This window comes from Planctomicrobium aquicomposti, assembly GCF_051466325.1.
In the GTDB taxonomy this organism is placed as follows: domain Bacteria; phylum Planctomycetota; class Planctomycetia; order Planctomycetales; family Planctomycetaceae; genus Planctomicrobium.
Map to the genome: position 1 here is coordinate 692,057 of NZ_CP195792.1, position 115,343 is coordinate 807,399.

88 protein-coding genes and 2 tRNA genes (2 of these 90 running past the window's edge) are annotated in these 115,343 nt (G+C 59.9%); 52 read left to right on the top strand and 38 right to left on the bottom strand.

Going from position 1 to position 115,343, the window contains the following annotated elements; all coding sequences use genetic code 11:
* Positions 1-12 carry the 5' end (the start) of a sugar phosphate isomerase/epimerase family protein gene (locus SH664x_RS02620; protein ID WP_437204801.1) on the bottom strand. Its footprint begins 837 nt before the window's first position, so 12 of the gene's 849 nt are visible here — the first part of the coding sequence; its start codon is at positions 10-12; its stop codon lies off the left edge, out of view.
* 213 nt (positions 13-225) lie between these two features.
* Between SH664x_RS02620 and SH664x_RS02625 the strand changes: the two genes are divergently transcribed.
* On the top strand, positions 226-1,248 hold the full coding sequence (locus SH664x_RS02625; protein WP_437204802.1) for a N(4)-(beta-N-acetylglucosaminyl)-L-asparaginase: 1,023 nt from the start codon (positions 226-228) through the stop codon (positions 1,246-1,248).
* Positions 1,249-1,461: 213 nt separating this feature from the next.
* Here the strand turns inward: SH664x_RS02625 and SH664x_RS02630 are convergent.
* Positions 1,462-1,536, bottom strand: a tRNA-Cys gene (locus tag SH664x_RS02630).
* Positions 1,537-1,860: 324 nt separating this feature from the next.
* Between SH664x_RS02630 and SH664x_RS02635 the strand changes: the two genes are divergently transcribed.
* Both SH664x_RS02635 and SH664x_RS02640 read left to right on the top strand, forming a co-directional pair.
* Positions 1,861-2,796 (top strand): sugar phosphate isomerase/epimerase family protein, encoded by a 936-nt coding sequence (locus SH664x_RS02635; protein ID WP_437204804.1) that lies wholly within the window; start codon positions 1,861-1,863, stop codon positions 2,794-2,796.
* Between the two features lie 148 nt (positions 2,797-2,944).
* Positions 2,945-3,757 carry a hypothetical protein gene (locus SH664x_RS02640; protein WP_437204806.1) on the top strand — a complete coding sequence of 271 codons (813 nt, stop codon included), beginning with the start codon at positions 2,945-2,947 and terminating at the stop codon, positions 3,755-3,757.
* On the opposite strand, the gene SH664x_RS02645 is transcribed toward SH664x_RS02640, so the two are convergent.
* Together SH664x_RS02645 and SH664x_RS02650 are read right to left on the bottom strand one after the other, a co-directional pair.
* A complete protein-coding gene (locus SH664x_RS02645) occupies positions 3,747-5,243 on the bottom strand; it encodes a sulfatase (RefSeq protein ID WP_437204808.1) in 1,497 nt (498 codons plus the stop codon). The genes SH664x_RS02640 and SH664x_RS02645 overlap by 11 nt on opposite strands.
* Before the next feature lie 300 nt (positions 5,244-5,543).
* The gene (locus tag SH664x_RS02650) at positions 5,544-6,491 is read right to left on the bottom strand and encodes an AAA family ATPase (RefSeq protein WP_437204810.1); all 948 of its coding nucleotides are present in this window, start codon (positions 6,489-6,491) and stop codon (positions 5,544-5,546) included.
* Positions 6,492-6,879: 388 nt separating this feature from the next.
* Between SH664x_RS02650 and SH664x_RS02655 the strand changes: the two genes are divergently transcribed.
* A complete protein-coding gene (locus SH664x_RS02655) occupies positions 6,880-7,167 on the top strand; it encodes a DUF1330 domain-containing protein (protein WP_437204812.1) in 288 nt (95 codons plus the stop codon).
* 102 nt (positions 7,168-7,269) lie between these two features.
* Here the strand turns inward: SH664x_RS02655 and SH664x_RS02660 are convergent, their stop codons facing one another.
* The 4 genes from SH664x_RS02660 to SH664x_RS02675 all read right to left on the bottom strand — a co-directional run bounded on the left by SH664x_RS02660 (position 7,270) and on the right by SH664x_RS02675 (position 11,739).
* Entirely contained in the window at positions 7,270-7,908 is a 639-nt protein-coding gene (locus SH664x_RS02660) for a hypothetical protein (protein ID WP_437204814.1), read from the bottom strand.
* 201 nt (positions 7,909-8,109) lie between these two features.
* The gene (locus SH664x_RS02665) at positions 8,110-9,690 is read right to left on the bottom strand and encodes a hypothetical protein (RefSeq protein ID WP_437204816.1); all 1,581 of its coding nucleotides are present in this window, start codon (positions 9,688-9,690) and stop codon (positions 8,110-8,112) included.
* A complete protein-coding gene (locus SH664x_RS02670; RefSeq protein WP_437204817.1) occupies positions 9,599-10,303 on the bottom strand; it encodes a hypothetical protein in 705 nt (234 codons plus the stop codon). Before SH664x_RS02670 ends, SH664x_RS02665 begins: the two co-directional genes overlap by 92 nt.
* 191 nt (positions 10,304-10,494) lie before the next feature.
* On the bottom strand, positions 10,495-11,739 hold the full coding sequence (locus SH664x_RS02675) for a hypothetical protein (protein WP_437204819.1): 1,245 nt from the start codon (positions 11,737-11,739) through the stop codon (positions 10,495-10,497).
* A gap of 210 nt (positions 11,740-11,949) precedes the next feature.
* On the opposite strand from SH664x_RS02675, the gene SH664x_RS02680 reads away from it, so the two are divergent.
* Entirely contained in the window at positions 11,950-12,939 is a 990-nt protein-coding gene (locus tag SH664x_RS02680) for a hypothetical protein (RefSeq protein WP_437204821.1), read from the top strand.
* Between the two features lie 87 nt (positions 12,940-13,026).
* On the opposite strand, the gene SH664x_RS02685 is transcribed toward SH664x_RS02680, so the two are convergent.
* Positions 13,027-15,072, bottom strand: a complete 2,046-nt coding sequence (locus SH664x_RS02685; RefSeq protein WP_437204823.1) for a TolC family protein — start codon at positions 15,070-15,072, stop codon at positions 13,027-13,029.
* A 535-nt stretch (positions 15,073-15,607) separates the two neighbouring features.
* On the opposite strand from SH664x_RS02685, the gene SH664x_RS02690 reads away from it, so the two are divergent.
* Positions 15,608-17,167, top strand: a complete 1,560-nt coding sequence (locus SH664x_RS02690; RefSeq protein WP_437204825.1) for a Ppx/GppA phosphatase family protein — start codon at positions 15,608-15,610, stop codon at positions 17,165-17,167.
* Between the two features lie 208 nt (positions 17,168-17,375).
* A complete protein-coding gene (locus SH664x_RS02695; RefSeq protein ID WP_437204826.1) occupies positions 17,376-19,922 on the top strand; it encodes an MMPL family transporter in 2,547 nt (848 codons plus the stop codon).
* 12 nt (positions 19,923-19,934) lie between these two features.
* Here SH664x_RS02695 and thiL read toward each other — a convergent pair whose 3' ends face one another.
* Both thiL and SH664x_RS02705 read right to left on the bottom strand, forming a co-directional pair.
* Positions 19,935-20,876 (bottom strand): thiamine-phosphate kinase, encoded by a 942-nt coding sequence (gene thiL / locus SH664x_RS02700; protein ID WP_437204828.1) that lies wholly within the window; start codon positions 20,874-20,876, stop codon positions 19,935-19,937.
* A 120-nt stretch (positions 20,877-20,996) separates the two neighbouring features.
* On the bottom strand, positions 20,997-22,103 hold the full coding sequence (locus SH664x_RS02705) for a glucose 1-dehydrogenase (RefSeq protein ID WP_437204830.1): 1,107 nt from the start codon (positions 22,101-22,103) through the stop codon (positions 20,997-20,999).
* 372 nt (positions 22,104-22,475) lie between these two features.
* On the opposite strand from SH664x_RS02705, the gene ribH reads away from it, so the two are divergent.
* Positions 22,476-22,952, top strand: coding sequence for a 6,7-dimethyl-8-ribityllumazine synthase (gene ribH / locus SH664x_RS02710; RefSeq protein ID WP_437204832.1), 477 nt, complete (start codon positions 22,476-22,478; stop codon positions 22,950-22,952).
* Between the two features lie 171 nt (positions 22,953-23,123).
* Entirely contained in the window at positions 23,124-23,624 is a 501-nt protein-coding gene (nusB, locus tag SH664x_RS02715; RefSeq protein WP_437204833.1) for a transcription antitermination factor NusB, read from the top strand.
* A gap of 405 nt (positions 23,625-24,029) precedes the next feature.
* Here nusB and SH664x_RS02720 read toward each other — a convergent pair whose 3' ends face one another.
* On the bottom strand, positions 24,030-24,374 hold the full coding sequence (locus SH664x_RS02720) for a hypothetical protein (RefSeq protein ID WP_437204835.1): 345 nt from the start codon (positions 24,372-24,374) through the stop codon (positions 24,030-24,032).
* A gap of 682 nt (positions 24,375-25,056) precedes the next feature.
* Here SH664x_RS02720 and SH664x_RS02725 point away from each other — a divergent pair.
* Positions 25,057-25,446, top strand: a complete 390-nt coding sequence (locus tag SH664x_RS02725; RefSeq protein ID WP_437204836.1) for a YidH family protein — start codon at positions 25,057-25,059, stop codon at positions 25,444-25,446.
* A gap of 121 nt (positions 25,447-25,567) precedes the next feature.
* Here SH664x_RS02725 and SH664x_RS02730 read toward each other — a convergent pair whose 3' ends face one another.
* The 4 genes from SH664x_RS02730 to SH664x_RS02745 all read right to left on the bottom strand — a co-directional run bounded on the left by SH664x_RS02730 (position 25,568) and on the right by SH664x_RS02745 (position 31,430).
* Positions 25,568-26,896, bottom strand: a complete 1,329-nt coding sequence (locus SH664x_RS02730) for an alpha/beta hydrolase-fold protein (RefSeq protein ID WP_437204838.1) — start codon at positions 26,894-26,896, stop codon at positions 25,568-25,570.
* Between the two features lie 78 nt (positions 26,897-26,974).
* Entirely contained in the window at positions 26,975-28,453 is a 1,479-nt protein-coding gene (locus SH664x_RS02735) for a TIGR04222 domain-containing membrane protein (RefSeq protein ID WP_437204840.1), read from the bottom strand.
* 80 nt (positions 28,454-28,533) lie between these two features.
* Complete coding sequence (locus SH664x_RS02740; protein ID WP_437204842.1) at positions 28,534-30,255, bottom strand: proline--tRNA ligase; 1,722 nt, start codon at positions 30,253-30,255, stop codon at positions 28,534-28,536.
* A gap of 158 nt (positions 30,256-30,413) precedes the next feature.
* A complete protein-coding gene (locus tag SH664x_RS02745; RefSeq protein WP_437204844.1) occupies positions 30,414-31,430 on the bottom strand; it encodes a site-2 protease family protein in 1,017 nt (338 codons plus the stop codon).
* Between the two features lie 403 nt (positions 31,431-31,833).
* Here SH664x_RS02745 and SH664x_RS02750 point away from each other — a divergent pair, with 403 nt between their 5' ends.
* The 9 genes from SH664x_RS02750 (at position 31,834) to folP (ending at position 41,667) form a co-directional block, all read left to right on the top strand.
* A complete protein-coding gene (locus tag SH664x_RS02750) occupies positions 31,834-32,370 on the top strand; it encodes a carboxypeptidase-like regulatory domain-containing protein (RefSeq protein ID WP_437204846.1) in 537 nt (178 codons plus the stop codon).
* Positions 32,371-32,604: 234 nt separating this feature from the next.
* A tRNA-Gly gene (locus SH664x_RS02755) sits at positions 32,605-32,677 on the top strand.
* A gap of 129 nt (positions 32,678-32,806) precedes the next feature.
* Entirely contained in the window at positions 32,807-34,288 is a 1,482-nt protein-coding gene (tig, locus tag SH664x_RS02760) for a trigger factor (RefSeq protein WP_437204848.1), read from the top strand.
* A 162-nt stretch (positions 34,289-34,450) separates the two neighbouring features.
* The gene (gene trpC / locus SH664x_RS02765; protein ID WP_437204849.1) at positions 34,451-35,332 is read left to right on the top strand and encodes an indole-3-glycerol phosphate synthase TrpC; all 882 of its coding nucleotides are present in this window, start codon (positions 34,451-34,453) and stop codon (positions 35,330-35,332) included.
* Positions 35,333-35,553: 221 nt separating this feature from the next.
* Entirely contained in the window at positions 35,554-36,177 is a 624-nt protein-coding gene (locus SH664x_RS02770) for a phosphoesterase (RefSeq protein ID WP_437204851.1), read from the top strand.
* Positions 36,178-36,444: 267 nt separating this feature from the next.
* Positions 36,445-37,074 (top strand): type III secretion system chaperone, encoded by a 630-nt coding sequence (locus tag SH664x_RS02775; RefSeq protein WP_437204853.1) that lies wholly within the window; start codon positions 36,445-36,447, stop codon positions 37,072-37,074.
* A gap of 625 nt (positions 37,075-37,699) precedes the next feature.
* A complete protein-coding gene (locus SH664x_RS02780; RefSeq protein ID WP_437204855.1) occupies positions 37,700-39,409 on the top strand; it encodes an MFS transporter in 1,710 nt (569 codons plus the stop codon).
* 150 nt (positions 39,410-39,559) lie between these two features.
* On the top strand, positions 39,560-40,750 hold the full coding sequence (locus SH664x_RS02785) for a M20/M25/M40 family metallo-hydrolase (protein WP_437204856.1): 1,191 nt from the start codon (positions 39,560-39,562) through the stop codon (positions 40,748-40,750).
* 71 nt (positions 40,751-40,821) lie between these two features.
* Positions 40,822-41,667 (top strand): dihydropteroate synthase, encoded by an 846-nt coding sequence (gene folP, locus SH664x_RS02790; RefSeq protein ID WP_437204858.1) that lies wholly within the window; start codon positions 40,822-40,824, stop codon positions 41,665-41,667.
* A 129-nt stretch (positions 41,668-41,796) separates the two neighbouring features.
* Here folP and SH664x_RS02795 read toward each other — a convergent pair whose 3' ends face one another.
* Together SH664x_RS02795 and SH664x_RS02800 are read right to left on the bottom strand one after the other, a co-directional pair.
* Complete coding sequence (locus tag SH664x_RS02795) at positions 41,797-49,353, bottom strand: hypothetical protein (protein WP_437204859.1); 7,557 nt, start codon at positions 49,351-49,353, stop codon at positions 41,797-41,799.
* 48 nt (positions 49,354-49,401) lie between these two features.
* Positions 49,402-52,737 (bottom strand): hypothetical protein, encoded by a 3,336-nt coding sequence (locus SH664x_RS02800; protein ID WP_437204861.1) that lies wholly within the window; start codon positions 52,735-52,737, stop codon positions 49,402-49,404.
* Positions 52,738-53,139: 402 nt separating this feature from the next.
* Between SH664x_RS02800 and SH664x_RS02805 the strand changes: the two genes are divergently transcribed.
* The 3 genes from SH664x_RS02805 to SH664x_RS02815 all read left to right on the top strand — a co-directional run bounded on the left by SH664x_RS02805 (position 53,140) and on the right by SH664x_RS02815 (position 56,230).
* Positions 53,140-53,409: a hypothetical protein gene (locus tag SH664x_RS02805; protein WP_437204863.1), complete on the top strand. Its 270-nt coding sequence runs from the start codon at positions 53,140-53,142 to the stop codon at positions 53,407-53,409.
* A gap of 447 nt (positions 53,410-53,856) precedes the next feature.
* Entirely contained in the window at positions 53,857-54,570 is a 714-nt protein-coding gene (locus tag SH664x_RS02810; RefSeq protein ID WP_437204865.1) for an NAD(P)H-hydrate epimerase, read from the top strand.
* 109 nt (positions 54,571-54,679) lie between these two features.
* Entirely contained in the window at positions 54,680-56,230 is a 1,551-nt protein-coding gene (locus SH664x_RS02815) for a Do family serine endopeptidase (protein ID WP_437204867.1), read from the top strand.
* Between the two features lie 116 nt (positions 56,231-56,346).
* Here SH664x_RS02815 and SH664x_RS02820 read toward each other — a convergent pair whose 3' ends face one another.
* The 4 genes from SH664x_RS02820 to SH664x_RS02835 form a co-directional block, all read right to left on the bottom strand.
* The gene (locus SH664x_RS02820) at positions 56,347-56,490 is read right to left on the bottom strand and encodes a hypothetical protein (protein WP_437204869.1); all 144 of its coding nucleotides are present in this window, start codon (positions 56,488-56,490) and stop codon (positions 56,347-56,349) included.
* A 175-nt stretch (positions 56,491-56,665) separates the two neighbouring features.
* Complete coding sequence (locus SH664x_RS02825) at positions 56,666-56,938, bottom strand: hypothetical protein (protein WP_437204871.1); 273 nt, start codon at positions 56,936-56,938, stop codon at positions 56,666-56,668.
* Positions 56,939-57,496: 558 nt separating this feature from the next.
* Positions 57,497-58,450, bottom strand: a complete 954-nt coding sequence (locus tag SH664x_RS02830; protein ID WP_437204873.1) for an alpha/beta hydrolase — start codon at positions 58,448-58,450, stop codon at positions 57,497-57,499.
* 134 nt (positions 58,451-58,584) lie between these two features.
* Positions 58,585-58,785 (bottom strand): hypothetical protein, encoded by a 201-nt coding sequence (locus SH664x_RS02835; protein ID WP_437204874.1) that lies wholly within the window; start codon positions 58,783-58,785, stop codon positions 58,585-58,587.
* 336 nt (positions 58,786-59,121) lie between these two features.
* Between SH664x_RS02835 and SH664x_RS02840 the strand changes: the two genes are divergently transcribed.
* The 8 genes from SH664x_RS02840 (at position 59,122) to SH664x_RS02875 (ending at position 67,103) form a co-directional block, all read left to right on the top strand.
* A complete protein-coding gene (locus SH664x_RS02840; RefSeq protein WP_437204875.1) occupies positions 59,122-60,150 on the top strand; it encodes a type II secretion system F family protein in 1,029 nt (342 codons plus the stop codon).
* A 46-nt stretch (positions 60,151-60,196) separates the two neighbouring features.
* Positions 60,197-61,207 (top strand): type II secretion system F family protein, encoded by a 1,011-nt coding sequence (locus SH664x_RS02845; protein WP_437204876.1) that lies wholly within the window; start codon positions 60,197-60,199, stop codon positions 61,205-61,207.
* Positions 61,208-61,214: 7 nt separating this feature from the next.
* Positions 61,215-62,756, top strand: coding sequence for a type II secretion system F family protein (locus SH664x_RS02850; RefSeq protein ID WP_437204878.1), 1,542 nt, complete (start codon positions 61,215-61,217; stop codon positions 62,754-62,756).
* Positions 62,757-62,761: 5 nt separating this feature from the next.
* Positions 62,762-63,184 carry a type IV pilin protein gene (locus SH664x_RS02855; protein ID WP_437204879.1) on the top strand — a complete coding sequence of 141 codons (423 nt, stop codon included), beginning with the start codon at positions 62,762-62,764 and terminating at the stop codon, positions 63,182-63,184.
* Between the two features lie 119 nt (positions 63,185-63,303).
* Positions 63,304-63,813, top strand: a complete 510-nt coding sequence (locus SH664x_RS02860; RefSeq protein WP_437204880.1) for a hypothetical protein — start codon at positions 63,304-63,306, stop codon at positions 63,811-63,813.
* Entirely contained in the window at positions 63,810-64,259 is a 450-nt protein-coding gene (locus SH664x_RS02865) for a hypothetical protein (protein WP_437204881.1), read from the top strand. Before SH664x_RS02860 ends, SH664x_RS02865 begins: the two co-directional genes overlap by 4 nt.
* 7 nt (positions 64,260-64,266) lie before the next feature.
* Positions 64,267-65,259: a DUF1559 family PulG-like putative transporter gene (locus tag SH664x_RS02870; RefSeq protein WP_437204883.1), complete on the top strand. Its 993-nt coding sequence runs from the start codon at positions 64,267-64,269 to the stop codon at positions 65,257-65,259.
* Positions 65,259-67,103 carry a hypothetical protein gene (locus tag SH664x_RS02875; protein ID WP_437204885.1) on the top strand — a complete coding sequence of 615 codons (1,845 nt, stop codon included), beginning with the start codon at positions 65,259-65,261 and terminating at the stop codon, positions 67,101-67,103. Before SH664x_RS02870 ends, SH664x_RS02875 begins: the two co-directional genes overlap by 1 nt.
* A gap of 223 nt (positions 67,104-67,326) precedes the next feature.
* Here the strand turns inward: SH664x_RS02875 and SH664x_RS02880 are convergent, their stop codons facing one another.
* Positions 67,327-68,943: a DUF1598 domain-containing protein gene (locus SH664x_RS02880; protein WP_437204887.1), complete on the bottom strand. Its 1,617-nt coding sequence runs from the start codon at positions 68,941-68,943 to the stop codon at positions 67,327-67,329.
* Positions 68,944-69,395: 452 nt separating this feature from the next.
* Here SH664x_RS02880 and mutM point away from each other — a divergent pair, with 452 nt between their 5' ends.
* Both mutM and SH664x_RS02890 read left to right on the top strand, forming a co-directional pair.
* On the top strand, positions 69,396-70,235 hold the full coding sequence (gene mutM / locus SH664x_RS02885; protein WP_437204889.1) for a bifunctional DNA-formamidopyrimidine glycosylase/DNA-(apurinic or apyrimidinic site) lyase: 840 nt from the start codon (positions 69,396-69,398) through the stop codon (positions 70,233-70,235).
* A 272-nt stretch (positions 70,236-70,507) separates the two neighbouring features.
* Complete coding sequence (locus SH664x_RS02890; RefSeq protein WP_437204891.1) at positions 70,508-71,518, top strand: hypothetical protein; 1,011 nt, start codon at positions 70,508-70,510, stop codon at positions 71,516-71,518.
* Between the two features lie 30 nt (positions 71,519-71,548).
* On the opposite strand, the gene SH664x_RS02895 is transcribed toward SH664x_RS02890, so the two are convergent.
* The 4 genes from SH664x_RS02895 to SH664x_RS02910 form a co-directional block, all read right to left on the bottom strand.
* Positions 71,549-72,751, bottom strand: a complete 1,203-nt coding sequence (locus SH664x_RS02895; RefSeq protein WP_437204893.1) for a Gfo/Idh/MocA family protein — start codon at positions 72,749-72,751, stop codon at positions 71,549-71,551.
* Between the two features lie 220 nt (positions 72,752-72,971).
* A complete protein-coding gene (locus SH664x_RS02900) occupies positions 72,972-73,889 on the bottom strand; it encodes an alpha/beta hydrolase fold domain-containing protein (RefSeq protein ID WP_437204895.1) in 918 nt (305 codons plus the stop codon).
* Positions 73,890-74,248: 359 nt separating this feature from the next.
* Positions 74,249-76,174, bottom strand: a complete 1,926-nt coding sequence (locus SH664x_RS02905) for an ATP-binding cassette domain-containing protein (RefSeq protein ID WP_437204896.1) — start codon at positions 76,172-76,174, stop codon at positions 74,249-74,251.
* 112 nt (positions 76,175-76,286) lie between these two features.
* Positions 76,287-77,261, bottom strand: a complete 975-nt coding sequence (locus tag SH664x_RS02910) for an ABC transporter permease (protein WP_437204897.1) — start codon at positions 77,259-77,261, stop codon at positions 76,287-76,289.
* A 298-nt stretch (positions 77,262-77,559) separates the two neighbouring features.
* Here SH664x_RS02910 and SH664x_RS02915 point away from each other — a divergent pair, with 298 nt between their 5' ends.
* From SH664x_RS02915 to dnaE, 4 genes are all read left to right on the top strand, one after another.
* Positions 77,560-77,967, top strand: coding sequence for a hypothetical protein (locus SH664x_RS02915; protein WP_437204898.1), 408 nt, complete (start codon positions 77,560-77,562; stop codon positions 77,965-77,967).
* Positions 77,968-78,123: 156 nt separating this feature from the next.
* Positions 78,124-80,241 (top strand): hypothetical protein, encoded by a 2,118-nt coding sequence (locus SH664x_RS02920; RefSeq protein WP_437204900.1) that lies wholly within the window; start codon positions 78,124-78,126, stop codon positions 80,239-80,241.
* The gene (locus SH664x_RS02925; RefSeq protein WP_437204902.1) at positions 80,238-81,170 is read left to right on the top strand and encodes an ABC transporter ATP-binding protein; all 933 of its coding nucleotides are present in this window, start codon (positions 80,238-80,240) and stop codon (positions 81,168-81,170) included. Before SH664x_RS02920 ends, SH664x_RS02925 begins: the two co-directional genes overlap by 4 nt.
* A gap of 469 nt (positions 81,171-81,639) precedes the next feature.
* Positions 81,640-85,233 carry a DNA polymerase III subunit alpha gene (gene dnaE / locus SH664x_RS02930; RefSeq protein WP_437204903.1) on the top strand — a complete coding sequence of 1,198 codons (3,594 nt, stop codon included), beginning with the start codon at positions 81,640-81,642 and terminating at the stop codon, positions 85,231-85,233.
* Between the two features lie 94 nt (positions 85,234-85,327).
* Here the strand turns inward: dnaE and SH664x_RS02935 are convergent, their stop codons facing one another.
* From SH664x_RS02935 to SH664x_RS02950, 4 genes are all read right to left on the bottom strand, one after another.
* A complete protein-coding gene (locus SH664x_RS02935; RefSeq protein ID WP_437204905.1) occupies positions 85,328-86,059 on the bottom strand; it encodes a hypothetical protein in 732 nt (243 codons plus the stop codon).
* Between the two features lie 208 nt (positions 86,060-86,267).
* Positions 86,268-88,256: a pilus assembly protein N-terminal domain-containing protein gene (locus SH664x_RS02940; protein ID WP_437204907.1), complete on the bottom strand. Its 1,989-nt coding sequence runs from the start codon at positions 88,254-88,256 to the stop codon at positions 86,268-86,270.
* Positions 88,257-88,779: 523 nt separating this feature from the next.
* On the bottom strand, positions 88,780-90,138 hold the full coding sequence (locus tag SH664x_RS02945) for a (Fe-S)-binding protein (protein ID WP_437204908.1): 1,359 nt from the start codon (positions 90,136-90,138) through the stop codon (positions 88,780-88,782).
* Positions 90,139-90,266: 128 nt separating this feature from the next.
* Positions 90,267-91,706, bottom strand: coding sequence for a serine/threonine-protein kinase (locus SH664x_RS02950; protein ID WP_437204909.1), 1,440 nt, complete (start codon positions 91,704-91,706; stop codon positions 90,267-90,269).
* 319 nt (positions 91,707-92,025) lie between these two features.
* On the opposite strand from SH664x_RS02950, the gene serA reads away from it, so the two are divergent.
* The 7 genes from serA (at position 92,026) to SH664x_RS02985 (ending at position 98,364) form a co-directional block, all read left to right on the top strand.
* Entirely contained in the window at positions 92,026-93,660 is a 1,635-nt protein-coding gene (serA, locus tag SH664x_RS02955; RefSeq protein WP_437204911.1) for a phosphoglycerate dehydrogenase, read from the top strand.
* 262 nt (positions 93,661-93,922) lie between these two features.
* Positions 93,923-94,213 carry a DUF4404 family protein gene (locus SH664x_RS02960; RefSeq protein WP_437204913.1) on the top strand — a complete coding sequence of 97 codons (291 nt, stop codon included), beginning with the start codon at positions 93,923-93,925 and terminating at the stop codon, positions 94,211-94,213.
* 96 nt (positions 94,214-94,309) lie between these two features.
* Positions 94,310-95,056, top strand: a complete 747-nt coding sequence (locus SH664x_RS02965) for a class I SAM-dependent methyltransferase (RefSeq protein ID WP_437204914.1) — start codon at positions 94,310-94,312, stop codon at positions 95,054-95,056.
* On the top strand, positions 95,057-95,602 hold the full coding sequence (locus SH664x_RS02970) for an AAA family ATPase (RefSeq protein ID WP_437204916.1): 546 nt from the start codon (positions 95,057-95,059) through the stop codon (positions 95,600-95,602). It begins immediately after the preceding gene.
* A gap of 228 nt (positions 95,603-95,830) precedes the next feature.
* Positions 95,831-96,451 carry a 4Fe-4S dicluster domain-containing protein gene (locus tag SH664x_RS02975; protein ID WP_437204918.1) on the top strand — a complete coding sequence of 207 codons (621 nt, stop codon included), beginning with the start codon at positions 95,831-95,833 and terminating at the stop codon, positions 96,449-96,451.
* Positions 96,452-96,714: 263 nt separating this feature from the next.
* Complete coding sequence (locus tag SH664x_RS02980) at positions 96,715-97,395, top strand: glycosyltransferase family 2 protein (protein ID WP_437204920.1); 681 nt, start codon at positions 96,715-96,717, stop codon at positions 97,393-97,395.
* A gap of 3 nt (positions 97,396-97,398) precedes the next feature.
* Positions 97,399-98,364 carry a glycosyltransferase family 4 protein gene (locus SH664x_RS02985; protein WP_437204922.1) on the top strand — a complete coding sequence of 322 codons (966 nt, stop codon included), beginning with the start codon at positions 97,399-97,401 and terminating at the stop codon, positions 98,362-98,364.
* 16 nt (positions 98,365-98,380) lie between these two features.
* Here SH664x_RS02985 and SH664x_RS02990 read toward each other — a convergent pair whose 3' ends face one another.
* On the bottom strand, positions 98,381-99,118 hold the full coding sequence (locus SH664x_RS02990) for an alpha/beta hydrolase (RefSeq protein WP_437204924.1): 738 nt from the start codon (positions 99,116-99,118) through the stop codon (positions 98,381-98,383).
* Between the two features lie 329 nt (positions 99,119-99,447).
* Positions 99,448-100,071, bottom strand: coding sequence for a hypothetical protein (locus SH664x_RS02995; protein WP_437204925.1), 624 nt, complete (start codon positions 100,069-100,071; stop codon positions 99,448-99,450).
* Between the two features lie 281 nt (positions 100,072-100,352).
* Here SH664x_RS02995 and SH664x_RS03000 point away from each other — a divergent pair, with 281 nt between their 5' ends.
* The 3 genes from SH664x_RS03000 (at position 100,353) to SH664x_RS03010 (ending at position 104,390) form a co-directional block, all read left to right on the top strand.
* Positions 100,353-100,766 carry a hypothetical protein gene (locus tag SH664x_RS03000; protein ID WP_437204926.1) on the top strand — a complete coding sequence of 138 codons (414 nt, stop codon included), beginning with the start codon at positions 100,353-100,355 and terminating at the stop codon, positions 100,764-100,766.
* A gap of 141 nt (positions 100,767-100,907) precedes the next feature.
* Positions 100,908-101,882, top strand: a complete 975-nt coding sequence (locus SH664x_RS03005) for a helix-turn-helix transcriptional regulator (protein WP_437204928.1) — start codon at positions 100,908-100,910, stop codon at positions 101,880-101,882.
* Positions 101,883-102,149: 267 nt separating this feature from the next.
* Positions 102,150-104,390, top strand: a complete 2,241-nt coding sequence (locus SH664x_RS03010; protein ID WP_437204930.1) for an NfeD family protein — start codon at positions 102,150-102,152, stop codon at positions 104,388-104,390.
* A gap of 59 nt (positions 104,391-104,449) precedes the next feature.
* Here the strand turns inward: SH664x_RS03010 and argH are convergent, their stop codons facing one another.
* Both argH and SH664x_RS03020 read right to left on the bottom strand, forming a co-directional pair.
* Positions 104,450-105,832 (bottom strand): argininosuccinate lyase, encoded by a 1,383-nt coding sequence (gene argH, locus SH664x_RS03015; protein ID WP_437204931.1) that lies wholly within the window; start codon positions 105,830-105,832, stop codon positions 104,450-104,452.
* A 109-nt stretch (positions 105,833-105,941) separates the two neighbouring features.
* Positions 105,942-106,832, bottom strand: a complete 891-nt coding sequence (locus SH664x_RS03020) for a rhomboid family intramembrane serine protease (RefSeq protein ID WP_437204933.1) — start codon at positions 106,830-106,832, stop codon at positions 105,942-105,944.
* Between SH664x_RS03020 and SH664x_RS03025 the strand changes: the two genes are divergently transcribed.
* Positions 106,831-107,163: a hypothetical protein gene (locus SH664x_RS03025; RefSeq protein ID WP_437204935.1), complete on the top strand. Its 333-nt coding sequence runs from the start codon at positions 106,831-106,833 to the stop codon at positions 107,161-107,163. The two genes, SH664x_RS03020 and SH664x_RS03025, sit on opposite strands and share 2 nt — an antisense overlap.
* Positions 107,164-107,357: 194 nt before the next feature.
* Entirely contained in the window at positions 107,358-107,765 is a 408-nt protein-coding gene (locus tag SH664x_RS03030) for a bifunctional nuclease family protein (protein ID WP_437204937.1), read from the top strand.
* Between the two features lie 132 nt (positions 107,766-107,897).
* Here the strand turns inward: SH664x_RS03030 and SH664x_RS03035 are convergent, their stop codons facing one another.
* Entirely contained in the window at positions 107,898-109,115 is a 1,218-nt protein-coding gene (locus tag SH664x_RS03035; protein ID WP_437204938.1) for a serine/threonine protein kinase, read from the bottom strand.
* 304 nt (positions 109,116-109,419) lie between these two features.
* Between SH664x_RS03035 and SH664x_RS03040 the strand changes: the two genes are divergently transcribed.
* The 4 genes from SH664x_RS03040 to SH664x_RS03055 all read left to right on the top strand — a co-directional run bounded on the left by SH664x_RS03040 (position 109,420) and on the right by SH664x_RS03055 (position 112,452).
* A complete protein-coding gene (locus tag SH664x_RS03040) occupies positions 109,420-110,862 on the top strand; it encodes an arylsulfatase B (protein WP_437204940.1) in 1,443 nt (480 codons plus the stop codon).
* A gap of 127 nt (positions 110,863-110,989) precedes the next feature.
* On the top strand, positions 110,990-111,280 hold the full coding sequence (locus SH664x_RS03045) for an acylphosphatase (protein ID WP_437204941.1): 291 nt from the start codon (positions 110,990-110,992) through the stop codon (positions 111,278-111,280).
* A gap of 148 nt (positions 111,281-111,428) precedes the next feature.
* On the top strand, positions 111,429-112,037 hold the full coding sequence (gene ruvC / locus SH664x_RS03050; protein WP_437204942.1) for a crossover junction endodeoxyribonuclease RuvC: 609 nt from the start codon (positions 111,429-111,431) through the stop codon (positions 112,035-112,037).
* Positions 112,038-112,113: 76 nt separating this feature from the next.
* Positions 112,114-112,452: a hypothetical protein gene (locus SH664x_RS03055; protein WP_437204944.1), complete on the top strand. Its 339-nt coding sequence runs from the start codon at positions 112,114-112,116 to the stop codon at positions 112,450-112,452.
* 241 nt (positions 112,453-112,693) lie between these two features.
* On the opposite strand, the gene SH664x_RS03060 is transcribed toward SH664x_RS03055, so the two are convergent.
* Positions 112,694-113,881, bottom strand: coding sequence for a DUF1559 family PulG-like putative transporter (locus tag SH664x_RS03060; protein WP_437204946.1), 1,188 nt, complete (start codon positions 113,879-113,881; stop codon positions 112,694-112,696).
* A 587-nt stretch (positions 113,882-114,468) separates the two neighbouring features.
* On the bottom strand, positions 114,469-115,343 hold the 3' portion of the coding sequence (locus tag SH664x_RS03065; protein WP_437204947.1) for an SH3 domain-containing protein. Its footprint extends 490 nt past the window's final position; only the last 875 of its 1,365 coding nucleotides appear in the window; the start codon falls outside the window, past its right edge — the gene reads right to left on this strand; it ends in the stop codon at positions 114,469-114,471.

Here is a 115,343-nt window from a genome sequence, read left to right on the forward strand (position 1 = left end):
CCAGCGTGACATCAAATTTCTCCCGTTCCCGTAAGGCAAGACGTTGATCCGGCAGAATAACAATTGTCCCGGTCGCTCTCCAGCACTTGGCAATTCCGCAACGGCGTGGCTCTGGATCAAAACGGTGTCGATACCGGTTCACGGAGTCTGTGATCGCGATACACTGATCGTCGCTCGTCGATCCGTGTTGTTGTGCGTCGTCATCCTCAAGTCCGAGGCTCTTCGATGTCTGTGAACTCCCGTGTCATCGCTTCCGCAAACGGGCTGGAGGCGACACGACTGGCGTATCAAATCATCCAGCAGGGAGGTGATCCTCTGCATGCGGTGGTGGAAGGGGTGACCCTCGTGGAAGACGATCCGGCGGATCTCACTGTCGGATATGGGGGACTGCCGAACGAACTGGGGGAGGTCGAACTGGATGCTGCCGTGATGCACGGACCGACACATCGTGCGGGGGCGGTCGCGGGGGTGAAGCGTATTCGACACGTCGCCCGACTCGCCAGACGGGTCCTCGACCAGACGAAGCATGTGCTGCTCGTGGGGGAGGGAGCGAATGCCTTCGCGCGAGCGCAGGGCTTCGTAGAAGAAGATCTGCTCACGGAGACTGTGCGACAGATCTGGCTGTACTGGAAGCAGACCAACTCGGATCGTGATGACTGGCTGGCTCCCCCGTGGGAGGAACTGTCTCCCGCCGTCAGGGAGTTCTTTCAACTGAAACCACCGGGAGAGGGAGTTCCCGCGGGCACGGGATACCAGCGTTCCGAGGCGGTGGAGCGTCCTACCGGCACTGTCCATTGCTCTGCAATTAACGGCAATGGTGATCTCTCCTGTGTCACTTCCACGAGCGGTCTGGCGTTCAAGATCCCCGGACGGGTGGGGGATACGCCGATCGTGGGGGCCGGACTCTATGTCGACAATCAATACGGCAGTTGCGGCAGTACGGGACGGGGCGAGGAGAACCTGCGCAATTGCTCGTCGCACGCGGTGGTCGAATTGCTGAGACAGGGCAAATCACCACTCGAAGCGGGACGCGAGGTGTTACAGCGGATCGTGGCCCATGCGCGGGAACCCTGGCTGTTGGGGAGCGATGGCCTGCCGAATTTCGGCCTGAAGCTTTATGTCCTCGGGAAAAACGGCGATTCGGCAGGGGTCTCGATCTGGGGACCGACAAAATACGCCGTGACCGATCGGGAAGGGACGCGGCTGGAGCCCTGTGCGTATCTGTTCGAGAAGCACCTGCGGAGGTGATTGATCACAGCCGACAGGGGGATTTCTCCGGACGGCAGACGGCCGTGGCGCTGGATGGCGGAACCTGACCCCCTCTGAGGAGGAAGCAAGTCGCGATGATCGCGACTGAAAGCGCGCCAGCTCACTGCCTATGCACTGCCTTCTGTCGCGATGCGACAAAATTGCCAGAGGCAAAAGTTGCCGCAAATTATTACTGCCGCAAAGTTTATTGAGAGGCGCAGCCCGGATTCGAACCGGGGAAATAACGGATTTGCAATCCGTCGCCTTAGGCCACTTGGCTACTGCGCCGTTGGTGTCATACAGAATCGGACACGAACAGCCGCAACTTTGGGCATTTCGTGCGTTTTCCTGCCATGGATCACGCCTGATGGATTCCGACGAACTGGCATCTGCGGCCAAGCCCTTAAAATCCACTCAGCTTCTGCAGATTACTCATCGACATCGGACTGGTCAATCCAATGATCGGTCAGAGTCTCGACGGAGTCCGGGAACCGGCAGACATTTCATGTTGCCGATCTCCGGCGGGGACTGGAAGAATCCAAGTTCTGTTGGATAATCTGATCCATCGATTTTGAGTTCCTTGTCTGCCTCCCCTTTTTGATGGACCTCTTCATGTCCTCCATTCTGTCCTCTGCCTCCCCTGTCTCCCGCCGTCAGTTCCTGCAGACATCTGCTTTGGGATGCGCCTCGCTGGCTGCCGCCTCTGTCCTTTCCGCAGCGGAACCGCCGGTCCGGAACGGAAAGCCGCATTTCAAACTGGCCCTTGCCGCTTATTCGTTTCTGCCCGAGCTGCAGCGCTACATTCCCAAGCCCAAGGCGGGGAAGATGCAGCTGACCGAATTCATCGATTACTGTGCCGAGCAGAATCTGGATGGAACCGAACTGACCAGCTATTTCTTCGCGGACACCAGCAACGAATATCTGCTGAAGATCAAGGAGCAGGCGTTTCGTCTGGGACTTGATATTACCGGAACCGCCATCAACAACGATTTCGGATTGCCGGAAGGTCCTCAGCGTGAAGAGAACCTGGCGCTCACGCGCGCATGGATTGACTACGCCGCGATCTTCGGCGCCCCGGTCATTCGGATTTTCGCCGGCAAGACACCCGCCGGTGACACCGATGCCAACGCCGCCGCCCGCATTGTGGGCGCCATCAACGAGTTGCTCCCCTATGCTGCCACGAAGGGGGTGATTCTTGCACTCGAAAATCATCACGGTCTGACGGCCACGCCGGAGCAGCTGTTGGCGCTGGTCAAACAGGTCAACCCCTCGCCGTGGTTCGGGGTCAACTTCGACAGTGGAAACTTTCTGACCGCAGACCCCTATGCCGATCTGGAAAAGATCGCCCCCTATGCGGTCAACGCCCAGATCAAAGCGTCGATGCGATCTCCGGCTGGCGAGAAGAGCCCCGCAGATTTCAAGCGGATCATCGAGATCCTCAAGCAGGCGGGCTATCGTGGGTATATCACCCTCGAATACGAAGACAAAGAAAATCCCCGGACGGCCGTACCCCGTTATCTGGATCAGCTGCGCGAACTGATTGCATAGGGGAACTCCCTTGCCGGTCCCGGGGAAGCGGGCATGTCCATCGAAGACATGCCCAGCTCCGCGGGGCAGGGACCCGATCAGTTTACGAATGCAGCGCTTGCGCGGGTGGTGTCCATTCCGGAAACAATCCGAAGAAGGCGTGGTAGCGATGCGAGCGCAAAAGATCGGCAGCCAGAAGATCACTCGGGCGTTGGCACTCTGGGCGTTTTTGTTCGTGCCGGCCGGGTTCGCTTTCGCCCAGCCCGAGGGTTACGCGGGAAATGTGGCCACAGACAAGCCGCTGCTGCTCTACAGGCTGACTCCCACGCGACAGCCGGTTGCGATTCCCCCGAAGCTGAAGATCACTTCGCTCGACTCGCTGCAGTTCACCGGCCCGCGTCCGAGTGATCCGTTCGTGCTGGGGAACTTTGCTGCGGATGGAAGCTGGGGGATTGCCAACGGATATCTGCAGGCATTGAGCGGGAAGAACTCGGCCGTCCAGCTCTGCTGGGCCGATCAGTTCGAACTCACCGGCGTCGCCAAGATGGCCGGCTTTGGCGGCTGGTTTCTGCTGCTGGGATGGGATCAGGGTCGGGGGTATGCGGTTCACAACCCGACATTGATGCAGAGCGGCTCCCCCTGGTTCCTCTCTGAATTGCGGGGGACGAAGGCCATCGAGGGACGCACGATGGAGTTCGACAAGTTCGAATGGAAAGGGGAGCAACCCTTCAGTATCAAGGTTGCGAACAGCAACCTCACGGTCACGGTGGGGAAGTTCACCGTGATCAACACGGTTCCTCTCCACAATTATTCCGCCGGCTCGATTGTGGTCGGCGTTTATGACACGAAATACGGCCCGCGTGCTGTCGGCATCAAGTCACTGAGCATCCGCGCGCTCCCCCCGGTTGCTCCGGCAACAGAAACCTCCACGCCCGCCGGCGGAGGCCCCGCGACCCAACCGGATTCCCAGCTTATCGAGTAGCTCCTGCGCGTGGACGGCGATTCTTTTGTCCCGGCTGCTGGTCCGGCTTCGGTGTCGGCCGGTTGCTTTGATATTTCAGGGCCAGTTCTTTGAACTTCGCCACGACGGCTGCATGTTGCGGGTCTGCAGCAACGTTCTTCATCTCTCCCGGATCCTTACCGATCTCAAAGAGCTGTTCGCCATCCGCACCCCCTCCCCACAGCGTGTAGCGCCAGTCTGTCGTCCGCAGGCTGACGCCTTCGGATTGTCCCCGCTCTACCTGGGTGTATGCGATCTCTTTGATTTGCACCTGAGGATTCTCAAGCACAGGGACGAGACTGACGCCATCGATGTAATCCGGAGCCGTTAATCCGCACAGCTGTGCAAGAGTCGGATACAGATCAACCAGTTCCGCCATTGTTGTCGCCACATGGCCATTTCCTTTCATTCCCGGTGCGGAGATGATGAGCGGGACATGGGCTGCATTTTCGAAGAGACTCATCTTCTGCCACAGTCCATGTTCCCCCATGTGATAACCGTGATCACTGGCGAAGACGACAATCGTCTTGTCGCGAAGGCCGAGTTCATCGAGGCTTTTCAGGACGCGACCGACCTGGGCATCCATGAAGCTGATCGAGGCGGAGTAGGCCTGAATGGCGGAGCGCCGCTGGTCATCATTCAACTGGCGCTGCTCGGGCTTCTGGCCGGCATAGGCCAGTGCTGGAAATTCGTTGCGATCGTCTTCAGAGAGTTCCGGAAGCTGGATCGCTTCCTTCGGGTACATATCAAAATATTTCTTCGGGGAAACATACGGCGTGTGCGGACGGAAACAGCCGAAAGCCAGAAAGAACGGCTTGTCCCGATTCGCTTCCAGCAGGCGGATGGCGGCGTTGGCGCCGATCCCGTCGGTCTGTTCCGCGTCGGTTCCTTCCGCGGCCAGCCAGCTCAGCATTCCGCCGAAGTTGCGATCCTTTCCGATCGTGAAAATCTGCGGTTCATCCGCTTTGTCCCGGCCGGCGGGATTGACGACAAACTGCCAGGATTGGACATCATCAAGTCCATCCGTCCCGATCTGGCCGGGGACGCCATAGTGATAGAGTTTTCCCACCCGCCCCACGGCATAGCCGTTTTCGATAAACAGTTGCGGCAGCGTCACGGTGTCGGGAATCGTCTCACGCAGATGGGGAGTCAATGTGTAGTCCCGGCCGAAGCGGCCGGATCGGGCATTCCGCAGAATCTGGGTTTCATTCGGGCGACGCCCCGTCAGCAGGGACGCACGGCTGGGACCGCAGAGTGGAAACTGGCAGTAGGCGTGTTCAAACCGGACGCCGCTGGCTGCCAGCGCATCCAGATTCGGAGATTTCACGCGCGTGTTCCCATAGCACCCCAGATCGCAGTTGAGATCATCAGCCATCAGGAACAGCACGTTCAGCTTTTCCGCGGCTCTGCTGCTGATGCAGACCAGCAGGCAGCAAAGGAACGACAGCAGCTGGATCCGGAATCTCATCGTCTGGTCCCCGGTCTTGAGAAAGGCAGATACTTGCGTGAGGAATATCAGCCGCAAGCCTGAACCGAGTCTAAAAGATCGCATCCGGCAAAGCGAATGCACCCCTGCATTGTCCCCCCCCGAACAGCGGCATATTTTCGCGCGTCCTTGTCCGGAACTTTGCCGGAGTCTGCTCCGCCAGCGTATTCGCTTTGGGTGCACCCGTTCACGCGACGCGGAGGCAAGCCGGTCATGAGGCGCAGCGCGTGCTGTGCGGGCATAGGAAGAGCAACCCGCACTCGAATCGCCTGCCAACGGCTGTCAGTTCGGGACGCGGGTGGAATCGACGATCTGCTGAATGATCTGGCGGGCACGCTGCCGCTGGCCTTCGCGAATCACCCCCCCGCACACCACGCGGTGGGCCAGAACCGGGACAGCCAGGGCCTTGACGTCATCGGGAATCACGAAATTGCGTTTTTCGATGAGCGCCAGACTCTGCACCGCACGATACCACGTCAGCGCGCCGCGAGGGCTGACTCCCAGTGACAGCTCTTTGTGGGTGCGCGTGGCGGTGATGATGTCGAGCATGTAATCGACAAGTGACGACTCCACTTCGACCTTGCGGGCCTCTTTCTGCAGCTGGCTGAGTTGTTCTGCCGTGAGGACCGGTTTCAGGGTATCGACAGGCTCACCGGACCGGTGGCTGTTGAAGACTTCCCGCTCGGCTGCACGATCTGGGTAACCGACCTCGGTGCAGATCATGAAGCGGTCCATCTGATTTTCGGGCAGCGGATAAGTCCCTTCAAACTCGAACGGGTTCTGTGTGGCCAGGACCAGAAACGGGCGGGCGAGGGCGTAAGTCTGACCGTCGGCCGAGACCTGATGTTCCATCATCGCTTCCAACAGCGCACTCTGGGTTCGCGGAGTGGTGCGGTTGATTTCATCGGCGAGGAAGACGTTGGTGAAAATCGGCCCCTGACGGAACTCGAACTCGCCCCGGTTGGGGTAAAAAATGCTGGACCCCAGAATATCGCTGGGGAGCAGGTCCGGCGTGCATTGCAGACGGGTGAATTTGCAGTTCAGACTATGGGAGATCGCTTTGGCCAGTGAGGTTTTGCCGACGCCGGGGGCATCTTCAATCAGCAGGTGCCCCTCAGCCAGCAATGCGACCACAGACAAGCGGATCACCTGCTGTTTCCCCAGCAGGACTTTGGCAATGTTCTGCTCCAGTTTCTCAATCAAACTGCTTGTCTCGCCGGGCACGACCATCTCCGCGAAGTGATTTGTCTGGACGATAGATAGGAAATGATAATCGCAAGATGCCGGAAGTGCATTCCATCCGCGGGATTTCCTGCGAGGGAATTATGCCGCCAGCGAATCATTTGCGAATGGAATCCCGCGACCTGCAGTTGTTTTTGTCCCTGGGGAGTTGAAACGCCGCCTGACGTTCGACCGGACCTGACTCTCTCTTGCGATTTTCAGAACTCTACAATCCGCCACGGTGAGGGGGAGTGATTTTATGGTTCCAGGAAACGAGAACAAATGAGGTCGACCCCTCCGGAGAAGGTCACGGCTCCCTCCGGATCAGGAGCCCATCGACTGCGAATGTGCCTTCCCAATTGAGATCGACCCGTTCCTGCCCAGCGAGGAAACGCCGATGCCTGCTTATGTGATTCTGATTCAGGAAGAGACGACCGACCGGGGGGAGCTGGAGGCCTATTTCGAACAGGAAGGGGGGACACTGGAGGGGCATTCGGCAATTCCCCGTGTCATTTATGGACCACACGAAGTCCTCGACGGGGCTCCTGTCGAGGGGGTGGTGCTGCTTGAGTTTCCGACGCTGGCGGAAGCCAAAGCGTGGTATCTCGGACCCGAGTACACCGCAGCGAAGCAGTATCGGCTCCGGGGGGCCGAGTATCGGGCCATCTTCGTGGAAGGGATTTGAAGCGGCCGCCGGTTTGCGGGCCGCTTCAGTTCTTCAGGACGACCAAGATGGGTTCCTCTCTACGCATATGGGTTTCGTAGAGACGACCATTCACTCTGGCAATCATGGATTCGGCGCGGTCGTCTTGATGGATTCGATCAATGCGATTGTTTCGGCTTCGTTCCAGTCCTCACCGACATGGGTCACGGTCAGGAACGCCATGCCGTTGCGTCCGGGGAACATCCCCGCGACTTGATGCACCGGCTTGCCGCTGTCTTTCATTTTGCCGACGGTGAACTCAAATTCGTACGGTTTCCCTTCAATCGTCAGCGATCGCTTTTCCCGCGATTCAACGTCGATCTCGCGTGACTGCTGTTGCTGTTGCTCTTTCTCGCGGAAGGATTTCTCCATCTCTTTCTGAGAAGGGTTGCCGGGTAGCTGCATCTGCATCAGAAAGAGGCCGCCATCCCCCTGTTTGAACATGGCCGTCTGCATCTTCATTCCCAGGTTCAACCGGAAGCCTGCTTCGGGCTCGTATGTTTCCGGAAGATTGATGAAGGCAATCTCGTTGGCGATGTTGCGGACCTCGGCAGGATCCTGTGTGAACGACATCCCCTCCTTATAGACGTAGTATCCGCCGCCGCAGCAAACCAGCAGTGCCAGACCTCCCACGACAGCGAATCCCAGCAGCACCTTAGAGGCGGTGCTACGGGGGGGACGGGGCGTTGGCTCAATCTGAAAACCGGATTCTGGGTCGCTCACAGTTTGCCCCTTAAAGAGGTGCTCGGCAGTCGAAACGGACGCAACCACCATATCGAAGACGGTGAGAATTATCGAGCAGCGTGCGACGGAGAGATGGCCCGGGCAGGAACAGGGTGACTCCCCTTTCCCCCGAAATGGAAAAACGCCCGGGGTTCATCCATGAACCCGGGCGTTTCGCAGTACGCGAATCCATCCGCGAAATTACCGCAGCCGACACTGGAAGGAGACGAAACCTCCGGTCTTCCCCTTCAGCGGCTGATCAAATTCAAACGTCAGCAGTTTCCCGCCGGCGCCGTTGTCGTCGGTGTGGATCTGGCCATCCAGATTCGAGTCGACAGAATTCTCAATGTATTCCAGTCGAGGCGACAGATTATCAACCACGCGGACGCGTGTCAGTTCTTTGTCACCCACATTGTCGAATCGAATTGTAAACGTCACGATGTCGCCCGGATGACCCGACTTGCGGTCGGCGACCTTGACGATCCGCAGATCGCCCGGTGTGCGGCGGTCTTCCACTCCGGTCATATCCTGCGCCATCGACCGACCCTGCACGATCTGTCCGGACTGATCATGGGCGATGATCAAAGCGCTGCGTCCACCGGACCATTCCACCGCGCTGTCCACGCTCGCTTCCAGCAGGGCGATGTCGATGCGGTCAAACAGACCCTCACGGAAGAACTGGATGTTTTCGAACGCATTGAGTGTCTTAATGTGGCGGGCTGCGGCGACTGTCTGGTTGAGCTTGTCATCAACCGTGCGACCTTCGAGTCCGCTCACGCGGGAGCGAATCCGCAGGTCCTGCACTTCATCGGTCTGGACTTTTTCATCCAGGACCGCTTTGGCGTCGAGTGCCGCCAGTGACCATTCATCCTGATGGCCGAGCGCCTTCTCGATGGAGAGGTCTTCCACCGGTGTGGTCGCCGAACGGACCGCTCCAAACCGGGGAGCGTAGACACAGGCTTCGGTGCTCGGCTTCACGCGGCGTTTGCCATCGGAGTCGATGTACTCCGCCACGGTATCTTCCAGTCCGAGACCGGCCCGGTTCTTCCCCTCGTAGTGGACCGGAATTCCCTTGTCGCCCCCGTCGCAGACATATTCATCTCCGACATATTCCGCGCCCGGGAAGGGGCGTGGCGGGCATTCTCCCGTCGGACAGGTCGCTGCCACGGCGGGACCGCCGGGAGGGCAGTTGCTCCAGGCCGGGTCCGCCGCGAGGCGAGGTTCGGCCTCATGGTGAATCGGTGTTGCCCGGGGTTTTTCGCCGAACGGAATGTCAGCCTGCGCGGTCTGGGGAGCAGCGACATCGAGCGCTGTCTGCTGGATGCCTGTGCCCCCCAGAGTGGCAAACGGGTCTTCCCCGATGCCAAAGGGATCTTTTTCGGCGGGCTTGGCGGCCTTGCCGGCCAGAGCGGCCGCTTTGCTGTCGGGCTTGGCCGTCTCCTTCTGCGCCAGTGCAGCTTCTTTGTCTTTTTCGGCTGACTTGTGTTCCGGAGCGATGGCCTTGGCAGCCTCTTTGTTGCTCGCGTCGGCGAGTGCCGTTTCATCGCGATGAAAGACGCTTCGCGCCATCCGGTTCACCGAACTGCACGATGAGGTTGTAGTCAGCAATGTCGCTGCTGTCAGTCCGGTGGCTGCATGCCGCAGCCATGTCTGCGAGTACAGCTGGCGCAGTGAAAAACGCTTCATGATCTCATCCCCCCGCAGCCGGGCGAGCGGCCGGCTCATTTCCAGATAGAAAAACTGGTGATTGGCTGTAGAACTCGTCAGCAGGCGAGTTCGCATCCGGAACCCGTCCCCCAATTCGCACGATGGCCATTGGACGTCCCCGGAAATCGGCAGCCTGCAGCAGGTTGGCTGTCGGAGAAACGTCTTCGGTGAAAATTCCCTTCCCCTGGACTGCCGGAACGGCCATGTCGGGCTGTTCCAGATACACCACTTTGGTCACCATGCGATCCTGCAGAACGATTTCGATCTCTTGCTCCGTGAGCTCAATCGGAATTGGATATTCCTGCACGAGCTCGGCCGGAGGATGCAGACGGTCAAGAAGTTCAATTGTGGGGAAGATCTCGACGCCGGGGAACTCCGGCATGTCGCTGATCTTCACCCGATAAACGCGTCCCACCAGAAAGCTGGCCTGCGCGGGAGCGGGCTGTGCCACCACATTGCGTGGCGAGCCGGCATAGAACGAGACGACTCCCGTGGAAGGCGGAACGATGCGAATTGGCTGGGCAGCCGCTTCCGCTCCGGGCCGGATCAGCAGATTGACCCGGCCGACGACCCCCGTCGGTGCGCGATGGTCCAGGATCAGCTTCGTGTCCTGCGCCAGCCCCGGCGATGAAAACAGCACCGGCAGGCTGCTCATGAGCAGAATCAGTTTGGAACAGCGATGCAACATGGGTGTTCAACTGTTTGAGAGGACAGAGACACAAAGCCTGCAAAGGAGAGAGCAGAGGTTGCGAATCGGAACTGGCGCTATGGCCTGACCACTCGGCTGTGGTCTTTCGGCAGAAGGAGTCGCGTCGGCGCTGTATCCGATGCTCCAATGACAAAAGCCGGGGGGATGCCCCGGCTTCTGCAGTCATGGGGCTATGGTTGAGCCCAGGCTGGCTGGGAGACTTCACCCTGCTGATACACCGGGTGCTTCTCCGTGTACTGGATGTACTTGACCGGCTGGGGCAGGCTCAGACCCGGTTCATGACGAACGTCGATCAGCATGTGATCCACAGGTCCGGGAATGTTGTAGTCGGTCGTATTACGAACGGTGTGCGACTTGAGTCCGGCGGGACGTCCCAGCGGGATGTGCGGCGGGCCGGGGAGTCCGATCGGGGTTCCGACGGTCGGCATGCCGTAGATCGGGGCGTTGTAACCTGCAATCGGATCGTAGGCGGGCATTCCGGGGCCGGCAGGGCCACCGACAACCACGTCACCGGGGATGCCTGCACCGGGCTGGCCGATGCCGAGGTATCCACCCACGGGAACCGGAGCCACGAACTGTCCCTGAGCACCATCGGGTCCGGGAGTGTACTGGGTCTGCATCACGTTTCCGCGACCACCGTTCTGTCCGACGGCGTAGCCGGCCTGATTCGGCATTTCGAGGTTCATGTTCCCCATGCGGATCACAGCCATGATCGTTCCGCGGCGATCCGCTTCTGCCACCGGGTCCAGTCCCGGGCCGAGGCGGGTGGAGACCAGTTCTTCCACTCCGGCGATGGCCAGTTCCTGATACCGGGCGTCCGGCAGATAAATCACTTTGGTCACGAAGTTATTGGTTTCCACCTGATCCAGATCTTCGTCTGTGATCCGCAGCGGCAGAGCATTGTGCTCCAGGTATGCGGCGGTCGCAGCCTGCGTCGGATAGATGTGCAGCGACGGATAGATGCTGAGGCCTTCACGTCCGGGGATGCTGGACAACTTCAGGCGATAGGTCGCTGCCTGCACGAAGTTGTAGCGATCCGGAGCCATCAGCTGGTTTTCGGCAAAGCTCGAGCCGACCTGCCAGCCAATGTGCATCCCTTCCGGGCCCAGGAACCGGACCTGAGTGGTCCGGGTCACCTGCGGCGGGACAAAGCCGTACCCGCCGGGAGGGCAGGCAGCCGGCATGGTTCCGATCGCACCACCGGGAGGACACCCGGGGCCGCCAGCGGGCGCCATGGCCGTGGCGGAAGTCAGCATGACTCCCGGACCAGGACCGCCGACCATCGGGCCGGGGTGATCCATCATGGCTGCGGGAGGCGCGTGGTACTCGTTCTTCTTAAAAACCTGTTGGCCATCGCTCGCGCATCCCACACAAACAATGAGCAAGGTGCCCAAGGCCAGAAAATACAGTCGCATCGCTAGACCTCTTCCATGCTGGAATCGCTGGGATTGCAGTCGACCAACAGCGCCGGTAATGGCTAAACTTGATGGCTGGCGACACCCTGTCGCCCAACCGAGACGTCCCCTGTGCCAACCTCTGAATCACGTGCACAGGCTCTTGGTCACATCTTGTTTTCGGATTGGCGCCCCGGGAATCTTTGGAAAAACCACTATTTTCACGACAACATGAACAATCATCCCATCTTCACAGCCACGATTGCCCTGCTTGTTCTGGGTGGAGTGGGAACCGTTTACGCCTGGCAGGCGGAGTCGGAAACGCCCCCATCTGCGGCAGCTCCCGCGACGCAAACCCCTCCTGCAGAAGTGGTTATCAAAGAGGATCCACAGGCGGTGGCCGTGGTCAAGCAGGCTCGCGAACGCCTGTATCAGCACCAGTCCGTTCGCGCCAACATGGTGCAGGACGTTTCCATCGGTGATTACTCGTTCCACTCCGAGGGAACTTACCTCTCTGCCTCCGACTTTCGCTACCGGTTGGAATATGTCGCCAAGCTGGAGGATCTGGAGGGAACATTTCTCGAGGTCTGTGACGGCCAGATTCTGCACACCGTGCGGAAAGTGGCCGAAGCCCGTCCGTCTCTGCAGTCCGATTCCAAGCCGGACATCGAACTGAGCCGGCGAGACATCCAGAAGATTCTCCGGGAAGCCCGTCTGCATCAGGATCGGCCTGTGGCACTCCGGGCTGCCGAGATCGGACTGGGGGGGCTGCCGTCGGTATTGGCTTCGCTGGAACGGACGATGATTTTCGATGCGATGCGCCCGGAAACGGTCGATGGCCGGGAGTATCTCGTCGTTCAGGGACGCTGGAGAGCCGACCAGGCTCAGTCCCTGATCATGGGACTCGGGGGACTGGGTGGGCAGCTGGCGGGCTTTCTGCCCGATACCGTCCGGGTCTATTTCGCCAAGGAGACCCTGTTTCCGGAACGGTTCCGTTACTTCAAGCGTGCGACGCAAGACGCCAAAAAATACCACGAAATGATTTCTGTGAAGTTTCAGAACGTGGTGCTGGACCAGCCGGTGGCTGCCCAGCAGTTTGCTTATATCGCCGTCCCCGGATACGAAGAGAAGGATGACACCCTCATGTATCTGGAGATGATCAATGCCGCCGCCGGGATGGGCTCGTCCACCCCGTCTGCCGTTCCCCGGAGTGCTCCGTAAGGACGGCCACGACCGCTCCGCCGCAGCGGTTGGCTGACACGCTGTTCAGCCAACCGTTGACCGTCTTCCGGGGACAGCCGACCGAATTCAGTTCTGGATGTCGTCCCCGTCGACTTTACGCGGAGGCAGATCCATCGCTGCCTGCGGGTCGGCCAGTTCCGCGGCCGGTGTCGGGGCGAACCCCGGAGCCGCTTCGGGATTGGTGAAGAACACCCCTCCCACCGGAGCCTGAGTCGAGAACGGTTCCGGAATGGCTTCCAGTTTGTCGGTCTCGCGGGCGTGATTCCGCTCGTCGGCGATTCGCTGGGCATCCAGATAGGCCTCGGGACACCAGGGACCTTCCGCCATGAAGATGGCGTTGTGCCGCAGGATGGTTCCTTTGCGATACTGGAGATCGTTCAGTGCCTTGTTGTAATCGACGAGGCTCGTGTAATACGCCACCTCCGCCTCCGCCTGCCGCAACTGGGCCCGCAACAGTTCGTCGAGCAGCACCGTTCCTTCACGGATGTTCGGTTCGAGATATTTCACGTTTTCGCGGGCTGCGATCAGCCGGTTCATATTGGTTTCGGCCGTGTTGTAGGCTCGTGCCAGTTCCTGGAACGAAACCGCCAGCTCGGCAGAAATTTCCTTCTCCTGCTCCTGCAGCACCAGCTGGGCCTTGGAGATCCGCAGTTCGTAGTTCCGGACCTGAGCCAGAGCCGAACGGAAACCGATGTTCCAGTTGAACTGCACACCGAGATTCCAGCCGGTCTGGTCTGCTTCTCCGATTGAGCCGTAGAAGTTGTTCGGGGCTCCCTGCACGCTTCCGCCGGCGAGATTGTCGCCGAAGCCGTTGATCTGATAGCCGGAGATGAAGTCCAACCGGGGCTGCACCAGACTCTTCGCCGCAACCAGTTGGAGTTCCAGACTCTTCAGGTTCCACTTCTGCCGCCGCAGCTCCACACGCTCGGTGAGCGCTTCGGTGAGACAGGCGTACCAGTCGGGAATCAGCTGTGCCGAAACCGGTTCGTCCAGCGGACGCAATGTTGTTCCGTCATTGGCGGCGAGTCCGATGAGGCGTCGCAGCCGGATTTCCGCCGAGAAGATATTCGAGCGGGCATTCAGGGAGGCCGCTTCGGTCCCGAAATACTGGTCGCGTGCCTGAGCGACTTCCGCCCTGGTCCGCACTCCTCCCTGCAGCTGCAGATCGGCGATGCGCCACGTCAGCAGCGAGGAGTCTTTGGCCGTCACCGCCGTATGGTAATTGCGGTAGGCCTGATACAAGTTCCAGTACGCATCTTCAATGTCCCGGACCAGCACCCGCAGTGCGAAGTCAAAGTCTGCAATCGAGATGTCATTGTTGATACGGGCAATGATCACCCCTTGGGAGACCCCGGTCAGCCCGCCGAAGGACTGGCCGATCGGACCGGCAATCCGGGTGAATTCCGTTCCGGACCCCGCCAACAACGGCAACTGATATTCGATTCCAACGTTCCCAGCGTAGGTCGAGGGATACAGCTGGTTCAGCTGGTTGCTGCCCAGATAGTTGACGTTGTGATTGACCGAGATCGAGCCCCCGTTCGCAAAGATCTTGCTGAGTGAGGCGTTGAAGGCAGTGGCATCGGAATTCAGAACACCGCTGTTGGTGACGAATGGGCTGTTCTGATAGACCTCGTTTTTCCCGGTGATGACGCTGGCATTCACCTGAGCGTCGAAGGCGGAGAGGGCCGCTTCCACACCGCGGTTTCCGAACAGGACCCCGGTCTCCTGAATGGCCGGATCGAGCGTTGAGGGAATGACGTTGGGGACGGCCAGCAACGGATTGGTAGGCGTCAGGAACGCGCCGGCGGTCCGCAGAACCTGGCTGTTCGCCAGTCCGATCTGAATGGTTTCGGCCAGTGAAATATCCCGGATCGGGATTTCGTCGGTTTCCAGAATCGTGTGAGGCGGTGCCGTTCCCGTGACCTGTGGGGGCGGGGTATCGGCAACGTTCGGATACGATAGCTCGGTGGCGTGGGCCTTGTACGTGTTCCGCTGTTCCTTGCCGAGGTAGAACACGTCAGCCCGATCGCGGACACATCCGGGCATCATCCACGCCAGCAGCGCGGCGAGTGCAGCCTTCCGGAGTCGTCTTTTCTTCAAGCTTCCTAGCATCTGTGGCAGCTCCTTCCGCCCATCGACCTCAGCACAACATCCTTGCTGTGCCTGATTCCGTGCACGTTGCGTGTTCCGTCTGAACGGAAACCTCCACGCAACGAATGCCCGAATCTCCTGCTCTGTTATTCAGTTTCGAACTATCGTCGCCTTAACCGTCAGCTGATGATTGATTCATTCACGACATACCACTGTCAAAGGGCATGCCGGAGGTCTTACCGCTGCGATCCGGTTACTGCCCCTGAATTGCCTTACCGGAACAACCGTTGCAGGTATGCGTCTCATGCGAGCTTTTCCAGCAAGATTGCCGGTGAGGGTGAGTTTGACGCTCGCGAAGCGAGGGAAACTGGATTCTGTTATCAAAATCCGCAGATCAGCTGATGCGGGATTGGCTCTGCCGCCGCTGGAGTAGACCCGGTTTGCAGAATCAGTGATGATTCAGGCGGATCCAGTCGATTTCTGCTTCCCGGTGTGCTGTCGAAAGTTCTGCATCGTGAATATTCCCTTCCGTGGGCCTTCCGGCCGAGTTCGAACCGTGGCCGTGATTGACGTGGGGGCCACGTCAATCCGCATGGCGATCGCCGAAATCCAGGCCGAAGGGACGATTCGCCGCCTGGAAACGCTCTCTCAGGCGGTCCATCTCGGGAAAGACACGTTCACCACCGCCGAGATTTCCCGCACCACGATCGAAGAATGCGTGTCGGTGCTCCGGTCGTATCGTCGCAAGCTGGACGAATACGGGATTTCCCGTGCTGAAGATATTCGAGTCGTCGCGACCAGTGCCGTCCGCGAAGCGCAGAACCGGATCACGTTTGTCGACCGGATCTACGTCGCCACCGGGCTTTCCGTCGAAACTCTCGATGAGGCCGAGGTTCACCGGATCACCTATCGAGGGGTGCAGCCGCTGCTGAAAGGTCAGGAAGGGCTGCATCGGATTCCGTCCATCATCGTCGAGGTGGGCGGGGGTAATACCGAACTGCTGACGATCGAGCAGGGAAACGTCGCCTACTCGCATGCATTCCGGCTTGGCTCGCTCCGGCTTCAGCAGACATTGAGTCTGCATCATGTTCCCCGAAACAAGATCCGGATGATTCTGGAGGGGGAGATCCACAGCCAGCTGGAGCCGTTTACCGAGATTCTGCGCAAATACCCGTCGGTGAATCTCGTCACGATGGGTGGGGACATCCGCTTTGCTGCCGAGGAGATCCTGAAAGAGCGCGTGACCCATGATCGGCTGGTTGAATTGAAACTGGGGGAGCTGGGCAGGTTTGTTGATGAGATTTTCGCCCGTACCGAAGAAGGGCTCGTCAATCGCTTTCATCTGACGTTTCCCGAGGCGGAGACCGTCGGCGCGGCGTTGCTGGCGAATCTGAAGATCGCCGAATTGCTGGGGGTCGACCGGCTGCTCGTCTGTAACGTGAACCTGCGGGAAGGACTGATCCGTGACATGTCCGAAAGCGGGACTTGGACGGACGACTTCCAGAAGCAGATCATTCGTGCCACCTGGGAACTGGCCCGCCGCTACGATGTCGATCAGGATCACGCCCGCAATGTGGCGGAACTCTGTCGTCAGTTGTTCCGGCAGCTCCGGAAAGAACACGAACTGGAAGACCGGTACGAGACCTTGCTCTATGTTGCTGCGGCCCTGCACGAGAGCGGGGGCTATATCAACTCGTCGAGTCTGCACAAGCACTCGATGTACCTGATCATGAACAGCAGCCTGTTCGGGCTGACGGCGGATGATCTGCTGCTGGTGGCTCTGGTGGCTCGTTATCACCGGCGATCTTTGCCGAAGACCACTCACCAGCCGTACGCGTCGATGGACCGGGTGCGGCGGGTGATCATTTCCAAACTTGCTGCAATATTGCGCATCGCCATTGCTTTGGATGCCTCGCGCAGTCAGCGAATCCGCCAGATTGAATGTACGCGCGTGCGTGACCGGCTCGTCATCACGGTTCCTTACGTCGATGATCTCTCAATTGAGCAAATTGCCTTGAGACGGAACCGTCAGTTCTTCGAATATATTTTTGGACTCGATGTGCTGCTGCGCGCTCAAGTGAAAGCCGCACCGGCCGAATCGAGCTCCCAGCTGTAACTTGTCCTGAACATGCGTTGCCAAGGAAGGTCTCTGCCAGCAGCGATCCGCTGTCGCTGGGGTCTCACTTCGGTTTCAGTCTCATGCTCTGACTCCGCGCTCCTGCCGCGGTAAAGACATTGACCGAAAATGCTTGGGGAGCTACGGTTCGAAAGTTTTTCAGGGATCAGCCTCAGCGGCCACTTTTCACCGGACGAGAATTTTCACGATGTATAAGAAACTCGGTGAAATTGTCAGCCGCTACCCCAAAACCTGGATCTGCGTCTGGCTGGTCGTGGTGGTAACTGCCGTCAAACTTTCGCCAACCTTTCAAGAGGTGTGGAAGGATGGCGAGTTCTCCTTCCTGCCGGAAGAATCTTCGAGCCGACAGGCGGAACTGCTTTATCGCGAGGCGTTCGCCTCTGCCCCCCCGACGGAAGAAGAAGCGACCGAGGGTGGGAAATCCGTCAAGCAGGACCCGCTGGGCAGCAACATTGTCATTGTGCTTGAACGACCGGAGCGCAAATCCGGGATCAATGATGCCGACCGGGCCTTCATCAGCGAGACCCTGATTCCAGCGTTGCATGAGATTCAGCGGACCACGCCCGCGGGGCATCGCGATCTGCTGAAGTCCTCATTCTCCGAAATCCCCGAGTCGGAGCAGGTCATTGCCGCGGTGGCGACGTACGACGATCGCCGCATCGGACCTTTGCTCGTCAGTCAGGACAAGCAGGCGACACTCGTCGTTATCGACCTGAAGACAGAGTTCCTCAATCGCAAGAACGTGGTGGTGCTGCATCGCGTGGAGGATCTGCTCAAGGATCCGGAAATTCTCAAACAGAAGCCGCTCGGTCTGGCCATGGCCCTGAGCGGTTCGGCCACAGTCGGCCGTGACATGCTGGAAGCGGAAGTCACCAGCGCCAGTCGAACCGAACTGTTCACCAAGTTGCTGGTGATCGTGCTGCTGCTGGCCATTTATCGCGCCCCGCTGCTGGTCGTCGTCCCGCTGGCAACGGTGGGAATCGCCCTTGCTCTGACACAGGCTCTGCTGCGGATTCTGGCCGGACTGGGCTGGATCGACATCTTCACCGGATTGGAAGTCTATGTCACCGTGGTGGTCTACGGTGCGGGGATCGACTACTGCCTGTTCCTGATCGCCCGCTACAAGGAAGAGCTGGATACCGGCATCACCAACGCGGAAGCGATGATGCGATCCATCTACCGGGTCGGTGCCGCTCTTGCCACCAGTGCGGGAACGAGCATCATCGGGATCGGGATGATGGGCTTTTCAGACTTTGGAAAATTCCGGCAGGCCGGCTTCGCGATCTCGTTCGGTCTGTTCGTGTCACTCTGCTTTGTGTTGACCTTCACCCCGGCGTTTCTGCTGATTCTGGGGAAATGGGCCTTCTGGCCGGATGTCCGGCGTGACGAAGTGGCCTACCGGGCCGGCTGGGTCCCTAGCGCCAGTCTGTGGAGCAAAATTCGCGATCAACGCTGGCTCGACCAGGGCTGGCAGTGGACTGCCAACCTGCTGCAGCGTCGACCGGGCTTCGTGTTTCTGGCGACCGTGCTGATCATGATGCCGCTGGCTGTCGTGGGAGCCGCATTCCAGAATGATCTCAGCTACGGTCTGTTGACTGACCTTCCCCAGAACGAACCGAGTGTCGTCGGGGCCAAGGTCGTCCAGAAGCATTTCGCCGCCGGAGTGACCGGTCCGGTCACAATGCTGGTGCACTTCGATCGCGAGGCTCTGGAAAAACAGTATGACGGACAGGATCTCACCCAGATCACTCTGGCGAGTCAGCTCAGCAAGCAGATCTCCGAGACGATGTCGGCCCAGAAGGAAGATCTCGACATTGTGGATATCCGCAATCAGATCCATCCGCTGGGGACGACCGAAGAGGCTGCCAAATACATGTCGAGCCTGCCGCTGATCAAGCGGGGACCGACCCGTCGGATTGCCCACCAGACCTACACCGCCACGCAAGGTCCGCTGGCGGGGGAAGTGATGCGACTCGATTTTGTGCTGGATCGCGATCCCTTCACCCGCGAAGCAATCGAGCTGCTGGGAAGTGTGGAGGGGGCAGTCCGCGAGGCGATCCCTCTTAACCCGGACGCTCCGGAAGGGGAGCAGGATGCCCTGCGGCGCACCGCCCGCATTCTGCCAATGGGAACCACTGCCGGAATCCGCGATCTGAAATCGGTCACCGATCGTGACCGGATCGTCATCGACCTGCTCGTGGTCGTGTCGGTTTATCTGGTGCTGGTCACGCTGCTGCGGGAACCAGAAGTCTGCGGCTACCTGATCATCAGCGTCGTCTTCAGCTATCTGGTTACACTGGGGGCGACGTTCCTCGTCTTCTATCTCCGCGATCCGGCGGGGTTCAACGGCATCGACTGGAAGGTTCCGATTTACCTGTTCACGATCCTGATTGCGATGGGGGAGGATTACAACATCCTGCTCATGGCACGTGTCACGGAAGAACAGGAAAAGCATGGTCTCGTGGGGGGCGTGCTGACCGCCCTGACCAAGACCGGCGGGATCATCTCCAGCTGCGGAATCATCATGGCGGGAACGTTCTTCTCCCTGATGTCCGGCACATTGCTGGGAATGGTGCAGCTCGGTTTCGCCCTCGGGTTTGGCGTACTGCTCGACACCTTCGTGGTTCGCCCGATTCTGGTTCCTTCGTACCTGATCCTGCTCTACAGCGGACGGTTCGGCAGGGTGGGTCGATTCCTCGGCGCCCCGGCAAAGTCAGAGTCTCTGGCCGCCTGAAGGATTCAATCTTCAGCTGCCGAATTGATGCGACCAGCCACCACGTTGAAGGGGGAGACGTTCCCCTTCAACAACGATGGTCGCCGCACTGCCCCGGGTGACCACTCCGATTTTCGTTACGGGAATCGCCAGCGGTGAATTGTTCAGCAGTCGCTGACCGTCTGCGGCAGAAACTGTGAACAGCAATTCAAAGTCCTCGCCGTCATTGAGAGCGTGGAGCAGACGCTCCCGCTGCGGCAGCTGCCGATCAACATCGGCGTGAATGGGGATGGCGTCCCCGTCGAGTTCCGCCCCCACCTGACTGGCATTGAGGATGTGAAAGAGATCGCTGCTCAGGCCATCGCTGATGTCCATGAGCGCGTGCAGGTCATAGGTTGACGCCAGCAGCTGCGCTTCCCGGATGCGGGGCTCAAAGGTGAGATGCCGGTCCGATGGAAGCGAGCCCCCCAGCCCGCCGGTCACGAAGATCCAGTCGCCGGGTCGGGCCCCCGCGCGGGTCAACGGCTTCCGGCGTTCGCTCCAACCCAGCAATGTCACGCTCAACGCGAGTGGACCATCCCAGCTGTTGGTGTCGCCCCCCGCAATGGCCACGTTCCATTCCCGAGCCAGTTCGAACATTCCCGCGTAGATCCGCTCGAGAGACGATCGGGAGAGAGAACGAGGAAGCACCAGTCCCACGAAAGCGGCACACGGTTCGGCGGCCATGGCGGCCAGATCGCTGAGATTGACTGCCAGCGCCTTGCGGCCGATCCGTTCCGGAAGGGTCTGCTGCAGGTCGAAGTCGACCTGATCGGTGATCACATCGACCGTGACAACCGTTCGTCGGCCGGCCGGGTCCAGGACTGCGGCATCATCGCCGATTCCGAGCAGCACGTCATCGCGCAGCGGGGCCTGTTCTCGCACCCAATCGATGAACGAGAACTCCGGGGAATTCGCGAACGGTGTCGTCGTCATGTGTCACTTCCGTTCGTCGCTGGCAACGGAGAATTCGCACGCCCACTGCAGCAGGCGTCTCGGCCGATCACGGGCACAAAGCCGCCTGGTGACGATGGGCAGATGCCAGGTCTGTCTGCACTATTCCGCGGAAACATTCACGTAGACTTTGAGAGCCGACTTGTTTTCGGTCAGCTCCCGCATGATCAGTTCGGGCTGCTCGTATCCGTCGATCGGTGTGGTCAGGATTTTCGACGTGACACCGGGGAACATCACCTCGCCCAGCGAGAGGTCGGAGAGTCCTCTCGCGAAGTGTTTGCGATTGGCATTTACGCTACCGAGCAGCAACTTGTTTCCGAGAACCCACTCGAGGTTCACTTTGTCGGAAGGAAAACCGGAGAGCTGTCGGCTTCCTCCCGTCACGCTGGTCCAGACGAGAGCACCATTCAAATTCAGGTGCTGCATGCATTCGAAGGCGACAGCGCTGTTACCGGTCGCTTCGACGATCAGGTCCGGACGACCGACCCGTTTCACGAGTTCTTCCATCGGTGTTTGACGGGTACTGATGTAGTGCGCGCCGTAGCCGTTCAGAATCTCTTCCCGCAGACCCGGCTCGGGAGTGCGGGCGAGTGTATAAACCTCCAGCCCCCGCAGTCGCAACATCAGCGAGGTCAGCAATCCGATCTGTCCGGCACCTGTCACGAAGGCGAGCTTCGGTTCCCAGATCTGCAGACGTTGTTGTGCAAGTTCGGCCTGTTCGATGGCCTTCGCACAGACACTCGCCGGTTCAGCCAGCACGCCCAGGTGCTTCAGGCCGACGGGGACCTTGACGATGAACTCGGCATCGTCGACGAAACGCTCCGTCATAAAACCGTGTCGCAGGTTGATCCCGCGCTCGTAGTAGACATCATGACTGGTGATGTCATTGCGGCCGATCTGATCGAACAGCGTGGGGCCCGGGCGGCGGACAGTGCAGGTGCAATAGTCTCCGGGCTGAACGTTTTTGACCTCGGGGCCGACTTCTTCGACTCTGCCGAAGACTTCGTGTCCCAGCACGAGGTAGTCGTCCCCTTCCGGTGCCCGTCCGTAGAGGGCTTCATTGATTTCGGCATCGGTCGCATCCACGCCGACCTGCAGCGTCCTCACTAGGACACCCCGGCCTCCCGGCACATCGGAGACCCGGGGCTCGCGGATCTCCGCCAGATGGGCGCTGTGGGGACGACCAGGATGGACAGCAAGAGCTTTCATGAATGTCGGTCGCTCAAACAGGGGCGCAGGGTGTTTCAGAGGTCGGTGAAATGGGCAGCGCGGAAATCGGTTGAAGCCGCACCACCCGGCCATGTCTGGCCCGTAGCATCGCGATCCTCTTGGGATTCTGTCAATCTGCAGTGATCCGTTTGAATGCCTGGAGTCACCGGGTGAAAAGAGAGGGACGGACTTCAGGTGGTCGGGGCGGCTCCCGCCAGGATCAACGGAAAGGGTGACTCCACGTGGCGCGTCCGGAGAGTGCTGGACGGCATGTCTCGCAGCCGGGTGAGGCGGGTCCTGTAGATCCGGGATCGTCGCTGCGGTACACTGGGAGTTCGCCGTTTTCGTCCGTTGAAACTGAGTGTGCGTGCAATGGTTGAGCAGATTGTGGGGAAGCTCCGCGTGACAGCGGACGACCGTTTTGCGATCGCGGTCTCCCGGTACAACGAAGAGGTGACTCGCCCCCTGCTGAGCGGGGCGGTGGAGACTCTGGTCCGTCACGGGGTGGCGGAAAGTCACATTACCGTCGCCTGGGTGCCGGGAGCCTTTGAGCTCCCGGTGGTGGCCACAAAACTGGCTAATAGTCACAAGTATTCTGCTGTGATTGCCTTAGGGGCGGTTGTGCAGGGGGATACAGACCACCACGATTACATCAATCACGCGGTGGCTCAGGGGCTGACGGTGGCTGCCCAGAACAGCGGAGTCCCCGTCTTGTTTGGCGTGCTGACCTGCCGTAATATGGATCAGGCACTGCAGCGCGCGGGGGGCCAAATGGGCAATAAGGGGGCGGAAGCGGCCCTCGCCGCCCTTGAAACCGCAAATGTGCTGAAGCAACTGGCAGAACGCTGAGGCCCCTGCGCTCCCCGAGGAATGACCCCTGCGGATGCGCCCCTCCGGTGCCCGACCTGCCTGAACCGCACTGCCCCCTCCTGAGCAGCAGTGAATCATCAACTTTTCAAATTTGAAGCATGAAGTCCGCCGGACGGGCAGTCACCGCGGAATTGAGGATACAATCGAGGTATGGCCAAACGTAGCAAAGGACGCCAGGTTGCAATTCAGATGCTCTATCAGGTCGATCTGAACCCTGATGTGGACGGGCGGATGGTGCGCAACATGATCGCCGACCGTCTGAACGATGAGGATCTGAAGGGTTTCACCTGGTGGCTGTTTGCCGGCGTCATGGAACACCGCGCGGAGCTGGATGAACGGATTCAGTCCGTCGCGGAGAACTGGAAGCTGAGCCGTATGGCGGCCACGGATCGGGCTGTGTTGCGGCTGGGAGCCTTTGAGCTCCTGAAGACGACCACTCCCGTCGGTGTGGTGATCGACGAAGCGATTGAGCTCGCCAAGAAGTTCGGCAGCAGTCAGTCGTCGCAGTTCGTCAACGGACTGCTGGATCGGCTGGTTCCCAGTGAACGGCGGCAACCGGGTCGACAACGTTCTTCACCACCTCCGGTCGATGCTCCTCCTCCGCCCGAAGCTCCTCAGGAACCGAATTCCTCTACGGACGAAGAGGAATAAACCTCTCTCGTTGACCATCGCTTCCCTGAGCCGGTCCGCGCGAGGAATGCCGCGACTGCGCTCCGCTGCTCTGCCTTTTGGGGAATTGCTGTGCGCGCGTGGCTGTGGGCATCGGTGGTTGTGAACTGTCACAGCACTTCGGCTGGTGACCTATCCGTTCTCGCCACGCGGAAGTGAGCAGGGCAGCATACGAGACGCTGGCTGTGCGGGCTCAGAAAAGAGGACAGGCCGCTCCGGCTGATGATCGCGGGTCAAAACGCGAAGGCCCGCCGGCAAACATGCCGACGGGCCTGGCGTCTCACTCAACCAGTTTCACTCACTCACTCACTCACTCACTCACTCACGATCAGCTCGTCTCACCTCAAGCTGATTTTTCACTCTGCTTGCACTGCGATCTGTTGCGGATTACCAGTGATGTCCACCCTTGGGGGCTTCCGGCTTCGCAGGATCGCAGCTGATGTCGCACTGATTGTTATCGCAGTCGTCCTGGACATCGGTGAATGCGGAGCCCACGGTCATAGACTTGGCGTGTCCACCTTTCTTGACCGCCCGGAATCCGCTGAAGAAATAACTCTGGTTCACCGCGCCGATCGCGTCGGCCACATCGTTCAGCTCGGCAACCACGGCATGCTGCACTTCGCTGAGTCCCACGATCATGCCGATGACCACGATGGTCGCCACCAGCACCAGCTCGGCGGAAACGACGAAGCCGGCCTCGTCATTCCAGAGAGCGTTCAAAGTTGTGTTCATAGTGCAGTTTCCCTCGATTCGATTCTTTGTAGCGTGATGGAGAACCAAGCCGTTTCGCGGCAGAGAGACGCAGCGGAAACGGTGGTCACCCGATGCGGGTGAGATGGCAGCTGATCCTGCCTGAACAGAGAATCCATTTCGCAGAGGGTGTGCCGAGCGGCGGCACGAAGAACTGGCAGCGCAACCTAAACGGCTGCGGCAGCTGAAGTAGCAGCGCAGAATCGAGAATCATGCCGGGACAGACCGACCCGCAGCGCGCCAAGCGAGCCTGACATTGCGGAAATGGTCGCATTCAATTTCTCGAACACGCAGGCACCCGTCGCGAAACTGGAAGGGGACCAACGCCCGGTTCGGCGTCACTCTTTTCGCAAGTTTCGGTGGAGGCAGCGTGTTTGGAATCCGGTCGATCTGGGTTGATCATGCAGGGGTGATGCCAAAAGGAGACGTTCCCTGCCCGTGGCATGATGATTCGCCACTCGACTTCGATCGCAATCTAAGTAGCAGTCGAGTGTTGTGGCTCGCTTTGAATTACGGTGCGAAAACGCACCGTTCGCGTCGCCTGCCTGTGGTGTTTCGGCATCTTAACGCGATGTCAGACGCTGTTGAACATTCTGTCTCAGCTGCAGCAGGTCTCTGGGGCCGATGCTTGCCAGCGATCCAGCACCCTGTTGAAATCAGTCCGATGAAATCACCCCTCGATGCCGCCACGCTTTACGCCGCCGAACGGACCTTGCTCGCCTGGATCAGGACCGGTCTGGCGCTAATGGGGTTTGGATTTGTGGTCGCCCGCTTTGGCGTCTTCATGCGGGAGCTGATCGCAGCCCGGGGAGAACCCGTTCCCCCTTCGCAAGGGGCGTCGCTCTGGGCGGGGACGGCCCTGCTGATCCTGGGGGTGGTCGTCAATATCGCCGCGACAATCAAGCATCGTCGTGAACTGCAGCGACTCTCCGAGGGACTGCCGCTGCCCGCTTCATTTTTCTCGTTGGGAACCGTGGTCGCTCTGATTCTGGCGGCGATTGGTCTCCTGATGGCGGTTTATCTGGTGTTGGGGCTGGGAGCGTTTGAGGGCTGATGCGTCTCGTCTGTGGGGGCGGTCATTGTGGGGGCTGTTGCGGAGTGTCCGGAAATGAAAAAACACCCGCCTCTCAGTGAGACGGGTGCCGTGTGTCGCTGCCTGCGGTGGTGGGCGGGTTTCAGTTCTCGCCGACCGAGTGCTCGTTGCTCCAGACCCAGGTCATGATCTCCGGAAAGATCGACATGCCGTGCCGCTTGGAGTGCACGCCGGTCGATGTGGCAAAGCGGTAGTCATATCCGGCGAAGGAGAGTGCCGACGCCATCTGCTGATTGGCCAGCCACCAGTTCCCGAGCGTGTTGTTCACATCGTTCTCGCCGTCCTGGAGGAAGACCCGGATTTCTTTTCGCGGATTGGTCTTGCGGATGAGGGCCGGGTAATCGTGCGCCGTTTTCCACGGACCATAGTCATCCTTGTCGAGCTTGAGGGCTCCGCCGTATTCCGGATAGCTGTTCAGCGGCCGGAAATCGCAGTAGGAGCCGACAAAGCTGATGACCCGGCGAAACAGATCGTTGCGATGCCACGCAGCAGTGAACGCGCAGCTCGCTCCGGAGGATGAGCCCATGATGGCATGATCCCAGGGGTTGGAAGAATGGGGAAACCGATCCCGCACGATCGGCAGGATTTCCTCATCCAGAAAGTTCGCATAGCGCGGGGTGCAGGTGTCGTATTCGTTGCTGCGATTGCTCACAGGATCTTTGCCCGCCTCTTTGGCGGGGAAGACTCCCGGATCGATGAAGACCGCAATCGTCACGGGAATTTTCCTCTGGTGAATCAGATTGTCGAGAACGGTACTGACGCTCCCTTCTCCCTTGTAGAAGCCACCCCCGTCATTCACGACCATCAGGCTCGCCTGCTTTTTCGCGGCTGGGTTGTATTGAGCAGGGATGTAGATCCACCATTTGCGTTCGGTCCCGGGGAAGTGCTTCTGACTGCTGAAGACTCCCATTTCCAGGATCTGCCCCTTGGGGACTCCCGGCTGTTCCAGGCCATCGGGCCCCAGCGGATAGTTTTCGAAGCCCATGCGGGGAGCTCGTCCGCCGACAAATCGCCGTCCGTCGACGTCGTACCGGTAATGGATTCCGGTGTTCTCGGCAAACTTCTCCGCCCAGACCCACAGGTCAGTCCCGGGAAGACGGGTCATCGGGACTAGATATCCTCGGTCGCCAGCGACGCTGACCTGCCTGGCCTGTGGCGCCCTCAGACACAAAAAGCCATAGCCCCCACCGTCGTCGGCCTTCTGCTGCAGGTGCTTGTGGTTCCCCTTGGTCAGGTCTTCCGACTTGTATTTGGCCTCAACGAATTTCTGCAGCTCGGCAGCCCCTTCCGCAGACAAGGGAGTCGACGCATGCAGCACGTCGTAAGCATCTTTCACGGACTTGATGGTCTGCCCGAAAGCAGGAGCCGACAGCAACAGGATTGCCGGAAGTATGAGAGGGGCGATGCGCATGGTTTAGGACCTCATCGGGCGGGAAGAAAACGGGGAGACTTCAACCCGTTGTAAGCCATTCACCGGCATCACGGGAAGTCAGTCGCCGCCGCAGCCTCCGCAGCCCCCACCGCCACAGCCCCCGCCTCCGCTGCACCCTGTTGAAGAATCGGCCATCCCTCCCGCCGCAGCCAATTCGCCGCCATCCCGCAGGACATGAAACGTCTGCGAGGCCACCGCATTATTCTTCAGGGCAGCGACCCCGAAGAGACCCGTCGCCAGCATCAGGGGAACAATGGCTGTCTCCTCTGGCGAATTCACACGGTCTCGCAGTGACCGGTGACGGCTGCGCAGTTCACTGACGATCTGACTTCCCCGAGGAGTTGTGCGACGTTTCTTCGCCATGAAGACGATGGCAACAATGCAGGCCACCAACAGGTAAAACAGGAGTTGCACGGGCTTGTTTCTGGCGAGGCCGACAGCGAACTTGCCGACTCCGATGGCCAGCACGGCCACCAGGATTGTGACGGGCACCCGACGGTACGACCAGCTCTCGTCGGGGTCTTCAAGCAAGCCTTCTTCCTGTAAGTAGTCTTCGTACTCCTGCACGACCGGCAATGAGCCGTCGATGATTTCTTTCGCCTCGACCTCTCCGGCCACACCCGCCAGCAGGTGCACGGTCTTTTCCAGCTGAGGGGCATCGTCAGCGACCGCAGACCCCTTCGCGAGCGAGTTTCGTGGGGAAGCGATCGCGATTCCCATCACCTTTTTCGATGCACCCCGCTCGACTGTCCGCAGCGTCCCCTCCTGCATCATTTTGACCATCGCGGTGGCGATTGTCAGGCGCGGGCCCCCTGCGAGTGTCGACAACAGATAGGGATGCTTCTCCAGCTGCTCCAGCTGGTTGTCATCAATTTCCGGTCGCGTGAAGCCCCGTCGCAGGATCGCGCCTGCAGCGATAGCAATCGCCAGCAGGACAAAATAGAACGCCAGAAACTTCTTGCCCGGCCAGTCAAAGACATTGATCGCCTGCCAGTTCTGACCCTGACACCCGGACAGGGCCAGCAGCATGAAGGCGAAGGCCACGAGTCGTTTCATTCTCTGCATGAACAGATGCAGCCGACCTTTCCAGCGGGAACCGGACGAGACGGAATACTGCCGGGCCGGTGTCGGCCAGAGGTCCTTCGGAGGATCGACTCCGAAGACCTGCTGGTATGACTCCAGCGTGCGGGAGTATTGCTGCAGATGCTTGAAATGTTCTGCAGGTCCCCCGGCCGTCGGATTGTGATGCAGCTTCGTTCGGAGCACTTCGCTGCAGAACCGGTCCCAGTAGGACCGGGTGTAGATCAGGTGCAGGTGCCACACCTCATCCACTGCCGTGGAGGGGCTGACCGGATGCCCCGCCGCCACCGCGAGTACGGCGAACCGTCGATACTCCGCGATGGCGCGCGCGGTGAACTGTTCGGTCCAGCCTTGTTCGCGGGCCAGTCTGGCTGCGAACGTCAACCGGGGTTCTCCCTCGTCGAAGCGAAAGGCCTCAACGCGTTCCACCAGCCCCTGAATGTCTGCATCGATCATGCTTGCCCTCCCTTACGCGGTGCGAAACGAAACTCACTTCTGAGCCACTTGGCACGGGAGGAAACAGGTCCCTGATCTATTCAGCCACGTGCCTCACGAACAAGTCGGGTCACTTCCGGGACCACAGAGTCGAGCTTGATCAGCATCGGATCCTGCTCGGTGCGCCACTTCACTTCGGCGACCCCATCCTTCAGCCCCTTGCCACCCACGACCACGCGAAGGGGAATGCCGATCAGGTCCGCATCTTTGAACTTGAAGCCCGGACGGGCGTCGCGATCGTCCATCAGGACGTCGATTCCAGCGGTCTTCAGATTCGCGTACAGCTGCTCGGCCACCTGCATGACGGCCGGGTCGGTGACATTCAGTGGAATCAGCTCGACTTCATAGGGAGCAACCGACATCGGCCAGATGAGGCCGTTTTCGTCATGACAGGTCTCGGCCAGCCCCGCGATGATGCGGTTCACGCCAATCCCGTAGCACCCCATGATGATCGGGTGCCGCTGCTCCTTGTCATCGAGATAGTTCGCATCGAGCGAGACTGTGTATTTGGTCCCCAGCTTGAACACGTGGCCAACTTCGATGCCGTGCACCGAGGTCATCGTGCCGCTGCAGCGCGGACAGGGATCACCATCGGCGGCATTCCGCAGATCGAACGACGTCTCCAGCTGATAGTCGCGTCCCCGGTTCACGCCGGTCAGGTGCTGGTCTTTGGCATTGGCGCCGACGACGGCATCCACCACCGCAGCGGCATCGTGGTCGGCGATCAGGCGGCATTTCAAACCGACGGGCCCGGCGAATCCGACAGGCGCCCCAGTGACCTTCAGGATGGTGTCTTCATCGGCGAGGGCGAGTTCGCTGGCCCCCAGAGCCCGACGGATCTTCCCTTCGTTGGCCTCATGGTCACCACGCAGCAGAACCGCCACAGGGGCTCCGTCCGCCACGAAGATCAGCGTCTTCACAAGCTGTGAAGGCTGGATCTTGAGCATGCGGGAAACCTGCTCGATGCTGCCGGCGTGCGGAGTATCGACCGTTTTGACTTCGGTGCTGCTGGCTGCGGGAGCGCCGGGGGCGGAACGTCCGGTTTCGGCCCGCTCCAGATTGGCGGCGTATCCGCAGTTCTGGCAACGGACGATGCTGTCTTCCCCGTTGGCAGCGGGAATCATGAACTCGTGAGATGCATCGCCGCCGATGGGGCCGCTCTCCGCCTCGACCGGAATGTATTCCAGTCCGCAGCGGGAGAAGATGCGGCAGTAGGCGTCGTACATCTTGCGATAGGCTTCGTCGAGCTGTTCCACCGACGTACTGAAGCTGTACGCGTCTTTCATCAGGAATTCGCTGGTCCGCAGGACGCCAAAGCGGGGGCGTTCTTCGTTCCGGAATTTCGTCTGAATCTGGTAGACGGTCAGCGGCAACTGACGATAGCTGCTGACGAGCCGGGAGATCAGGTCGGTGACCACTTCTTCATGCGTGGGGCCGAGCGCCAGATGCACACGGTGGTCGCGGCGCTTCACCTGAAAGTTGATGAGCACATTGCCGAAGGCTTCGCGACGACCGGTCCGCTCGAACAGCTCGATCGGCTGCAGTGCGGGCATGAACAGCTCGACGGCTCCGGCGGCATCCATCTCCTGCCGCACAATGTTTTCTGCTTTGCGCAGTGCCCGATACCCCAGCGGGAGATACGTATAGGCGCCCGCCATCAACTGACGGATCAGTCCGGCGCGCAGCATCAGCCGATGACTTGGAATCTCCGCATCGCTCGGATCTTCCTTCATGGTGGGAATCAGGGTCTGCGACCAGCGCATAGGGGATCACTTCGGCTAGGACGATTTCAGAATGGGATTTCGCCCCGAATCATCTTCTGGAAACGGGACTCTGTCGAGTGAGCGGACAATGAATTGCGGCAAGAAAAGAGTCGAAGCCGTGGGTGTCTTGCGGCGGAGACGGAGTTCGCGGGAGCCGGTCAGCCCTGGCTGCGATAGTGGCTGCTGACCCGGTTCAGGAAGCGGCGTTCGGCATCGGAGAGCGACTGCATGCCATGCTGGTGGACTTTCTCCAGCAGTTCATCGACCCGCCGTTCGGTCTCCAGCCGTTCCTGCTGTTCGCGTTGGCGGCGTTTTTCCGCACGCTGCTGCTTCCAGCGGGCAATCGGCCCAAGTGTCGGTGGGGCGTCGGGGTCGTCTTCGAGGTCCCGATGTGTGAGGCTCGTATAGCCCTGCGAAAGGTCGTAATCCATGAACGATTCGTCGAGCTGCCGGGCAATCTGGACATTCCAGTGTTCATAGAGAGCAAACAGGCTGAGCGGCCAGGCGATCAGCATCAGCTCGATCGATTGGGCCATGGAGGCCACGAGCAGCACAATGAAGCTCAGAATGATGCCGACCCATAAGGTGCCGAGCCGCGCGGTCGGCCGGTCCCACCAGATGCGGGCCACGGTGTAAAACAGCTGTCCAAAGTCCAGCGGATAAATCGGCAGAAGATTGACCATCAGCAATTTGAAGTTGATGGCGAACAGCAGCGTGCCAAGTGCGCCGAACAGGTCGTTCGAGAGCGAAACTTCCGGCAGCGACAACAGCCGCATGGCAGCGTCCGCCTGGCCGGATTTAATGATCACGGGCAAGGTGATCAGGCAGAGGACGGCGTGGACGAGGACACCGGCGATCGATGTCCAGATTTCTGCTCCGAGACTGGGGCCGGGAGTGGCAAATGTCAGGCCGCCGAGGGGCCAAAGAATCACTTCGTGTCCGTTTCCGCCAGTGTATCGGGCGGCCAGAACATGACCGAATTCGTGGCAGAGCACACTGAACAGCAGCAGTGACGTGACCGCCAGCCCCAGCGGCATGCCCAGCTGGGAGACGACATAAATCGCGAACACCAGAAACCAGATGTTGATACGGACGTCGGCATGGAACCAGCGTCCCAGCCATACACTCAGCCACAATGGGTTCTGGCGGATATCCATGCAAGCCACGCAGGCCACCGTGGGCCTGACTCCCTGGTTGTTCGGTTGCGCAGCTTTGAATTTTATCACCGGTCAGAAACAGTGGCAATTCGGTGTTCCGTGGTTCGCAGCTGTTCCTCGCGAATTTCCGGCTCTGGATTGAGGGCGATGGAAGCGGTGTTTCGGCAATTCTTGCAACTTGCCGGGAGGGGGGGCGGGAGGACTGAAATTGCTGTTGACCGAATTTTCCTGTCGGGGCAAACTCCCGCTCCCACTGGACTGAGATCCTGAAACAGTCCTGATCCCCACAGATTTCCCCTCGTCAAAGTCACTTCACACACTTGCCTTGCGGCACGCGTCGCGAGTCAGAGTCGTTGTTCCATTCGGCCGTGGAGACAGCGAATTGCCATATCGTCGGCCGAGAACCGAAGGAAGAATCCCAATGAAACTGGTTCGAAGCTTGTCGCGTGCCGCATGCGTTCTGTCGGTTTGCGGAATGCTGGTTCCCAATGCGGTCATCGCCGCTCCCGCCGCTCCTGCGAAGGCAGCCGTGGCAGCCAAGGATGTCTCCCTGGCACCCAACGGTGGACTGGTCGGCGTGTTGGTCAACCCGACAGGCCAGCCGGTGGATGGAGCCGTGATCAGTGTCCGTCGCGGCGGCAAGGAAGTGGCCCAGACTGTTTCCTCCGCACAGGGAACCTTTGAAGTCGCCGGCCTGAGCAGCGGTGTTTATGAGGTCGCTGTCGGACAGAACGCCAATCAGATTCGGGTCTGGCCGTCGAACGTGGCTCCCCCCTCTGCCAGCAAGCAGCCGGTGTTCGTGGTCGGTAATGCCACCCGCGGCCAGTACGGAACCGGCCTGAGCGGCATCGATTTCATCTCGCTGACGACACTGGGTGCCTCGGTGACCGCCGCTGTGCTGGCCGGAATCACCCTCGGCAAGGTCAATGACGTCGAAGACGAGCTCAAGAGCCCGTGATTTCCGGTCTCAATAGATACAAGTTCTGATCAGGCACACCTCTCTTGGGTGTGCCTTTTTTTGCAGCAGGGTCGTATAAACCCTGCGGTCGCTGCCGGCAGAGAAATCTGAACCGCACCCAAACCAAAACATTCAGGAAGTTTGCGACAAGGGTAGGGCTGGCTTGACTGACGGCGCAAACAGTTCATAAACTCTCCGGTCTTCCCCACTGCGGGGATCGCGAGTTTTCAGCTTGCGGGTGTAGCTCAGTTGGCAGAGCACCACGTTGCCATCGTGGTTGTCGAGGGTTCGAATCCCTTCACCCGCTCTTGTGATCAAGACGTTTGATCCAAAGCGCAGAGGGGCCGACGCGAATGCATGCGGTTGGCCAAATCAACATGCGGCCTGCGATCTGAAAAGAAGGTCGCCGGCCGATCGTTTTTAGAGGGGTGCGAGCGTGGCAAAGGTCGAAAACCAGTCGGCAGCAGACGAAGCGGCCACGGTGGATGTCGCGGATGCGGCGGAAGAGTCGGGACGGCTGAATCTAAATATTGACATTCAGGATGTCGGCCCCTGCAAAAAGCACGTCCGGATCTCGGTCTCCCGCGATTCGATCGACGAAGTTTACGGCACGCTGGTCCAGGATTACTCCGGCAAGGCCGAAGTCCCCGGTTTCCGCGTCGGGCACGTTCCGGCCGACCTCGTCAAGAAGCGCTTCAAGAAAGAACTCTCCGATCAGGTGACCCAGCGGGTCCTGATGGCTAGCCTCGAACAGCTCGGCGAAGATTCCGGTATCGACCCGATCAACGAGCCGAATCTCGACCTCGACAGCATCGAGCTCCCCGAAGAGGGGGATTTCGAATTCGAATTCGACGTGGAAGTTCGCCCGGAATTCGATCTCCCCGCGTACAAGGGGCTCAAGATCGAACGTCCGTCGCGGGAAATCTCCGACGCCGACGTCGATGCCTACCTCGATCAGTTCCTGCAGCAGTACGGCCAGCTCGTTCCGGTGGACGCTCCGGCTGCCAAGGGTGACTTTGTCACCGTGAACATCGAATCGACTCACAACGGCAAGTCGCTGGCGAAGCTGGACGAAGTTTCGATCCGCGTTCGTCCTCGTCTCCGTTTCCGTGATGCCGAGTTCAGCGGCTTCGATACCTTCATGACCGGAGCCAAAGCCGGCGACGAAAAGTCGACCGACATTCCGGTGTCGATGGAAGCAGAAACCATCGAAATGCGTGGCGAAAGCGTGCACGTCAAGTTCCAGGTTCTCGACGTCAAACGCCTCGAAACTCCGCCGCTCGACGAAGAGTTCCTGTCCCGCATTGGTGCCCAGTCGGCCGACGACCTCCGTCGCCAGGTCCGCGGCATGCTTGAGCGGCAGGTCAAGTACGAACAGCGTCAGGCCTGCCGTCGGCAGGTGATGTCCAAGATTACCGATTCCGCCAACTGGGATCTGCCGGAAGACCTCGTCAAGAAGCAGGTGGAGAACGCTCTCCGTCGCGAACTGCTCGAAATGCAGCAGGCCGGCTTCACCTCGAAGGAAATTCTGGCACGCGAAAACGATCTGCGGCAGCGGTCGCTCACCATGACCCGCCAGAATCTGAAGGAACACTTCGTTCTGGATCGCATCGCCGAAGAAGAGAAGGTCGATGTGGATGGTGACGATCTGAACGCCGAAATCGCAATGATGGCTCTGCAGCGTGGGGAAAACCCGCGACGTGTGCGGGCTCGCCTTGTGAAGTCGGGGATGATCGAGAATCTCGAAGCCCAGATTCGTGAGCGGAAGGCTGTCGACATCATTCTCGACAACGCCGAGTTCAAAGACGTTGCAATGCCCGCTCCGGTAGAAGCCGAAGTGGAAGCACTCAACCGTTCCATCTGCGGCAGTTCGGCAGTGGAAGCTCCGGAAGACGAAGCAGAAGAGAGTAACGACTGATTCGGATCAGTCGAACGAAGTCAGCGGCCGCGAGTTTTCGCGGCCGTTTTTCGTTTCTGGGCTGTGTTCAGGGAGCAGGGGAGTATCGTTCCGGCAGACGTCACGATATCCTGCATTTCGACAAGAGCAGTCCCCGTTTTTGACCCATGGCGTCGTTCCAGTTTGCCCGGCACGCAACTCCCCGCAGGGCTGGCTGACGCCGTGGCTGCTCCCCGGTTATTGTGCATTGCGGACCGTGCTGTGGCGAACGTTCTCGATCAGATTATTGAGCAGAAGTGGCGCGACATCGCAGCCGCCCGACAGCGACGGTCGCTGGAGGAAGTGCAGAGCGCAGCCTCGCGGGCGCCGGCTCCTCGCGATTTTCTCGCAGCGCTCAAACAGAAGCACCCGATGGGGTTGATCGCGGAAGTCAAAAAGGCTTCTCCCTCGGCCGGGCTGATTCGGGCCGATTTCGATCCGGTGCAGATTGCACAGACCTATGAAGCCAACGGGGCTGCCTGTCTCAGCGTGCTGACTGACGAGCATTTTTTTCAGGGACATCTGCGGTACCTGGAAGAAGTCCGGCGCGCGGTCTCGATCCCGGTGCTGCGGAAGGATTTCATTGTCGATCCGTATCAGGTCTGGGAAGCGCGGGCTAGCGGCGCTGACTGCATTCTGCTCATCGCCGAGTGTCTGGAGGACGAGCAGTTGAGTTCTCTGTACTCGCTCGCGCTGGAACTGGGGATGCACGCCCTGATCGAACTTTACGAGCCGGAGAACCTGGCTCGGGTTCTCGCACTCAACCCCCCCCTGCTGGGCGTGAACAACCGCAACCTGAAGACCTTCGTGACGGACCTCTCCCATACCACGACGCTGCGACAGCGGATGCCGGCGGACATGCTGGTGGTGGGAGAAAGCGGCATTCACTCCCGGGACGATGTGCTCTCGCTGCAAAGGGCCGGAGTGCATGCCATCCTCGTGGGGGAATCGCTGATGCGTGCTCCTGATATCGGTGTGGCAGTCCGCAAGCTGCTGGGCCTCCCGGAAGAGAACCGTTCGGGCTGACCCGTCGCGTTGCAGCGAGCTATCGCTTGAGCAAAGGGGAACTCCGTGCGGCGACGACCGGCTGCCCCCAGAGGAAAATGAGCCCGCAATTGTGACTGAAAACAGCAGCCCGACAGGTTGTCTGCAGTCGGTGCCTGTTGCCCGGAAAGACAGAATCCCCGAGCCGGGAGGCTTCGGTGCCTCCTCTGCCCCCGCTGAAAATAACTCCAGAAAGGACTTCCATGACTGCCCAGCAGGCGACTGAAGAACATGTGCTCGTGGTCCCGACGATGCTGTTCCATGAGATCGGCCACTTCCAGGGCTTTACGACCAACACGCAGCCTTATCTCGACACGCTGTTTGATCCATCCTACGTGAGCTACCGCCCTCGCGCGGCGGTGGAGGAAGACCCGAGTTACAAGCAGCTGATCCCTTACTGCATTTTTCGCTGCGGTGGAGAGATTTTTCACTATGTGCGCGGTAAGGAATCGGGCGAGGGACGACTCCATTCGAAGCGTTCGATTGGGATCGGGGGGCATATCTCCGCGGAAGACCAGACCTCCGGGAGTGCCGTCTACCGGATCGCCATGCAGCGCGAGATTGAAGAGGAAGTGATTCTGGAGACAGCGTTTACGGAAAAGTGCGTTGCTCTGATCAATGACGACACCAGCGATGTCGGACGGGTCCATCTGGGGATCGTCCACATTTTTGATCTGGAAGCGCCCAAAGTTCTTCCAAGGGAAAAGTCGATTATACAGACAGGATTCGAACGACCGTCACAACTGCACGCAGTCCGTGACCAGTTCGAGACCTGGTCTCAGATCTGTTTCGATTTCCTGATGCAGGAAGCGAAGCCGGGTCTTTGACGATTGAACTGATCCGTCCTTGTCGCAGACAGCAGACTGCTGCACGGTTTGCAGCGCGCGCTGCGCGAGGATTGGAGAGAGCAATTGCTCTCGTTCCCGTCCGAGAAAACCCGGAATCCCCTGCCCACTGGGTGGGGGACGGCGATTTTCATTGTGGCTGCGGTCCATTCGCAGCCGACGAAATGATCGGCGGAAAGCCCGTTGCCCTGAGAGACCGGACGGAACCGGTGTTTCCTTTTGATCGCCTGCTGACAAGGAGTGTCGTCGATGAAAGTTTTCAAGCGATTGCTGGTTATTGGAGCCTTGGCCGGTGCAGCTCCGCTGATGGTTCCCACCGAGTCAGTCCTGGCTGCTGAACCGGCAGACGCGACCCGCATCACCGACGATCAGCTGGGCCAGATGATTTCGGCCCTCGGCCTGACACCTGACAAAAAAGATCAGCGTTACGATTTCGCCTTCCGGGCACAGATGGAAGATCAGCAGTGGGAACTGTCGATGTCGGCGGTCCTCAGCCACGACAAAGGCTCGGTCTGGATTATGGCCTGGCTGGATGAACTGCCGAAGGCCTCGGCCGATGTTCCCCGCACCGCATTGCTCCGCCTGCTGTCACAGAATGATCAGCTCGGCAGCGGAAAGTTCTTCGCCTATATTCCCGCGAATCGTCGCTTCGTGATGCAGCGGACCATTCCCAACGAAAACCTGACCTCTGCGCAGCTGCGGATCGCTCTGCAGGACCTGGGAACCAGCGTGGTGGAAACCTATCCAATCTGGTCGGTTTCGAACTGGAATGGCAGTGTGCCTGCCGCCCCGGGCGCCCAGACCCAGTCCGAAGGGGTTGCCCCTGCGTCGCAGTCAGCAGCCAATGAATCCAAATTTGAACAACCGGTTCGTCGCTAAAGCAGGTTGCTCTTTCCAGTGCCTGCGCAGCAAGCGTTTCGTGTGATGAAATGCTCAGTATCCGCGTGGCAAGAACGGGCAGATCAAAGAACAAAATGCCCTAGAGGCGATTGCGTGGCCGCTGACTCACCCGTTGGCGGCCTCACTTCAAGCTGAATTTCTCAACCTGAATTTCGACACGGTCTCCGGGGGCGATACCCGGCTCGCAGCCGCAACTTCAAGGGTCTGTCTTCTCAATCGGGGAAGCCAGTCCCTTTGGGGTTGCGGCTCGCCGCTTTGATCGCTGCTCATTGTCCCCCCCCTTCCCCACAGCAGTTTCGTTGCGCACGTGCTCTGCCCCGATCCTGCGGCGGAGTGCCACTGCTTGTGCGGAGAGCGGTGCTGGCTCCTCGCCGCCGCCCCCAACAGGCGATGCGACTTTTGTGGCCTGAACTTCGACGAGAACAAGTTGTCTCCCGCTGACATGGCAAAGTGCTGAGGCCACCGATAGGATACCCGCGTCGCAACGGTCCGGATTGATCTGTGCGCCGGGGAGGGTTCAACGTGATGAGCCGGTCCGGTGTCACGGAATGCAATTCGAGGGGCCTTGAATCACATCGACTTCACGATCGAGGGGAGCTGCTTCATGAGTTCGAATTCCAGCCACGCTGCTGTTCCGAATGCCCATCGCCTGCTGTGGGCTGGATTCGTAGCCATTCTGGCGACAGGAATTGGCTTTGCCGTCCGTGGAGCGGTGATGAAGTCCTGGGCCAGCATGTACGGCTTCACCGACACGCAGCTCGGCGCGATCGGCATGCAGGGGCTGACCGGCTTCTGCTTCGGCGTGATTATCGGTGGACTGGTCGCTGACAAGATCGGTTACGGCAGGTTGATCGTCGCAGCCTTCCTCTTGCATCTGGTGTCTGCGGGAGTCAGTTTGGCGCCCACAGCCTCTATGTCAAATGCAGAAGTCTTCAGCTGCCTTTACTGGGGGTCCTTCATCTTCGCCGTGGCGAACGGAACGCTGGAATCGGTCGCCAACCCTTTGATCGCGACGGTGTTTCCCCAGAACCGCACGCACTACCTCAACATTTTACACGCCAGCTGGCCGCTGGGACTCGTGCTGGGGGCCGCGATTGCCTTCTTCTGCGGTCCTCAAGGGGCCAACTGGCATTGGAAGATGCAGCTGGGCACCTTCCTCATTCCTGCCATTCTGTATGGCCTGCTGTTTCTGGGACAGAAGATGCCCAAGTCCGAGGCCTCAGAGAAAGGTCTTTCGCTGGGCGAGATGCTCAAGGATGTCGGGCTGCTGGGAGGGCTGGTGATCTGCTTCCTGCTGTCGGTCTTCTTCCAGAAGAGTATTTTTCAGCCGCTGCTGGAAAATGCGATGGATGCCGGTAAGGCAGCGACGATGGCGACCTACCTCGGCTATGGCATTGGGGGAACGCTGCTGATTGCCATCGGGTTTTTGACCCGGTTTTCAATCGGCTCGTTCCTGCTGTTCATCCTGTTTATCACTCACGCCATGATCGGCGCAGTGGAACTGGGGACGGATACCTGGATCCAGAACATTACGGGCGTCATCTTCACGGAACGGCAGGGGAATCTGCTGTTCATTGCGACGTCGCTGATCATGTTCGGCCTGCGGTTCTGTGCCCACTTCATTGAGAAGAAAAGCGGCCTCTCCCCGGTCGGTCTGCTGCTGGTCTGTGCGATTCTGGCCTGCATCGGGTTGAACCTGACAGCCAATGTCAGCACCTTTGCCACAGCGTTTCTGGCCCTCGGAGTCTATGGCGTTGGCAAAACGTTCTTCTGGCCGACGATGCTGGCGGTCGCCAGCGACCGGTTTCCCCGGACCGGTGCGGTCGCCATCAGCATCATGGGGGGGATCGGCATGATGGCGGGGGGGCTCGTCGGCGCGGGGGGCCTGGGCTATCTGAAAGACAAGTTCTCCGGTGAGGCGCTGGCCAAAGCGGGAACCGCCATTCAGACCGAATATCAGGCCACCAACGAAGGGAGCTTTCCCATTCTCTCGGAGATGTTCCCCAAGGTGCGGGGGATCGATCCGGTCAAGCTGAAGAAGATCGAAGACGAAATGGCCACCGCCCGTACCAAAGACCCCAAAGCCGGCTACGACGTCCTGTCAGCCGAAAGCCGGACGGTTTTGGAAGCCTCTGTTACCGGGGCACGCAATACGCTGACGGCCGATTCCGTATTGCCGGCCACGATGGCAGTGATCTATCTGATCCTCGTGATTTATTTCAAATCGATCGGCGGCTATAAAGCAGTTCATCTGGCGGGGACCGCTGCCGATAACGTCTCCGATGAGGACGAGAGTCTTCCGGCCCACGGTTAATGTGGGAGCAACGACTTGTTCCGAATCAGAGTCGATGGCCCCACGCGTGCGAGCCGCTGCACTGCAGAACTCGCACGCGTTGACTTTGCGCGACCCGTCCGGTCGGCAGCACGTACGATGTCTCTGATCCTGATGGAAGCACATTGAATCATGAGTAACCTGACGCAGCTCGTGGATGACTCCGCGGTGAACCTTGTCCAGACGCTGATGGCCATTCCCGGACGGAGTGGTCAGGAAGGCCAGGTGATGGAGTTCCTGCAGCAGGACCTTCTGCGTGTCGGCATTGAAAAATCGCAGATCCAGTTCGACAACGCCCACCGGCAGAGCAGTCTGCCCGGAGGTGAGTGCGGCAACCTGATCGTCAAACTCCCCGGCACCCGGCGGGGTCCCCGGCGACTGTTGATGGCCCATGTCGATACCGTTCCGCTGTGTGTCGGCTCGGAGCCAGTTCGACAGGGAAATCTCATTCGATCCAGGAATGCCTCGACCGCGTTAGGAGGGGATGACCGTGCGGGGGCAGCGGTCCTGCTGAACACGCTCCGTCTCATTCGCGAGCACAATCTTCCCCATCCGCCGCTGACGTTCCTGTGGACAGTGCAGGAGGAAGTCGGCCTGTTCGGTGCCCGTCATGTTGCTGTCAGCAAGCTGGGAGCTCCGAAGCTCTGCTTCAACTGGGACGGCGGCTCGCCGCATCTGGCGACGATCGGGGCCACCGGGGATGATCACGTCGACATTGAAATCACCGGGATTGCCAGCCATGCCGGTTCGGCTCCCGAACAGGGAGTGAGCGCCATTGCCGTGGCGGCACAGGCGATCAGCGCGCTGGTCACCGATGGCTGGTTTGGCAAAGTCGTCAAAGGGAAGAAGTCGGGGACGAGCAACATCGGCGTGATTCATGGCGGCGATGCCACCAACGTTGTGACCGACAAGGTGACACTGCGGGGCGAGTGCCGCAGTCATGATCCCGAATTCCGAGCCAAGATCGTGGAAGCGTATCGCAAAGCCTTTACGAAGGCAGTCAAGAACTACAGGAGTTCCACCGGGCAGACAGGCTCGTTGAAGTTCGTTGCGACGCATAAGTACGAATCTTTCCGCATTGACCCGGGGGCCGACGTCGTCACCGCGGCGCAGGCGGCGATTGCAAAGATCGGACTGAAGCCGGAGACCAAGATCAGCAACGGCGGACTCGACGCCAACTGGATGGCGAAACATGGCCTGCCGGCCGTCACGCTGGGCTGCGGCCAGAGCGCCATTCACACAGTCAGAGAGGAACTGATCGTGGATGCCTTTTTGAATGCCTGCCGGGTCGGCCTGCTGCTGGCGACCGGATCCGAAGTCTGAGTGGGCCAGAAAACAGCCATGTCGCCGTGGGAAACGGTGCAGGCACTCTCCGGAAGCGATAGACTCCGAACATGCAGCGTATCTGGAAATTTCATGATCAGACATGGACGCTTGGTGACTTTCCCCGGCTGATGGGGATCGTCAATGTGACTCCCGACAGCTTCTCCGACGGAGGTCGCTGGGAGAGTGTCGACGCTGCTGTCGCTCAGGCACTGCAGCTTGTGGAAGACGGGGCCGACCTTCTCGATCTGGGGGGAGAGTCGACCCGTCCGGGTGCCGATCCGGTCAGCGAGGCGGAAGAGCTGCGACGGGTGATTCCGGTCATCGAACGGTTGATCGTCGAGACATCGGTCCCGATTTCGATCGACACGACGAAAGCCGCCGTTGCCCGGGCAGCCCTCGCGGCGGGAGCGGTGATCGTCAACGACATTTCCGGGCTGACATTCGATCCCCACATGATCGAAGTCTGCGCTGCCAGCCGCTGCGGTGTCATCGCCATGCATATGCAGGGGACTCCGCAGACGATGCAGCTGAATCCGCATTACGAGCATGTCGTCCAAGAGGTGACAGGCTACCTGCAACAGCGGGTGGCGGTCCTGGAGAGAGCGGGCATTGAACCGGAACGGGTCATGGTCGATCCGGGAATCGGTTTTGGTAAAACCCCGCAGCACAACCTCGATCTTCTCTCGCATGTTCGCGATCTGAGGAGTTTTGGCCGTCCGGTCCTGATCGGACATTCCCGCAAGGGGTTCCTGGGGAAATTGATCGGCAGGCAGGTCGACGAGCGTCTGGCGGGGACGATCGGCGTTTCCATCGCCCTTGCTGCCCAGCATGTCGACATGCTGCGGGTGCATGATGTCCGGGCTGTGCGGGATGCACTGACCGCCTGGGCCCGGATCGAGGCCCAGGCAGAGTGACGTCCGACTGACCCGTTCTTGCTGCGTGGACGTGAGTCACTTCTGATACCGAACCCCAGCTGCGCGGAAGCTGGACAGGGCAATGGACTTTTCCCTTCTCGCGCGGTCGATTCCCCCCGCGCGGAGCGATCAAGCCGAAGTCGGACTGTTCGGAGTCGGGCAGGCAGTCCCTTTGTTGAGCCCTGCCCCGCATGCCAGAATGGAGCCGCTGATCAGGACGATGACTGCCGGGAGCCAGTTCGATCCGGATGGCAGCAGCAGCGTGCCGGCTGTTCCGACGAGCAACATCAGCCAGAGGATTGTTGTGATCGCCGTGCAGCATGTCCCGGCCTGCCGACGGCGGCGCCACATCACGAGGCCCAATGTGATCACAGCGAGAGACCACACCATCGTCATCAGGTGCAACCGGGCCCAGCGAGGCCGCACGTCCAGTGTCAGTTGTGGTTGGCCGCCCACTTTCGAGAAGGAGAGTTCGCGCCCCTCAACCGGCAGAGTCATCGCCAGCGACAGTCCCCCTGCGGAGGTCCAGCGCAGGCTCTCCTGAGATGCAGAGGGAACAGTTTCGGCATTTGGTGACGTGGCTGCCTCCTCTTCCCGAAGGCGTTCGCGCGAGGAGACGGGATCCTGTGGAACGGCCAGCGGCAGCCCCGCCCCACCCCCGGGAGCGGCTACGATACTGAGTTCGTCGCCTGCTGTCGGAATCGGGGGGCGATTGAACGATTGAATCTGCTGGTGGATTTCGGACCGTTGCAAGCGGCTCTGTTCCGCCTGTCCACTCTGTTTTCGTGTGAGCCGACGGGCATCCGTCGCTCCAAAGAAACTGGAGAAATTTGTCTCGGGGTTTTGCGCTCCATCGCTCTGCGACTTATTCAGATCGCTGAGCAGAGAATTCTGAGAAGCGATGAATCCCCGGTTCTGTACGCCACTTTGCCCGGGAACGAATTGCCCGGAGACAGCCCCGCCCTCTTCATCGCGCGCGAGTGCCTCCTCCGCCTGCTCCAGTAGCTTGCGACTCTCGTCGGCCCGGTCCGCGCGGCCGGAACCGGAGATCCCCCCTGACTGTTCCAACTGTCGGACCGTCTGTTCGAGGTTCTTCAGATTATTGCGGGCCTGCAGTCGAACTGTCGGGCTCGAAGAACTGGTGCTGAGGACGCGGGTCAACTCGTTGACATCCGCTTTCAGCTGTTCGTAGCTCCTTTGTTCTTTTAGTGTTATGGAGTCTGTGTGCCAGTTGAGATTCGTCTGCAGCTTCCGTTGCACCGGGGATGCTTCAAAGTCTTCGGGGACGTAGACCGACCAGTGAGTTTGCGCGACAGGCAGGCCATATTCCGGCGAATCGACCTGCGAGACCACCTGCGGAGCGGGAATGGGGAACTTCTCTCCCCACGAGATCCAGCCGGTGGGCAACGGCGAACTGAGTCTTCCGGCCAGGAGTACCGCGACGGGATACGAAAGGTCCGCCTGACTCGTCTGCGGCAGCGAGATCAGTTGGATCGGGGTGTCGCCGATCTTCGTGGTGACAGCCCGGGAGAGTGCTCCCCGCACCTGGACGGACAAGACCTTCGCTTCGGCGGGAAGCTGCAGCCCGAGGAATTGGCGACCACGATTGCGAATCGTGTAGACCGCCTCGGTGCGCCAGCTGCCGTCTCGGGCCAGCACGGTTTTCAATGCTGCCGACAGCACCACGCCGTGAGTTCCACTGGCGGCCTCCACATGTTGCGCCTTCCAGACCGGGAGCCGGTTCGTGCGGACCCGTACAATGTCCATCGCCTGCTGCACCAGATGCGGCGGCATCGTCAGCGGGAGTTCGTCCGCCGAAATTGTCTCCAGCTGTTCGCGATTTTCGGGGGCGAGCTGATTCGCGGAAAGATTGACCAGCGCGGCAAACTGCCGTTGGGTTTCGAGCGGTCGATATTCACCATTCGTCGACTGCGATTCCACTTCGATCAGCGGCGTCTGAATGCGCAGGTCAGACGGAAAGGGCACCGTGGCGACAGCGGTCGCCAGAAAATTCCCTTTGACCGGTTCGCTGAGTGAGATCTGCCAGCGGGTCCGGCCTCCGGCGACTTCGGTTGGCAGCACTTGCCGAATCCCTTCCCCGGTCACTTCCATGTTTGTGAGCCAGGCCGGAGCGGTGAAGACGAAAGTGTCGCTGGCTGCGGTCGCGATGTTCCATCGCAGCGTCAGGCCGTAGTCCACGGTCGTGTCTCCGGCGGCGATGAGAATGCCCGCATCTGCGGTGAGCGAAGGAGTCACTTTCTCCAGCTGGAATTGCAGGGGATCCGGGACTGCAGTTGTTGTGAAGGCAAACTTCGGAGGCTGGGAACGGAGCCGCAGAATCGCGGGCGCTACGGTGTCGGCATTGACGGCCCGCCAGTGCCCCGCGTTGAGGAGCACCGGTTGCGACGTTTCATCAAACCAGATGCCTACGGTCGCGGTCTGGCGGTTCGACTCCAGCAGGGAGGGAACCTCCAATTCCAGCGTCCCATCTTCCCGCGACTGGTGAATGTAGCCATCCAGGCCGATTTCCAATGCGCCGGAGCGAGGCCAATTCAGTTCAATCGTCAGTCGCTGGCGAGTTCCATCGGGACGCACAAACCAGTCGGTTCCTCCCCCACAGACAACATCACGTATCTGATAGCCGGCGGGGAGGGAGATCTGAATCAGACGCTGCGGGAGATTGCCGATCTGCAGCTGCAGTCGACTCGCGATGTTCTGACGGCGATGGACCAGTTGCAGACCATGTTCGGCCGTGCAACGCAAATCGACTTCCCGCCGCGTGGCGGAGAGCCGCAGTTCGATCGGGCGCGAGGAAAACCGGTACGCAAACAGCGGTGGAGTGGCGGCAGGAGCCTGCTCCAGCAGCTCTTTCGACAGCGACGCGACGTTGATCTGCTGCAGTCCGGCCGTGGGAGTGGAGGTGATGGTGAAGGCCTCACCCGCGAAGAGACCGATCTGCCCCGCTTCGCCCGACAGTCCTTCCGCTCCGGCAAACTTCAGGCTGAGCGGCTCACCGCCATTGAGGTCTGCCGGCTGAAACAGTTGTAGAACGAGAGACGTTTCCTCGTCGACAGAATTCTGGAACTGTGCGTGCAGCCGCTTTCGTTCTCCCTGGGGTTCGACACTCCAGTTCAGCAGGTCTGGCCCGAACACCTGACGGATGGCAGCTCCGGAAGGGAGATCGATCCAGGCCTCGTGAAATGCACCCTGTCGGCGGCGCAGCGTGAATTGGTGATTCAGTTCCAGTCCCCCATCGCTGACGACGACGGCAATCGCCGTGTCACCCTGAATCAGTGTCGGGGAATCGCCCGACTGCAGACGACGCCAACTGAGGTCCAGTTTGCCTCCTGCTTCGATCGGTAGGACCGATGTGCGCGGTTGTGAAGTCACTGACCGCAACGCGGCGCCGTTGGCTCGAACGAGCAGGCCATCTTGCGGAGCTTCGAAGCTGAGGATGCCGGCGGGAACCGGGAGAAGTTCGAGCTGAAATTGCCCCTGGGAGGGCTCGCCGTCGACAGGTACGGTCGCTTTGAGATCAAGAATGTGCACTCCGGCGGCAGCCAGCTGCAGGAGGAGTTTCCCATCAGGGCCATTGATGACCGACGCGGGTCCACCGTCAAGCCGGGCTTCGGTCAGCGTCATCTTGGTGAACGGCAGCTGAATCTCCTGCAGCTCGACCGACAGTGATGAGAGGACGCAACGGATTCCGATTTCCGCTTGCACACCGACCGCAGCTGGAACGATACGCACGGCATAATTGACTTCAGAGACGGTTCCTCGCAGTGACGGATCGGTCAGCACGAGAGGTTCCGGATGGGCTGCTTCCCACAATTGCTGATAAAGCGCGGCGGGCACGAGGATGCGTTCCGGGGCGGCAATTTCGCTGAAGGACTTGTAAGGGACAATGACGTAGGGCTGTTGTGGAACCGCTTTCTCGTCGGCGCTGCAGACTCCCGGCAGCACGACCATCACCAGCGTGCAGCAGCAGCCGAGCCGCAGTCCCAGCCAACGACAGCAGTTGAATAGGCCGGAGAGGCCCCACGTCAGTGTTCCTAGAATTCCTCCGAGGAAAATTCCTTGCAGCACCAGCTGCCCGAATGCCGGGAGCAGGGGAGCCAGGGCGACAGGGACCAGAAAGGTTGCCAGGCACCACAGCAGCGTGACCGAGGAACCAGCACTCCGCAGCCACCAACCGAGTAGCGCGCCCCCCAGAGCGATGGTCATCAGGAGCAGGCGGGCGCTGGCACGGCTGAGGTAGCTGATCTCCAGCCGGTGTGATGCCTCAGTGCCGGAATCTCCCGCGTACGAAAACGTCTGCATTCGGGTCTGGGAGGGGATGGTCAGATTCATGGTCAGCGACAGACGGTTCCGAAACTGACCGCGTTCTCCAGCATGAGGGGCGTTCCCCTCCGGGGCTGAAACCGGTGCGGGCGAGGGAGCCTGCGAAATGAAAGGACGCTCGTCCTTCGATTTCTGTTCAAGGTCATATTGGGCAGATGCCGGAGTCTCCAGAGGCGGCTTGGGCGCCGAGGCGGGGGCAGAAGGCTTTAGACCATTCAAGGTTTCCCAGTTCTCGGCCTCGTCTCGGGTGACCACATTCGGAATCATCTTCACCGCGGATTCTGAGTGGCGTCTGACTGATGAAAGAAATAGAGCAAGGCCGACCAACACCAGTGGGACGCCGATCAAGAACACGCGGCGAAATGTCAGGCAGCGTCCGCTCCTGCGTTTGCACCAGGTGGCCAGATAGGCGATCGCACCCACCAGCAGGCCGACGAGCAGCAAACGCAGCAGGTTCGACTTCAACTGGCGTGGTGATGGAACGGCGAATGTCTTCCGGATGCAGGAAAAGCCCACGCAATTGTCCAATACCGGCTGCGGTTGAAAGACGCCGGTACTGCCGACCAGCTCGATCTGATCGGGATAGTGGACCTGCCATTGCTGCTGCAGGATCTCAACCGGTTGCTCCGTTCCACTCCCCGTCACAGCGGTGATGCCAGGGACGGAAGCATCGATGCGGCCCCGATGCGTCAAGGGGGGGAGGGCTGTCGAGTAGAAAACGTTGAGGAGGTGCTGTCCCTCTCCCAGTTGCGATAACGGCAGGCGAATTCCGGAAGCGGTTTCTCGAGCTTCCACGGGAACATCGTCGATCGAAGTCGCCCACAGGCGGGCTCCTTCCGGTAGCCTCACGGACAGGCTCTGTGTTCCGGATGCACTGAAGGTGAGTTGCCAATGATGCTGGGAGTCTCCCGAAACCCCCAGCACGCTGACCAGATCAGCGCGGTGACCGATTGCAGTCGGGATGGCAGCGCGGTCGAACAGAGTCGTCGCGACCACGATGTTCCAGTCACCCTGGATGACACGATAGCCGGCCACGATCTTTTCCTTCGGCAGGTCAGCCACCGGGGGAAAGTCGACCGGGTCGACCGTCAGGAGCGGACCGCCGTCTGCCTGGTGGGCGGTGATGCGGACGAATTCATCCGCTCCCCCGCCGACCGCAACGAAACCACTCTGCGACGCTGCTTGCGGGAACAGAAATTTCGGAGGCGAAAACTCCAACGCGCTCGCTTCGCGCGGAACCCGGACTTCTGTCTCCAGCAGATATTCCCCCTGCAGTTCCCGGTCGAATCCCAGGGTCCAGGTTCTCAGGCCATCGGCCACCTCTGCTGACGTCTGCTCGACGATGCGGACGAGGCTGGCTTGTGGGCCAGCGGGTTTCAGGTTGAACCTCAGCCGGTCTCCGATCGCTTCACTCGTCCGAACCTGCAGCCGCGGCAGGGATCCCCCCTGCACATTCAACCTGGCCTCGAAGTCGCAGAACTCGGATTCCCGGTCCACCCGGAAGAACGTGATCGAATCGACACTCAGCAAGGGCTTCTTCCGCAGCACATCCAGCTGGCCTTTGAAGCCGGGTTCCTGATAACTGAAAGCCGCGCGGAGGCTGCGTGATTCGGCGGCTACCTGCTGGTTCAAGGTTCTGACTTCCGCTGCCGGGGCGGGGTCCAGCCCGGTCAACTCCAGCGGAACGACTTCCAGATCGGACTCGCTGGTAATGCCATACAGAGCTTCCACCAGTGAAGCCTGCATGAGACGCACCTCGGGCAACATCAACCGCACCGGTGATTCCTGAACCGGCCAGCCTTCGGGGTCCAGATGTGCCTGAAACTGGAGTAGAAATCGTTCCGACGGAGAGACGCCGGTGGTCAGCGGAATCCGGATCTCATTGACCCCCGCCATATCGGAACTCTTGGACCAGACTGCCGGCGTTCCGTTGACGGCGACGGAAACGACGGCGTATTCCGCGGGGAATCGCAACCGGGCTTCAAACAACTGGGCGAGGGGGCTCTGCAGGGTGGCAGTGGCCGCCAGATCGACCCCCTGGCGATTTACATTCAGCAGGGTGGTCAGGACCGCCTGAACCTGTTGTTCTTTCAGAATCGGAGTAAACTTCAGCGTGAAATCTTCTTTCCAAAATTGATAGGTCGCCTGCAATGGGTCGGTCGGCCCGTAGCTCAACCGCGTGCCTGCCACCGGCCGAACCCCCTCTTCTTCCACAAACTGCAGGCGCATTGTCTGTGGGTACTCGAGCAGGATTTCGCCGGTGTGGGCGACCATCGACGGAAACCGAATCCCTGGAACCTGCCAGCCTGTGGTATTGCCGTTCTTCAGCAGGCCTTGCAGTTGAATGACACGGCTGCCGTTGAACGCCTGTTGAAAATGAAAAGTGATCTTTCTCCAGCCTTGATCATCCGGCGCGGCCACTTCCCAGCGGAGCAGTTCGTCTGCTTCGACCTTGATGATTTCCAGCGCAGCCGGAAGCTGTGCCTGAATCTCACTGAGCGGTGGTCCAAAGGTTTGCAGCGTGCAACGTGCCGTCCAGGTCACTTCTCCGGGAGAAACGTGCACCCCCAGTTGTGAGTGCACGAACTGCAGCGAGTCCGTTCCAATGTGCTCTCCCGGCGGCGCGATCAGCAGGGAAAGATTCTCGAGTCCCCCCACGGGGATGATGTATTCGGACAGGCCCCCCGACACTTGCGGACGGGGCAACTTCATGTTGTTGACGGAGACCTCGGTCCCGTCGATCGTCGTCAGGCGGAACTCCTCTGCCGATGCACCCAGAGGAGTCACATGGGCCGCCTGCTGGTTCTCACGTTGGAGGAGTGGAGCTGAGAGGCGCAATTCCAGCTGGTGTGTCCCCGCTTTCTCCAGCAGGAATTTCAGTTGCTCCCGACGCTCTCCGGCTCGGGTCAGTCGGGCCGGTTTTCCATCGACGAGTGCGGATTCCACATGCCAACCCCCGCAGCGCAGGCTGAGTTCACTGCCGTCGCGGAAACTCTGGCAGGCGACGGTCACCTCGGCGAGTAACTGACCTTCTTCGATGCGGGCGCGCGTGGTGGCCTGCGACGCCACAGGCTCGGCGGTGAGACCCGGCTGCTGCTGGGCCGCATCACGCGCAGCGCGGAGCAGGCGCTCATACTCTGCCAGAGTCAGAATGGCGCCAATGCGATCCTTCTGAAAGACAGCTTCGAGTGCATCGGCGGGAACGAAAATTCGTTGCGGCTCTGTTGCTGGCAACGGCTCCGCCGCCGGAGTCCGGGCGGGAGTCAGAGCCAACCAGACGAGAACGGCTATTAGCAACCGGCAGCCGGATTGTCGCAGCGGACTGGAGGAGATGTGATTTATCATGATCAAGGTTCATCAGTCACTGCGCCAGGAAACGGGCGATCGACGACTTCAGGCGACAGCTCCCCCATCAGGTTGTGGAGGCACGACCGGATCCGTTGCGGCTGGCTGCGGAGCATTCCCGGCTGGGGGACTCTTCTCCGGATCGAGCGTGCCTCGTGAACGATGGAACAGCCCGTGGATGATCCAGAGACCGATCACGAACAGGATTCCGAAGCGGGCAGCAGTCAATCCCTCATTCAGCCCGTGACTGTCGACCAGTCCGTAGAGTGACGCCACAAAGGCTGTCAGCAGTGTGATGGTGAGCTTGTTTTCCCAGGCGGTCCCCATCAGGACCCAGCCGATGATGGCGACAGCCAGGCTGAAGGTGAGGGTCATGGAGATCTTTTTCCACCAGCGGACATCCAGTTCATGGGCCCCGCCCAGATTGGAATAGACGTAAGGGATGCGGCCATCGGTCGGCAGTTCGGCCGGGGCAGCCACCTTCTGTCCCGCGGAGATCCAGGGATCGAGGGTCTGGGTCGAATGGCTTGCCTTGCGCCCCACCAGCCAGGAGAAGGGCCGCTTTCGCTGCAGCAGTTCAAACCCCTGTGGATTTCCCACCAGCACGAATTCGTGAGGGACCCAGACGACCGCCTTGAGGTCCTGAACCACGCTGGCATCATCGGCACCCAGGATCGGTAACGGCAATGCGATGCGTCCCCGTCCGAACTGGCTTTCCCCCAGGGGAGGATTCACTTTCCACAGAAATTGAAACGTCAGCAGGAACGGGGTCTCCGACGATTCCGGCCGTGCGACGTTGATCCAGAATGGAGTCCAGTGTGGTCCGGGTGACTTGGCGGAAGTTTCGGTCCCCTTTTCCAGCTTCACTTCCCGGTCGTTGAGAAATGCGCCGAGGACTTCGAGGTTCACCGGAAGGAAGACGAGCAGTCGCTGCCGCTCGGACGTTTTGACCTGATAACGACAACGGTAGGTTGCTTCGGCATCCTGACTGGTGACGACTTCAACCAGGCTGCGGGAGACGACGGTCGAGACCACCGGCTGAACTTCAAACCGTCGGCTCTGCAGAGCGAGCTCGACAGGCCGTGCTGCCAGATCACGGTAATAGCGGTAAGCGAAGGCCGCGTCTTGCGGAAGATTCGACAGCTCGCGCGGGTCGATGGGCTCAATATCATTTCCGGACGGAGTCACGTTGACCGACAGCGAGCGGTCCTGCAGAACTGCAATCTCTCCCTGCACGCGTGTCAGCGGCGTGGTCACTTCTCCGGAGGCGTTCACCAATCCCAGCGGCCGGACAGGCTGAATGGTGAGTGTCGCTTCAGACTGATCCTTCCCTGTCGCGGCAGGAATCTCGTACTGCACCTGCAGTCGCTGCCGGCCGGTCGCCGGACGCTGGGTGGTCACCGTCCAGACGACCCGACCATTTTCCGCAGGAGCAGCAGACTTCTGCTTGATGGGAGCCGAACTCTGGTCGTTGGGGCCATTCTCGATCCGGACCCGGCTGGAAATCGATTCGGGAACTTCAAAGCGGAACGTGTCGACACCGGCATAGTCGATCCGATAGAGGAGTTCGGTTTTGACCTGTGTCAGATCGGGCTGCATCTCGACCAGCGTGGCGACATCGGCTGCGAGCCGGACCGGTTTGTGCAGAATCGTCACCGGAATGACCACCGGTCGGTGATTGAACGACCAGGATGCCGCCAGCGTGGCATCGCCACGCGTCGGGAGTTGCTGCGGAATCGCCAGAGGGTGTGCGGACTGCAGCCCGGACTGCTGGGTGATCACTTCGAGGGAGTCGCTGGCGAAAACGTGAACGACACCCGTGTCACGTTCCACATCCAGCGGTTCAATCAGAGGCAACGGCTGCGGAGAGGAGGCATCATCCGGCAACTTCTGATGAGCGTGAATTTCGAGTGAGATCTGCTTCTCGATCCGTTCCCGGAATTCCACGATCAATTTGCGGGAACCGGCATCCACACGGAATTCTTTCATTTCCGGACAGGAGACGTCATTGATAGTCACCCCCTCGGGCAGCTGAAAGGAGAGATCGAAGACGCCGGCCCGGTCGATCGCAAACTGGTAGTGGCCCTTCAGTAACAACTCCCCTTCGCGGACATCGATGTCGGTTCTGCTGGTCGCCAGAATGCGGGGCTGAATGGGATCGACGGCCAGCCGAAGCAGGTAATCGGACGAGTAAAACTGGAAGGCGAGCAGTGTGTCCCCCCCCGACAGGAGTCGTGAATCGATGGCCGGGCCATTGATGCGGACGAGCCCCTGCTGCTCCTGAACCGTGGTGGAAAAACCGGGAGCCTTCTGGAAAATGAGCTGGCCGCTTTCACGATTGACCCCTTCCACGTGAAAGCCATCAGGCCCCCCGAATGTCAGTCCCGAGGGGTCGAGTTTTCGCTCCAGCTGCAGGTTCAGTTCGGCCTCTTTTTCAACCGGGGTGGCAAATTCAACAAGCACGCTGGAGCGGCCGCCGGACTCTTCCTGACGCCAGTTCCGAAGCTGAATGGGAGAGCGGACAGACAACAGTCGCTCGCCGTTCGGGAGCGCGATGCGGACATGGGGGAGTTTGCCGCGCAGCACGCTGAGGGCGATCTGTGAATGCGTCTGGGCGATGCCGTCCTGGAGGGAGACAGACATCAGGTTGCGGGCGTTGGCCAGTAATTCGGCCTCGGTGTTGCTCCCGTCGGCATTCCACGAAATCGTGAAGAAGCTGGACGGTGCCAGGCGGGCCACAATCTGTGTGGAATCCCCTTCCGTCGCCGTGGACACGATCAGAGCCTGGGGCTGAATCGAGACATCGCGATTTTTGCCACGGACACTGAATTTCAGCGTGCTGATGGGTGGGGCGGGACCGATCGGGACCAGTTCCAGCCTTGTTTCCTTGAGCCAGGACTGGCCCGTCATTTCGATGGAAATGACCTGGGTTCCCTTGCCGCGTAAGTGGAGAAGATCGCTTTTCCTCGTCCCTCTTTCGAGGACCGGGTTTTTGTCTCCCGAAACCTTGCCGATCGCCAGACCACCAAAGTTGACCGGAATCGCCACAGGGCCATCCGCGAAAAGTTCCGCCGTGAGTCGCAACTGGATGCGGGCGGAGTTCCCTTCTGCGGTGATGTCGTACTCAGCCTGCGTCAGGACCCCTTTTTGAGTGGCGGACGGCTGTTGATGCGACTGCCAGAAGTTCAGCAGCCGCTGGTAGTCTCCGTACGGAATGACCACATTCTGGGGTTGTTCAAAGCCCTTCAGCAGATCGCTGTAGGGGAGATAGACCAATGCCGGAGGACCGGAGGGAGGCGAATCAGGTTGTTGCGCGAAGCAGGCCCTTCCCACGATCACCAGAACACATGCCAGTGAGAATGCCAGAATTCGTTCTCGCCGCATTCCGCGCCTCTTTCCCTGCCCGCCGAAAATTCCATTTCCGCAGACTATACTGAATAGGCAATTCAGATCAAAACCTTCGAGACCAGAGTTTGACGCGAATGGAACGGTCGTAGTGCCAGAAAACTGTAACGATTACGTGGAATTTCACGGGCGTAGGATGTTCGGGTGATTTTGCAACACCCTCAGGTCGAAAATGTGAACTCACATTGGTTGCATTTTTTTGCTACTGCAAAAGAATGCATTTATCTGTGACTTTGGGGTTTGTTTAAGGATTTTGCGACGTCTGGTTGCATAAAAACAAATCAATTTTTGGCTCGAAATTGATTTTTAGGCTTGAAATGCCTTGCGTTTTTCTGCATCACATACCTTGCAAAGCGGCTCGTCTTACGGGGAAGTGATTGTATGTGTGAATATGCCCGCGGTGATGATTACTGCGTTTCCCGCTTTCGCTGGTACGATGTTCCTGCCTTGGTTCTGCTCCACCGCCCCATCCGCTGCAAAATGTGCGGTCGACGCTCATATGGAATTGGCGTGGGGAAGTTTCGCTTTCCGGTGATCCCCTATCTCTGGATGCACTGCATCGCTTCGATTGCGATTATCGGTGCCCTGACGTTCCTGGTGACGCACCATGGAGACTCTCCGGTGCTGTCACGGTGGTTTGCCGGGCACTGATGGCTTTGTGCCTGCGGCGTTTCCGGGAAAGGCTGTAGGCTGTCAGGAGTTTCGGCGTTGCCGGACAGCGAGTTCCGTGTTGACGCCGCCCCCGTTCATTGTGACAACTTCTGCGGGACACTGCCCTGACCCGGCCGGGGGGCTGGGCAGCGTCCCTTCAGGCCGAATCTGCCCCTGGAGTGAGAGAAGGAACGGTGAGCTGGGGGGCCTGTCTCGAAGCTGGAGACAGTGTCCACAAAAGATCCCGTTGCGACGGGCGTGGCGGGCGAGTCTGGATCGAATGAAAGCTGTTCGGAGCCTCTCCCGGGTTGCGGAACATTCCCCGGGCGAGGTTCCGGACGAGCCAATCTGGCAGCGGACACGATTGGGAACCCGATTTGCTCGATTCACTTGGCAGGCAAAAATGCCTGAAATCCTGCCAATTTGATCTGCATTCCGGGTTCAAGCATGCCATCCCCGCGCGCTTTCACTCGCGAGCAATTGCGTGCCGTCGACAGATACTCCATCGAACAGCTCGGTCTTCCAGGACTGCTGCTGATGGAGAATGCCGGCCGCGGCTGTGCGGAGCTTCTGCTCCAGCAGCGGCTGACGTCCTCGGCCCACGTCTGTGTGTGCTGCGGCAAAGGGAACAACGGCGGTGATGGCTTTGTCCTGGCGCGCCATCTGAACGCACACGGGGTTTCGGTGCAGGTCCTGATCTTTGACCGTCCCGAACTGCAGTCCCCGGATGCGGCGGCCAATTATCGTGTGCTGATCAACGCCGATCTGCCGGTGCGACACCTGGAACTGCCACGCGATTGCCTGGTGCTGCGTCAGGAACTCCAACGCGCCGACTGGATAGTCGATGCCCTGCTGGGGACAGGGACTCAGGGGCCTGTGCGGGGGGCTTATGCCGACGCGATTACGGAAATCAACGCCGCGGCTCGACCGGTACTCGCTGTTGATCTTCCCTCGGGACTCGACTGCGACACGGGGAGTGAGACGCCCCACTGCGTGCGTGCAAAAATCACCGCGTCGTTCGTCGCACCCAAACTCGGATTTGATTCAGGTTTCGGACGAGACCATTGCGGAAAGGTGGAAATTCTCTCGATCGGCACCCCACAAAGGGCGTTGACGTTCGCGGCGAACTGCGAAGAATTCCGAAATTCAGACCCACCTTGATGCGATGACACCTGCCTCCTGCAATTCCTTCTTTCCCTGTTCGAGCTCCCAGCCGGGGCTCGTGGAGTCGGGCAATCATCTCCAACTCAATTGACGAAGAGGATGAACCATGACAGAACCCAAACGAAGTTTGACCTGGATTATGACCGCAGTCGGAGGAGCCTGCGTCGGCGTGGCGCTCTCCGGGCTTTCCGAACCGACTGTCGCCAGCCCGAAGCCCCTGCCTGTTGTTGCCGCCCATGAGCCGGGTGATCTCTCCAGAGCGTTCCGGGATGTTGCCGCAAATGTGCTTCCCGGGGTTGTTTCGATCCGTACGGAATCACGCGGACCTGAAACGACCAGCGTCAGAGATGGCGGTCCCGCTATCGGATCTCCGGAAGAAGAAATGCTGCGGCGGTTCTTCGGGAACAATCCGCAATTCGAAGGAATGATTCCGCAGATGCCCGGACGACCCCGCGGAGGCATGCCCCGACAGCAGGGGGCCGGTTCCGGATTTATTATCGATGCCGACGGGATCATTCTGACCAACAGCCATGTGGTCGAAGGAGCGAATAAAGTCTTCGTCACGCTCGACAGCGGCCGCGAAGTTCAAGCGGAATCCTGGAATTTCGATCCTCGCTCCGACGTGGCGATCGTGCGGATCAAAACCCAGGAGACGCTGCATCCGCTGGTTCTGGGGGACAGCTCCCAGATGCAGGTCGGAGACTGGGTGATGGCCTTGGGCAATCCCTTCAATGTGGGGACCACCGTCACGCAGGGGATCATCAGCGCCACGGGTCGTGGACCGCACATCAATGAGCGGGAAGAGTTTCTGCAGACCGATGCAGCCATCAACCCCGGCAACAGTGGCGGCCCGCTGGTGAATCTGTTCGGAGAAGTGATCGGGATCAACACCGCGATCTCGACCCGCAGCGGCGGCTATGACGGGATCGGCTTCGCCATTCCCTCCAATAATGCCCGCTGGGTGGCTGAGCAGCTGATTGCCCACAAGGAGGTCAAACGCTCTTACCTGGGCGTGAGCCTCAAGAATCTGACCAGCGATCTGCGCGATAAACTGGGAGTGCCAGTCGGACAGGGGGCGCTGGTTCTGGATGTGATCGCTGGCGGACCTGCAGAAAATTCGAAGGTGCAGCCGGGAGACGTCATTCTGGAATTTGCCGGCAAGAAGATCGCCAATAACGACTCACTGGTCGGCGTGGTGGAACAGTCGGCACCCGGTTCAACGTACGACATGGTCGTGCTGCGTGATGGCAATAAGGTGACCTTGCCTGTGAAGCTGGAGCCGATGCCCAGCGACTATGGAGCCAGCCTGCGGCGGGCACGCGTTCAGGAGAACAACAAATCTCCGAGCAAGCCGGAACAGGTGGATGTCGACAAGCTGGGAATCCAGGTGTCCGAACTGAATGCCGAACTTGCGGACCAATTAGGACTGGATCAAAAGATGAAGGGTGTGATTGTCCGCGACGTGAAGGCCGGAACTCCAGCTGAAGAGGCAGGAGTCCAGACCGGGGATGTCATTCAGCGTGTCGGCAAAACACCTGTCGCCAACCTCGCCGAGTTTCAGGCCGCAGTTGACAAGGAAGACCTGTCCAACGGCGTTCTCTTGTACCTCAAGCGAGGGAAGGGATCGGAAATTCTGGTCGTGAAGCCTGTGAAGTAAGTTTTCGAGCGCTTTCATGCAGGAAGCTGACTCTGAAAGCTGACCGTGAAAATTCACTGTGCAAAAGCCCGGAGGTGGAAACATCTCCGGGCTTTTTTCGTCGACTGATCTGCAGGTCAGTTCACGGGGGGAGTCGCGGCAGGCCCCGGCAGGCCATGTCGGGTCGACTCGCAGGCGTACTGCGGGTGATCGATGTCACGTCGTCCCATCGCACCGGAGACATCATCGAACCCCGGGTCTCCAGCGCAGGGACCGCTCACGCTCGTCACGTGGAGGCCTGTTGGTGATCACCAGCTCTTGCTCAATGGGGGAACAGGCTCCCGCTCCCGGCTTGCGAGCATTTTGACTTCCGGTTGATCCCGTCTCGTCACGCGGACATGAGCATTTCATCACACGAGACGCTTGCTATGCGGGGACTGGACAGAGCAACCTGCTCTAGAAAATTCCGCCAAGCAGTCCGGGAGGGAGTAACTGACTGACGGTCCAGCGGCCAATCTGATGGACTTCCCGACGATGGACTTTCCCCACGGTGATCAGCTCTTCCTGTTCCAGAATCACGTCGGCATCTCGCGGCAGCTTCCGCACTCCGTGAACATCGACCCGCGGATCGGGGAACAGCAGCTTCTTGGCAATTTCTTCTTTCGTGCCGGTCAACGGCTCCTGACTCGTCAATCCCTGCAGGTGTCCCGGAATTCGCAGCGTATACATAATGATCCTGATTCGAAATCTGATTGCCTGGGCACTATCACCACCGGCGTCTCGCCCTGAACTGCTGGCGACGCCTTCTTCCGTTAAAAAGGAAGCACGCAATTCCTCAGCAGCACGAAGCCCAACCACGGGGCGTCTGTTCATTCTGAAGAGCAGACTGCTCTCTGTTATTCCCGCAGAACACGGACGCTGGCAGGCCTCGGAAAGGATCGCGTGGCTGGCCCGGCAGGAGGTCCACGAGTGACCAGTTCCTGATTTCCCGTCCGCCTCGCAGCGGGGACACCTGGCCTGACCGCAGGCGTTCCGCATGGGTGCGTCCTGGAGGAGCTTCCGGTCCGCACCACCGCGCATTGTAAAGCAATCTCCCCTCATCAGGGCAATTCAAATTTTTCGAATCCCAAATTCCCTGCGCCGGGAGCAAGAGGATGTCACAACAGTTTTGGCCGATTCATCCTTGGGCCGGCGCACGCCTGCGGAAGCCCGCGCTGGCGCAGCGACGAGGGAGCGAGCGCAAAATTTCCCGCGGGAGGAGTCGGGCAGATGACCGGTGAAAATTCCTTACTCCGCAAACCCTTCGCGCAGCCAGTGGATCGCCAGCAGCATGGCTCCGCGAGCGGCGTTGGTTTCCGAGAGAGCATTCAACATCACGAAGTCGTGAATGATCCCCTGAAAACGGACGGCCGTCACCTCGACACCGGCGGCCCGCAGCTTGTTAGCGTAGGCTTCCCCTTCATCTCGCAGCACGTCCGCTTCGCCAGTAATCACCAGTGCCCGGGGGAGACCCTGCAGTTGTTCGAGACTGGCCAGGAGCGGGGAAGCGGTGATCTGCAGCCGGTCTTCCGGTCGGGCCAGATATTGATCCCAGAACCACTGCATGCCGTCGCGGCGAAGGAAATATCCCTCGGCGAACTGATGGTAAGAGTCGGTATCGAATGACGCATTGGTCACCGGATAGAACAGCAGCTGCTGTGTGATGGCGGGGCCACCCCGCTGCTTGGCGAGCAGGGTGCAGGCGGCAGTCATGTTGCCTCCGACGCTGTCGCCGGCTACAGCCAGCCTGCGGGGATCTCCTCCGAGTTCCTGGGCCGATTCACTGACCCAGCGGATGACAGCAGAACACTCTTCGACTGCCGTGGGGTATTTCGCTTCAGGGGAGAGACTGTATTCAGGAAACACCAGGACCGCATTGACCCCGACACACAGTTCTCGGATCAGACGGTCGTGCGTGTGCGCGTTCCCAAAAACCCAGCCCGCTCCGTGAATGTACACAATGACGGGCAAACCGGCTCCCGCTTGTCGCGGCTTCAGAACTTTGACCGCGACCTTGCCGGAGGGACCGACCGGGAGCACCTTGTCGATGATCTCGACATCCGGTTTGGCAACCGGCTCGGACTGAACCTTGTCGACGGCCGCGCGTCCTTCGGCCGGTGGGATTTGAAATAGAAACGGCGGTTTTGCGGTCTCATCCGCGAATTTCCGGGCGGCAGTTTCCAGTTGAACAGGATGCGACATCAGGATCTCCGGTTGAGACGAGGAATTTTGACTCAGCAGTGAAGAAACTCCCGTGGCAGGGCAGCGTCGACTTTCCTTGAAAGCAGGGGGCACACCGTGCGGCGGCGGCCAGGGGGATTAGAAATCAAAATGCTCTAACGGCGCCGAAACAAGCCCCTTGAAGGGGTCGAGGGGACCGGCTTTTTCTGACGATGAGCCCTTTCCCACTGCATGGATCCATAGTTAATGCCGCTGATGTTGAAGCTGCGGTAAGGATTGTTGCGGCTGATGGGAGCGGCGTCGGCCCCAACACTCAAAGCCGTCATCAGCAGGAAAGTGAGGCAGGCCAATTTCATCTGATGGGTCCTCATGAGGTCACAACGTGTCTCACGGAAGTCGTTCATCTTAGCCGTGTTGATGAGCTCCACAAGAGGGCTCGACCCGCTGCGGCTGGATTCCCGGTCGGGCATCAGGCTAAGATCGTCGCTGTTTCAACAGGGCTGCTGCGATTCCTTGCCTTTGTTCTCCGGGTCCTATTTCGGCTGGCTGCCGGGTTCAGAAATTTTTCCAACGGCGCAGCGTGTTTTGACGTAGTCAGGGAGTCGGCCTGCGGACAGGGGCTCGTGGTTCGCCTGACGACAGGGCCTGAGGGATTTCAAAGAGGGCTTGTTTCCGGAGTGATGCTCATCTCCATGTCAGCTCGACCACTGAAAAACGAGGATCTGGTGCTGCTCAGTCAGGAACTGGGGAGCATGATCAGGGCGGGCGTCCCGTTGGATCTGGGGCTGTCGATGGCGGCGCGCGCGACGCGGGGACGACTCTCCCGTCTGCTCGACCGCCTGCAGCAACGTCTGCTGCAGGGAGAATCGCTCGATGTGGCGATTCAGGCAGAACAGGGACTCCCCCCTGTCTACCGGGCCGTTGTCGTGGCAGCACTTCGTTCTTCGCAACCGAATCAGCTGCTGAATCAACTCGCGCAGATGACTCAGAATCTGAACTGGATGCAGCGGAGGATGGGCATGCAGATGATCTATCCGGCGGCTGTCGTCATCGTGGCGATGCTGCTGGGAGGTTTTATGCTGGAGGCCTGCCTCGACCGGCTGGTGGACTTCTACAAAAACCTGAGAATCCCGCTCACGCCCTGGCTGGAGTGGCTCTCGCGGCAGCGGTCGGTGATTCTGCCGCTGATGGGACTGATCGTGGGGAGCTGCTGTCTGTTCGTCCTGCAGTTCTTCTGGCCGACACTCCGGGCGATCTGGCGTCTGCCGGGGACGGGCCCTCTTTTCCGAGAACTCGAGGCTTCACGGTTATCGTCGGTCGCTGCCCTGCTGATTCGGAGTGGGATTCCCTTGCCGGAATCTCTGCGACTGAGTGCGGCGGCAGTTGAATCGAAGGCCTGGCAGAAGGACCTGCATTCGCTGGCTCTGGCCATCGAACAAGGCCAGCCGTTGTCGGCCGCGTTGCTTCACCAACGGTCGCTGCCACCGTTTCTGCAGTGGCTGATGCTGGCTGGAGAACGGGATTCCCAACTCGATGAGGCGCTGCAGCAGTCGGCAACCTTTCACCGGGAACGGGCCATGCGACGGGCCAACCTGCTGCAACGGGTCTGGCCCACCCTGCTGATCCTGTTTGTAGGAGGGTGTCTCACTTTCTTTTATTCGATGACGTTGATCCTGCCCTTGCAACAACTCTGGACGGATCTGGCCCTGACTCCCCGATGATGTCGGCAGTGTCCGGAAGAGTCTTTGAAATCCATTGCGACCCTGAATGATTGCTCTCCCCGAACAAGCCTCCGGCCCTCCGCCACAGTCTGCTCCCTGGCAGCTGGCGGCTGGATTGCGCGCCGCAGCAGAGAATCTCCCGTGGGGCTCGCGCCGGAACAGCTTCAACCGGTTTGCGGATCGGCTGGAAAAGGGTTCCTCGCTGGATCTCATCGCTTTGGATCCTGCGGTGGCCCCTACCGAGGTCCGGGAGATGCTGCGTGAAGGAATGCACACGGGGAAGCTCCCCGTGATTCTTCAGCGCTATCTCAACTCGGTGCAGGAATCGCAGTCTGTCTGGCGCCAGCTGCGTGCCAATCTTGCCTATCCGTTGATCGTGACCACGGGGGTTTCACTGATCCTGATCGGCATGCTCGTCTTCGTCGTGCCCATGTTCAAACAAATCTTTTTTGGGTTTGGTGTTGAACTCCCTCCCGTGACGATGCTGATGATCACTCTTTCCGACCTCCTCATCCTCTTTGGCGGCTGGAGGTTCGTCTGTCTCTGTCTGGTAATGGTTGTTTTGTTGATCCTGGCCATTCGAACAACGATGGCTTCGACGATTCTGAATCGCCTGCCGATCTTGGGAATGGCACGTCGATCCGCTGCTTCGGCGGAATTCTGTTCGCGGCTGGCGGTGCTGATCGAAGCAGAAATTCCGCTCGACCGGGCCCTGGAAGTTGTCGGTTCTTCTCTGCAGGATCGGGAGATGCGACGCACGTGCCTTCAACTCGCTGGGCGACTCCGAAAAGGTGCCCCCCCCACTGAGATCTCTTACGGAGTTCCCGGCCTGCTCCCGATTGTCACCAATGCGTTTCGCTCCGCAGAAAATCCGCAGTTGCTTGCGGAGGCGCTGCAACTCCCCTGCAAGCTGTGTCAGGTGCAGGCCCGCATTCGCGCTGCACAACTGCAACTTTTTCTGGAGCCCTGCCTAATGATATTCGCAGTGATCTCAGTTCTGACAATTGTGTATGCAATCTATGCCCCATTGTTCACCTCACTGAAATCCCTCACGTGACCACAGCATGCCTACCTCGGTGATGTTGATCGTTTGGCTGGTCTTTCTCGGTCTCCCCGCCTCGGCGCTGGTGATGGGGCTGGGTGAGTCCCTGCACCGAACAGGGCTCGATTCCAGCGTACGGAGGCAAGGAAAGTGGCTGGCATCCGCTGCAGCCATTGTGATGTTGATGGGGGGAGGGATCATCATCCTGACTGCCGGCGGGCTGCAGATCAGCCTGCTCAGAGACTGGTTGGCGGACAACACTTCCAATTGGGAGACTCTGCTGCGAAGCGGACTCGCATCCTTGCTGGGAGCCTTCGGTCTGCTTCTGATCTACACGGCGTACTTCTGTGGCAGAGTGATTCGCAGGGGCGAAGCACGAGAGAGCTCGCCGCTCAGGACCTCGCAGCAGTTGGCGGACAGCCAGCGCCTCAAAATCCTGCTGTGGATGATTGGCCTCGCCCCTTTCGCACCGCAATTCCTGCTGCCTGCGGTTGTTGTTTTCTTCTTCATGATGAATGGCCCGATGGGATGGCTGGAACTGCGCCGTCGGGGTCGCCAAACGGAAGTGGTGGCGGCCTTGGCCATGGCCGTCCGGCACGAGGCATCGCTTCCCACGGAAATCGACGCTCTGGCTGCGACAGCAGACGAACGTTATTCAAAGCGACTGCGTCGACTGTCGGAGAGTGTGAGTGATGGAGTCCCTCTCTGGCAGGCGCTGGCGCAGTCTCCCGCTGTCCTGCCGATGGAAGACACCGCAGCCATTCACGCTGCCGAGCAGCAGGGACTTCTCAAGGAAGCTCTCCCGGAACTGGCCACACAATATGGTCTGCAACTCGAAACTATCCGCGACAGAGAATACAGTCGGCTGTCCTTCCGTTATCTCGGTACTGTGGTCTGTATTGGATTTCTCGTCGTCAGCTTTGTGATGTACTACATCGTTCCCAAGTTCAAGCAGATCTTTCTGGACTTTGGGATTGTGCTCCCTGCAGAAACCGAATGGTTGATCGACGTCAGCGATGAGGTGGTGAATCACTGGTACCTGATGATTCCTCTGTTCTCACTTCTCGCCTGCCTGGCGGCGTGCCTGGGCTGGATTTGTTCGGGGAGGCGGCGAACTGCCTGGAACATTCCAGATGGGATCTGGCCCCGCTTCACAACGCCCACGGTCCTCAAGGCTCTGGCGGGTGGAGCCGAGATGCGTGAGACATTGACATCCACGCTTCAGGGGCTGGCAGACACCACCTCGGCGGCGATGGTCGCAGCCCGGTTTCAGAGCTTGCAGTCGCTCGTGTCTGCCGGTGAAGGGCTGGGCGAGGCGCTCCGTCAGGAACGTTTTCTGACTCGACGCGAAAGTGAGGCGCTGCTGCAGGCGGAGCAGCTCGGGCACCTTCCCTGGGCCTTACGGGCCATTGCCCGGAAAATTGAAGACGGTCGGGGTTACTGGATCGAGTTGTTCCTGAGGCTGATGGAACCACTCGCCATTTTGTTCATGGGGCTGTGCGTGGCGTTGCTCTGCATTGCCTTCTTTGTCCCCGTGGTGAAGCTCATTATCGAGTTGAGTTAAATACAATGTTACTGCATCTCCGATCACCTGCGACATGGTCCTCTCGCTCCCAGCCTTCCGGGTTCACGCTTCTGGAAATGCTGGCAGCGATCGGCATGCTGGCCGTCCTGGCGGCCGTGGCCATTCCGTGCCTGAAACACATTCAGGTGGCACAGGATGCTCTTGCCGAGAAGTCGGCGGCACTGCGGGAGTTGAAGAACCTGTCGGAACGTGCACGGGTTGGCCAGACAGCCACGCTGCAACTTTCAGCGACCGCCACCACGTTGCTCCCCGAGGCCCAGCTGGAGACCACGACCGCAGTCAGCCCGGATGATCCGCAACTCGAACAGGTCACGTTGTCACTCTCCTGGGTGGATCACGCCGGTGTACGTCGACAGCCCATGGAGCTGATTCTGTGGCGGCCGCTGCCTGCTCCGCCGGCCTCCTGAAAGGGCGGGGAGCTGATCGTCGAAGCCACTCTTCAGAAAACTGTTTAACGATCGTTGCGTTCATGCTTTCGAACCGAACCACAGCATGCGATCCGGAAAGGAGCCTGGGACGCTCCGGCATGACCATTTTGGAATTGGCATCGGTTCTGTCAGTCCTCGGTCCGTTGATGCTCATTGCCACGGGTCTGCTGGTGCTGTTTTTGAACGTGAATTCAGAGGCGATGGTCGATATCGATCAGCGGACTCGACTGGAACTGCTGGAGGATCAATTGCGGCGCGATGTGCAGCAGACTCCCTCCGCGCAGGCCGATCTCGGCGATCCCCAAATTCTCCAGCTCCGACTCGCGGACGGGAGTGCCGTGAAGTATCTGGTTCAGGATGAACAACTGCGGAGGGAGATCATCTTTAACGATCAGACAACCGGTCAGGAAAACTTCCACCTCCCGCAAGGGACCTGGGCGTTTACGGTCGACGGCCCTCTGGTGCGGTTCACGTTTCAACCGGCGCCTGTCGATCCGGCGGAAGCTTCCTCGCATTTGGTCGTCTCTTCCGCGGTCGAGCGAACGCCCTTCGAAATCGAAGCCCGACTCGGAGCGCATGTGCATTCGATCGCAGGAGGGACGCCATGAAACGTCTGTCGACGGTCGATCGCTGCAGGGTGGCTTGTGGTCCTGACGGAGCCCATTCTCGCAGCGGAATTGTGCTGCTGCTGAGCGTGGCACTCATTGCTGTCTCCACCGCAGTGATCATTGTCGTCCTCCGGACACTGCTGCTGATGGAGTTCCGGGTCGAGCACCGACATCAGGTGGCGCAGGCCCGACTGGTGGCGGAGTCGGCATTGGACCGCGCGGCCCGTCAGATTCAAAATGACAGCCATTATGCCGGAGAAACCTACAGCATGACGTTACCGGGGCGAGACTTCACTTCGGCGACGATTACCGTTTCGGTCAGTCCCGGGGCGGTCGACGGAAAACAGGCGGTGCAAGTGGTAGCGATCCTCTCCGATCAGACTCCGGCGGTTGTCCGCTATGAGCTGGAAGGGACCCTGCTCCACAATCCTTCCGAATTGAACTGAGTATTCCATGTGCGGATTTCGTGCTTGCAAACAACGTGTCGAATCCCAGCCCGAATGTGCGACAGGGCGAGTCGGCGCCCGGCCAGCCTTCACGTTGATTGAGCTGCTGGTGGTGATCTCCATCATCGCGTTCTTGATGTCTCTGCTCCTCCCCGCAATTCAGCAGGCGCGGGAGCAGGCGCGCATGATGCAATGCACACACAACCTGATGCAGCTGGGGTTGGCGCTGCACAATTACCACAACGCGCACGGGACCTTTCCCCCGGGATCGGTGAATGCGACGGGACCGATCGCGGAGCGTGATCCGGGCTACATCATGAGCTGGACCGTGCAAATTCTCCCCTATGTCGGGCAGGCGAATCTGTACAACCAGTTTGATTTCACCTTGGGGGCCAATGCCAAGTCCAATCTTCGGCTCGCCGGGCTGGGAACGCCGGTCACGTACCAGTGCCCGTCATCGGCGTTCGGGCCGCAGGGGCACACCTATGCTGCCTGCTACAGCGACCGTGAGGTCCCGATCGATCAGGACAACACTGGTTGTTTCTTTCGAAACAGTCGGATTCGGTATCGCGACATCCCGGATGGCCGCCAGTCGACGATTCTGCTGGGAGAGGTGGAATCGGGCCTCCCGTACATCCAAGGAACCCGCTCCACCCTGCGGAATGTTTCCCGTCTCAATGAATTGGAAGATGTGCGGTACAGAGATGAGTTGCTGCTCTATCAGCGTGACTACTACGACGGCGAGGAAGAGCAAGCCGATGATTCAGGCTATGGCGTTTTCCAGGATGTGCCCCAAGTGGACCCGGACGATCCGACCGGTGCAGTAGAAGGAGTCGCTCCGCCCAATCTCGTCGTCGGCGGTTTCACCAGCAAGCACCTCGATAGCCTGAACTTCTGCCTGGCCGACGGAGCGGTCCGTAAGATCTCGCTGTCGGTTGATTCCCAAATTCTCCAGAACCTCGCCAACCGGGCTGATGGTCAGGTTGTGGGGAACTTCTGATGCCGCAGATTCGAGCGTGGCTGTCGTGCCGGCGCATTCTCCTTCAGAGTCTCGGAGGACTGGCAGGCTTGATCTGCTCGGTCTGCTGCGGCGGACCCGATCAGATTGTGGTCGGCAGCGTGCGGTGGGGGTTTGACGGGACGATTCAGGAACGTTGTTTTCTGCCCGTCACGATCGAGCTGCAGAATACGTCTTCCACACCGTGGTCGGGAGAACTTGAACTCTGGCAGGGAATAGGGAGGTCGAACAGGGTCACGCCGCGATGGATCGAAGAGGTGGCGCTGCAGGGAAACGAAACCCGCTGGGTACAGTTTGTCCCCTACCTCGATTACGCCGGAGCCCCCTGGTCAGTGCGCTGGGGGCCGGGGCCGCTGCAGCAGACAGAACTGCCTGTCGTGCAATCCGGATCGCGACCAACGGTACTCCTGGTGAATGACGGTGCCACGACCGCGGTGAACAGCCCGCTGCGACGGATGCCGGCGGAGCAGTTTCCCAACTTCGCCACGGCCACCGATGCGCTGAGAGGGGTGATCATCGACCAGCCGCCGCACTGGCACGGGGGGAGAGTGAATGCCTTCACCACGTGGTTGCAGCAGGGAGGAACTGTCTACCTGCTGAAAGATTCCACCGGTCGATATCCCACCTTTCCGGCGAATTTGGCAGTGTTGAATTCGCGGGAAGACCAGTTCCCGGTCGGGCAGGGGCAGGTGATTCGCATCGATCGCACGACTCGGGAAGTCGATCTCCCCTTCGCCCGCAGTCGTCTCTTCAAGGAGGAGAAGCCGGAAGGGATCCCCGCCAACCGGTTCCCGGAGCCCAGCCAGATGTCGGGTCCGTCACCGCTGGTGACCTGGTCGCAGAACGGACAGCTGTTTCGCCAGCTCATGCCGCTGGTCACGTTTCATCGTCCCTGGCCTCTGATCTACGTGGTGATTTTCTGCTACCTGCTCGTCCTCTATCCGTTCTGCTGGCGACTCGGAAAGAACCAGCGACTCTCGATCTTTTATGCCTTCTTCTTCGGATCGGCGATTCTCTTCACGACAGTCTTCGGATTGCTGGGGCGACTCGGGTCGTCGACCCGCAACCGGATTCGCACTGCCACACTCGCGCACCGGATCGAGCCTTCCAGCTGGAAACTGACGCAGTGGTCACAGATCGGTGTGGCGCACGCCGGGTGGAACTCCTACTCTGATCCGGGGAGCGGACACTGTTATGGAATCATCGAAGTAAACGAAGTGGCAGAGGTCTGCTTTTACGGTGGTCGAACCAGCCGGGTCGATCTCAGGCTCCCGACGGGGAGCTATCAGTCGATCCTGCACCAGGCCCAGATCGGCGGCGAAGCAGCTCAGCCTTCGGTGGTGGAGTTTCGCACGGAAGAAGGAAAGTTACAGACGCTGCTGATTTCTGTCAGCGACTGCTTTTCCACACCGGTCATTCGAGCTGCCGCGGTCTTTTCGGGCCGGGTCTATCCGCTGGAACTGAAGGACGACAGCCTGCAGCTGCCGGCGAAGAAAGTCAATTTCGGCCTCGCATCTCTTCTGGAAGACGAAACCCGCACTGACATGCAGCGGGGATTCCGACTGACAGAGTTGAGTGCCTGGAACAAGCTGGCAGCCAAAGTCCCTGGTGCCGAAGGCTACGGAGAGATGTTCATTCCGCTGCTGGGGAACTCGTTCGGACTGACGGACATGATTGATCTTCGCAAGCTGGCGTTGCCTTCCAGCACGCTTCGACTGGCGGTGCAGACCTTTCTTCCCGACAACTTCAAAGCAGCCTCGGACGGCTTTCCGGATCAGGCGGGGACGGTGTTGTTTGTCTATGATTTGAATGTCACCGGTCCGTAGCTCGTTCCGGATCTCGCCCAGCGTATGGTTCGAACGTTGACAGTCCAGCGCCGCGCAGCAAAGAACGGCGGCCGGCTTCTGTGAACACACTGGGGCAGTCCCCGTGCACCGCTGGTTGGGATGGCCTCTCTCAACGCCAACACGCGGGGGCTCATCGTGGAGCACACCCGCGTGTCGGGAAAGTTCATTAGCGATCACTGCGTCCGAAAACCGGACAGCCTGCTTACTTCGCGTCCCACCACCAGCGGCCTGCCGGCAGGTCGGAACGGACTTCGGCCGACTTGGCGACGGTGGACAGGCGCGGCGATTCCTGCTGCAGTTGGCGATCATTCACCACGGCTGCGAGATCCGCACGGACTCCCCCGGCCACCTGCAGAACCACGTCTTTGCCGTTGAAGACTTTGTGGTTCACTACGGACTGCGTTTCTTTGGGGGCCGGATAGAACTGGGTTTCGTAGCCGCCGTTGAGATCAAAGACGCCCCGGTCCCAGTTGGCCTTCTGATCGAGTCCATCGCGCTGAATCAGGGCCGCGACCAGTGCCAGGTCAAAAATTCCCTGCAGCTCGGCAAACACCGGATCTTTGGCTGCCAGCTCGGCGTAATGCTTTGTAAAGTTGGCGGCGAACTGTTCGTTTACAGGTTCGGCCGTGCCGGTGTTGACCCGTTCTCCCTTGTCGGTCAGGAACTGGTTCTCGGACTTGCAGAGGACGGCGGAACCGCGGATCTGGTAGGCGTTCTGATCGGGTGAGTGCATCACCGCTTCATACTGCATTGTGAGCCACCACCGCAGTGCGTCGAGCTTGCTCGAAGCGGTTGCGGGCTGCTTGGCGACGAGTTCGAAGTAATCAGGGATGTTGGAGCCCCCTTCGAGCTTGCCGACGCCGATCAGCTTCATTTTGTAATCGGCATCGACCATCACGCGGGCCACGCGGCTCGTCGACGGGACACCGAAGACCGTGACGTCCTGAGCTCCCAGCAGCTTGCCGATCTGCGTCGCCCAGTTCCGCACTCCAGCGGGGGTGAGGTCCCCCTTCTGTTGCGACGCGGCTGCGAATTCCTTGACGGCTTTGATGTTCTCCGGACGGGGATCGATTGAGCAGCCGAGAATTCCCATTCCGCCCGGACCGAATGTCCGCAGCACGGTCACGAGATCGTCGAGCTGCAGCGTCGGCTGGCCGGAGGTGGCACCGATCGCCACACCCTGTCCGTTGTATTTCCAGCCTTCTGCCGGTCCGCCGATGACGATTTCACCTTCTTCGGGATACACGAACACGTATTGGATCTGTGACAGCCCGGCCAGCTGCCGCATCGATTCCACGACCGGCTGGCCGGCTTCCACGCGGCGGGCGATTTCTTTTTCCAGGCGGGTCAGTGAAACCAGCCGCAGCTCGGAAGCCCGTGACATTTCTTCGTTCAGCAGAGCGACCCGAGCGTTGCTGGCCAGATTCGACAGACGGCCGGTGTTGTCGGAGACTGCATCCCGGGCGAGAACGCCCCGCGGATCAACGCTGATCCCGCTCGCAAAGGGAGACATGGTTCCGCCGGACCCATCCTCATCGAACCACGGCCCTTCGGTTTCGCGCTGAATCAACTGCATCAGCGGTCCGAAGTTGGCGCCGGAGCCGCCGTTGAGAACCTGATCGCGGGCACCATTCACGCGGGCAGCCCGGTTAGGAAGCAAGCTGGCAATCTGGTCCATCGCCGGTGCCTGTGCGGGAACTTCCACATCCTGAGCCTGAGCCACGCTGGCAGCTGCCAGAGCCGCTCCACAGACCAAGCGTGACAGCAATGGTCGGTACTGGCTGAAACGCTGTCTCCAGGCGAAGGAATTTGAATTCATGGCGATGTCGCTCCACCTTGTCCGCAAAAGAATCCAACGGGAAGCCGGTCCCCTGCGGCAGCGCAGAAGGAGCCGGATGACTTCAGATTTTCACGACTCTTAGAATCGTCCTCCACAAGTGCAGCGTCAAGAACATTCAGCGAAATGACTTCCGGAGTTCCGACGCTGGTCACCCCTCTTCGAAAGAATGGGAACAGTCGATACAATGTTTTCGCGCTGGAGGACTGCTTCTGACACTCATCCCGATCGAATGGGACGTGATTGACGTGGCAGGCACTCCGGTTGTGAGGAATGCGCCGAATGCTCCGCGCGCCGGAGCAGGTTGCTCATTCCGGAGCCCGCGCAGCAAATGTTTCGTCGGTTGAAATGCTGACAGCCCCGTGGCGGCGACGGGCAATCAGAAGTCGGAATGCTCTCGTTGTCATCGCCCCTTTTGGATTGAGTTTTCTGAGATGCCGGAGCTTCCCGAAGTCGAAACCATGGTCCGTGGGATCCGCCCGCTCCTGGAGGGAGCCCGGCTGATCGATGTGGCCGCGTGTGACTGCCAGTGCAAACCGATTCTGCTGGAACCGCAGTTTCCGGAAATCCGCCAGCGGAGCATCGGTCAGAGAATCGAATCGGTGGAGCGTCGCGCCAAGCGGGTGCTGATCCATCTCGAGCAGGGGGACAGCTTTGTCATTGAACCTCGCATGACCGGGCTGATGCTCATCGACTCGCCCCCCGATCAAGAGCACCTGCGCTGCTGCTGGACCGTGTCCCGCAATCGTCGGAAGCAATCGGTCTGGTTCTGGGATCGTCGTGGGCTGGGGACGATTCGCCTGTTGAGTGCCGATCAGCGGGAGCAGGTTCTGGGGGACTCTCGACTCGGTCCGGACGCGCTGTTGTTCACGAGTGAGTTGTGGCGCGAACGTCTGGCGAAGACTGCTCGTCCGATCAAGGTGGCGCTGCTGGATCAGAAGCTGATCGCGGGGATCGGAAATCTCTACGCCAGTGAGATCCTGCATCTGGCGGGGATTCATCCCGAGACCGCCGCCAACGCCTTGAGCAGCAAACGTCGTGAGCGGCTGCAGATCGCCACACAGGAAATCCTGCAGACCGCCATTCGTTATGAAGGCTCCACGCTCGGCGATGGTACCTATCGAAATGCTTTGAACAAGGCGGGAAGTTATCAGAACGCCCACCGTGTCTATGACAGGGCAGATGAGGCCTGTCCGACATGTCAGAAGGGAAAGGTCCTGAGAATCGTGCAGGCTCAGCGGTCGACGTTCTTCTGCCCGCGCTGCCAGAAATAATGCTGAAGAGGGTTCTCTGGTTTTCTGCCCTCCCCCTGCGGACAGAGAGGTGGAAATCATCTCGTCTGCCGTGTTAAATTGATCGGCTGTCGCACGACTGATCACTCACTCTGCCCCCGCGGCAGAGTCGAGTTCCACGTGCCGCCTGTGCAACTGACTGCTGTGAGCCGCGACGCCGCCTGGCCGAGTTCGCAGCGGTGTTCGACTGCCTCCGCAATCAGCTGCCTTCCCTCCTCAACGTCTCCTGCCCGAACCCCACCCTGGAAGATTTCATGTTGTCTACGCTGCGCCCTGTGTCTTGTCTTCTCTGGATGTGTGTCGCTCTCTGCAGCCTGCAGTTGTCAGTCCAGGCCGCCGAGGAGGCCCCGCTGCGGATCTATCTCGCAGCCGACGGCGTCGACACCCATGATGGTCTCTCGGCCGCGACTCCGGTGCTCACGCTGGCCCGAGCCGAACAAGTGGCGCGCACGCAATTGAAGAAAAGGGAGAAGCCGGTGGAGGTCCTGATCGGGCCGGGTGTGTATCGTCAGCAGGTGACCTATTGGAAGCTGACCATGCCGGATCACACGATTACCTTCCGTCCCGCCGACGAGGGACAGGAGCGGCCGATCTTTGATGGTGAGGACGGCACCAAATCGTGGTTTACGCTGCGGCATTCAGCCGGTCAGCGGACGAATCTCCATTTTCAAAATCTGCTGATCCGGAACTACAAGACCGCGCTTTCATTCAACGGAACGCGCGATGACGTGGAGCATTGCAACCGGGCGAATCGTGTTGCCGGCTGTCGCTTTGAGAACATCGGAGAGAAATCAACGGCCTGCATTCGCTTTGTGAACTCGAAAGAAAACGAAGTCGTCGACTGCGAGTTCATCAACATCGACAGTACGGTCTCTAAAGGCCTGCTGCATGCGATTTATGTGGCGCATCACTCTTCGGACAACAGGATCCTGCGGAACCATTTTGAAAAGGTGTGCGGAGATCCGATCCGGCTGCGTGACGGTTCGAATCGCAATCAGATCAATGAGAACGTTTTCATCCGGAGTGGAATCCAGGCAGCCTGTTCGGACTGGTTCTGCGACAAGCTCGTCGACAAGGCCTGCACCAAAGAGGAATCCGAGTGCCCCTCATGGAACAATGAATTTCAGCGGAATACGGTCGACGTCAACTACGCCGGGAAGCCGGTCAAAACGGTCTACGTCTATCAACCCTCCACGAAAGCAGAACACTGCCAGCCGGAACCGAATGCCGTCCGTTTCATCACGAGCGGGAACAAGCGGAAGTGAGGTTCCCGCGCTGCGACAGGGGCGAAGCGATCAACGTTTCGACGCAGCCAGCAGGCTGAGGGCGTGCCGACGGTTTTCCAGCGGAAGTGTCACCGGCCGCTGCAGCCGATGTGACTCGAAGACGCCGTGGATCATTTCCAATGTGGCTCTGCCATCATCAGGGCCGCAGCGGGGATCGCGATCTTCCCGAATGGCAGCCAGCAGATCGAGGACCGCCACCACGTTTCCATTTTTCAGGCTGGCGGCCAGAGCGGGATCGATGTCGGTAAGCTCGGCTTCCTCGACCACTTCCCACGTTTTTCCCGATCGACCCGGAGACCAGTTGCGATCCGCGAGGATCTGCACACTCGACTGGAACCCCGACATGATCTCAACGATCCCTTCCGTGCCGAAGATCTGCAGACCGAAGCGTTCTCCTTTGGTGTTGTTTCCTCGTCGGCTGGCGAAGTAGGCGGTCGAGTTGTCCGGCATGCCGTACATCGCCTGCACCTGATCGCCGGCCAAGGGGCCGAGCCCTTCTGCACCGTCTCGGATATCCTGCGGAAGCACGGGGCGTCCCTTCTCCAGCAGGGTTCCGAAGCACCATTGGGGGCAACCTCCGAAGAACTCGATCAGGTCGAAGACGTGGGTCCCCAACACCCACAGATCTTCGGCTCCCCCACGATGATCTTCTTTTCCGCGAGCACGATACTCCAGTACCTGTCCGATCCGGCCTTCCTGAATCAGCTGTCGGGCAGCATCGACGCGGGAGCCGTAGCGGGTCTGGCAGGCGATGGCCAGCTTGGCATTCGTCTTGCGGCAGGCTGCGATCAGCTGATCGGCCTCCGCGAGCGTCGGAACGAAGGGCTTCTCCAGATACATGTGGATCCCCCGTTCCGCACAGGCCATGCCCATGTCGAAGTGCAGGTCCACCCAGCGGGGACAGATGCTGACCACATCCGGCTTCACCGTGTCCAGCATTTTGCGATAGTCGGAAAAGGTCTGCTGGACCTGCAGCCGCCCGGCGGCTTTGGCGAGCGCCTCGGCGTTGTCGTCGGCGAGGGCAACGATTTCAGCCTGAGGAATTTCGAGCCAGACCTTGTCGAGGCCATGGCCGTAATTTCCTCGGCCGCCGATCACCGCGACACGCAGCTTCTCCGACGACACAGCTCCCCGCGTGGTCGCCCCTGCCGAGAGAACTGCCGCTGCTGCGACCACCGTTTGCATCCAGTCACGCCGATTCAGAGGTGCCATGCCAAAACCTATTGAAGAGAAGCACTGAGGTGTCAGCAGTTTCTCGCATCGATCGGTCTGGATGCAATCCGGCGGTGCAACTTTCTGCGTGATGTCGTCTCCGTTGACCCTGAAGGCTCCGGGGACGGCTCAATTGACCGGTGTGCATTCATCACATGGCCCGCCGCGACTGCCGCAGCAGGGAGTGTTCTCCAAAGGCGATCGCCGGAGCCTTTTTCACTCAGGGAGTGGGTGCCTGCTGCGGAGCGGACTGGCGTCCGAAAACTTCATCGAAGAATTCACGGGCCTCATTCAGCAGGACCGGATCCTTCGGTTTGCCGAGGCTATGCCCCTTGTCAGGAATCAACCGGAGGCGAGATGAAACCCCGCCTTCCTGCAATCGAGCGTGCAGATGGCGGCTCTGATCCACGGGAACGGCTTCGTCCTGCTCGCCATGCACGATCAGGAAGGGGGGATCTTCGGCGTTGATGTAAGTCACGGGGCTGATCAGCCGGGCGGCTTCCTGATGTTCGAGGACGGGCCCTCCCAGGAGGACAGCCATGCTGTCGTTCGGTCCCTGACGACGTTCAAACCCGGGGGTTGTGGCCATCCGCACGAGGTCGGACGGGCCGCAGTGATCGCAGACCGCCTGCACCCGACTGGAGACATTCAGGTGGTCTCCAATCGTTCCCTCCAACTCGGCCACGCCTCCACTGGTTCCGAGGAGGGCCACCAGATGTCCCCCTGCGGAACTGCCCCAGACACCAATCTGATCGGGATTGATGTTGTATTCGGCAGCATGGGCCCGCAGCCAGCGGATGGCCGCCTTGCAGTCATGAATCTGGGCTGGGGAAATCGCTTCGGTGGAGAGACGGTATTCCACGCTGGCAACCGCATAACCGGCATCGACAAGTTCGGCTGCGCGGCCGTAGCCTTTTTTCGTTCCGGCTCTCCAGCCACCGCCGTGAATCCAAACGACGAGGGGATATGGCCCAGGTGTTGTCGCAGCGGGGATCTTCAGGTCGAGCAGAAGCGCCTTGTCCCCCACCCGCCCATACTCGACATTCAGGAATTGTTTTGGTTCGGCGGAGAGCAGCCACGCGGGGCTGGCTGCGAAAATCAACGTCATCAGGCTGCAGCGCAGGGCTGTGGTTGTCATGGGGAGACTCACTTTCAAAGGGGGGAGACCGATGGCCGGCCCCGGCGGGGAACAGGAGGGACAAACATGACCGGAAACCGAGGGAAGAGCACCCTGAATTCCGCCGCGAATCCCGGGAAGGTGCACAGCGGCGGGAGGTCACGCCTGGATTGTGATGAGTTCGGGCCTCAGCGGGCAAGCACAGAGATCGCCAGATTGACCTGCTGGCAGAAGACTGGAGTTTCAGTGAAGAGGTCGCTGAATGAGTGTCGGGCGTTCAACACGCAGTGGGGACACTTCAGTTGCCGCGGAACAAACGCTGCGAGTAAGGCGAGACTTACTCGCGCCTGACGGGAACGTGAAAACGCCATCGGCTTGAATTAGCGAAAGAGTCTCGCCCGGCGGCTGAACGAGTTGAACGTCACATAATCCCAGTGGCGGTACAGTGCCGACGCTTTCGACAGGTCGGTGTGCGAGCCGATCCCCTCGACGCGCCCTTCGTGCAGCAGGATCACCTGATCGCACCGTCGAATCGTCGAGAGCCGACCGGGCAGAAAGATGAGCGTGCGATTCGGGGCGATCCGCTGATACGTGTCGTCGATCAGGTTCTTGGTGTCTTCATCGAGCAGCAGCTGCGGCTCGTCGATGATCAGGATGGCGGGGTTCCGTAGAATCGCCCTGGCCAGCCCCAGCCGGAAGGCTTCACCGACATTCAGCTGTTCTCCATGTTCTCCCAGAACGGTGTCGTAGCCCTGCGGCAGTCGGGTGATGAACTTGTGAGCGTGCACCAGCTTCGCGGCTTCGATCGCATCGGGAAGAGAATAGCGAGAGTCGCCGCAGAGGAGATTGTCGAGCACGGTGCCGGACAGGACGGGATCGTCACTCCCCACGTAGACCGTTTCGGTTCGAATCGATTCCAGTGTTCCCCACGCGATATCCTCGCCGTCAAACAGGACCCGCCCACTTGTCGGTTCGATGAAGCGGGGAAGCAGATAGGCGACAGCCCGGGGCTGCAGCGGATCGAGGGACACCAAGGCAATCTGTGTGTTGGCCTCGATTCGCAGATCGATCCCACGCAGGATCTCGGAGCCCTGCGTGGTATAGCGGACGGCTTCGAAGACGACTGACTTTGATACCGGCTGGATGAACTTCGCCCCGACCGCCTGACCCACTTCGGGAATCTCGTCGAGATAACGGTAGATGCGATCACCGCTCAGATCGATCTCGGACCGATACAACAGCACTTTCTCCAGCGAGTTCAATTCCATCGCCACCCAGATGAGCGCGAGCGCCATCGCGACGATATTGGAGAGGGGCAGCGGATCGGTGGCGGAGAGGATGCGCAGCGACATCAGCATCAGCACGAGCAGCAATCCGAGCCACGTGAAGAAGCGGGCGGTCGACAGCGAGGCCCGTTCCAGTCGTCGACCCTGCTGGGATTCGGACGTCATCCGTTCCAGATGGCGGGCGAAGAGTGATTGCTCGAACTCTTCCATGTTGTAGCCACGGACGAGTCGAGTCTGCTTGAGGGACTCTGAAAGAAACCGGACTTCCGTCTCAGCGTGAGACTCCGCGATTTCCCGTTTGCGGGCACCGTTGGCCCGCTCGTATTTGTAAATCAGCCAGCAGGCGACGGTCGGCACCAGACACTCCAGTCCGAGCCGCCAGTCGATGGCAAGAATCGCGATCACGAGGGTCGGCAGAACGGCCCAGGCTCTCGTCAACCGCCACCGCCATTCCGACAGGGCCTGGCGGACGGTTTCCCCTTCGTCGATGAACAGCTTCAGGGCGGACTGGTAACGCTGGCCGGTCAGATCGCTTGGTCCGAGCCGCAATGTCTGACGATGAATCGCCCCTCGCAGCCAGGTCACGGTGCTGCGCGCCATGCGGGCTGCCGTCACGCGGGACAGGGTCCGCGCCGCCGAAAGCAAGATCAGCACCAGCAATGTGGCGGCAACCAGGACAGCCAGGGCCCCGCTCGTTTTGCCGAGCAGCGGCACGGCCGCACAAAGTGGGGGGAGCCAGCTCCACAGTGTCCGGCTTCCAAAGCGGGCCGCCTGCACCCAGAGGCCCCGGTCGATTTCATCGCTGGCAGGAATAAGTTGCTGCTTGACCCCCGCCTGCAGGATTTCCTCAGCGGTCCCATCGCGGACTGCGAGAAAGTCCACAAAGAGGGTGACCAGCACGAGGAGTGCGAGAGCGCACAGGCTCCAGATGAGGGACCAGCCGATCAGCGTCACGCCTTGCCGGTCCGACCATGACCTCCGCGTCACCAACCGCTGCAGGGGAGTGATGATCGCTGGCATAGGACTCTATTGAAGCTACAGGATGTGTGAATGGTGCCGGCCCGTACGGACAACCGGCACACACAATCCGTTTCGGAAGGTCGCCTCCTGCACCAATCCCACTCTGCAACAATCAGGCCAGATCGCGTTCCTCGAACATGAAAAAGCCCAACATAATCATCGCCGCCACATAGGCCAGACAGTAGAGCCCGGCCAGGCCAATATAGTCAGGTGGAATCACTTTGCCGGTCGAAATGGCGGCCGACATGTTGAAGTTCTCCAGCCCGGGCAGCACCGTCGCCAGCAGCCGGGCCACGAACTGCACGAATTCGTTTTTCACATTGGATGCGACCAGCACCGGGGTCAGGTGGCCGATCACAAAGACGGCAAAGCAGGTGCTGATGTTCACCATCATCGGGACGCGGGTGGAGATCGCCACGCTGACCGCGGTCATGACCGCGACTTCCATGACAATCAGGGCCAGTCCCGGAAAGACCAGACGGGCTGTGTTGAAGCGTTCCGCCACCATGAACGGGATTTTGAACGGCACACCGGAAACCGCTTTCAGGTAGAACATGGGAGCGACGACCTGGCCGGTCTCTTTCTGGTCGTAGCCGAACTTGTAGTAAGTCAGCAGAAAGAATGCGGCTCCCAGCACGCTAATGAGGATGAACGATGCCGAGAAGATCCCGACGTATTTTCCCCAGACGAACTGCCGTCGGTTGATCGGCTTGGACAACAGGGTCATGGCGGTCTTGCCTTCGATTTCGTCGGCCACGCTCATGCTTGCGGTCCAGACGCTGAGGATCAGCGACGCGATCAGGATGGTCGCCAGGCCGCAGTCGATGAACATCTTGGTGTCATCCCCCATGGAGAAGAACGGCACCCAGACGTTGGCCAGCATGACCACCAGCGCGAGGCCGCTGACCAGCAGGAAGATCGGCTGGCGGATCGCTTCTTTCGTGGTGGCCCGGGCGATTGTCCCGGCGCGGGTCAAATAGCAGATCGCCAGCAGCACCGCCACGAACACGGCATATCCAATTGCCAGCGGCACATAGGGGAGCCGAACCACCTCGGGAGCAGCCTGGGCCAGCAGGACGGAATGCATTCCCATTTGTTCTGGACCTTGACAATCTGAATGGAGAGCTGAATCAGAAATTGAATGGGCCGACGCAGTTCGCCGGGTTCTTCACTGTACCGCCTGTCCGGAAAACGATCAAATGAGGCGCGGCACGGCCGCCGTCTCACCTGATGCCGTTTTCAGTCAGCCTGCATCGCCATCGTACGGATTTTGGTGGTGAGGACAGCCCCGTTTCCCGTTCCGGAACCGTTCAGATCCACTGTCGCCGTCCAGCTCAGCGGTTCTGACGATTGGAGGGAATCCGGCACCACTTCCGGATGCACCGATGAGCACCTTTGAAGATCTCGTTTCCTCCCGTCGCGCCTGGATCGAAAACGAACTGAAACCATGGTGTCTGACCGCGAAACGCCGCGACCTGGTTCTGGCGGAAGCCGAGTGGCCCAACATCGGAGGGAAGGCTGCCACGGAGAAGACTCTCTGGTTCTGGGCCTGGAGCCGGTTCCCCGGCCTGTGCGACGCGGCTTTATCAGGAATCAGCGAAACACATCCGGTGACGATCCATTTGGAGGGGGGCGGCACGGCTCACGGCTTTCCCGATGCCCGGGAGTCGAAATACGGACAGCTGGTGCTCGTGGGAGCCGATGGCCAGGCGCACGGGCCGTACTCCATCGATGAAATCCGGGAAATTGTCTGCGGTGGGGAAGGGAACTCCGCTTCGGCCCAGACGCAGTGATGAGCCTCGTACCGGGAATGAGCTGCGAGGGCAGAAGCGGAGTCGAGTATTCGGACAGAAAGCAGCAAGGTTTCCAACGCCCCGTTGGACAAATGCGTAGAAAGCTGTCAGAACAACAGGATTGGGCCACATCACTCCGTCATCTGCAGGGTTTTCATGACGGTTCACAAACGACGTTTACTGCTGCAGCCAATAATGCGGCTGGCGGGTGGAATGCTCGCCGTGATCGTCTGTCTCTGCTGTGCAGCGACGGTCTCGGCACAGTCGACGCCGCAGATCGTCATCTCTCCCCGGTACGAATCACCACGCAGCCAAGCCCCCCTGCAACTGGATGTTTTCGTCCGCTGGAATGATCAAAAGGTGCTGGAAGGACGGGTTCGTCTCGACTTCTATGTCGATCAGACCAAGGTCTATACGTGGGTCAGTCGGGATGTGGCGCTCTCGGCCAGCGAAGTGACTCTCTCGGCCATGACACCCGAAGTCCTGCTGGAGTCGGATGCGAGCATCCTCAACGTGAAGGCCTTTTTTGAAGGAGAAAAACAGACCTACGAGATCCCGGATGAGATCAATGTCCAGTACTGGACTGACTCGAAACGGATCCTGACGCTGGGGGTCGTGATCCCGGACCGATCCTCGGTCTCCTCTGCCGACTTTGAGACGGAGCAGAGTGACAGGATGGCCTGGGCCACACGACTGACGCTCGACGAATTCATGCCGGATCGCACGCAGCATTCGTCGCAGCTGTCCAGTCGGGTGATGCGGTTTGATCCCTCACGCATGCCGTCGCTATCGCTGGAACTCGTCGCTTTCGACCTGTTGATTATTCCCAGCGACGGCCTGCAAGGGCTCTTACCGCCGCAGCTCAATGCCATCGCCGAATGGTGCGAGGCGGGGGGAGCGGTCTGCGCGGTCGGCACGCGAGCCGTGTCCCCTGCGTCGCAGGAGTTCCTGAAACGCCTGCTCGGTTCCCGGCCGGAAGCCCCGCTGGTCCGGTTTGAAAAGGACGGCAAGATTGTTCCGCTGACCGAGCAGCCTCTTCCCTGGAAGCTGACCTCGCCGGGAGTGGGCCGGGCCTTGGTTACGTTTGGGGTCGTCAACCTGAGTGATTCGCGATGGCAAATCGATTTTCTCAGGCTCTGGCGGCTGCGTCATCATCAGATCGACTCTGTCATGACCACCAAGACCTGGAAATTTCCAGGTCTCACGGCGGAGGAGGCCTATCGCGAGGCTTATCGCCAGCATCGAACTTATGGATATAACCCTTATCAGCCGACGGGCATGCCAGCGGTTTCTGCGTTTCCTCTCGCGCCGGAACCGAACCGGGAACTGGCTCAGGTGAACAGCTGGCTCATTCCGGAAAAGATTGACGCACTCCCTTTGAAGACAGTGGTCATTCTCCTTTCAGCCTGCCTGCTGGCGATCGGTCCTGTTGACTATTTTCTGCTGGGATGGCTGAAGCGGCGCCGTTGGACCTGGGTCATCTTTCCGTCGGTCGCTCTGGCCTTCTCTTTTCTGGCGATTCTGCTGGCCCGGGCTCATCTGACGTCGACCGACATCCGTCGGGAACTGGTCCTGGCGGATGTCGCCGCTGACGGACGGTGTGTGCGGGCGACGCATTGTGAGCAGCTCTTCTCAGCCTCGCAGAAGATCATGACGGATGAGATGAAAAATGCCTTCGTCCTGCTCTATGACGATCGGCAGGACTACGATCTTGGCCGAAACATCCCCTCCACCACCGGAGCGGTTGTGCCCCTGTATGTGGGCCAGTCTCCCCGCAGCTATCAATGGCAGCGGCTGTGCCGTCAATGGTCCGCTCAGAACTCACGGCGAACCACCATGGGGGAGTCCACAGAGCTGCCTGTGCTTCCCATCGCGTGGGATCGTCTGCATTCACTCACGACCGCGACCGAAGCGGAACGCGCACAAGGGCTGCGTGAGATCTGCAATCAGGTTCCGAATTCCGCAGCCCTGCTGTGCACCGCCACTCATGCTGTGAAAGCCCTCGGCCAGTCCACAGCGGACGATCCGGAGGTCGAGGAACGCAATGCCCGCCTGATTTCTATTCTGGAAAAGGTGCTTGAGATCAGCCAGGAGCGGACTCGCGGATTGTTTGGCATCGTCTCCCAGATTTCACCGAATTGTGCCGGCTCGTTCGAAGACCTTGCTCTGCAGGATGCGACCGATCCGGGGCAGATGCTGTATCTGCATGCTGTCGAAGATGAAGACGGAAACTGCATCGTTTATCGGCGCCTCATACGAACTGATGAATTATGAGCTTTGTGCAGATCCGCGATCTGTTTGTCTCCTTCGGAAAAACCAAGGCCGTGCGGGGGGTCTCGTTTGAGATTCCTCAGGGGGAGGTGTTCGGCTTCATCGGGCCTAACGGTGCGGGCAAGTCGACCACCATCAAAGTTCTGGCCACGTTGATCAAGCCGGATCGGGGGCTGGTGCGCATCAAGGGAATTGATGTCCCCGACAATCCGATGAAGATTCGCCGCATGATCGGTTACATGCCGGACTTCTTCGGGGCTTATGAAGATCTGAACGCTGCCGAATATTTGCACTTCTACGCTGCAGCGTTCGAGATTCCGACCAGTCGCCGGGATAACGTTGTGGCCGATGTGCTGGCCCTGACCGACTTGACGCAAAAGTACGACGCACCGGTTGATTCGCTCTCGCGCGGAATGAAGCAACGACTTTCGCTGGCCCGCGTGCTGCTGCACGACCCGGATCTGCTGCTGCTGGATGAGCCTGCCAGTGGTCTTGATCCCCGGGCCCGCATTGAAATGCGGGAACTGCTCAAGACGCTGAAAGAGATGGGTAAAACGATCATCATCTCCAGTCACATTCTGCATGAACTCGCCCAGTTCTGCACCCGCATCGGCATTATCGAAGCCGGAAAAATGATCACCGAAGGGTCGCTGAATGAAATCTATCGCAGCCTCGGCTTGCTGCAGGTGATCCACGTCCAGGTTCTGAATCTGAACGACGAGCTGTTTCAGAAGGTCTCGCGGCTGCCGGGAGTGGCAGAGATCGAGCGGCAGACCGACCGGTTGGCCATCCGCATTCACGCGCAGGAAACGGTGGCGGAAGATCTGCTCGACGCGCTGTTCGGCCTCGGATGCCGGATTCGCATGTTCCAGCCGGAAGCGATGGATATGGAAACCGCCTTCATGAAGCTGACGGAGGGGAAAACCGCCTGATGGGGGCTTCTGATGTGGGCAAATTGAACTTTTTCCCGAATCCCCCCGACTGGAATGCGAATCGCCGTCAGGCTTGACGGCTACCCGCATCCCGCGAGCTGCGAGGGATTTGACAGCGATTTTCCTGCCCCCTCTGACGCAGCGGCCGATTTCACCCGGGCCGCTTATTGTGACGGCCTCCGCTCACTATAATGCGCCGGACTCGCAGCGCTGCCAGGTTCCCCGGAACGCCGGAAAGAGACGCGTGCCGGCAAGACCCGGACGGTGCAGCAGTCGCCGGGAGCAGTGTGGACCTGCCTGCGTCTGTGCAGCGGACATTTCGGTTGACGAGATGCCGCCCGCTGTCTGACAGAGGGAGTCGACCCCAGCCAGCATGCTTCCGGTACGGTTGCTTTCCTGATTCATGATGTCGCCGCGGTCGATTCACCGTGTGCTGGTCATCCCAGTTCCCGAGAGATTCCGGAATTCCATGAGCACACCTCCTTTTGCTCATCTGCATTGCCACACGCATTACTCCCTGCTCGACGGTGCCAACCGGGTTCCCGATCTGGTCAAACAGATCAAGTCTCTGGGAATGAACTCGTGCGCGATCACCGACCACGGCAATCTGTACGGCGCGCTGGAGTTCTATCAGACCTGCCGGGCCAACGATGTCAATCCGATTCTGGGCTATGAAGCCTATATCGCGCCCGGGCACCGGACCGATCGCAGCGCCACACGTATGAAAGAAGCTGCGTTTCACCTGACGCTGCTGGCGATGAACCGGACCGGTTTTCAGAATCTGATCAAGCTCTCCTCGAAAGCGTATCTCGAAGGCTTCTATTACCGACCCCGTATCGACAAAGAGATCCTCCAGCAGCATCAGGAGGGAATCATCTGCCTGTCGGGCTGCGCTTCCAGCGAACTCTCCCGACTGCTGCTGGCTGATGAAGACGACAAGGCCAAGCAGTTGATCAAATGGTACACCGAAGTTTTCGGTGACCGTTTCTATATGGAGATTCAGGATGGGGGCGTCGAGATTCAGCAGTCGTGCGCAGCCGCCACGATCGACCTCGCCAACCGCATGGGGCTTCCGCTGGTCGCGACTAACGACGCCCACTATCTCTGCCAATCCGATGCGGAGACGCACGATGTGCTGCTGTGTGTGAACACCAAGTCATACCGCAGCGACGAAAACCGGATGAAGATCCAGACGGATCAGCTTTTCATTCGGTCTCCCGAGCAGATGTATGCGGCGTTTCCCAACATGGCGGAAGCAGTGGCCCGCTCGCAGGAGATCGCCAACCGCTGTGATATACAGCTCGATCTGAAGACGCGGCACTTCCCCGTCTTTCTTCCCCCCGAGCAGAAGACCGACGTCCAGTATCTGCGGGAAGTGGCCGAGGAAGGCTTCCGTTTCCGGTATGGAGACAATCCCGAACCGGCGTATGTTGAGCGGTTGAACTACGAACTGGGCGTGATCGACCGGATGGGTTTCTCCAGTTACTTCCTCATCGTCTGGGACTTTGCCCGCTTTGCGACCTCGCAGGGAATTCCCTGCACCGCCCGTGGTTCGGCGTGCGGTGCGATGGTCTCGTACGTGCTGGGTCTCTCGGACGTCTGTCCGATGAAGTACGACCTGCTGTTCGAGCGGTTCCTCGATCCAAGCCGGACCGAAGCGCCCGATATCGATATCGACTTCTGCCGGGATCGGCGCGAGCTCGTCATTCAGTACGTGAAGGAGAAATACGGCCACGAGAACGTGGCGCAGATCGGCACCTTCGGAACCCTGAAGGCCAAGGCCGCCATTCGTGACGTGGCCCGCGCGCTGTCGATTCCGCTGAAGCGGGCCGACGAAATCGCGAAGATGGTTCCCGAAACGCTGAACATCAAACTGAAAGATGCGCTGAAGGCTAGCCCGGAGCTAAACGAGGCTTATGAGTCCGATCCGCAGGTCAAAGAGCTGATCACCTTCGCCATGGCGCTGGAAGGGCTCGCCAAGTCAGCGGGAACTCATGCCGCCGGTGTGGTGATCGGTGACAAGCCGCTGCAGGAATACATTCCCTTGCAGCGGATTACCGGCAAGGAAGACGTGCTGACGCAATGGACCGACGTGGAGAGCGCCGGTCTGCTGAAGATGGACTTCCTCGGACTCCGCAATCTCTCCATCCTCGACAAGGCGGTCGCGAACGTCCGCAAGCACCGGGGAATCGAAATCGTTCCTCGCGACCTGCCGCTGGATGATGCCGAAACCTTCGCGCTGTTGCAGCGGGGGGAGACGAAAGGGATCTTCCAGCTCGAGTCGGGAGGCATGCGTGACCTGCTGACGAAGATGAAGCCGGACAAATTCGCCGACATCATCGCGACGTCGGCGCTCTACCGGCCGGGCCCTCTGGAAGGGGGGATGGTCATGACGTACGTGAACGTCAAGCACGGCCGGGAGCCGGTGCCGACCGTGCATCCCATCGTCGATGCCGTCCTGGCGGAGACCTATGGGGTGATGGTCTACCAGGAACAGGTGATGCGCATTCTGAACCGTCTCGGCGGCATTGAGCTCGCCGACTCGTACAAGTGCATCAAAGCGATCTCCAAGAAGAAGCAGGACATCATGGCTCGCTACCTCGAGAAGTTTCTCGAGGGGGCCCAAGAACGGGGTATGCCGAAGAACCAGGCGCAGGACACCTGGAACCTGATCGAAAAGTTCGCCGGTTACGGCTTCAACAAGTCGCACAGCACCGCGTACGGAGCGATTGCCTATCAGACCGCTTACCTGAAGGCACACTTCCCGGAAGAGTTCATGGCGGCGCTCCTGTCGTGCGGCATGGAATCGAGCGAGCGCATCTCCGAACATACCGATGATTGTCGTCGAATGGGAATTGCCATTCTGCCGCCGGATGTGAACACCAGCGTGGTGGAATTCGGTGTCGTGGTGACTGAAGAACCGGGGGGCAAAGGGGAACCGCCGCGCACGGTCCGCCGCATTTCTTTCGGCTTGGGAGCCATCAAAGGGGTCGGCGAAGCGGCCATGCAGGCTCTTGTTGTCGAACGGGAAGCGCGAGGTCCGTTCAAGGACATCTTCGACCTGTGCGAACGTGTTGACCCCCGGCATCTGACAAAAGGGGTACTGGAAACGCTGGTCAAAGCGGGCGCACTCGACAGCCTGGGACCGACCCGCCCGCAACACATGCTGGTGATTGACCGAGCTGTACAGGGGGCCGCTGCCAAACAGCGTGACAAGCAACGAGGCCAGAAATCGCTCTTCGGCGGCGGAGACGGCGGCGCTGGCGGATCGGCGACCGCCCCTGCCGAGTCCGTGGCCATGCCCCCTGCCGAGTCCTGGACTCACGGGCAGACGCTCGCCTATGAGAAGGAAGTTTTCGGGTTCTATCTCACTTCGCATCCGCTGACCGAATTCGCGGAGCAGATCGAAGCCTACACCCAGCACACCACGAAAGACCTGCGCGACGCCACCGACGGTAAGGAAGTGGTCCTCGGCGGCATGGTCGCCGCGATCAAGAAGGCGACCACCAAGAACCCGTCACGCAACGGGAACAGCAAGTATGTGAACTTCGACCTCGAAGATGGAGCGGGGGTCGTTCGCTGCATTATGTGGCCCGACGACTACGCCAATGAGGGAGAAAAGATCAAGCAGGATGAAATTATCATCGTGCGGGGACGTGCCGATGCCCGCGGCCGCGAACCGAACCTGATCGTCAACAAGGTTTACACTCTGGCCGATGCGGAGAAAGAGTTTACACGGCAGATCACCGTCTATCTGCGTCGCGGGCTGCATTCCGAAGACGATATGAAGCGGGTGCGTGAGATTCTCAACCGCTTCCCCGGCAAGACTCCGGTCTTCATCGTGCTGGAGAATCTGGAGGAGACGAAATCCAACGGCAATGGCTTCCACTTCCACAATGGAAATGGCCACTCCGGAGAAAGCGAAGAGCCACCGGCACGGCTGCGGGCTGTCCTGAGTGTTCCGATCAACGTCTCGGCCCGGCCCGAACTGAAGCAGGAACTGGCGTACGTCGTTGGTGAGAAAGGGTGCCGGTTCCGATCAGTGCCGGCAGGCGACAGCTGATCCAAAAACAATGACCCGGCACGCTTGGTGGCCGGGTCACGAAGATCATGTTGTCGCCGCGTGGTCGCTGGCTTGGAGCGCTCGCCTGGAGAAATCAGTAGCCGAAGCCACCGCCACCCCCTCCGCCGAACCCGCCGCCACCAAAGCCTCCCCCGCCGCCGAACCCGCCGTAGTTCGAGTTGTTGTAGATGTGCTGGTAGTACATCATTTCAGCACGGCGACCGGTGTAGCCCGGACCATAGGAGGTCGCCACCACAGTCCGCTGCTGACCGTCCGGATTCCCGAGGTCGGTCACGATCTGGGCAATCAGGTTACGTCGCAGGGCATCGAGTTCCGGATCCGAGTTATTTGTTTCGCGTTCCACAATCACCGGAAACGGCGTGCTCCGCATGCGGGCTGCAATTTCGAGGACATGGTCTTTGCCGTCGGGTGTCAGTTCCGCCGTCTGGCCGACAAATTCATAGCGATAGACGATGAAATCGGCCGCTTCGGCGTTCGTCTGCATCACTTGATCGTGTGCACGAACGGTGCTGCCCAGAGGAAGAACATCCGGAATCGCGTTCGACTTTTTGGCCATCCAGCCGAACAGTTTCCATTCAAGCTTGCTGAAGAAGCCGCCGCCGCAGCAGCGTCCGCCGCAGTTTCCGCCACGCTGGTTACAGGGATCACAGTTGCCGGTGCCGCAGGATTCGGCCGCACAGGCCTGTGTTCCTGTTTCACAGGAATTGCGGGCCGCCTTGCGACTTCCCCAGGAATGCGCACAGCCGGTGAGACTGACCACGGCGGTCAGCAGCAACAGGCCAACGGACTGATTTTTCCTGGACATTGTTCGCCCCTCTGTTCATGCCGGTCCACGCTCCTCTCCCCACAGCATGCGGGTTGAGTCGTGACGGCCTGCGAACAAACAACCGCTGCCGGTCGTTTGCCCCCCTATGGAAGTTATCGTCGCGATAAACGCTGCAGATTGATCCCGCCAGATCACTCGCGCAATGCGGCCTGACAGCGTCCGAAATTCGGAATCGTTCCGGAAAAGACTAACGCTTGCGGTATCCCGGCTGTCTTGGATCGACGTAGGTCCCTGAAGCCTGTCGGACGGCCGGGTTCGACCGGTTGATTTGGCCGGTCTGAGTGGTTGCCGGAGTCGGCTGTGCTTGCGGACTCGGGTAGTTCGGAGCAGGGGGGACCATCGCGGGTCCACCTGCGGGTGGAGCGTATTGGTCCGGCTGCGGATACCCCGGTTGCGGGGGATAGGTCTGCTGCGGATAGGTTCCCATGCCGGGGCCCTGCAGGTTGGGATCAATGCCCGGAACCTGTGTGGGGTACTGTGTCGGTGCTGCTCCGCCGGTCGGCTGCGGGGCGATCCGCCCATCGGCCGGGGCCGGGTTAAAGAAGTTGTATCCGGCATCTCGTCCGAATCCTTGACCATTTCCGTACGGCAGCAGCTGGTAGTAACCCATGTCCGGGTTCCCTTCCGTACGGTTGTACTTGTAGAAGTCACAATCGTCCGGATGCGTGGCATACCAGCCGGGGAGCGGCGGGACCTGATCGGGGTCCATGGCCCGGACAATTTCCGGGGTGACGATGATCAGCAGTTCTTTTTCGTCTTCGGTGGCCCGTTTCGTATGGAACAGGAAGGTTCCGAGAATCGGAATCTCTCCGAGGAAGGGGATACGTGTATTCTCCACCGCTTCCTGCCGGGAGAACAAACCACCCAATACGATGGTCTGGCCTTCACGCAGCTCCACGCGGGTCTGCACCCGTTTGACGTTCAATCCGGGGATGCCCCCGACCGCATTGGCGTTATTCACTGAGCTGAGTTCGGGAACAATCTGCAGACGGATCAGATCGTGATCCACCAGCGTGGGCGTCGTGATGACCGACGTTCCAAAGCCTCGGAACGAAGTCGACTGTCCCTGGGCTCCGGCGATCCCGATAATGGTCGGCACGGCAAATTCACCCCCGGCCAGAAACGCGGCCGGTTCACCGCTGAGGGTCGTCAGCCGGGCATCTTCCATCACCTTGATGGTTCCGTTCGACGCGAGCGCGGCGATCGCCACGTTGACGTTGCCGTTGTCGAAGATTCCGGTCAGGGTCGTCGGTCCCCCGGCGAGAGTACTCGCCAGCGTGACCGCCCCGTCGTTGATAATTGCCAGAGCGTCCATGCCGAGCCGTCGCAACTGCGACCGGTCGAGCGACGCGATGCGGACACGGATATTGATCTGGAATTCGCCGGGAACCTGGAGTTCGTCCACGATCAGCGAAGAGTAGAGCCCGTTCCCCCGGCCCCAGCCTGATCCGAGTGCACCGGGAGGAGCGACCCCGGGGCCACCGCCGCCGGCGCCGTAATCGTCTCCATAGCCGAAGTCGTCGATATCCTGCACGATGACTTCGCCGCGGATGATCTGCATGATCTTCGCAGCTTCTTCCGCATCGCGGGCCTGTCCGCGGACAATGATCTTCCGCGACATCGGAATCAGATACACTTTGCTGTTCGGATAGAGCAGCGACAGCTTGCGTTCAATCCGTCCGTAGTCGATCCGGCGTTGTTCTTCGAGCGTCGGGTCCTTGATGACGGTCGCCACATACATCAGGGGCTGCTCTTGTCCCTCGAACCAGATCTGCAGGTCGGTCGAGCCGAGCGACATGCCGAGAATCGAGATTTCGTTTTCGCTGAACTGCACCACATCGATGACATTGGGATCCGACCAGGCGATGCGGCGGATGCGATCGCGTGTCACTACCAGCTGGCTGCGGTGATGAATGATTTCAATCTTCATGTTCGCCCGGGGCATCGCTTCGATGCGGCTGTCGAGCGGACGACGGGGATCGGTCGTGAGCTGGACCGGCTGCGCGGGAATTCCGGCAGCGGCGTGCTGGATCTGTGGGTCGTAATAGCCCTGTTCCTGGGCCATTTGCGGCGCGTAGGCGGAATGCGGTGGCGGCAACATCGGTCCCTGTGCCAGCAGAGAGGCTCCCGCCCCCCAACCCATCCACGCCAGCGCTGCGGCCCGAGAGTATTTCATGAGACGCACCGATCCCAAACGGCGACCGAATCCACCGAGCTTGAGACATCCTGTCTGGAATTTTTGCATCGACATCCGATGTCGCTCCTGTCACATTCGCTTGGGCCCTGTGCCCGGTTCCGCGACAGAGTTCCCTGACGCCCGCAGGAACTATGACACTGACAATCACACTGACTCGGTCTCGTTGTCGACCGGAATGAATTTCGGGGCGGTTCCCCCGCCTGACGAAACGCCCGTCGATCGCTCGTGGATATATCGTCCGTGCCCATTAAGCCAAATGAGCGGAAATTACCGGCTGAACGGGAAGAGCCGGTTCTACTGACTTTTGCTGCAACGCGGGTTATGCGCAGGTCTGCATGGTTTCGCTGCAAGAGTTGCAAAACTGCAGTCTATCCGAGGCTTTTTCTCATCCTCGCGGGGGCAGAAAGTTGACGCAGCTTTCCCAGAGGGGGATGACCCTGGCCTCCATGTAGGATTTACAAAACTGTCAGTTGTTCTCGCGAACAAACCGGCATGACAGAATTCAGCGCTCTTCCGGATTCGTTTGATAACTCCGCGAGAGCAACTCCATCGGGTGCAGGACCTCAATGTCACTTCGTCCTGCCTGTTTCAGCAGTGCCTGAATCTGCAGCGTGCAGCCGGCGTTGGCACTGACCACCACCTGTGGGTCGGTCTGCAGCAGATTGTGCAGCTTCCTCTCCCCGAGCCGATCGGACATCTCTGGCTCAGTAAGGTTATACGAGCCCGCTGCCCCACAGCAGATTTCAGATTCCGTCAACGGGACAAGAGTCAGTCCCGGAATGGACTGCAGCAGCTCCCGGGGCTGCTTGCGGATCTGCTGGGCATGGCAGAGGTGGCAGGCATCGTGATAGGTGACGCGTTGTTTCACGGCACCCCGTGGGGCGACGGGGCCCAGCTGCACGAGGAATTCGTGAATGTCCTTCACCTTCGAGGCGAAGCGATTCATCTGTTCCCGCCGATCCGGATCGTCCGCGCACAGTTCTTCGCCGACGTGTCCGTAGTCTTTCAGCATCGATCCGCAACCGGCGACATTGATAATGATCGCATCGACCTGCTGCACATCGAAGGCTGCCGCGTTCTCCAGCATCTTCCGGAGTGCCGCAGTTCCCTGTCCGGAGTGATAATCAATCGCCCCGCAGCAGGCCTGCTGTGAGGGCACAATCACCTCGCAGCCATTTTCCTGCAGAACGCGGGCCGTGGCCCAGTTGACCTGCTGGAAAAGGGCATCGGCGACGCAGCCAGTAAAGAGCGCCACGGTTGCCCGCTTCGGTCCAATCGCAGGCAGACGATGAGGAATCTCAGGCTCCCGTCCCTGCAACGTGGGGAGCAGCCGCTGCATCCGTTGCAGTGTCACCGGCAACAGGCGGGTCAGGCCGAGACGTTCCGCAGCGACATCGAGCTTCAACCACTGCATCAGCCGCGCGGGGAGCAGCGCCCAGCGCATCCGGTTCGCGTAGGGAAAGATGTGAGACAAGATCAGTCTCTGCAGCCAGGAACCGGAGGGGGCTCCCTGCTTCATTTCCGCTTTACGCATGTCGATCCGGAAGGGTTCGATCAGCCGTCCGTATTGGACTCCGGAGGGGCAGGCGGTTTCACAGCTGCGGCAATCGAGACAGAGATCGAGATGCCGGCTGACCGAGGGTGTCAGTTCGATGCGGCCTTCGGTGACGGCACGCATCAGATAGATCCGTCCGCGGGGGCTGTTGTTCTCGTCACCGGTTTCCAGATAAGTCGGGCAGGCCGACGTGCAGAGTCCGCAGTGGACGCAATCCAGAAAGCGTTCGAAGGGAATCTCTGCGCCGGGGCGATCCCCGGTCGAAGGAGTCTGGGACGGCAATTCTGTCGACGGTACGGTCTTCAACGTTCTGGTTCCCGGTGCTGGTCAAGACAGTTCCCACGTTTAGCAGGAATTCCTGATGGCAGACAGTCTGCCCAGCTGCATTTCAGGCAATTTCGCCGGGGCTCCGGCAGGCGGCTCATCAGATTCGGTTACTGCAGATCCAGTCCGGTCAGACGGTGTTCGACCGCATCGGCATGCAGGGCGAGCGCCAGAACGGACCGGCGAATCTCCTCCGGGTCAACGGTGCTCCGGGGGTAGTTGTTGAGCGTGACGAAATATTCCTGGCCGTCTATTTCCCGCAGGGCAATGGCTCCATGAGGAATCACGGAATTCAGCCGCAGGGCTTCCACGTGAAAGTGCACCTGCGCGGGACAGCAGATGCTGTAAACCTGCAGCAGACGGTCCTGAAAGTCGTGATCACTGGTTTCCACATACACCCGCTGTCGACGGCCATCGGCCAGACAGACGTCTACGATGAAGCGTTTCCCGTCCCGTCGCCAACTGACGTCGTTTTCGGTGTCGAAGGCTTCGTGCAACATCGATTCCAGATCCTGGGCGTGGCCGAGTACAGCCTGCAGCAGCTGGGCTGCGGCGATTCCCGATTGCGGTCGATTCGCCGGACTTTTCTCCATCATCATCGCCACGCATTCACACAGTTCGAGCGACAGTTCCGGTCGCAGCAGGCGCAGGTTCGGCGCTGCTTCATGGGTGATCGCATGCACGAGGGCATTCAGCTCCTGACGATGAAATGGCACGTCTCCCGTCAGCATGAAAAACAGCGTCACTCCCAGGGCGTAAACATCGCTTGCCGGGGAAGCTTCATGTCCGGCGAATAGTTCCGGGGCCATGAAGTGCGGCGTGCCCGCGAGCGTTCCGGGAAGGTCGAGCAGCGCTGACTTGTGAACTCCCTTCGCCAGCCCGAAGTCTGCGAGCTTGGCCACGCCCGTGTGCGTCATCAGCACGTTATCGGGCTTGAGGTCGCGGTGGATAATCCCCATCCGATGTGCCGCGCCCAGACCCTGAGCGATTCCGAGTGCCAGCGTCGTCGCCCGTCCCGGGAGCAAGGGGTGGTCTGCAACCAGCCGCTGCAGCGACCGGCCGGGAACGAACTCCATTTCCAGAAAGTGGAACTCCCGGTCGTGGCCGATGGCATAGACACCCACGATATTGGGGTGATTCAGCGCGGCGGCCGCCTGTCCTTCCGTGCAGAACCGATCGAGGTAGCCCGGATCTTTCAGGAGCAGCCGGGGAGAGAGAATTTTCAGTGCGCAGATCCGGTTCAGCTTGAGGTGCCGGGCCAGAAAGACCCAACCCATGCCTCCCCGTCCGAGGAACGTTTCCACCTGATAGCGGTCGATGTTCCGGCCGATCAGGGATTCGAGGAGTTCGGTTTCGCTCGGTGAAGGCTGCGCGGCTGCTGCAGGCTCGGTCACTCCCTGTCCGAAGACGAGTGTGGGGAGCGAAACCGCCGATTCCGGTAACAGAGAAAGTCCACAGCGCGGACACTGACCGTCTCCCAGCCCCCCCAGATATTCATGGTTGCAGGCGGGACAGTACAGCGTCAGGGGATCCGGTGAGAACTTTGCCAAACGGCCTCCAGCGAGTTTTCAGATTCGTAACAGCAACATCAATCGGCACATCGGGAGTGACGGTGGAACCGGAAAACCGAGGGCCCGTTTTGCGGTTCGTTGCATCAAGGAGGATTCATCCGTTGCCCGGACAGGTGCCACCCGAACCACTGTCCCGCTTTCTGCCAATCGCGTCCTGCCGGGCGGCTGTGCAGGCTTGGCGCTGACGGGGGGATATCTATGCTACACGTTCCCAGTCGATTGCCCAATGACTGGGATTTTTTGCTTTTCGACGAATCCGGATGCTTTTGCGACGATTCCATTACTCTGAAGGCCTGCCATGTTTCGCGTTCTTGTCACCGATAGTCTCTCCCAGCAAGGGTTGGATCTGCTGCGCAGCCATGCCGACATTGAAGTGGTGGAAGCTCCGGGCCTCTCGCCGGCCGATCTGAAAAAAGCTCTGCAGGAAGCGGACGGAATTGTCATCCGCAGTGGAACCAAGCTGACCGCCGAGGTCCTCGAAGGGCAGACCCGGCTGAAGGTCGTCGCCCGGGCGGGTGTGGGGGTCGACAATGTCGATCTGCCCGCTGCCACCCGGCAGGGAATTATCGTCTGCAATACTCCCGATGGAAACACGCTCAGCACCGCCGAGCACACGATCGCTCTGATGATGGCCCTCTGCCGACAGATCGGCCCCGCCTCGCAGACCATGCGGGAAGGAAAATGGGATCGCAAGAGCTTCACCGGCACTCAGCTGGCCGGGAAGACGATCGGCGTGATCGGTCTGGGACGAATCGGGATTGCTGTGGCGAAGCGCTGTCTCGGGCTGGAGATGACCGTTCTCGGGTTCGACCCGTTCATGGGATTGGACAAGGCGGCCGCTCTCGGCATCGAGCTGTATCGAGATCTCGACGCCATGCTGGTGAAGTGTGACGTCATTACCGTGCACACGCCGATGACCAAAGAGACGAAGGGACTGATCGGAAAAGAACGGCTCGCCACCCTGAAGAAGGGCGTGCGGATCGTCAACTGCGCACGCGGCGGCATCATCGACGAAGAAGCTCTGGCCGACGCTGTCGAATCGGGACATGTCGCCGGTGCGGCACTGGATGTGTTCTCCAAGGAACCGCCGCCGGAAGGCTTCCGCCTCACCAAGCTGAAGAATGTGCTGTCGACGCCGCACCTGGCTGCCTCCACGGAAGAAGCTCAGGACCAGGTTGCACTGGAAGCCGCGGAAATCGTCGCCAACTTCCTGACGAAGAACGAAGTTCGCTCAGCCGTGAACATGGTGCCGATCTCCGGGACCGAACTGGCTGTGGCGAAGCCGTACCTCGACATGGGATACCGGCTGGGCCTGCTGGCTGCCCAGCTCTGCAAGGGAGAATCGATCAAGGGAGCCCAGTTGCAGTTCCGCGGTGAAGTCGCGACCAAGGCGACCAAGCTGATCGTGAGTGCGTTTACTTCCGGGCTGCTCTCCGCCGCACTGGAACAGAAGGTCAGCATCGTCAACGCCGACCTGGCAGCGAGCGATCGGGGCATCTCCATTGGCTCCTATACGTCGGACAAGAGTGGTGCCTTTGCTTCCGTGATTTCCGTGACTGTGGAAACCGACAAGGGGAGCCGGACCGTGGCGGGTGCTCCGTTCGGCCACGATTTCCTGCGGCTCATCCGCGTGGATGATTTCCAGCTCGATGCCTACCTCGACGGACTCATGGTCCTCGTCGAGCATCAGGATGTTCCGGGAGTGATCGGTGCCATCGGAACCGCCTTCGGCAAGAACGGCGTCAACATTTCCCACATGGCTGTCGGTCGCGAAACCTCCACTCCGGGAGGAAGTGCCGTGGCGGTCCTCAATGTCGACAACGAACCCTCGGAAGCCGCACTCAAAGACGTGCTGCAGCATGAGCCGATCAAGGGAGCTAAGCTCGTTCGTCTCCCGGAAGCGGGTGCTCCGCTGCCGTGGCTGGGACTGTAAGACCGCTTCTTCCATCGCGGGTCTCCGGAGATGATCGGGAGGCCCGCGACGGCCGCTGGCCGACAAGTCCACAGGTCGCTGTGAGCCGTCGATCCTGAGTCGTCTCGCGGCGACCGACTCTCGCCATTGCTGCAATTGCCGCCGGGGCTGCCCTGTGGTCGGCCAGTTGGTACATTGGTGGAAGATTCTGACCGAGTTTCGAACGGCAGACAGGGCGAGGTTCCCCTGCTGCGGTTCTTCTTAGCGCCCTCTGGACAATCTCATGGAACGCGACCGTCTGATCGAGACGCTCAACGAGCTGCGGCAACACCTGAAGTCGGGTGGCCAGCTGGACCCCGAATCACGGCAGCTGCTGCAGGACCTGTCGGAGCAGGTCGACCAGCTGACCGTCCAGTCCGAAGAAGAGTCCAAACTGCTGGCACTGTCCGCCGAAGAAAAAGAGTCGTTGCTCGACAGGATGCTGGGACTCACCGAGGAGTTTGAAGCCTCGCATCCGCAGCTGGCGGAAGCGATTGGCAATGTCGCCAGCGCTCTCAGCCGCATCGGCATCTGAGAGACTCAATGCCCGTGCGAGGGTTGCCGGGACGCAGCACATTGGCAGTGCCCGCTGCAAGGCAACCTCCTGACCCGTCTGGAAGGGAGTTCGATCATGCTCTTTCGTGGTGAATCCTCTGTTGAGGAGATCCGTCAGCGTTTCGACAACGATGTCGAACGCTTCTCCAATCTGGAGACCGGCCAGTCGGCCACGGTCGATGCTCCGCTGGCACTGGAATTGGTCAGTCAGGCTGCTCTGGCAGCGACTCCCGCTCCCCGCAGAGTGCTTGATCTGGGGTGTGGTGCGGGGAACTTCACGCTGCGATTGCTGCGGGCGAGTGCCAGCATCGAACAGGTGACGCTGTGCGACCTCAGCGCTCCGATGCTGCAACGTGCCAAGGAACGGCTGCAGGCGGAACGCCCTCTTTCGGTGCAGACGCTGCAGGGCGATCTACGGGAAATCCCTTTTGAGCGGCAGCAATACGATGTCATTCTGGCTGGCGCGGTGCTGCATCATCTCCGCTCGGATGAGGAATGGATTCAGACGTTCGAGCGGATTTTTGCAGCGACAGCCCCGGGCGGATCGTTCTGGATCTTCGATCTGGTCACACATGGACATCCGGGAATTCAGCAGCTGATGTGGAACCGTTGGGGTGACTACCTCGTCAGTCTGAAAGGGCCGGAGTACCGAGATGAAGTCTTCGCCTATACAGCCAAAGAAGACTCCCCTCGCACGCTGGTTGACCAGCTCAGCCTGCTGATCGAGTCGGGCTATGCGGACGTCGAAGTGCTCCATGCCAACAGCTGTTTCGCGGCGTTCGGCGGCATCCGCAGTGAAGCGGCGGAGACGGGAGAAGACTGAATGCCGGTGACGGGTCCACGCATTGTCGTTGTGGGGACCAGCGGATCCGGCAAGTCGACATTCTCCCGTCGACTGTCGGAGCAGACGGGGATTCCGCATCTGGAACTCGACCGCTTTCACTGGGGCCCGAACTGGACCGAGCGCCCTGATTTCGTGGAGCGTGTCACTCAGGCAATCGGGCAGGAACAATGGATTGTCGACGGCAACTACCGTGCTGTCCGTGAGGTGGTCTGGCAGCGGGCCACGGCTCTGGTCTGGCTCAACTATTCCTTTCCGCTGGTGTTCTGGCGTGCGCTGCGGAGAACAGTTCACAGGGTCATCACGGGAAAGCCGATCGCGGGGGAAAATCGCGAGACCTGGCGGAATGCATTCCTGAGCAGGTACGGAATTCCGTTTTGGGTGGTGCGGACCCACGCTCCGCAACGACGCGAATACCGACACATTTTTGAACAGCGTCGGTACCCTCATCTGCAGATGCATGAGCTGCGTCGTCCGCGGGAGGCAGAGCGATTTCTGGCGGAGTTTGCTCCCCGCTCCGGGTGCTGAGTGCGGGGGATCTCCTTGCGGTCGGGTGCGTGTTGCTGCCGTGGGAGGGGCTGTGCTGCGTTCGCGACGCCTCCGTGACCGGAGATCCAAAGTCGGGTCGACCAAATTCGAAAAAGCCTTAACATTCCCTCTCAAGTGCGGGAATCCGTCCCGTCGAAACGTCAATCAGTAGCCGTCGATGGGTTCAGGCGATATCCTGCGTGGATATCTGGAATCGGGAAGCAACGTATGACGATCTCGGTCGAAGAATATTTTGAGACCCGGGTAGATGACCGCAAAAAAGAGGTGCGGTATCTCAACGTCATTAACAAAGACTCGTGCACCAGCTGCCAGTCCTGTGCAACCGTTTGCCCCGTTGACTGCATCTATGAAGTGCCGAGCGAGATTCCCGGCCAAAGCTATCACCAGATCGACACCTCCCGCTGCATCGGGTGTCAGATGTGCTACCGTTCCCCGAACGACAGCACCGAGGATTACCAGCTGACGATCTGCCCCTGGAACGCGATCGACATGCTGCACAATCCGAACATGAAGCCCGATCCGGTTTCAGTTCTGGCCCCCTACTGGAAGGGGGAAGAGAGGGGCCTCCCGTTCCCCAAGCTGGAAGAATACGGCTACCAGATCTTCCTTGACGGACAGGTTTATCTGCCGACGAAGCGGCAGGACCTGATCGACATTCTGGAATGGTTCACGAAGCCCCACTGGCTGTACAGCGAAGAGGGGGAGACCATCGCCATCGCTCGTCGCAGCCAGGAAGACGACGTCAAAGTCTGCTACGTCGCGACGGAACCGGCGCGGGACCTGCTCGACTGCATCTTCGCCGACTGGGACCGCATCTGGATGGATTAGGTCTTGCGGCGATCGATCACTCCCACCTTGCCATGCGAAGGTGAGCCCTGGCAGCGCCCGACGCGCGGGTGACGGGAAACCGCTGCACCGGTTGATTCAGGAATGCTCCGTGGTCTCTTCCTCTGTTGGCCGCGCCTCGCTGAACACCCCGCATCTGTGCCGGCATTGATTCCGCTCCGAGTTCCTTGTGGTGGCGGCTCCGCGCAACCTGCTGCTTTCCAACAGATGTCCTTGCCAGTTGAATACCCGCTTGCCGGTGACTGATGTTGCGCACGACGGTAATCATCCCTCAATATGGCCAGCCCGAGCTGACCATCAACGCCGTTCGCACGCTCCTGCAACATCACACACAAGCAGTCGAGTGCCTCATCGTGGATGACGGGAGCCCGGCCCCCTGTCGTCGACAGCTGCAGCAGACGCTTCCCGCCGAAGTCATGCTGCTCCCCAGTCAGCGTCGCGGTGGAGTGACCGCCGCCTGGAATGCCGGCGCACGGTCCTCCACTTCCGAGCTGCTGGTCTTCCTGAATAACGACACCCTGACGACCGGCTGCTGGATTCCCCGGCTGACTGCTCCTCTCTCCGAGGCCTCGGTTGAACTGGTCGGCTGTGAGGAGCGAATGGAAAAGGATTTTCCCGACGTCGCCGGGGGCGCGGGCTCGTCTCTCATTCTGGCAGGATGGTGCTTCGCCCTTCGACGCGACACCCTGCTGGAACTGGGGGGATTCGATGAACGGCTGCGACTTTATTATTCCGATACGGATCTGCAGGCGCGGCTGTGGCGGAAGTCGCTGCAGGCCTCGCAGCGGCCGGCATCTCCTCCGTGGCGATGGGTGGGAAATCTCCCCGTGACGCATCTGGGACACCGTTCCACCCGTTGTCTGAAGAGCCGCTCCCGGGAATGGCAGGCCGACCGACAGCTCTTTCTGCGGAAGTGGAGGAGCTGAGGCATGGCTCCCCATCTGGTTCAGGTCTGTAATGTGGGCGAGATCTGTGGCGGCACCGGTGCGTGCGCCTGGACGATCACGCGAGCCTTGCCGGGCTTTCGACATACCGTGCTGTCTCTGTCGCCGTGGACCGCAGAATCGCAAAAGGAGTTTGGCGAGTGTGAACTCCAGCACATCCCACGCGTGACGAATGGACTGTTGCACCGGCTGTCCGCCGATTTGGTCATTCTCCACAACACCGCGCCTTCGAGGGTGGATGAACTCCACCACTGTCCTTCGCTGCTCTATGCGCATTCCCTGGGAGCACGAGCCGACGCCACATGGCGAGTTGCCTGCTCGGGGTGGCTGTCTGCTCAGCAACGGCTCGGGCTCCCAGTGCTTTATCAGCCGGTCCCCGTTTCGGAATGGAAGAAGCCTGCTCCGTGCCGCCAGTTCGATGAAGAACTCATCATCGGACGGATGTGCACTCCGATTCTCAAGAAGTGGCCGCTGGAGATCATTAAGGATTACCGCCAATGGGCCAATGAGCATCCCCGGGTCTTCTGGGAGTTCGTGGGAGCCCCGGAAGCATTGCGACCGCAGTTGTCGGCGGCCTGTCAGGAGCGGGTCCGGTTCTGGCCGGCGGAGTGGTCCGCGCGACAGCATCTGCACCGCTGGCACGCCTTGCTGTATCACCACCCGACGCTGACGGAATCGTTCGGGCGAACTTGTGCAGAAGCGATGCGCTCGGGCTGCGTGCCGATCGTCGACGCTCGTGGAGGATTTCTCGAACAGGTGGAATCCGGCGAGTCCGGATTTCTCTGTCGGGCGACAGCAGAATTTTCGGCAGCGATCAAAGCGTTATGCGATCCGGCTCTCCGCTGGACGATCAGTCGGAAGGCGAAAGCGGCTGCAGACAGTCGCTGTTCCTATGCGGCATTCCGGCAGCAACTGGATGAGATTCTCCGCTCAGCGCCTGGCAGGAAGTGAGAGTGACGTGGACCCGTCAGGAGAACTGTTCGTTCAGTTTGACGAGCAGCTGCCCGGCCCCCTGCAACGCCTGCGGCGGAATCGTGTGCGGTCCCGGGAAGTCAAAGAACTGCACATTCGCCCCCGACTCGATGAACAGATCTCGCAACCAGGTCGCTGCTTCAAATGGCAACAAGGGGTCGAGCCGACCGTGGCTCTGCACAATGGGAACTCCGCTGAGCCGATGCATCCGCCCGCGCCAGTCCGCTTCATTCAGGAGCGTTCCCGACCAGACAACGAGTCCCCCGGGAGGCTCGTCAAGATGGAGGGCAACGTCTGTCGCCAGCATCGACCCCTGCGAGAACCCTCCAATGACGAAACGGGAGTAGGGAAGCTCGAAGTTCTGTTGCAGCTGTTGCAGCACCCCCATCAGGGCGTTGCGGGCCTGCGGAAGTTCTGGCGGGCTCTCTCCACGCAGATCACGAAACGTTCCCTGCTGGGAAGCCATCATCAGTTTCTGCATGTCCAGCGGCCACCAGGCGCGGCCATAAGGCAGGCCATGCATCTCCAGCGACAGGGGACCGGCAGGAAAGACGATCTGAATTTCATCGAGCAGCGATGAAAAGTGATCCAGCAGTTGGGCACCGACGGGGACCAGATCATCCCCAGAAGCGCCGAAACCGTGACAAAAGACGGCAATCAACCGCGGTGCCCTGGATGACGTGATCACATGGCAGTCAATGTCGGCGATTCGTCTCGATTCCAGATTTGCCATCGGACCTCAATTTCTCCATCCATTCCAGGTGTCCTCTCTGGATTCTATCGGACTTTCTGTCGCTGACGTCGGATTTTGTCCCGGCATTTCCGGGCCTTGAGACAACATTTCCTTCGCAGGACAAATCAGCGAAGATTGATGCGGCCCCGTCCGGAACGTCATCAAGACCCACCCGAATTGCCGGGCGTCGAAGGCGACTTGCCGCTCTCCAGAATGCCGCGATGTTCAATCCGGTGCGGATCGACCTTTTGACACTATCCGTGGCGGATCGTCCACTTTTCCCGCTGTTTTGCAGCAGGGTCAGCTGCCGACGCTGAACAGTTCAAGCCCTACCGACGAGGCAGATAAGGGCCGTTCTGCTGGGGAGGCTGATTCTGGATCGGCATCTGCGGTGCAGGAAGGGCAGGCTGTGAGGGCAGGTACTGTGGGTACGATCCTGCGACTGGCTGCACTGCATATCCGGAGCCGGACTGTTGCGCGCCAAAGTTCTGGACAGGCATCCCTTGTTGAGGGGTCGGAACTGAGGTTGTTGTGGGGTTATAAGGCTTGGGGTAGTGGTCCCATTCCCTGACCGGCGGGAGATAAGGCTGCAGCGGCGTATGATGACCGCGCGACAGGTCGGTCATGTTTTCGTAGCGATGCCAGAACTGCTGCGAATACGGGAGAACGGGTGACATCCCCCAGCCGGCCGCCGTCTGGGATTGTGCAAAGACGTTGTGGTAGTTGTACGGCAGGAAGGAGTGATAGCCACCGTAGTAGGGCATGTCGTGGAGATAGCCATGCTTCCACCGCTCCTGGTCGTCGTACCGAAACAGCGGTTCGTTGCTGCCGACCGAGGACGCTCCCAGATAGGCATCTCCATAGCCGACGTTCTGGGCACTCAGAGGATCCTGTGCGGCGGCCACACGTCCGGCGAGCACCAGGCACAGCACTGCCCACGACTGCTTTTTCATATCATCGTCCTTGATGGGATCGGAGGGGAGAGGATGGATGACGAACCTCCGCGCACGCAAATCCGGTGCTCCCTCGCCGTAATCATCGGCACGTCTCCCCCGACCATGAGAGGATTTACCGATTTTGAGGGAGAATTCCCGGCCCGAAATCAATTCCGTTCCGGATATTCGCCAGCGGCATCAAAGTCGAGGAAGGATTTCCGCGGGAAATCTTCAAGTTTCAAGACCTGCTCCCCGGGGGCTTGTAGACTTCAGGCAGTCCCCCCATTGACTGGAGTCTGATGATGGTCATTCGCTTTGCCACCTGCATTTTTATCGTTCTCTGCTTCGTGCTGCCGACATTGGCTGCTGAGCCGCTGCTGCCGCATGCACCGGCTGCGAATCCCTCCCCGGCGGCGACGACGGTCGTTCCCACCCCCGCCAGCCCCCCTTCGCATTCGCAAGGTGTTTTGTCTGCTCCCGTTGCACCGGTTTCTCCTGAAGTCTCCGGGTCGTTTTACACCTACGGAGACTCGTACTGGAGTGCCGTTTCGCCAGCCTCAACACCGGCCCAGTTTTCACAAACTCCCGGCTATCCTCGTAATCTGGGGGGAGTTGCTCCGGGGACATTGCATGAGCGATATCCCTACTACAGCTATCGCCGGCCGTGGTATACTCCCGGTCCCGTCAGCCAGAATGTGACCATCGTCTGGTAGGCGAATTTTGCTGGACCGCATCCGGTCAAGCAGGAATGGGGCATCCCGCCAGTGACAGAGCTTCCGTGGGCAACGGAAGAGCCGGGCGGGTTAAAACGCAGGGCTTCAATCATGGGGGCGACGGGGAAAATCCGGAGGCTGATGCATCTTCTGGAGCGGTTGCAGACGGGGCGAACGCATAGCACCGACGATTTGGCCGACTTCTGCAAGGTGAGCCGAAGAACCGTCTTTCGAGACCTGAAGACTCTTCAGGAATCGGGAGTTCGCGTCCTCTACGATGCGCAGAGGCAAGGCTACTGGATTCCCTCGCACGTCTATCTGCCCCCCGCGGAACTGAGCCTCTCCGAGACCCTGTCGCTGATCGTGCTCGCACAGGAGGCGAGTCACCGCGAGCGCGGCATTCCGTTTCTCGATGTGGCTCGCGAGGCCAGCTTCAAATTGCAGGGAAACCTTCCTCCGCACCTGCAACACTATGTCAGCGAGTTGACCGCGGCCATCAAGATCGAAATGGAGCCCCTCGCCAGACAGCCAGATGGTCGGGAACATTATCAACGTGTGCTGGAAGCGATCACGGGCAAGAAAAAACTTCGAATCCGCTATCACAGCGTATATGAGAAGGGCACGATCCAGACTCTGGTGAGCCCGTACCACCTGCTGTTTCGACGCCACACGTGGTACCTCATCGGTCGATCGTCCCTGCATCGCGAAGTCCGGACGTTCCACACAGGACGGATCGAGCATTCGGAACTGACCGAGGAATCGTTCACCGTTCCCCCCCGATTCAATCTTCGACGGTACTTTGGCAACGCCTGGAATCTCATCAAGGAAGCGAAGTCGCCCGCCCGCGTGGTGATCCGTTTCCAGCCGATGGTCGCGACCAATGTTTCCGAAGTGACGTGGCACTCCACGCAGCAGCTGAGCTGGAATGAGGATGGGACGCTCGACTTCACCGTGGATGTCGATGGCATCAACGAGATTTCCTGGTGGATTCTGGGCTATGGGGATCAGGCGCGGGTGCTGGAGCCGCCCGAATTGGAGGCTCTGATTCACCAGCGCGCGGAAGCGATGGTCGCCCAGTACAGGAGAAGCGAACCAACGTCCTCTTCCAACAGGTGAGGAATCGTCGCTGAGCCGCTGTTTTGAATTCATCTCGAGTTCCGTACTGATCATGGAGTTGCGGGCGCCATTGCGTGTTGCGGCTTCCGTTCCCCGACGAACCGTTGGGCCGTTTTGCTGTCTGGATCCCGGGAGCTTCTCCTCCGGGAGCGAGAGAATCCGGAAATCGCACTGGAAACTCTCCCGTCGACCGACGGTTCGCCTATAATGGCGGAACACCCGGGAAGCGATCGTGGTGCACCAGGACCGCAAAAGGAACGCCGAGTGATGAATCAGACGCCCGCAGTCAGAGCCGAGTCAGTGTTCCAACTGAGCCCTGCTGTGCGGTGTGCAGTCGGGTGGATGCTGCTGCTGGCGATGTCCGGCGTGACTCTCGCTGCTCCTCTGGCGGAACGGGTGCAACAGGCCGAGAAGCGGCCGTTGGCTCAGCTGATTCCTCTGGTCAGTCCGATCATGGACGAGAATCTGGGTCAGGTGCGACGGGCAGTGCTCGAACTGCAGGATGCCGCACAGCGCGAAAATCGCCCCGCGTTTCTGATTCTGGAAATCCCTTCCGGTTCCAGCCAGTTTCACAATTGCTATGCCCTCGCCGACTTTCTGACTGCGGAACCGTTGACCAACGTTACCACGGTCGCGTGGGTGCCCAAAACCGTGACCGGGAACAATGGCCTTGTCGCCTTGGCCTGCAACGAAATTGTGCTCGCCCCCGATGCCAGTCTGGGTGATCTGGGGAGCGGCAAAGCTCTCCCGGCCGATCAGCAGAAAATTGTGCAATCGATTGTGGCCCGCCGCCGGAATCCCAAAGTCAATGAGGCCTTGGCTCGCAGCTTCAGCGATCCATCGGTGGAGTTGGTGCGACTCACGGTTGAGTCAGACGGCCAGTCCCGCGAAGCCCGGATCCTGACAGCCGAAGAGGGTCGACAGCTGCGTGAAAGTGGTGCGGTGATTGCCGATGCCAAGGTTCTCCACGAAAGCGGAACCCCGCTGACGCTCAGTGGTGCTCAGGCGCGGAACCTCGACATCCTGGCGGTTCATACCGCAACCAGTCGACGTGATTTGATCGACCATTACGGGCTGCCGGTTGGGGCCCTCCGCGAACTCTCCCCGGCGGAACCGAGCGGGAAGGTTGCCTACATCCAGCTGCACGACATGATCGATGAAGTGTTCGCAGCGTTTGCCCAGCGGCAGATTGAACGGGCGGTGCAGTCGGGGACCAAACTGATCATTTTTGAAATCGATTCCCCCGGTGGTTACCTGTGGGTCTGCGAAGACCTCTCCCGTACGATCGCCGCGCTCAGTCAAAGGGATATCAAAACGGTCGCCTACATCCCCCGCGAAGCGTACAGCGGCGGAGCGATTCTGGCGGTCGGCTGCGATGAAATTTACATGCAGCCACAGGCGACCATTGGCAATGCGATTCCGATCAACATGATGGGGGGCATTGTGCTGCGGGCAGAAGAAAAAGCGTTGAGCAGCGAGCTGAAGCTGCTTCGCGAACTGGCGGATGCGAAGAACCGGCCAGCAGCGCTGCTGGAAAAGTTTGCGGATAAGGACCTCGAAGTCTTCCGGGCCACCGACAAGAAAACCGGGAAGGTCTGGTTTCTGAGTCAGGATGAAATTCATCGTGATGGCGACAAATGGGAAGCGGGCCCGCGGGTTCCGGAAGCCCGTCCGGGGAGCGCGTTGACGGTCAGCGGAACCAGAGCCCATGAGTTGCTGCTGGCCGAGGCCCCCGTACAGGATCTGAATGAGCTCCGCCTGCGACTCGGAATTCCCGAAGGGGAACCGCTTCGGGCGATCGGGCGGACCTGGGTCGATACGCTCGTCTTCACCCTGAACACCAGCTGGGTCACCGGGCTGCTGTTTTTTGTGGCGATCGTCTGTATCTATCTCGAGCTGATGACGCTGAGCGGCTTTTTTGGAATTCTGTCGGTCGTGGCGTTCGCGATCTTCTTCTGGAGCAAGATGCTCGGAGGGACCGCCACCGGACTGGAGGTCGCCCTGTTCATGATCGGGATGGGCTGTCTGGCGATCGAACTGTTTCTGATTCCGGGCTTCGGTGTGTTTGGTGTCAGCGGAATTCTGCTGGTGCTGGGATCGCTGGTGATGGCCAGCCAGACCTTCACCGGCTTCAATCTGGAGTACGACATCGAGCGACTGGCAAAACCGTTGGGGACGCTGGGTGTTGCCCTCGCGGGGGTGATCGCGGTCTCCGTCGCAACCAGTCGCTGGATGAACCGGATTCCGCTGCTGAAGCATATGGTGCTCGCTCCACCGGGAGACCCGGAGCTCGCCAACGAGCCGAGGCTCCGTCCGGACGAGACAGGCAGCGGGGAAGTCCCGATTGGTGCGCAGGGGACGACGCTGACCATTCTGCGGCCGGCCGGCAAGGCCCGCATTGACGGACGCCTTGTCGACGTGGTCAGCGACGGCCCTTTTATCGAGCCCAATACCGCGGTGCGGGTGGTCCAGTCCTCCCGGAACCGGATCGTCGTTCGCGAGGCCTGATTCGCTCAGGCACCCGGCTCTGGAGAAGCTGCGAATTTGCCCGGGTCCGTCAGAGGTCGCTATTCCATGTTCAACCGCTCACGCCAGAGCACCAGTTGTTCCTGCACACGGGCGGGGCCCCCGGAACCGTAGCTGATCAGGGCTGCGGCCGCTTTTTCCGCCCCCAGGATGTCGTACACATCATCCTCAATGAGAGACGACGCCTGCTGCAGCTCCGGCAGCGGCAAGGCTGAGAGAGGGCAGCCGCGCGATTCGCACGTCGCGACAAGTCTGCCGACGATCTCGTGTCCAGTGCGCATCGGCACTCCTTTGCGAATCAGGTATTCCATGAACGCGGTGGCGTCGAGGAAGCCTTCTTCAATGCGGGCCTGAATCCGTTCACGATTCAAGCGGGCGTTTGCCACGATCGCCGGTGCCAGCTGCAGACAGGCTGACAGGGTGTCGAAGGCGGCAAAGGCCGCCAGCTTGTCTTCCTGCAGATCGCGATTGTAGGCCATCGGCAGACCCTTCAGCAGGAGCATCAGCTGCTGTGAAGCGGCGATCACCCGCGCGGATTTGCCCCGGATCAGTTCCAGAACATCCGGGTTCTTCTTCTGCGGCATAATCGAGGAGCCGGTGGTAAAGGCATCCGACAGTTTGAGGAGCCCAAACTCGGTGGTGCACCACAGGATCCATTCTTCGGCCCAGCCACTCAGGTGGACGGCGATCAGAGCCAGCGCACTGGTGAACTCCGCCAGATAATCACGATCGCTGGAGATATCGAGACTGTTCGCCGCAGGAGCGCTGAACCCCAGTTCCCGCGCGGTGAATTCCCGATCGATCGGCAACGAGGAACCGGCGAGTGCCGCCGCTCCCAGTGGGGACAGATTGATCCGGCGACGACAGTCACGCAGCCGGTCACGGTCCCGCTGGTATTTTTCGCAGTAGGCCAGCCAGTAGTGCACGGCATTGACCGGTTGGGCCCGTTGCAAATGGGTATATCCCGGAAGCACGACATCAAAATCGTCTTCAGCGCGGGTGACGAACGCCTTCTGCAGTTCTTCCAGCTGCTGATCGATCTGGTCGATCGCATCACGGAAATAGAGTTTGAGATCGGTGGAGACCTGATCGTTGCGCGACCGCCCGGTGTGCAACTTGCGCCCCACATCGCCGAGTCGGGCAATCAGGGCCGACTCGATGTGCATGTGGATGTCTTCGAGCGAGGTCTTGAACTCCATCTTGCCCCGCTCGATCTCGCGCAGAATCTCGCTGAGAGCCGAACAGATCTGGTCCCGTTCACTCGTGGAGATCAACCCGACATGGGCCAGCATGCGGGCATGGGCCTGAGAGCCCCGCACGTCGACAGCGGCCAGCCGAGAATCAAAGGAGATCGACTCCGTAAACAGCTCGACCTGCTTGTCAGTCGGCTCGCTGAATCGTCCACCCCAGGCTTTGTCTGCCACGCTGTCTGATCCTTGAATTCGAAAAGGTAACTGGGCGGTTTGTCGCGCCCGCTGTTTGAAAATGCCTGTGCGTCCCGAGAGAGATTCTGTCGGTTGGAACCACCTGAGTTCAACTCGAGCGGGAAAGATCCCCGCCTCTCCACAGCCGGGGGAGAAATCCGCATACCATTCCAGCCACCAGACCACCAAAGTGAGCCCCGTTGGCCACCTCCCCCTGCATGAAGAACGTACACAGAAACAGCCACGCGATCATCTGAAACACAATTTCACGGGGCATGCGGAGGCCGTCTTCCGGCAGAAACTGGGCGCGCATCCACATATAACCGAACAGCCCATAGAGCACGCCCGACATTCCTCCGAAATTTGCGTTTTCCACAGCATACTGTGTCAGGTTCGACACCGGAGCCAGGATCAGGACCAGCCAGAGCAGGGCCCGCCGACCACGAACCCGTTCAATGGTCCCCCCCAGCACGAACAGCACATACATATTCAGGGCCAGATGCAGCGGATGCAGATGCAGAAAGATGGGAGTGAACAGCCGCCAGACTTCACCCCGTTCGATCTCCGGCAGGCCCCGTTGCAGTTCGAATGTCGATCCGTTCAATTGCAGGCGCGGGACAGACATGATCACCTGCTGAAACAGTCGACCCTGTTCCAGTTCACCGAACCGGGTGGCGAGCGTCACCAGCACGCTGCTGATGATTAACAGCCAGGTGAGTGGTATTCCTCCCGAGCGACGCACTCGCCGCGTGGCGGGAGGAGGGGCCGGAACGGGTGGAGGTGGCGGAACATCTTTGACGTCGAACCGGGCGTCGAGCGGGTTCGTCTGAAACTGAGCGAAGGCTTCCCGGCTTGTGGGGACGTCTTCTTCATCGAAAACCCAGAGTTCACATTCTGCGGAAGGAAGCTCGTCAACCCGGCTTTCGATTCCCTGTGCATGAAGATAAAGCTGCAGCCGTCGCGCCTGGCGGGCGGAGGGGAGTTGTCCAAGTTTTCGCATGATTCCATTTCAAACGGCAGTGACCGAAGGAACTGCCTCCAAAACACCAATTGCTGACCATCAGCGCACCGCCAACTGGCCGAACGTGTACTGTAACCGGACGGTGCCTTGCAGAATACTGATGTGCCGGGAACTGGCCGCTGGGGGAAGACGGGAAATCGGATTGTGGTTCTGTCGGCGTCCCGGGGGCGGTGGTAGTCGTCTGAAATCGACGGGTGGCGACAACCGGGTGGCGACAATGGGAGTGATCCGCGCTCTGGCGGCTGCGGAATGTGACGGTTCGACGGGGTGGATTGCCGCAGCGCAACGGGACGCAGCGGAAGTTCCTTGAACGGGTAATTCGGGCACCTTTATACTTCCCACTGGACCACCCCCGCAGCGCCGGACCAGCACTGCGGGACGTGGAACAGGGGCCGAGCCCTCGCCGCACAGACGGCCCGGCCACCGCTTCATCTCCTTTTGTGATTTCAGTTCGCTGCCCAGATTTGTTGGTTCCCGTCTCGCAGCCCGTCAGGAGTGTCGAACGTGCTCGTCAGAATGGAACTCGCCCGAATCATCATCAGCGAGATTAATGATCAACAGGTTGTCTTTCTGCGTGAAGTGGAAGGGGATCGCTCGTTTCCGATCCTGATCGGAATTTTCGAGGCGACGAGCATCGATCGTCGGGTGCAGGGGCATGTTCCCCCCCGGCCGCTGACGCATGACCTGCTGAAGAACGTGATCATCGAACTGGGTGGAGAAGTGCAGGATGTGGTCATCACCAATCTGGTGGAGCACACTTACTACGCCGTGATCCGCATTCGCCACCACGGTGAGATCATCGAAGTCGACAGTCGGCCCAGCGACGCGATTGCCCTGGCTGCCCATTTCGACCCGCATCTGCCCATCTATGTGGATGAAGACGTCATCGAGGCCGCCAGCCCGAATCAGTAGCTGTCTGACCTTGAGAAGGGTCCGATGCCGCGCGGAGTGCTGCTTTCCGCCCCTCGAGACAACGTGTGGCGCTCAAGACCACGTCGGGTTGCCTGATTCCGGCAATGCGGAGCAGCCGACACTTCGAGGGGACTACGCAGTCGGTTCTTCTCGCGAGAGTTTGCCCGTGGAGTCGGTCTCCTGGTGGGCATTCAGCTTGGTCTGGCGCGTGACCTGGGTTGCGGAACCAGCCTGACACTTCGAGGCACTGGCCCGTCGGATTTCGCGGCGACGTATCAGGACCTGCTGGAATTCGAACGCCCAGTTCCGGCGGCGGCAGAAAGGCTGGAGCAGCTGAATCACTTCCGCAGCGGTGGCCGGTCGACCGGCAGGGTCGACGGCCATCATACGCTCGACGATGTCCGCGAGCTCTTTAGGGCACTGCGGATTGGCGCGGTCGGCACGCGGTCGCGGATCGGTGCGGTGGGCACGAACAGTCTCCGCACGGTTAGGACGGGGAAACGGCCGCTGCGCGGTGAGTGCGACATAGAGCGTGCACCCGAGACTGTAAATGTCGGCCCGGCCGTCGACTTTCATACTGTCGAGCGACTGCTCCGGGGGAATGAAGTCCGCTGTCCCCAGGCAATCGTGTCCGAAGATCATGGCCAGAGAAAACTCTTCATCCAGGCAGGCCTGATCGGCCAGCGTCAGGCCGAAGTCGAGGAGCTTCGCGTTCCCCTGCACGTCAATCAGAATATTGTCGGGTTTCACATCGCGATGCACCATGCCTTGATGGTGCAGATAGCTGATTCCTTCCGCCGCCTGACTGACGACGTCGCACGCGGCGTCCCACTTCATGGGGCCGGCGGAAAAACTGATCCCTTCCAGGAGGGTCACCCCCTGAAAGAGTTCCATCACCATATAGTCGGTTTCACCATACAGGTGTTCCACACGACCGACATCGTAGGTTTTCACCAGTCGCGGATGGTCAAACCGCATGCCAGCGCGGGCTTCGAGCCGGAACCGGGCCCGGATTCCGGCTTCGTGTTTGTATTGCTTGCCCAGCAGCTTCAGCGCGTAGCAGGTCGGCTTGTCGGGATGCCGTGCAATGTACACGGTCCCCATTCCTCCGTAGCCCAGAATTTCGACCAGCACGTAATCATTCACCCGCAGCTGCCGTCCACGGCCATTCAGAATCTCTTCAGCCTGGAAGCGGGTCAGCAGCTGCTCTCGGACCGCCAGCATGGCGAGTTCGGTTGAGCTGACGAGCGACTGGGCCTGTGGGCTCGCTGCGAACGCGTTCAGCCGCGCCGGAGGAAGAATCCGGCTCTTGGCCACCTGCTCAACAAAGGCTCCAGCAGTCACGATCATGAGTGCGAATGCTCTCCCGGTATCCTGCGAGACGAGAAACTGCAGGATCAAGACGCGTTGATGTGCTGACGCAATAATATCGTAAGAAATCGGGACGTTGAAGAAGTTTGACTGCAGTTTTTCTGCCCACTCTGAAAATCTTGCAGAATTTCCTTGCCGTTCCGGCGGCGGCGGCCTGAGGCCGAGGTGAAAAACCTGGTGGACAATTCGCGGTAACGGCCCGATTCTGTACAATCGTGTCGGGATTAAATTGCTGATCCCGTGGCTCCCCCTCCATCGATCTCAGGTCTCCGGAACGCTCCCCATGACGACCCCCGCCCGCCTGATCCTGGTGCTGGCCGCCTGTCTGCCAGCGTGTCTGTCTCCCCGCCCGGCTGTGGCGGCTCCACCAAACATTGTGGTGATTGTCAGTGATGATCAGGGCTACAACGATCTCGGAATTCTGAACGAGGAGGTTCGCACTCCGAATCTTGATCGGCTCGCGAAAACGGGGGTCCGGTTGACCAATTTTTATGTCGCCTGGCCCGCCTGTACCCCTTCGCGGGCCTCGTTTCTGACCGGCCGATATCCACAGCGGAACGGCATGTACGACATGGTACGCAATGAGGCCCCCGATTATGGCTATCGCTATTCCCCCCGGGAGTACGCGGTTTCGTTCGAGCGGATTGGAGGACTCGACGAGCGTGAGCAGATCCTGCCGGCCTATCTCAAGCAGACGGGCTATGTCTCAGGCATCTTTGGGAAGTGGGATCTCGGCATGCAGCGGCGATACCTTCCGCTGCAGAAGGGCTTCGATGTCTTTTACGGCTTCGTGAACACCGGCATCGACTACTTTACCCACGAGAGATACGGCGTTCCGTCCATGTATGCCGGCAATGCACCCACTCAAGCGAATCAAGGGACCTACTGTACAACCCTCTTTCGACGGGAAGCGGAGAAGTTCTTGCATCAGCACCACAATCAGCCGTTCTTTCTCTACCTGCCGTTTAATGCACCGCACACAGCATCCAATCTGGATCCGGCTATCCGCAGTGCTCCCCAGGCACCCCCCGAATACAAGCAGCAATTTCCTCATCTCAAGGATGAACTCCGCAAGACGCCGACCCGCTACTCAGGAGTCGCACTGACGCCGACGCCGGAAAAGCAGCGGCTGGAGTACCTCGCCTCTCTACTCTGCATGGATGAAGCCATTGGGAGCGTGCTGGACCTTCTCGACCGGTATCAGCTGACGGAGAATACGATCGTGATCTTTTTCTCCGACAACGGTGGAGGAGCCGGCTCGCGCAATACGCCGCTGCGTGGAGGAAAGGGAAAGGCCTACGAAGGGGGAGTGCGGGTTTGCGCGCTCATCCGCGGACCCGGTTTGCCATCAGGAGGAGTGAACGACTCCTTCGTGACCAGCCTCGATCTGCTGCCAACTTTACTGAAGCAGTCCGGCGTCAATCCTCCTGAGAATCTGGTGCTCGACGGTAATGACATCTGGTCGACGCTGCAGGGGCAGGCTGAGTCGCCGCGAACAGGGATGTACTGGCAGAATCAGGCTTTTGACGCGGCACGAATCGGCCATTGGAAATGGATTCGTACCGCGGGGAAAGAGGAATTGTACGACCTGTCCGCGGACCTGGCAGAGAAGACAAATCTCGCCAGTCAGCAGCCTGAACGCACCGGTGAACTCCGTCAGAAGTTTGAGACATGGGTCAAAGACATGGAGGCGGCTGAGCCTCGCGGCCCGTTCCGGGATTATTGAGTGCCAGTGTTCGCGGCGTCCGGAGTGACATCACGGGGCGTTCGTTTGAAGGGGCGACGATCGGGCTGGTAAAACTCGCTGGAGGAGAACACTCTCCGCAACTGCAACCGCCCGCGGAGGAGCGCTGATGTCAGAAACTTCGAATCCCATACAGCGGCGCCGTGTGATCTATCGGGGCAGGGTTCAGGGGGTGGGATTTCGGGCGACGACCTCGCGGCTGGCCCGCCGCCTAGGAGTGGCCGGCCAGGTTCGCAATCTGCCGGATGGGACCGTGGAGCTTCTGGTCGACGCACCGACTCCACTCTTCGATCAGCTGCACGAAGCCATTCAGGACCGGTTTGTGGGGCACGGAGTTTCCGCCAGCATTCAATTCCTTCCATGTACAGACCCGTTTCAGGGCTTCGAAATTACGCGGTAATCGGGGCGGATCTGCGGATTGAAGCCCTGGACAGGGTGAAAAATGCGGAAGTTGCCGGTTTTTTGCGGCCGGATCTGTGATAACCTCTGCGTCAGTCGAATTTTGCCAAAGTTCGTCCAGCGAGGACGCGAAACAAGGAGGGAACACCATGTCAGTCCCGGCATGGGCCGTCGGCATCTCGTCGCAAGGACCCTCTTCGGCTGTGGGAATCAAAACGGGAAACGCGTTTGCTGCGCAGCCAGGCTCCATCTATCTGGGGGTCGACCCCGGTCTGAACCGGACCGGCTATGCGTTGCTGCGACGGACCTCTCGCCGGCCAGTTCTGATTGAGGGTGGCGTGATCCGCACGAAGCCCTCCGGTTCGCTCGCGAGCCGCGTGCTGGAAATCGGACAGGGGATCAGCGAACTGATCGAGGAGTTTCAGCCCGATTCCGTGGCCATCGAAAAGGTTTTTTCGATGGTGAAGAATCCGAAGACGGCTCTCATGATGGCTCACGCCCGTGGGGCGATCCTGTATTCCATTGCTCACGCCGGGCTGGGTCTGGTGCACTACACTCCCCGGCAGATTAAAAAGCTGCTGACCGGGACAGGAACCGCCTCAAAGGAGCAGGTGCAGCAGGCGATTCAGCGTGAGCTGAATATGACGAAAACGCTTGAGCCGAACGATGTGGCAGATGCGTGTGCCATCGCGCTCTGTCACTATCACAGTCTTCGTGTCGACCTCCATGGCCTCGCACTGGCACATCAGGCGGGCTGAGGAGCCTCTCCCCGAATCTCGCTCATGGAGTCGGTGTTCCGCTGCTTCCGGCTCCCAGGTTGAGACAGGAATCTTTATGGTCATCATCCTTTCGAACGATCTGTTTCTCACCAGCCAGTTGCAGGGGGCTGTGCAACGAGCAGGATCCGAATCGCGGATCGTTTCTTCTCAGGCGAAATGTCTCGAACTGGCTGCGGCTTCTCCGCCGAGGACCGTCATCGTCGATGTGGAGACACCGGGGCTGGATCTGCCGTCGCTGAAGTCGCAGCTCGGGGAAGGGTGCCGGCTGATCGCTTACGGGCCCCATCTGCGGACGGCACTCCTTGAGGCGGCCGAAGCCGCCGGATGTGACGCGGTGCTGACGCGCGGGCAGATTGCAGCCAAGCTCGATCAGATCCTGCTTTCAGCCAGGTAGCTGCGACTTTCGGCATCACGGCGTGCGATGCGCCGTCGTCGTTGGCCCATAGTGGCTGCTTGTGCGGTCCACTGTGTTGAGCGCTTTTCAATTGGCGGCATGTCGGGCTCCGCAGGGCGGATCCAGGCTGATCGAAAATCAAGTCGCTGCGAGGACGGTCGACAGGATTGAAGAGGATAAAAAAAGAAGCCCGCCAAAACTGGCGGGCTTCCTGTCCATTTAGATCACACACTGGCGAGGATTAGAATTCGCCAATGGGCAGACCGTCACGAATGGCGATCAGCTGTTCAAAGGTGCTGTCGACAGCAGAAGCTCCCGAGACCACCGGTGAAGTTGATGCGATTGCAGCTTCAGCAGTCTGGTTGGTGTGCTGAATGTTTTCGCTGATGAAGCGGACGGTGCCGTCACCCATCAGGAACTGAGCACCACCAGAGTGGAAGCTGCTGAATCCGCTGCGTCCGCCGCCAGCAGTACCGAAGCCGGTATTCCACTGGTTAATCTTGGCCAGACCGTCAGCCAGTGCGAACACGAGGCCATCGTTGTTCATCGTTCCGTCAGCGCCGTTGTCGGCAACGTTCGGGAAGTTGTTTGACGGATCGCCGCTGGTGGTTCCGCCGTGACGAACTGCAAACATGGTTGCGGAACCGACGTTGTTGGAACCGATTTTCCAGGCACGTTCGCCGACCAAGATGGTGTTGCTGGTACCGTCAGTCATGTCCCGGATTCCGAGGTTTCCGTTACCGACAAATATTCCGTTACCACCTGCCTTGTGGAAGCTCACGCCAGAAGCCGACTTGGCAACCGGATAGCGGCCGTCAGTGGCAGCGTTGGAGTTGAGCGACCAAGAGGAGTTGGCACCGACGTACGCGCTGCTGGAGACTGCAGTAGGCGTTGCGGCACCAGAGGTGTTGTAACCGTTGAAAAGGCGGGTCTGGGTCGCTGAGGTCGGAACCGCATTGGTCGTCGTGTTGGTCGGCGGAGCGGTGTTCGACGGGCACTGGAAGGCCGGATAACCCTGGGTCATCGCCTGAAAGGCCTGAGGCTGGTTCTTGGCATCCAAGCGGCTCAGCATTGAATTGGTCCCGACGCCGATGGCGTTATAGGCGGCAGACTGATCAATCTGAGGCAGGATGAATGCCGACCATGCCCAGTGGCCGTCGCCCGCGGCAATCGGGGTCCCGAACTGGTTGTTGTTCGTGGCAGTCGCTTTGCCGAAGTGAACGTATCCGGGCGGGAAGCGGTTATAGGTGTCGTGGTAGTTGTGCAGGGCCAAGCCGATTTGCTTCAGGTTGTTCTTGCACTGAGACCGGCGGGCTGCTTCACGTGCCTGCTGAACTGCAGGCAGCAGCAATGCGATGAGCACGGCGATGATGGCGATCACCACCAGCAGCTCGATCAGAGTAAACCCCTTACGTCGATTTCGTATCATGTGGTCCATCTCCTCTACGCCCGGGAAAAACACCGAATAAATGTTGGAATAACGCATTCCACATTGCTCGACAGAAGTGGCTCAGTCGAGAGCAGACATCCTGTCGCCAGCTTAAGCGCGAATGGCTGGGCAGACCGATTCGAGCCGAGGCTTTAACGCCTGATTGTCAACTTTTGTCTCGTCAGCGTCAAGCGACGACATCGGATTTTGCATCAAGAGTCGTTGACTTTTTCGCGAAGATTCGACGAACACCTCTCCCCAACGAGCGTCGTCCTGCAGCCGATCGACGGGCCTTTGGGGACACGCACGCTTTGGCCTTCGCTGCAAGTGGAATCGCGGCAATCTCATAGGATGTCGGTTCCGAACTGATAGGGCGCACGGCAGAGGGGCCCGCGCTGCAACTTCAGCGAACCAGTCCCCTGCGAGAAGCGGATGGGGGAGATCCCTGTTTGAAGTGTTTGTCCCTCGACTTCCCGGGCAGCCGACGACAGTGGACCGACAGCCGCCGACCGGCTCGAATGCACCAGATCGCCTGTGAAAAGCGGACGAGATTCGCAAGATGGATGCGACAATTGATTTCGGCCGGCTTATTTCGTCAGCTGCACAGCCGACACGGACTCCACCTGAATTACGTCGCCACCGACTGCGTTATCGAAGGCCCGGGGACCGGTCATGGCGGCTGCTTTCCCGATCCATTCGTCCATCGCAACCCCTTCCGCTGGCTTGAGAAACGCCAGGAAGCGGCCGTCCGGGGCGACAAGCACATAGGGGGGCAGTCCGGGAGTGGGCAGAACCTGTTGAACCATGCCGGCTCCGCTGAATTTCGACTTCCCAGTCGGGGAAGCGGCGGGCTGTGTCGCACTCGCAGGCGCGATAGGATGGGACGTGGCCGCGGCGGGAGACAGCATTCTCGGCGTCTCCTGAAGGGGCATCGCCATTGCAGGTTGCGGGTTTTCCACCACTGGTGCCTCCGCCTGCTGGAAGCTCGCCTGTGTCCCCAGCAACTGAGCATCCCGCTCGGACGTTTCAGCGGCGACTTTCAAAAACCGCTGATAGTGCCCCGCAATTTCCTGCCGCTTCTGCACGACCGGCATCCGCTGGTCGATCATCGCGACGATCTGCGGCGATGCTGAGGCTTTCAGCTGTTCGTACCGGGCGATAATCGGGTCAAGAACCCATTCGCTGGCGGGTTTCGCCACCATGTCCGAGTAGTCCTGGTCGATTTTTGACAGCAGGTCAAATTCGTCGGAAATCTTTTTCTGGGAAGGCGTTGTGGGAAGTTCTGCCGGCGCGGCTTCTGCCACTTTCTCATCGGTTGCCGTGGCCGGAGACAGGAGCGGGGAACGGTTTTCGGTTACCAGTCGCTGACGATGTTCTGCGGGAACCTGAAACGGGTCGACAGCCAGCTGCTGCTGGATCTGCTTGCTGTTGGGGACGATAAATTCTCCTTTGACCCAGCGGA

Coding starts and splice junctions, on each gene's coding strand:
- SH664x_RS02625 (WP_437204802.1), top strand. CDS start 226: ATGTCTGTGAACTCCCGTGTCATCGCTTCCGCAAACGGGCTGGAGGCG.
- SH664x_RS02635 (WP_437204804.1), top strand. CDS start 1,861: ATGTCCTCCATTCTGTCCTCTGCCTCCCCTGTCTCCCGCCGTCAGTTC.
- SH664x_RS02640 (WP_437204806.1), top strand. CDS start 2,945: ATGCGAGCGCAAAAGATCGGCAGCCAGAAGATCACTCGGGCGTTGGCA.
- SH664x_RS02645 (WP_437204808.1), bottom strand. CDS start 5,243: ATGAGATTCCGGATCCAGCTGCTGTCGTTCCTTTGCTGCCTGCTGGTC.
- SH664x_RS02650 (WP_437204810.1), bottom strand. CDS start 6,491: ATGGTCGTGCCCGGCGAGACAAGCAGTTTGATTGAGAAACTGGAGCAG.
- SH664x_RS02655 (WP_437204812.1), top strand. CDS start 6,880: ATGCCTGCTTATGTGATTCTGATTCAGGAAGAGACGACCGACCGGGGG.
- SH664x_RS02665 (WP_437204816.1), bottom strand. CDS start 9,690: ATGCGAACTCGCCTGCTGACGAGTTCTACAGCCAATCACCAGTTTTTC.
- SH664x_RS02670 (WP_437204817.1), bottom strand. CDS start 10,303: ATGTTGCATCGCTGTTCCAAACTGATTCTGCTCATGAGCAGCCTGCCG.
- SH664x_RS02675 (WP_437204819.1), bottom strand. CDS start 11,739: ATGCGACTGTATTTTCTGGCCTTGGGCACCTTGCTCATTGTTTGTGTG.
- SH664x_RS02680 (WP_437204821.1), top strand. CDS start 11,950: ATGAACAATCATCCCATCTTCACAGCCACGATTGCCCTGCTTGTTCTG.
- SH664x_RS02685 (WP_437204823.1), bottom strand. CDS start 15,072: ATGCTAGGAAGCTTGAAGAAAAGACGACTCCGGAAGGCTGCACTCGCC.
- SH664x_RS02695 (WP_437204826.1), top strand. CDS start 17,376: ATGTATAAGAAACTCGGTGAAATTGTCAGCCGCTACCCCAAAACCTGG.
- thiL (WP_437204828.1), bottom strand. CDS start 20,876: ATGACGACGACACCGTTCGCGAATTCCCCGGAGTTCTCGTTCATCGAT.
- SH664x_RS02705 (WP_437204830.1), bottom strand. CDS start 22,103: ATGAAAGCTCTTGCTGTCCATCCTGGTCGTCCCCACAGCGCCCATCTG.
- ribH (WP_437204832.1), top strand. CDS start 22,476: ATGGTTGAGCAGATTGTGGGGAAGCTCCGCGTGACAGCGGACGACCGT.
- nusB (WP_437204833.1), top strand. CDS start 23,124: ATGGCCAAACGTAGCAAAGGACGCCAGGTTGCAATTCAGATGCTCTAT.
- SH664x_RS02720 (WP_437204835.1), bottom strand. CDS start 24,374: ATGAACACAACTTTGAACGCTCTCTGGAATGACGAGGCCGGCTTCGTC.
- SH664x_RS02725 (WP_437204836.1), top strand. CDS start 25,057: ATGAAATCACCCCTCGATGCCGCCACGCTTTACGCCGCCGAACGGACC.
- SH664x_RS02730 (WP_437204838.1), bottom strand. CDS start 26,896: ATGCGCATCGCCCCTCTCATACTTCCGGCAATCCTGTTGCTGTCGGCT.
- SH664x_RS02735 (WP_437204840.1), bottom strand. CDS start 28,453: ATGATCGATGCAGACATTCAGGGGCTGGTGGAACGCGTTGAGGCCTTT.
- SH664x_RS02740 (WP_437204842.1), bottom strand. CDS start 30,255: ATGCGCTGGTCGCAGACCCTGATTCCCACCATGAAGGAAGATCCGAGC.
- SH664x_RS02750 (WP_437204846.1), top strand. CDS start 31,834: ATGAAACTGGTTCGAAGCTTGTCGCGTGCCGCATGCGTTCTGTCGGTT.
- SH664x_RS02770 (WP_437204851.1), top strand. CDS start 35,554: ATGACTGCCCAGCAGGCGACTGAAGAACATGTGCTCGTGGTCCCGACG.
- SH664x_RS02775 (WP_437204853.1), top strand. CDS start 36,445: ATGAAAGTTTTCAAGCGATTGCTGGTTATTGGAGCCTTGGCCGGTGCA.
- SH664x_RS02780 (WP_437204855.1), top strand. CDS start 37,700: ATGAGTTCGAATTCCAGCCACGCTGCTGTTCCGAATGCCCATCGCCTG.
- SH664x_RS02785 (WP_437204856.1), top strand. CDS start 39,560: ATGAGTAACCTGACGCAGCTCGTGGATGACTCCGCGGTGAACCTTGTC.
- folP (WP_437204858.1), top strand. CDS start 40,822: ATGCAGCGTATCTGGAAATTTCATGATCAGACATGGACGCTTGGTGAC.
- SH664x_RS02795 (WP_437204859.1), bottom strand. CDS start 49,353: ATGATAAATCACATCTCCTCCAGTCCGCTGCGACAATCCGGCTGCCGG.
- SH664x_RS02800 (WP_437204861.1), bottom strand. CDS start 52,737: ATGCGGCGAGAACGAATTCTGGCATTCTCACTGGCATGTGTTCTGGTG.
- SH664x_RS02805 (WP_437204863.1), top strand. CDS start 53,140: ATGTGTGAATATGCCCGCGGTGATGATTACTGCGTTTCCCGCTTTCGC.
- SH664x_RS02810 (WP_437204865.1), top strand. CDS start 53,857: ATGCCATCCCCGCGCGCTTTCACTCGCGAGCAATTGCGTGCCGTCGAC.
- SH664x_RS02815 (WP_437204867.1), top strand. CDS start 54,680: ATGACAGAACCCAAACGAAGTTTGACCTGGATTATGACCGCAGTCGGA.
- SH664x_RS02825 (WP_437204871.1), bottom strand. CDS start 56,938: ATGTATACGCTGCGAATTCCGGGACACCTGCAGGGATTGACGAGTCAG.
- SH664x_RS02830 (WP_437204873.1), bottom strand. CDS start 58,450: ATGTCGCATCCTGTTCAACTGGAAACTGCCGCCCGGAAATTCGCGGAT.
- SH664x_RS02835 (WP_437204874.1), bottom strand. CDS start 58,785: ATGAAATTGGCCTGCCTCACTTTCCTGCTGATGACGGCTTTGAGTGTT.
- SH664x_RS02840 (WP_437204875.1), top strand. CDS start 59,122: ATGTCAGCTCGACCACTGAAAAACGAGGATCTGGTGCTGCTCAGTCAG.
- SH664x_RS02845 (WP_437204876.1), top strand. CDS start 60,197: ATGATTGCTCTCCCCGAACAAGCCTCCGGCCCTCCGCCACAGTCTGCT.
- SH664x_RS02850 (WP_437204878.1), top strand. CDS start 61,215: ATGCCTACCTCGGTGATGTTGATCGTTTGGCTGGTCTTTCTCGGTCTC.
- SH664x_RS02855 (WP_437204879.1), top strand. CDS start 62,762: ATGTTACTGCATCTCCGATCACCTGCGACATGGTCCTCTCGCTCCCAG.
- SH664x_RS02860 (WP_437204880.1), top strand. CDS start 63,304: ATGACCATTTTGGAATTGGCATCGGTTCTGTCAGTCCTCGGTCCGTTG.
- SH664x_RS02865 (WP_437204881.1), top strand. CDS start 63,810: ATGAAACGTCTGTCGACGGTCGATCGCTGCAGGGTGGCTTGTGGTCCT.
- SH664x_RS02870 (WP_437204883.1), top strand. CDS start 64,267: ATGTGCGGATTTCGTGCTTGCAAACAACGTGTCGAATCCCAGCCCGAA.
- SH664x_RS02875 (WP_437204885.1), top strand. CDS start 65,259: ATGCCGCAGATTCGAGCGTGGCTGTCGTGCCGGCGCATTCTCCTTCAG.
- SH664x_RS02880 (WP_437204887.1), bottom strand. CDS start 68,943: ATGAATTCAAATTCCTTCGCCTGGAGACAGCGTTTCAGCCAGTACCGA.
- mutM (WP_437204889.1), top strand. CDS start 69,396: ATGCCGGAGCTTCCCGAAGTCGAAACCATGGTCCGTGGGATCCGCCCG.
- SH664x_RS02890 (WP_437204891.1), top strand. CDS start 70,508: ATGTTGTCTACGCTGCGCCCTGTGTCTTGTCTTCTCTGGATGTGTGTC.
- SH664x_RS02895 (WP_437204893.1), bottom strand. CDS start 72,751: ATGGCACCTCTGAATCGGCGTGACTGGATGCAAACGGTGGTCGCAGCA.
- SH664x_RS02900 (WP_437204895.1), bottom strand. CDS start 73,889: ATGACAACCACAGCCCTGCGCTGCAGCCTGATGACGTTGATTTTCGCA.
- SH664x_RS02905 (WP_437204896.1), bottom strand. CDS start 76,174: ATGCCAGCGATCATCACTCCCCTGCAGCGGTTGGTGACGCGGAGGTCA.
- SH664x_RS02910 (WP_437204897.1), bottom strand. CDS start 77,261: ATGCATTCCGTCCTGCTGGCCCAGGCTGCTCCCGAGGTGGTTCGGCTC.
- SH664x_RS02915 (WP_437204898.1), top strand. CDS start 77,560: ATGAGCACCTTTGAAGATCTCGTTTCCTCCCGTCGCGCCTGGATCGAA.
- SH664x_RS02920 (WP_437204900.1), top strand. CDS start 78,124: ATGACGGTTCACAAACGACGTTTACTGCTGCAGCCAATAATGCGGCTG.
- SH664x_RS02925 (WP_437204902.1), top strand. CDS start 80,238: ATGAGCTTTGTGCAGATCCGCGATCTGTTTGTCTCCTTCGGAAAAACC.
- dnaE (WP_437204903.1), top strand. CDS start 81,640: ATGAGCACACCTCCTTTTGCTCATCTGCATTGCCACACGCATTACTCC.
- SH664x_RS02935 (WP_437204905.1), bottom strand. CDS start 86,059: ATGTCCAGGAAAAATCAGTCCGTTGGCCTGTTGCTGCTGACCGCCGTG.
- SH664x_RS02940 (WP_437204907.1), bottom strand. CDS start 88,256: ATGAAATACTCTCGGGCCGCAGCGCTGGCGTGGATGGGTTGGGGGGCG.
- serA (WP_437204911.1), top strand. CDS start 92,026: ATGTTTCGCGTTCTTGTCACCGATAGTCTCTCCCAGCAAGGGTTGGAT.
- SH664x_RS02960 (WP_437204913.1), top strand. CDS start 93,923: ATGGAACGCGACCGTCTGATCGAGACGCTCAACGAGCTGCGGCAACAC.
- SH664x_RS02965 (WP_437204914.1), top strand. CDS start 94,310: ATGCTCTTTCGTGGTGAATCCTCTGTTGAGGAGATCCGTCAGCGTTTC.
- SH664x_RS02970 (WP_437204916.1), top strand. CDS start 95,057: ATGCCGGTGACGGGTCCACGCATTGTCGTTGTGGGGACCAGCGGATCC.
- SH664x_RS02975 (WP_437204918.1), top strand. CDS start 95,831: ATGACGATCTCGGTCGAAGAATATTTTGAGACCCGGGTAGATGACCGC.
- SH664x_RS02980 (WP_437204920.1), top strand. CDS start 96,715: ATGTTGCGCACGACGGTAATCATCCCTCAATATGGCCAGCCCGAGCTG.
- SH664x_RS02985 (WP_437204922.1), top strand. CDS start 97,399: ATGGCTCCCCATCTGGTTCAGGTCTGTAATGTGGGCGAGATCTGTGGC.
- SH664x_RS02990 (WP_437204924.1), bottom strand. CDS start 99,118: ATGGCAAATCTGGAATCGAGACGAATCGCCGACATTGACTGCCATGTG.
- SH664x_RS02995 (WP_437204925.1), bottom strand. CDS start 100,071: ATGAAAAAGCAGTCGTGGGCAGTGCTGTGCCTGGTGCTCGCCGGACGT.
- SH664x_RS03000 (WP_437204926.1), top strand. CDS start 100,353: ATGATGGTCATTCGCTTTGCCACCTGCATTTTTATCGTTCTCTGCTTC.
- SH664x_RS03005 (WP_437204928.1), top strand. CDS start 100,908: ATGCATCTTCTGGAGCGGTTGCAGACGGGGCGAACGCATAGCACCGAC.
- SH664x_RS03010 (WP_437204930.1), top strand. CDS start 102,150: ATGAATCAGACGCCCGCAGTCAGAGCCGAGTCAGTGTTCCAACTGAGC.
- SH664x_RS03025 (WP_437204935.1), top strand. CDS start 106,831: ATGATTCCATTTCAAACGGCAGTGACCGAAGGAACTGCCTCCAAAACA.
- SH664x_RS03020 (WP_437204933.1), bottom strand. CDS start 106,832: ATGCGAAAACTTGGACAACTCCCCTCCGCCCGCCAGGCGCGACGGCTG.
- SH664x_RS03035 (WP_437204938.1), bottom strand. CDS start 109,115: ATGATCGTGACTGCTGGAGCCTTTGTTGAGCAGGTGGCCAAGAGCCGG.
- SH664x_RS03040 (WP_437204940.1), top strand. CDS start 109,420: ATGACGACCCCCGCCCGCCTGATCCTGGTGCTGGCCGCCTGTCTGCCA.
- SH664x_RS03045 (WP_437204941.1), top strand. CDS start 110,990: ATGTCAGAAACTTCGAATCCCATACAGCGGCGCCGTGTGATCTATCGG.
- ruvC (WP_437204942.1), top strand. CDS start 111,429: ATGTCAGTCCCGGCATGGGCCGTCGGCATCTCGTCGCAAGGACCCTCT.
- SH664x_RS03055 (WP_437204944.1), top strand. CDS start 112,114: ATGGTCATCATCCTTTCGAACGATCTGTTTCTCACCAGCCAGTTGCAG.
- SH664x_RS03060 (WP_437204946.1), bottom strand. CDS start 113,881: ATGATACGAAATCGACGTAAGGGGTTTACTCTGATCGAGCTGCTGGTG.